This window comes from Streptomyces sp. NPDC054783 (assembly GCF_053611725.1).
Map to the genome: position 1 here is coordinate 1 of NZ_JBSHAY010000030.1, position 112,195 is coordinate 112,195.

A 112,195-nucleotide genomic window follows, 5' to 3' on the forward strand; every position below is an offset into this window, starting at 1 on the left:
GTCTCCGAGGTGAACCTGTCACCCGTGAGCTGCATACCGTCACCCGAGTCCCCCGCGAACCGGATGATCACCCGGTCCAGGCGCCGCACATCCTTCGCGGGTGCTGTGCCCGTCTCGGGCAGCCCGGTCGTTTCCACAGACATACGTAGGTCGGCTCCTGTCGGTCCGTGACGAGTCTCGCGGTGGCACCGGATAGTGCGTACACCTGAGCGCGAGGCTAGTGACGGCCGTTAGAGGGGCACTCGCGTCTGCCCGGGTGCGTCAGATGCCGTCGCCCGGCCGCTCACCGGCGCTGGATCCGACCACGGCCAGCACCGGCGGCGTGGACGGCACGGCGCGCAACGCCGGTGCGGTGAACAGCGGACGCGGGACGCGGGCGGGCCGCGGGAGCTCCTCGGCCACGGCGTCCCGGAGAGCGTCGGCGAACAGCTCGATGTCCTCGGCACGGTTGTCGGGGTGGACGGAGGCGCGTACGGCCGTGACGACACCGCGCCCGGGCAGGTACAGCGGGGTCTCCTGGGCGACCGTCTTCCATACGACGACTCCACGGTCCGCGAGGCGGCGGCGCACCAGTGCGGCCGGCAGTTCCTCGTGCTGGAAGGTGACGATGCCGGACTGGGCCCGGCCGGGGGCGATCAGTTCGGTGCCGGACGTGTTCTCCACGGCGGCGCGCAAGCGGGAGCCGAGGTCTTCGGGCGCAGGTGCGGGCGCGGGCGCGTGCAGGGCCAGGGCCGCGTTCAGCGCGGCGGCGGCGGCGCCGTGCGGCGGCACGAGCGGAAGGCCGCCGTGCGGGGCCAGGACCTGGCCCCACTGCGGTGCCGTGTAGGCGAACCCGACGGACTGCGGGCCGCGCAGGAAGCGCCAGCCGTCACCGGTGAGCAGGTGGCAGCCGATGCGGGCGACGTCCACGGGGAGTTGCCCCACGGCGTACGAGGCGTCGACGGCGTACAGGCTCCGGTGCGGGGCGAGGATGCGGCCCACGTCCTCGACGGGGTTGACGATGCCGCAGCTCGCGGGAACGTACGGGACGCAGACGAGGGCGACGTCGTCGCCGATGTGCTGCGCCATCCATTCCAGGTCCAAATCCCCGTCCGGGCGCAGCGGTACGACCTCCAGCCGGCAACGGGTGCGGGTGCGCAGGGCGAAGAGGGCGGTGAGGTTGGCGGCCGACTCGTAGGGGGTCGTCCAGACACGGTCGCGCGGGCCGATCGGGAGCCGGGACAGGACGGCGGCGAACGCGTCGGCGGCCCCGGTGCACAGAACGGTGTCGCCGGATGGCGCGCCGAGCAGGGTGGCCAGTCGCTCGTGGATCTCCCGGTGCAGGACGTCGTCGAGGTGTTCCTCCAGCTCGTACGGCCCGTACCGGTCCTCGAAGCGCGTCCATTCGGTGAGGGTCTCGAGTACGGCGGCGGGCATGCGGCCAAGACCGGCCGAGTTCAGATGGACCCTTCGTTCGCCGTCGGACATCGCGTTCATTGCCGGGGCCTCCCCCCGTGACTGAGGAAATGTATTGCCTGGTTCTTGGCAATACCTTGCCTCCACGGGTGGGGAGTTGGCAACATCGGGCAACATCGGCTCAGGCGGGGCTCTAGTTGAGGGTCCGCAGGCAAGGAACTCAGTCATTCCCGGCTCTCTTCACCAGGAATTGCCAAGCGTTGCCAGAGCGTCTTGAGTTCTGCCAAGAAACCACGTTTCCCCAGCTCAAAGCTGCTCTCATCCGGCAACTACGCCGCGTGGTCCGCTCCCTTGGGGCACTTCTGGTGGCAATCTTGAGCAGAAATCCACCCATTCCCCAGCGATCCACGAGATTTGCTTGCCAATCTTCTTGGCAAGAGGTTGCCAAGCAACGAACACGGAATTGACACCGAGGAGCCCGCCATGAACCGCATCGCCCGGATCGCCACCGTCGCCGCCGCCATCGCCGCCACCGCCTTCTCCACCGCCGGTGTCGCCTCCGCCCAGCCCACCGTCGACTGGCCGACCGCCACCTCCGCCTCCGCCGCCACCCCCAACGTCGACTGGCCGACCGCCGTCACCGCCTCCGCCGCCACCCCCAACGTCGACTGGCCGACCGCCCCCGCCACCGCCATCACCGCCTCCGCCACGACCCCCAACGTCGACTGGCCGACCGCCCCCGCCACCGCCATCACCGCCTCCGCCGCCACCCCCACCGTCGACTGGCCGACCGCCGTCACCGCCTCCGCCACGACCCCCAACGTCGACTGGCCGAAGGTCGCCTCCGTCTGATCCGCACCCCGGGCAGCCACGCCCGCTTCCCGTGACGCCCCCGCCGGCCGCCGTGCCGCAGCGGGGGCTTCGGCGTTTCCGGGGTGGTCTCATCTCCGTCCCCGCACCACCGACGCCATCTCGCACGGCACGCCCTGCCCGCCGGCGACCCCGTTACTCGCAGGCAGCCGCCACCCTGCGGGCCGTCTGGAACCCCGCCCAGCAGCTGGGTGCGGAGGGGCGATTGCCCGGGGCCGCGCCCCTGCGCGGCTCACCGCCCCGCGCCCCTTTCGCATGCCGTGGCAAGCCCGCCAGTGGCGCACTTGGCAACCCTCACCCCTGGGCCTGGCAACAATCCCGGCCTCGCCACCTGCGACTCCACTACCGCTCGACCGTCCCGAGACGCCTCCTCAGGCCGTCGTTGCCAGCATTCAGGCAAGGTTTTGCCAAGCCGGAAGGCGCTGTCGTAAGGAGCGGGTGCTGATGTCCATCTCCGGCCTCATCGAGCAGCAGGTCCAGGAGGGCCCCGACGCGATCGCGGTCCACTACCCCCAGCACGCCGACGGCCGCGGCGCTCACCTCACCTACCGCGAGCTGAGCCGCACGGCCAACCGCCTCGCCGCCCACCTGCGGGCCCGCGGCATCGGCCACGGCGACCGGGTGGTGACCTCGCTGCGGCCCGGCCCCGAGATGGTGACCGCCTTCCTCGGGATCGTCCGGGCCGGCGCCGCCTACGTCCCGGTCGACCCCGCCGCCCCGGCCGAACGGCGCCGGCTGATCGTGCGCGACAGCGCGGCCGCCGCGGTCCTCGCCGAGGGCGCGGGCGCCGCGGACTACGCGGGCCTGGACACGATGGTCGTCGCCCTGGACACCGAGGCCGCCGAGATCGCCCGGCGCTCCGACGCCCTGCCCGAGCAGACCACCGGACCGGACGACGCCTTCTCCGTCCGCTGCACCCCCGGCACCCCCGAGGGCGTCGTCGTACCGCACCGCGCGGTGCTGGACCTCGTGCGCTCCACCGACCACCTGCGGCTGACCCCCGCCGACGCGGTGGCCCAGGCCGCCGGCCCCGCCTCCGACGCGGTCGCCTTCGAGGTGTGGACGACGCTCACCGCCGGCGCCCGGCTGGTCGGCCTCGGCACGGACACCGTCACCGACCCGGGCCGCTTCCAGGACGCCGTCCGCACCCACGGCATCTCCGTGATCCTCCTGACGACCGCTCAGTTCAGCCTGATCGCCCGGGAGCGGCCCGCCGCCTTCGCGCCGCTGCGCACCGTCCTGTTCGGCGGCGAGCCCTGCGACCCGCGCCGGGTGCGCGAGGTGTTCGCAGCCGGCGCCCCCGGGCGGCTGCTGCACGTCCACGGAGCGGCCGGGACGACGGCGTACGCCACCTGCCACGAGGTCACCGAACCCGCCGAGGGCGACCGCACGATCCCGATCGGCCGGCCGATCGGCACCACCACGGCCGTGGCCGTGGCCGCCGACGGCACGCCGGTCGCCCCCGGCGGGTTCCTCGAGGACCGTTTCACCGGCACCGACGGCCCGCTGTACCGCACCGGCGACCTGGTACCGGCCGGCCCCTCCTCGGCGGCCGCCGAGGAGGACGCGCAGATGACCGAGTGGAAGGAGATGGACGAGGTGCTCCACGACGACGCCGCTGCCGCCGGTTTCGGCGACGACTTCACCGGCTGGAACAGCAGTTACGACGCCCTGCCGATCCCGCTGGAGGACCTGCGGGAGTGGGGGAACGCCACCCTCGACCGGATCCGCGAGCTGCCGCGCCGCCGGATCCTGGAGATCGGTGCGGGCACCGGGCTGCTGATGGCCCACCTCGCCCGCGACGAGGAGGTCCACGAGTACTGGGCCACCGGCTTCTCCCCCGCCGTCGTCGCCGCGCTCACCAGGCGGACGGAGGCCGACCCGGTTCTGAAGGAGAAGGTCCGGCTCGACTGCCGGGGCGCCGAGGACACGAGCGGACTGCCCGCCGGCCACTTCGACACGATCGTCGTCAACTCGGTGATCCAGTACTTCCCGAGCCTCGCCCACCTGCGCACCGTCATCGAGCGAGTGCTGCCGCTGCTCGCCCCGGGCGGCTCACTGTTCCTCGGCGACCTGCGCAACCTCGACCTCGCCCACTGCTTCCAGACCGGTATCGCGCTCGCCCGACCGGGCGCAGCCCGGGGCGACCGGGAGGCGCTGCGCCGCACGATCGACCAGCAGGTCGCCACGGAGACCGAACTGCTGCTCTCCCCCGCCCTGTTCGACGCGCTCGCCCGGGACCTGCCCGCCGTACGTGCGGTCGACGTACGCGCCAAGCGGGGCCGGCACCACAACGAGCTGACCCGCTACCGCTACGACGCGGTGCTCTCCACCGCCGAGCCGGTCGCCGACCTCACCACCGCGCCCGTCCTGCGCTGGGACGGGGACATCGCCGGCATCCCCGGCATCGAACACCGCCTGACGACCGCGCGCCCCGCCGTGCTCCGCCTGGCCGGGGTGCCCAACCGCCGGGTGCACGACGAGTACACGGCCACGCAGTCCCTCTTCGACCCCCTGGAGAGCATCGACCTCGCGCCGCAGGACGCGCCCGCCCCCGACCCGGAGACGCTGTGCGAGACCGTCGAGCGCCTGGGCTACCGGGCCCTGCCCACCTGGGGCGAGAGCCCGGACCTCCTCGACATCGTCGTCGTCGACCCCGGGCAGGTCTGCGCGGGCGCGCTGACCGGCGTGTACGCGGCACCCGTCACCGAGGCCGAAGGCTGCGCCAACACCCCGACCGCCGGCGACCGCACCGTCGCCCGGGAGGTCGCCCTGCGCGGCCGCCTGCAGGAGCGGCTGCCGGACCACATGACCCCGTCCGCGCCGATGAGCCCGGAGGCCCTGCTGATGAACGCCGACGGCGAGGCGGACCACGAGGCCCTGCCCGCGCCCGCCCGCAGCGCCGACCGCCCGGGCACCCAGCCCGGCACGCCGGTCCAGGAGATCGTGCGTGACCTGTTCGCCGAGGTGCTGGGCCTGCCGCGGCACATGGTGCACGCCGAGACCGACTTCTTCCGCAGCGGCGGCCACTCGCCGGCAGCGGCCCGTTTGCTGTCCCGGGTCCGCGAGACCCTGGGCGCGGACCCGGGCAGCCGGGCGTTGTCCGACGCGCCGACCCCGGCCGCGTTCGCCGCACTCGTCGGCGACGCCCCCGCCGCGGTGACGGGGCCGGGCGGTACGGCAGGCTGCAGCGCGGAGTTCTCACTGCGGCTGCGCGGCACGCTGGACACCCGCGCCCTGGAGGCGGCCCTGGTGGACCTCGGCCGGCGTCACGAGGCGCTGCGCAACTCCCGGCTCGGCTCGGCCGGCACCCGGCTGCGCGCGCTGGCCGCCGACGACCACCTGCTGGAACTGGCCCTGCCCGCCGACGCGGTCGACCCGTGGTCCCACCTGCCGCTGGCCGCCGAACTCGCCCGGGCCTACGGCGCGCGGGCCACCGGGGACACCCCGCACCGCTCCCCCGCCGGACTGGACGCGGCACCCCGCGCGGTCTTCGGCGACCTGCCGCCCACCCCGCTGCCGGGCAGCGCACAGCAGGCCGGCGGTGCCTCCTACGGCACCCTGGAGACCGAGCTGGACGCGGAACTGCACGCGCGGCTCACGCGGTTGGCCGCCGAGCACGGCACCACCCTGTTCATGGTGGTGCACGCCGCGCTCGCCGCCCTGCTGAACCGGCTCGGCGCGACCGGCCCGGTCACCGTGGCCACCGCCGTCCCGGCCCGGGACACCGCCGCGCTGCGCGAGGCCGTCGGCCCCTACGGCCGGGTCCTGGCCCTGACCGTGGACACCTCCGGCGACCCGGCCTTCACCGAGCTGCTGCGCCGGGTCCGCGAGCGGGACCTGGCCGCCTACCGGGACGGCGAGGCGGCGCTGGCGGCGCTGCCCGGCGGGATCGCGCTGACCGTGCTCCAGGAGTGCGCGGGCCGGTTCGAGGCGGCCGGACTGTCCGTGGAGGCCGAGCACCACACCCTGCCGGTCCCGGCCACGGATCTGGGGCTGACGCTGACCGAGCGGCAGGGCCCCTCGGGCGCCCCGGCCGGCATCACCGTGACCGCCGCCTTCCGCCACGAGACGGTCGGCGAGACGGCCGCCGCCTCCCTCACCGGTCAGCTCACCGCCGTACTGCGGTCGGTCCTCGAGGCGCCCGCGACCCCGCTCAGCAGGCTGCGGCTGCTGCCCGGCCCGGCCGCCGGGAGCGGGGTGTGGGCGGGTGCGGACGTGCAGCTCGCGGAGCAGGACGTGGCCTCGCTGTTCGCGGCGCAGGTGGCGCGGGCCCCGGGAACGCCCGCACTGGACGGCCTGGACTACGCCGAACTCGACGCGCGCTCCGACCTGTTGGCGCACGCTCTCATCGAGCACCAGGCCGGTCCGGGCACCTGTGTGCTCACCGCCCTGTCCTCACCGGCCGGGTTCGCGGTGGCCGCGATCGCCGTGGCGAAGACGGGAGCCGCGCTGCTGCCGGTCGACCCTTCGCTGGACCTCGCCGAGTCGCTGCGCCCCGCGGTGCTGCTGCTCGACGAGACCGCGGACCTGCTGCTGCCGGCCGTGCCCGGTGCGGCCCGGCTGGTCCGCGAGGACGCCGCCGACCGGCTGCCGCCGGCCGGGCACTGGCCGGTGACGGAGGCCGACCGGACCCGGCCGCTGCGCAGCGACGACCCGGTCCTGCTGCTGCCCGGCGAGGACGGCACCGTGGCGGTGGGCGGCGAGGCCGTCACCGCGGCGACGCCGGCCGCACCGGCCGACGCGGCCTGGCTGGTGCGCGGCTACCCGGACGGGGACGCGGCGATCGGGCTGCTGAGCGCGCTGGCCTGCGGCGCCCGCGTGCATGTCCCGGACGGCTCGGTCACCCGGGACGTGCCGCACGAGGTGCTGGGCTGGCTGCGCCGGCAGGGGGCCCGGGTGGTGCTGGGCGGCGCCGACGACGTGCTGTGCGCCCTGGTGTCGCTGGCCCGGACCGAGGGCGCCGAACTGACCGTGAGCGGTGGCTGGGCCGAGGGCAGGCTCGTCGTCGAGCACGTGCCCGGCGCCCCGGCCCGGCCCGCCCCCGGCCACCGGGCCTACCTCCTGGACTCGCTGCTGCGCCCGGTGGCCCCGGGCCGGACCGGTTCCCTGTACATCGCGGGCGCGGGCGTGGCGCAGGGCTACGTCGGGTCGCCCGGGGCCAGCGGCGGACGGTTCCTGCCCGACCCCTTCGGCGGGCCGGACGGCACCACTGCCCGCATGTGGCGCACCGGCCGCGCCGCCCGCCTGGACGAGGACGGCAACCTGCGGGTGCTGGACGGCCCGGCCCACGACGACCCGTTCGCCGACGAGTTCGCCACCTTCGTGGTGCTGGCCGACGCGACCGGCCACCGGGCGCTGTGGCCGGCGACGGCCGCCGTGCCCGAGGGCTGGTACGAGACGCACACCGAGGACCTGTACGAGTTCTGCCTCGACCACATCAACGACCACCTGGGCGAGCCGTTCTAGTCCGGTGGCCGAACCGGCGGGCGCGCTGCCCGGCCGGCCATCGCGCCCGGCGACTTCCTCGAACCGCGGCGCGCCTCGCACGCTCCACCGGCCAGGGCCTGGCAGCGGGTCCTTTCGGGCCCGCACGGCCCCGAACCGGCGGACCTCGGCGTCCTGTTCGGCGCCGGCGAGTGGTGCGGAGCGCTGCACGCCCGGCGGGCCCGCAACGGTCATCGGCAGCGGAGCCGGAGGTCACACGGCGGTGCCCCGTTGCGTGGCGGACTGGGCCAGGGACTCGGCGAGGATGCGCCAGATCTGCGCGGCCAGGTCGATGTTGGCGTCGGCCTGGGCCTGCTCGGCGAGGGCGCGCAGGCCCTGGATACCTCTGTCGTCGCCGGAGCGGATGCCCAGCTGGTGGCGCAGGATGTCCATCTGCACCCGCTCCCGGTAGGTCATCCGGGGCTCGGCCTGGGCGAGTTCGCCGAGCAGGGCACGGGCATCGTCGTACCGGGCGGTGACGAAGGCCAGGTCGGCCTTGAGCGCGATCAGCTGTTGGCGCAGTCCGGGCGTGCCCACGAACGCGAGCGCCGACTCGGCTGCCGTGACGCACCGTTCGGCGGCTTCGGGGTCCGGCGGCAGCTTCTCCAGGTGCAGCCGGCCGGCCGTGAGCCTGAGCCTGAGCCACAGCACCAGGTCCTCCCTGCTGTCGAACTTCTCCAGCGCCTCCTCCAGGTAGACCTGCGCCGCGGCGTGATCGCCCTGCCGGACACGGACCACCCCCGCGGTCCACATCGCCTCCGCCCACAGCGCGTCCGACCGGCCCGCGACCAGCTCGACCAACTCGTCGGCGTGGGCCCGGGCGTCCGGCGTGCGGCCCGCCTCGCCCTCGACCGAGACCAGGGCCAGCAGCACCGCCGCGCGGTCCTCCACGTCCAGGTCGTCCTCGCGGGCGAGGTGGTGGGCGGTCATCGCGGCGTCGAGAGCGTCGTTGATGTCACCGAGCGAACGCATGCAGCGGGCGAGCCGGGTCAGCCCGCGCACCCGCAGCGCGGTCAGCCCGACCCCGTCGCCGAGCTGCACCAGCTCCTCCAGGTACTCCCGTTCGCCGAGGTGGTCGCCCTGGAGCCGCCGCTGCCCGGCCAGTTGCCACAGTGCCTGCCAGCGCAGCACCGGCGCCTCGTGTCCCTCGGCCGCCAGGGCCTCGCGGAGCGTCTCCATGGCCGCGCCGGAGCCGGTGGAGGCGACCAGCGACAGGGCGTTGGCGAGGGAACCGCCCGCGGGCTCCTCGAAGTCCGCCACGTCCAGGCCGAGCCGTTCGGCGAGGTAGGCGACGGCCCGCTCGGTGGGCTGGCGGGCGCCGGACTCCAGCCGGGAGAGGTATCCGGTGGACATGCCGTCACCCGCCAGCGCGGTCTGGGACAGTCCACGGGACTGGCGCAGTTTCCTCAGACGACTGCCGAACGCGGGCTGCTGCAGCATGTGACCATTCCCTGGGGACGGACGAGTGGGGGGTGGCCGCGGCGGGACGGGCGACCACCGGAAGCCGCCACGAGCGTAGGGGCCGGGCAAGAGCCGGGCAATGTTTTGCCAGGCGCCGTGCCCTGGACCTCGTGCGAACCTCACGGGGCTCTCATGCGTTCCTCAAGCGGTTCTCCAGCATTTACGAGCAGCATCTCAAGCGTCGGTGGCGGTGCCTGCGCACCAGCCCGCCCCCATGTCACGGGAGCTGGTCCCGTCCGTGTCCAGGGAGTCGTACATGAAGCAGTCGGTTCCTGCCCGCCACGCTGCCCGGGAGGGCCGCGCGGGACGACCGGGACCGGCGCGCGGTACACCCTCCGACGACGACATCGACTGGCCTTGAAGTGCTCTCCCGCGCCTCCCGGCCAGGCGCGAGCCCGGCGCCTCAGGACCGGGCAGGTGACGCGCCGGCTCGTTGCAGGGCCCTCGCCAGGTCCCGGGGACCGTCCGGATCGTCGCCGGCGCCGCCGACCACGACCAGGGGGGTGCGTGTCCCGGGCCCCGTGACGTGCCGGGCCAGTTCGCAGGCGAGGGCGCCGGAGCCGGAGTACCCGCCGAGCACGAGCCGGCCGGGCGAGCGGGCCAGCCGGCCCAGGGCGACGGCCGGGTCGGTGTCCTCGCCGGCGGTGAGGCGGAGCGCGGTGAGCGCCTCCGGCCCGCGGTAGTGCCGTACCAGCTCCCAGTGCCCGGTGCGCGGTGCGCCCGGCACGTCGACCAGACACACGGTTGCCGCCGTGGGCGCCGTCGCACCGCGCAGCGACGCCAGCGGCGCCGTGTCCCGGGCGGCGGGACCGTCCGGTACCCGGGGCGTCACGGCGTCCGGCAGCCGGGCCAGCACGTCACCGACGGTGGTTCCCTCGGTCGCGGTGTCCGGCAGCAGGCGCAGCAGGCGCACGGTGTGCGCCAGCAGTGTCCGGGCGGCCCCGGCGTCGACGAGTCCACGGTCGTACACACAGGTGAGCATGAGCGCGCGGCGGGCGTCGTGGCCGGCGCGCAGCCGCAGGGCGTACCCGGCGGGCGATCCGGCGGCCTCCTGTTCCTCCAGGCGGATTCCGTGCGCGGCGAGCGTGTCGCCGTAGCCCTCCTCGGGACGCGGACCGCAGTCGAAGGCGAGCAGGCCGCCGGCCCGTGCCCCGCCGCCGTGGCCGGGGTCCGGCGCCCCGGCGGCGATCCCTTCGTACGCGGCCATGTCCAGGACCCGGTCGCGCAGTTCGCGCAGCAGTCCGGGCAGACCCAGCCCGGCGTCGACGGAGACCGTGACGGGCAGGGCGTTCTCGAACGGGCCGGGGATGCCCTCGATGCCCTCCAGGAGCAGTCCGCGGCCCGGAAAGTCCAGGCCGAAGCCGACGACGGCGGGCCGGGGCGCGGCGCCGGACGCGCGGTACAGCAGCATCGCCCACACCGCCTGCAGCACGCTGCTCTCCGCGACGCCCCAGTGGGCCGCCCAGCGGGCCAGGTGTGCGCTCTCGGCCGGGGACAGGGCGGTGCGGTGCACACCGGTGCCGCCGCTGCCGGCGGGCGAGGCCGGGACGGTCCGGGTCGGCGTCGAAGCGGCCGGCCGGTGGGCGGGCCGGCGCCGGAAGTCGCCGGCCGGGCCGAGGTCCCGGGCGCCGTACCAGCGGGCGCAGTCGCCCAGGTCGGGACGGCGTTCGCCGCCGGGCAGCACCCCGTCGGCGAGGTAGGCACGGCAGCACTCGCGCATCAGCAGCCGGACGCTCCAGCCGTCGAGCAGGGCACGGTGATAGGTGAGCAGTATGTCGGTGAAGGGCGCCGCCGCGTCCGCGGGGCCGCTCTCCAGCAGCGCCACCCGCAGCGGCCCGGGGCGGCGCAGGTCGAAGAGGCGGGCCCGCTCGCGGGCGAGCAGCACGGCGCGCCGGATCACCGTGCCGTGACGGTGGCGTACGACGTCCAGGGGGCCGCGGTCGAAGACGACGGCACGCGGTCGCGGGTCCCAGATGAAACCGGTGCGCAGCACGCTCTCATGCGCGCCGACGGCACGCCAGGCCGCCTCGAAGCGGGCGGTGTCGAGGGGGCCGTACCAGCGCCAGACGACCTGCTCGACCTGGTGGTCGGGCCAGGCCAGGGCCTCGGCGAGCCGCTGCTGCTGCAGGGGGGTGACCGGTTCGGTGCGCGGCAGCGTCCCACAGGGCAGGCCGGCCGGTCCCGCGAGGGGCCTGGCGCCTGGACGGCCGTCGTGGCCCGGTTCGGGGCCAGCGGTGAGCAGGTCGGCGAGCAGACCGACGGGATAGGGCGCCGACGCCGCGGTACCGCCGGGGAGTTCGACCGTGTGCAGGTCTGGGCCGTGTCGCAGCAGCCGGGGCTCCGGGTGCCGGACGCCCGGACGGATCTCCGCGATGCGGTGCAGGGCCCGGTGGAAGCAGGCGGTGTCCAGTGGCCCGTGCAGTTCCAGGGTGCCGTGGGCACCCCGCTCGGGGTCGATCACCGCACACACGCCGACAGGCCGGACGTCGTTCATCGCCTCCCCCTTCCCCAGGACAACGGGACGACCGCTGCGGAACGGAAGGCCGCACCGCGCGCGCCCACGACGCCCCGCGGAACCGCACCGCGCACACCGCCGGCCTGGACGTCCCGCGGGCATACGGCTTCGGTCCCGGCGGCGGCACGGGCCGGCCGATGTGGCGCTCTCCCATGGCCGTTTCCTCCCGTTCAGCCTCCTCACGCTAGCCCTGTGGTGTCCCGTCCGTCCGTTTTCTCCAGCGGCCCGCGAACCATGCCCGACCTGCGCTCGTTCGCCGGGGACGGCCCTCGCGTCCCGTGCCGGGCGTCCGCCCGTGGTCAGCGGCGCCCGCGTGCCGCTTCTCCGCCCGGCGGCTCCAGCCGCAGGCACGCCTTCCCGCCGAGCGGCGAGGGCTCGTCGGGGTTCTCCCGGCCGGGGGCGCACCGCGGGAGCCGGTCGCCGGGAGCCGGTCGAAGCCGCCTGTGCGCAGGGCTCGTTCGGCGCACAGGTGGCGCCGTCCCGGCTGTGGCGACAGCACGACGGGGCGCGGGTCGCGGTGGTCGCCGGGGAGGGTGGGCGAACGGCACGGTCCGCCGGAACTCGGCGCGCGGCGGCTCCCGGTCCGCCACCTGGCGGCCGCACCACGACCGGCCCGACCGCCGGTCCGGAGGGGAAGGCACGGCCGTGCCCCCGTCCGCGTCGGCCACGAGGGACCGGCCCTTCAGGGCCGACCGGACCGCACCCGCTATTACGCCGTAATAGCCCGGCCCCGGACCACTCCGCCACCGCGCCGTAACAGCCCGGCCCCGGATCGGGGCCGGCCGCGGTGTACGCCGTCCGAGGGCGGTCCTGGGCACGCTGAACTGCTGTGCCGACGCGCAGCGTTGCCGAAGAATTGCCGATGAGTTGCCGCCGAGCGGGTGCCGGTCAGCTCGCCGCCGCCCGGGGCACCAGCATGTCGTGGTAGTGAGCGACCCGTCCGGCCGAGTCGAAGCCGAGTTCCGCGACCAGCGACCAGACCGCCCGTCCGGCGCGCGCTGTCGCCCTCAGCACGACGACGTCACCGTCGGCGAGGACGCTCTCGGCCGTCAGCCCCAGTCCCTTGGGCAGCGCCCGCCCGCCCGTGCCGGCGAGACCGGCCCAGTGCCGGGTGAGCTGGTTGACCTCGCCCCGGTTGCCCGCCGCGACCAGCGCGAGGACGAGTTCCTTGTTGCGCTCGCGCAGGCTGCGAGCGGTGAGGAGTTCGTGCAGTACCCCGCTGAGGGGCTCGGTCAGCGCAGACACCATGACGAGGGGTCCTTCCTCATGGTTCGTCATCCCGCACAGCTGTCGCGGACACCATGCCCACCGCTGCTGGAGAGGGGGTGGAGAGCGGGTGCAACGTGGTGCGAACCGAACCCTGGCCTCGCGCGTGCCGCGTTCCGCAAGGTGTACCGCAGGCTCCCGGTTCCGTGGCCCCGCACGGGCCGTCCGTCACGCCGCGAACAGGTCGAACGTCGAGGAGCGGCGGGACCCCGCCAGCACGTCCAGCTGCGGATCGACGGCCAGCATGGCCTGGTGCATGCGCTGCAACTGCGGCGAGGGCTCCACGCCCAGTTCGTCGATGAGCCGCATGCGCAGCCGGCGGTAGACCTCCAGCGCGGTGGCCTGCCGGCCCGACCGGTACAGCGCCACCATGACCTGCGAGTGCAGGCCCTCGTGGTGCGGATGGCGGGCGGTCAGTTCGGTCAGCTCCGCGATCAGCTCCGAGTGGCGGCCGAGCCGCAGATCGGCGTCGATGCGCCGCTCCACGGTGACCAGCCTGCTCTCCTGCAGCCGCATCACCTCGATGTCGAGGACCGGCCCGAGTTTCACATCGACCAGGGGTGCGCCGGTCCACAGGTCGAGCGCCGCGCGGAACCGCGCCGCGGACACCTCGTCGTCCGCCTCCTCGAACGCCGCCTGTCCCTGCCGGACCAGCTCCTCGTACTGGTGCACGTCGACACAGCTTCTGTCGATCTGCAGCAGATATCCGCCGTGCCGCGTGGCGAGAATGTCCTTGGCCCCGGTCGGCACGCCCGGGCCCATGGCCGTACCGAGCCGCCTGCGCAGTTGAAGTATGTATGTCTGCAGGGTCGTCAGCGCGCTCGCCGGAGGTTCGGTTCCCCAGAGTTCTTCCATGAGCGTGGGAACGGGCATGACCCGCCCCGGATAGAGTGCCAGCAGCGACAGAACCTGCCGCGGCTTACCGGCCGTCGGAACGATTGATCCCCCGTTGACCTCGGCACTCAACGGACCCAGAACCTGAATCTTCATGGTGTCCTCCCCACTTCGTCGAGTTCCTTGTCCAGTTCCTTTTGGTGGCCAGAAATCTCCGCCGCTACGCACGCTAGCCGTGTCCGTGCCCCCCAAGCGTTTTTCTGTAGCGGCCCTCTAGCGGCACTCCAAGTGGGGTGTTGCACAGGGCCGTTGCCGTACCCAAGAACACATGCACCAATGCTGGAATTGAACTCTCGGTTCCGGTCAGGGATTTCCACCCGACGTCAATAGTGCGGTGGATTCCCGGTCTTTTCGGGGCAGCTCCTGGTCGTGGGCTGCGTCCACGGGCTCGGGCAGGGTGACGGTTTGCGGTGCGGCCCGGTCCCAGGGGAATCCGATGTGCAACTCCAGGTGCGTGACGGAGGGTTCGTCCGCGGGTACGGCCACCGCCGCCAGCACCTCGGGCACCGGCTCCAGTTCCAGGAACCGCCAGCGCCCGGCCACGTCGTCCGCGGGCGGCCGGAAGGCGAGCACCCCCCGGTCGTCGGCCAGGGAGAAGGAGAACTCGTCGAAGGGCAGCCCGAGTCCCAGTCCACGGGCCTTGGAGTAGGCCTCCTTCAGGGTCCACAGCCTGAGCACCCGGCGGTCCCGCTGCCGTCCCGGGGGCGCACCGGCCACCCACCGCTGTTCCTCGGGAGCGAAGGTGGTCAGGATGGTCTCCAGGGCCCCCGCCTCCCGGCCCAGGCCCTCGACGTCGACGCCGATGCGCTGCCTGCGGACGATCCCGAGCAGGCTGTAGCCGCCCGCGTGGGAGAGGTTGAAGTCCAGGTGGTCGCCGCCTCTCGGCAGGCCACCGGGCAGCGGCTGCAGGAAGGGACGCCCGCGCGAGGAACGCCAGATGACCAGCTCCGCCTCGGCGAGGCCGGCCTCCAGCGCCAGCGCCCGGCGGACCAGGGTGTGGGCGACGAGGTACTGCCGGCGGTCGCGTTCGAACAGAAACCGGGCCGCGGTCGTGTGTTCACGCTCGTCGAGCCAGTGCGAGGCCAGGGTCTGGGCGACGGCGGGCGGCAGGGCGTCGTTGGGGCACAGCCACAGCTTCACCGGGGGCACCGTCTCGTGGTGCGGTGCGGCCCCGGCGCTGAGGGACTCCGGTGCGGTGATGGTCATGGTGTCGTTTCGTCCGTCTCGGTTCGCCGTCCCGCTGCGGACGGCACCACGTCGCGGCTCGGGGCCGCCGGGGCCGAAGCAGGCCGGGAGCTGCCGGTTGGGTGGTGCCCCTGGTTCAGGCGGAACGGTCCGCCAGGAGCGCGGCGGCCTCGCCGACGCCGATCCGGTCGCCGCGTACCGCGTCCAGGAGCGCCACCAACTCCTCCTGGGACAGCGGAGGCCGCTTCGCGGACGCGGTGGCCGGCGGCTCCTGCCTCGCGCCCGCCCCGGCCGGCGCGCCGCTGCCGGCGTCCGGCGCCGCGGGGGTCACCGTGCCGCCGGTGCGGGAGGCGACATAGGCGGCCATGGCGGCGAGGCTGGGATGCTCGTGGACGGTGACGGGGCGTTCGTTCAGGCCGTAGGCCCGGTTGACGCCGGCGACGAAGTCGGCCGCCAGGATGGAGTCGATGCCCAGCTCCGCGAAGGCGGCACCGCCGTCGATCTCCCACGGGTCGCAGTGCAGGATCCGAGCGAGCTGCCGGCGCAACACCTGCAGCACCTCGGCCGAGGCACCGGAGTCCTGGACAGCGGGAGCGTCGTCGGCACCACGGCGGAGGGCTGCCAGGTGACGGGCGAGCAGCGCCGGCGTGGGGTGTTCGTAGAGTGCCGCGCCGGTGATCCGGACGCCGAAGCTCCGGGCGACGGCCGCGACGAACTCGACGGTGAGCAGGGAGTCCAGGCCGAGGACGGGGAAGGGCTGTTCGGGGTCGATCCGGTCGGGGTCGACGTCTACGACACCGGCCAGCACGGCCGTGAGCTCGGCAAGGATGTCTCCGTGGCCATCGGAAAGTGCCGTCGGCTCACTGGTCATGGTGGATGCCTCCAAGGATCGGCCCCTCGCGCCGGAGGGTCAGTGGGTCGGTGTCAGGGGTCCGGCGTGCGGGACCTGCGCGGCTCGGGCAGCGCGGGCCGGTGCCGCCGGGCCCAGTGCGGTCTCGGGCGCGGCCATCAGGATCGAGTGCTGGAGCCGGCGCAGCCGCGGTGACGGTTCCAGGCCCAGGTCGCGCCCGAGGGTGGTGCGCAGTTGCCGGTAGACGTCGAGCGCCTCGCCCCGCCGCCCCGAGCGGTGCAGCGCGATCATGAACTGGGCGTGCAGGTTCTCATGAGTGCGGTAACGGCTCGTCAGTACGGTCAGCTCGGCGAGTACTTCGCGGTGCCGGCCGAGCCGCAGGTCGGCCTCGATGCGCTGGTCGAGTGCGCACAGCCGGCTCTCCTCGAGGCGCTTGGCCTCCATGGCGAGCTGGACCCCGGTCTGCACGTCCGCGAAGGCGGATCCCGACCACAGGTCCAGGGCGGAGGCGAGGGTGCGAGAGGCACCCGCGAAGTCACCGGCGTCCATGGCCCGGTAGCCCAGTCCCGCCAGCCGCTCGAACTCCCGGACGTCGCTGGCGCCGCCGCCGGAGGAGAGCAGGTATCCGCCCGGCAGGGTGAGCAGCACGTCCTTGGCGGTACGGCGTTCCCGCTCGGCAGCGGGCTGCTGTCCGGTGCCGCGGGCCAGCGCCGCCGAGATGAGCTCGCGCAGTTGCAGCACATAGGTCTGCAAGGTGGTGCGCGCGCTGCGCGGTGGCCGGCCCGACCACAGTTCCTCGACGAGCGAGGCGACCGGCACCACGCGGTCGGCGTGCAGCGCCAGCAGCGCCAGAACCTGGCGTGGCTTCGGCGCCGTCGGGGCGACGGACACCCCGTTCTCCCTCACGTCCAGTGCACCCAGTACGTCGATGTCCACGCCGTCTCCCCTAGTTCATGTGTGCCGCCGGCACTCCACGATTTAAAAACAGCACGTACGGTATGTCAATACGAGACCGTGCACCCTGTTTTTTTGATCTTCAAGCGGAAGTGCAGCAAGCCTCGAAGACGGCCGCCCACCAGCCAACTCATCGGCTCACAGGTCAGCTTGACGGCCCGCACACCCAGCCACAGGCTGATACGTGCTCCCCAAAAGGGGAGAAATCGTCGGGAGAGAACAGACCACCAACCCTCTAAGAGCTACCAGTAAACAGACCACCAGGTTCAATGCCGGCTGCGCGGTCCCCGGTAGCCTCCCGGCCGCCACCACCAGCGCGGACCGTCGACCGGCCGCGGCTGTGCGTCCTCGGCCGCCGGCCGGCCGCGCAGGGCCAGCAGTACGACGGTCAGGGCGGCCAGTTCCTCTTCGGTCGCCGTGCCGCGCTCGACGCGCAGAGCGGGTTTCCCACGGTCCGTGTCGCCCATGCCGCCTCCCCTTTTCGGCCACCGTCGGTCATGGCGCTCAAGGGGTGCTCTCGGCCCGCTCGAACATGCGGCGACGCCACCGGTCAGGTGCTGCGCGCCCGCACCGCCCGCAGGGCCCGGGACAACGCCTCCGCGCTCTCGGCGGCACCGCCGACCCCGGTCATCACCACGGCCGGAACCTCGCCCGTCCGCTCCGCCGTACGCCGGGCGATCTCATGGGCGACCCGACCGGCCGGACCGGCACCGCACAGGGTCAGCCGCCGCCCGTCACCGAGCAGTTCCCGCAGGGCATCGGGTGGTACCGGCCGGCCCGTCACACTGAGCGACACGATGCGCTCCGGCCCCTCGTGCTCGCGCAAGAGCGCGTCGTACACACCGGGCGTGACGCCGGGGACGGTGACCAGGCACACGACGTCCGCCTCGGGGTCCCCGGCCCGCAGTACCGCGAGCGCGAGCCCGGTGCCGCCGGGTTCGGACGGTGTCACGCGGGGCACCTCGGAGATGCTCAGCAACCGCAGGGCGTCGCCGACGGTGAACCCCTCGTCCGGGTGCTCGGGCAGACTGCGCAGCAGTCGCAGGCACTGCGAGAGGGTGCCGGAGGCGTCGGCGTCGGTGAACCTGGCCCGGTCGTACAGGGCGGTCAGCACGAGGGCGCCCTCGGCGTCGTAGTGAGCGACGAGCGTGACCGGCAGAGTCGTGTCGCCACCGGCGCTCTGCGGCACGCCCACCCGGATGCCCTGCGCCGCCAGTTCGGCCCGCAGGTTCTCGGGCAGTTCGGGGTGGCTGTCGAAGCGGACGGTGGTCTCGGTGAGGTCGGATCCGGGGGCGCGCCCGCTCCACTCCCGGATCTGGTCGGCGCAGACCCAGGCGTAGGGGCTGAGGTCGAGCGCGGCGTCCCGCACCTGCAGCAGCAGGTCCACCAGCGGCGCGGCGGGGTCCACGGTGACCGTCATCGGCAGCGGGTTTCCCAGCAGTCCGGGGACGTCGGCCGCGGCCCGCAGTGACATGTCCCGCCCGGACAGGTGCACGCCGAAGGCCACCGGCAGCGGCCCGTCGGCCCCGGCCGCCCGGTACAGCAACAGGGCCCACACCACGTGCAGGGCGCTGCTCTCCCCCGCGCCCCGGCCCGCGGCCCAGGAGCGCAGCCGGGAGGTCTGGGGCGGCCTGAGCCTGCGCTGGATCCGGCCCGGCCCCTCGGTGTGCCGCGGTGGCCCGCCGGGGCGGCCCGGGCTGACGGCGGCGCCGGCAGGCGGTGCGGCCGACGCCCAGAACTCCCGGGCCCCGGCCGGGTCCTGGCGGGTCAGCCACTGGGCGTGGTCCCGGATGTCGGGCCGCCGGTCACCGCCGGGCAGCACGCCGCCGGCGAGGTAGGAACGGTAGAACTGCCGCACCAGCAGACGTGCGCCGCGCTCGTCGAGCAGAGCCCGGTGGTACGTCACCAGCAGGCGGGTGGGCGACCGCCCGGGCCCGGACGCGTCCGACGGCCCGTCGAGCAGGGAGACGCGCAGCAGACCCGGCCGGTACAGCTCGAAGCCGCGGGCCCGGTCCTGCCGCAGCAGTTCGCTCCAGCTGACGTCGGCCTGCACATGGCGTACGACCTCCACGACCGCGCGGTCGTGGAGCACCAGGCGGGCGGCGCCGGTCCAGTCGAAGGACGCCCGCAGCACCGCCTCCCGCTCGGCGACGGACTGCCAGGCGGTGATGAACCGGCTGAGGTCCAGCGGCCCCGCCCAGTCCCAGAAGATCTGCTCCACGTGCCGGCCGGGGCCGCCCTGATCGCCGACCGCCGCCGCGAGCAGTGCCCGCTGATGCCCGGTCACGGCGATGGTGCCCGCCGCGAGCGGCGCCAGCAGGTCGGCCAGCAGGTCGTCGGTGAGCGGCCCGCCGGGTTCGCCCGGGCCGCGGCGGGTGAGCCGCAGGAGATACCGGCCGGAGCGCGCGGCGTCCGGTACGTCGTCCAGTTCGACGTCGTACGCCCGATGGCGCTCGGCGACGCGCGCGGCGACCGCCTCGGCATCCGCGCGGCCCAGTCCGCACAGCTCGAAGACGAGCGGCGACCAGGCCTGCGTGCCGAGCGGTTCGTGCACCACGGCGAGGACGGCGCCCCCGTGCGAGTGATGACTCCTCATCCGCTCCCCGGCGCGCCGGACACCTCTGCCGCAGCAGCCGTGTCCAACACCCCGACCTCCTTTTCGAATCGTTTCTGCACAGCACGTTCGGGCAGGGCCGGCCAGCCCCGCCCGATACGTCCGCTCATCCCTGCCCGGGGCTTTGCCGCCCCGGAAAACCGATGACCCGGGTGCCGTGCGGCGGCTCCGCCGAGGGCGGCCGCCCCGGTTCGTCCGCGGATGACCGGGCCCGTGTCCCGCCCGGCGCCGCCGGCGCGGCGTCCTGCCGGTGGGCCTCGCTCACCAGGAAGCGCTCCTCGACGAGATGGGTGGCAAAGGCCCACTCCCCGGCCGTGTCCCCGGTGAGCCGGACGGTGCCCGCCGCGTCCCGCCCGAAGCCGAACGCCGAGAACCGGCGCCGCATGCCGTGCCCGAGCGCCTTGGTGTACGCCTCCTTCAGCGTCCACAGGCGCAGGAACCCCTCGGTGCGCTCCTCCTCGGGCAGGGCCGCGAGCAGTTCGGCCTCCTCGGCGGTGCACACGTGGTCGCGCAGGGCCTCGAAGGAGATCCGGCGCCCGGCGGGCTCGGCGTCCACGCCGACCGGCCCGGCGCGGCTGACGCCGACCACGATCAGCTCGTCGGTATGGCTGAGGCTCACCTGCAGATCCGCGCCGAGCCCACGCAGCACGGGCCGCCCGCCCGGCAGATAGGCGAGGTCGAGCCGTTCGGCGGGGACCTGGAGAGCCGCGGCGGCCGTGTGCTTGAGCACCACCCGGGAGACGGCGAGGCTGAGCCGGCCGGCCGGGGCCGGATGCTGCCGGTAGCGGGGCCAGTCGCGGCCGAGCAGCGTGCGCAGCCCGGGATCGAGCAGGGCCGGTGTCAGCCACTGGCCCCACGTGGTGTGCACCACCGCCCTACCCGTCCGCTCGATCCGCTCCTGGACCTCCTCCCACGGCCCGTCCGGCCCGGGAACATGGCAGGGCGGCGGGAACGGCAGCGCCGGTGTGCGGCCGTGCGCCGCGCTCGTTCCGCTCACCACAGCAGCCTCGTCGCATGGAGGTCGCAGTCCACGCCGTCCGCCGCGCGCCGGGCCAGCTCGTCCCACACGCCCGGCTGCGGGTCGGGCGTGCGGTCGGGCAGGGGCTGTCCGAGCCGCTCGGTGATCCGCCCGAGGGCCAGCAGCGCCCAGCCGGCTCCGCCGAGGAAGGGCAACCGCGCCCCGGCCGCCGCTTCCCGCACGCCCAGCGTGGCGGCGGCCAGCACCAGCAGGGCCTGACGGTTCGCCAGGGCACGCGCCGCCGGGTCGGCGGGGTCGTGCACGGCGGTGGCCGCGCAGGCGACCCGCAGCGCCCGCTGCTCGGTGACCAGCCTGCGGCCGACGCGGGCGAGCGCCGCGGTGTCGGCATCGTCGGCACCGGCCAGCCGGGCGGTGGCACCGGCCAGCGTGGCCGCGACGGCCCACGGGCAGTCGGCGCCCGGTGCCACGGCGGACGCCGCCTCGGTGATCCGGAACAGCACCGCGAGCTCCCTGCCGTCGTCCGGCCGCGAGCCGCCCGCCGCGCTCAGCCCCTGCACGATGCGGGTCTGAGCGGCACTGGCGGCCGGCCAGTCGGCCCGGACGAACGCCCGGTCCCGCACGACCCTGGCCAGCGTGCGCCGTTCGACGGTACCGGCGTCGAAACCGCACTCGTTCAGGACCAGTTCGAGATCGCCCAGCAGCTCACCGACCAGTTCGGGCACGAGGTACCCCACGACGGCGGCGAGCGACTCCCCGGCCCCCTGCTCCGACGTCCCCGGGCCGTCCGCGCCCGGGCCCGGCCCGGAGCAGGACCGCAGGGCCACGGCCGTCAGGCTCTCGCAGGCCAGCAGGTCCGCGAAGCCCGAGGCCAGGACCGGCCGCCACTGCCGGGCAGCGGCTTCGTACCTGCTCAGGCCGTCCACGATGCGGGTCACACCGCGCAGGACGCCACCTGCCGACGCGAGGAGAGCCGCCGGCCCCAGCAGTGCGGCTGCCGGCTGCGGCACCGGTGTGCTCAGCAGCGGTCGGATGCTCCAGGCATGGGCCAGGGCGAGATCCCGGCGGAAGAGCGGGCGCAGGGCGCGGGCGAGTTGATCGGCGGCCGGCACTTCCCCGGCACCGGGCAGAGTGGCGGGCGGGGCGGGCAGACCGTCGTGCCCGGCGGCCCACAGGGCGGACCGGCCGTAGGGGTTGCCGGGGTCCCGGGGGTCGCCGAGCAGCGCTTCGAGGCGCGCCGCACACCGCGCCGCCCCGGCCGGTTCGTCCGCGGGGGGTGAGGAGGTGGGGGTCGTCAGGGGCCGCCCGCCATGCGGGGCGGGCCGGGTCAGGGCCATCGCCGGTCTCCTCGTCGTCGTGGTAGCGGTCGCCGTACGGTCGTTCCCCGGCTGACTCATCGCAGTCGGCGTACGGCGCTTTCGGCGTGCCACCGCGCCAGGCTCAGGACCTCCGTGCTCGACCGGCCCAGCCACTCGCGCACGTACCGGCGGGCATCCACGAGAAGAGCGCCTTCGCCCAGGACGGTCCCCACCGCGCTCTCGCGGAGCATCACGTGGTGGACGGAGACGACCCGCACCCCGGTCGCATCGGGCTCCAGGTACCACTCTCCGTACTGTGCGGCGACGGGATCGGGCGTCACGGTCTCCTTGTGGACGATCCGTCCGGCGGCCGGGAAGCACAGCCGTACGGCCTCGGACACCAGTGTCTGTGCCGTCTCCGGGGCACAGGCGCGCAGGACCGTCGCCTGCACACCCGGCTGGTCCTCGGTGACCTCGGCCGACTCGACGTGGGGAACCAGGTCGACCCAGTCCTCGACGCGGTAGAGGAAGTCGTAGACGAGTTCCGGGGAGCCGTTGACGTACACGTCGTCCTCGAAGGACAGCAGCAGTTCGTCCAGCCGGTCCCAGCGCTCGGCCGCCTCGCGCAGCGCGACGAGCTCGGCCCGCACGTCCGTCTCGAGCGCCTCGGGCAACTCCCAGGGCCCGGCCGGGCGTTCATGGCGCAGGGTCAGCAGGCACCGGTCGGCGCCGTCGGGTGCCACGCTCCAGATGCCGGACGTCGGCGCACCCGGCAGCAGGGCATCCTGCAGTTCGAACTCGATACGGCGCTTGCCGGGCCACAGCACGCGGCGGGCCAGCGCGGAACACACCTGGCCGTGCCGCAGGTACCACAGCCGCAGGTTCTCCTCGGCGCCGTCGAAGTCGATGCGTTCGACATGGACGAAGAGGGGCAGCAGGACCGGCCAGCGCGGGGTGTCGGCGAGCAGTCCGTAGACGACACCGGCGGGCGCCGCGACCGATACGGTGTGCTGGGCGGAGTGCACTCGCTGCGACGACATGCGCGACCCCCTCCTCCAGATGGGATCAACGCTGCACGGCCGGGCCTGAGCGGTGCTCGATTCCTGGTGGAGGGGGGGCAAAGTGACGTGGCGTCAGCCCACGGGGACCACGGACGGGTTCGTCGCGGGGCGGGCCGGGAGCGTGTCGGGGCCGGACATCAGGATGGAGCGCTGCAGCTTGCCGAGCGCGGGGGACGGTTCGAGGCCCATGGCTCGCACCAGGGTGGCGCGCAGCCGCTGGTAGGCGTCGAGTGCCTCGCCGCGGCGGCCGGAGCGGTACAGCGCGAGCATGTACTGACCGCACAGGCTCTCGTGCGTGGGGTACTGGTTGACCAGCACCGTCAGTTCGGCGAGCAGTTCACGGTGCCGGCCGAGCCGCAGGTCCGCCTCGACGCGCTGGTCCAGGGCGCACAGCCGGCTCTCCTCCAGCCGCTTGGCCTCGGTCCGCAGATGGGGACCGGTGTGGACGTCGGCCAGCGCGGGGCCGGACCACAGATCGAGCGCCTCGCGCAGCAGACGGGCGGCCTGAGGGTAGTCCTCGGCGTCCATGGCCCGGTACCCGGAGCCGGCGAGACGTTCGAACTCCCGTACGTCACTGCGGCCGTCGCCGCCTTTGAGCAGATAGCCGCCGGGTACGGTCAGCAGCACGTCCTTGGCCTGGCAGCGCTGTCCGGTGTCGCCCCCGGCGCCGTCCTCCAGGGCGGCGGAGATGAGTTCGCGCAGCTGCAGGATGTAGGTCTGCAGGGTGGCGCGGGCGCTGCGCGGGGGCTTGGCCCCCCACAGCTCCTCGGTCAGGACACCCACCGGGACGACCTGACCGGCGCGCAGCGCCAGCAGGGCGAGCACCTGGCGCGGCTTGGGGGCCGTCGGCGTGATGGACACCCCGTCGAGCCGTACGGCGAGTGTGCCGAGTACCTCGATGTCCACGACGTCTCCCCCGCTGGTAGGTGCCATCTGAAGCGTTCCCCTAGCACCCCCCAGTAAAAAACAGCGCGCGCGGTATGTCAATCCCGTACCGGTCGCCCAACTTGAATTCCAGGCAGACCCGAGAACCCGTCGAGACAGCCGAACGCCCGCTGCCGGCACGGGCCTTGGCATCGCCGGGAGCCGCAGCGGCGAGCCGGCGCCACCGTGGATTTGTCAACTGTTTGCAACCGTATGCGCGGACTCACCCGGGCCGTCCGTCCGGGCCACCCCCGAACCGGTCGGCACCGTGCCGTGCTCGGGGGACGACGCGAGCCGCGGCAGGATGAGGGTCCAGAACTGCGCCACGCGCTCCGCCGCGAGCCAGGCGCGGTCCGCCGCACCGGCCGCCTGGAAACCGAGGGTGGCGGCCACGACGGCGACCGTCGCGGCCTCCGGCGAGACGTCGTGCGCCAGTTCACCCGCTCGCTCGGCCTGCGCGATCAAGTCGCGCACCAGCGTGTGCCACCAGTGCAGCATCTCCGCCTCACCCTTGCGGGAGGGATCGCAGCTCAGCCTGAAGCCGGCCCTGACGACGGGATCGGCGGCGAGGACGAGCAGCAGACGGCAGGTGGTGTCCACGAGCGCCTGCAACGAGGTGTGGGCCTCGGAGCGGCAGCGCTCGGCCAGCTTGCGCACGGAGTTTGCAGCCTCGGCCTCCACCTCCGCGGCCAGGGAGTCCTTGCTCGCGAAGTGGAAGTGCAAAGCCCCTGAACTGACTCCGGCCCGCTTGCTGATCGCGGGCAGAGTGGCCAGCACATAGCCCTCGTCGGCGAAGATCTCGGCCGCCGCGACGATGAGAGTCTGACGCGTACGAGCTGCCCGCACCTGCTTGACCACCGCGTCCTCCTCCGTCCCGTTCTCTCACGCAGGACCATATTAAACCGCATGACTGGTTGGTTTAGAAGCGGGTCGCCATCAAGAGCAACTTCCGCAGGCTTCCGACGGGAAGAGTAAAGCCCCCTGCTCAGGCTTCCGGAGCCGCATTCGGACCACAACAAGACCGACAAATGATCATCAACTAAACAGCACGGTTAGTCTGTTCCATACTCCTGTCCCACGAGACACAGCGACGAAGAAAGGGCAGCGTATGAAACCTTCTGTCCGGTTTCAGAACGCTGCCCTTTTCAAGCTCGCCGGAGAGGCCGCTTGTCAGGACTCGGTTGCCACGAGCGCGTCGGCGCGCCTCGCTTCATCGATGACCCGGGCGCCCCGGTCGGGCGCCGTGTCCAGCCTGATCAACGCAGCGGGCGTGGCGATGGCCGGCAGCATGTGGTTGAAGAGGACGGAGATCCTCTCACTCAGGTCCGACCAGTCGCTGGAGGCCTCGGAGAACATCTGCGTGCCGATCCATGCTCCGAGGAAGCACTCGGCCGACTCGGCGGGCACGACGTGCGGCATGACCTCGCCACGCTCCTTGGCCTCGGCCAGAAGCTTGGTGGACAGCTCGATCCAGGCGGGCCAGGCACTGCCGAACATGCGGCGGCCCTGCAGGTCCGCCGACAGGCGGATGCCCGCCAGGAGAATCACGTCCCTCGGGATCTGGTGGGCCAGCACCATGCCCACGTCCACCCACTCCTGGAGCTTCAGCTCGCGCGGCGTCCAGGCGCTGCTCGAGATCTGCGCCTCGATCACACCGCGTGCCAGGGCCTCTTTGGAGTCGAAGTGGAAGTACAGAGCGCCCTTGGTGACACCGGCCCGGTCCAGGATCTCCGCGATGGTCGCCGCCGCGTAGCCCCGCTCGGCGAAGACCTCTGCCGCGGCCTGAATAACAGCACGTCGGGTCCGTACCGCACGCTCTTGCCGTGCCATGGGACCCTCCCTAGCAGAGAAATTAAAACCGAACGCTACGTACCTTACCCTCTCTACACCTCGTTACCTCAGCCACGCGGCGACAAACATGGCGTTCGGTCCGGTGCGAGGCCTGGGTTCACCATGCGGTTCGGCCGCCGTCCACGGGCAGCGTCGCGCCGGTGACGAAGCTCGCCTTGTCACTGCCCAGCCATGCGGCCGTCTCGGCCACCTCCACGGGATCGGCGGCCCGGCCCTGGGGCGCGGACCGGTAGGCACGTTCCTCTGCTTCCGGGCTGTGCCTGAACCACTCGTCGATCATTTCGGAGCGCGTGAGTCCCGGAGCGATCGCATTGACCCGTATGCCGTGCGGGGCGTACTCCACCGCCGCCGCCTTCGTCAGTCCGATCACGGCGTGCTTGGCGGCGATGTAGGGCGCGGCCGTCGAGGAGGCGACCAGCCCCCCGACACTGCTGGTGTTGACGATCGCCCCGCCACCGCCCGCCAGCATCGCCGTGATCTCGTGACGCATGCAGTTCCACACACCGCGCACGTTGGTGTCCATGACCAGGTCGTAGGCGTCGTCCCCGAGACGGTGCAGGGACTCCTTCGGGACTCCCGCACCGGCATTGTTGAACGCGATGTCCAGGCGTCCGTGGCGCTCCACGGCGTGTTCGACCGCGCGTCGGACCTCCTCGCCGCTGCGCACGTCCGCGACCCAGTGGCTCGCTTCCGCCCCGGCCTGACGCAGTTGGGCGACCAGGTCCAGCAACCGCTCCTCGCGGCGGGCGCAGAGAACGACCGCGGCCCCCTGGCCGGCGAACACGCGCGCCGCGGCGGCGCCGATGCCGCTGCTTGCCCCGGTGATGAACGCGACCTTGCCGGCCAGCGGAGCCGTATCTCTGTTGGCGGTCACGACAGTTCCTCCCGCCCGAGCGCACCAGCGGCCCCGATGCCCTCGGCCTGCTGCCAGACGCTGCCCTCGCCGGCCTCGTGGTCCACGGCACGGAGCAGTTGCTCATCGATGCCGGACAGGCTCGACACGATGTGCCGGACACCCGCCTCCCGCATGAGGCTCCGCTGGAATCCGTGCGCGAAGGAACTGGGGTGCCCGATGAAGGGGACATCCAGTTCCCGGGCCCGTTCGGCCACGGCCGCCACATCGTCGATGAAGACCACCTGGGCGGGGGCCAGGCCGAAGAAGTCCTGGGTTATCTCACGCACGCCCGGGCGGAAGTCGTTGGTGCAGATGTAGCGCGGCTCGGTGAAGAGGGAGGCCCACGGCCCGAGGTGACGGTCGAAGTGGTTCTTGTCCAGACCGCCGTAGCACACGATCTCGAGCCCCAGTGCCCGCAGCCGTTCCAGGAGCGCGACCGCCCCGTCGAGCAGCCGCAACGGGTCTGTGCGCAGGTACCGCTCACGTTCCGTGAAGTAGGCCGTGAGTATCCCCTGGGGACTGGCCGTGCTCCCGGTCGCTTCCGCGAAGGCCTGGGCGGCGGTCAGTTGGTGCTGGGAGAGGAAGGCCCGCTCAAGGTCGGCGGTGTAGGTGAGGCCGTGCCGGAGGACCAGTCGGTGGATGACCGGGCTGAAGGTGTCGTTCAGCAGGACGCCGTCGAGGTTGACGGCCGCGAGCCGCAGGGTGCTCAGCGGAGGGTGTGACACAGGAGTTCTCCCTGGGGTGATGAGGAGGGTCAGCTCTCAGGCGTCAGCAGGACGGGGAGTTCGGCGTGCCCACTGGAGATGAAGGACTCCGAGCGGCGCAGCTCGTGCATCGGCACGGCCGGCCGGAGGTGCGGGAAGCGCTCGAAGAGAGCGGGCAGGGCGATGGTCGCCTCGCTCATGGCCAGCGGACGGCCCAGGCAGTGGTGCACACCGTGGCCGAAGGAGACGTGTTCGCGGCGCGCGCGGGTCACGTCGAAGGTGTCGGCGTCGGGACCGTGGGTACCGGGGTCGCGGCCGGCGGCGACGAGCGACAGGAGAATCGGCTCCCCGGCGGGGACCACGGTCCCGTCCAGTTCGATGTCCTCGATGGCGAAGCGCAGCGGGATGTTGGCCACCGGGGCCTGGCAGCGCAGCGTCTCGTCCACCACGGCCTCCCAGGTGACAGCACCCTCGCGAACGAGCCGGAGCTGCTCGGGATGAGTGAGCAGTGCGCAGATGGCGTGGTCGAGGAGGTTGATGGTCGTCTCGTGTCCTGCGCCCAGGATCAGGTGGAGCGTGTCCACGAGTTCCTTCTCGGTCAGCCCTCCCCCGTCCTCGTCCCGCATGGCGATCAGGGCGCTGGTGAGATCGGCGGCCGGCTCGGTGCGTTTGCGTCGCACCAGGTTGTTCAGGAGTCCGTACAGCTCGATCTGGTTCTGCTGTGCCTTCTCGGGCGTGGTCGAGGTGGTGAACAGGGTGTTGACCACCCGGTGGAAGTCGTGCCGCTCGTCGTCGTCCAGGCCGAGCATCTCCGAGATCACCTGCAGAGGCAGTTCGTAGGCGAACTCCCTGCGCAGGTCCACCGGTTGACCCGCCGGACGGCGTTCCAGGCGGCCGAGCAGCTCGTCGGTGATCGCCCTGATACGGGGCTGCAGATCCGTGACGCGCCGGGTGGTGAACGCTCCGGCGATCAGCTTGCGGAGCCGGGTGTGCTCCGGGCCGTACGCGGTGAGCATGCTGCGCACCGACACCCACATGGCGAGCGGCCACGAGTCGTCCACCTCGCGGCTGATCCACGCGGGCCAGTGCTGGTAGGCGTCCTTGGACACGGCCGGGTCCGTCATCACCTGTTTGATCAGGTCGAGTCGGTTCACCGACCAGGCCTTCACCCCGCCCGGCAGCACGACTTGGACGACCGGACCGAGCTGCCGCAGAACAGCGGCCTCGCCGTGCAGGTCCTGGCCGGACGGGTCCAGGACCAGGGGAACGGGGAGCTTGTGCACAGCTGCCTCCTGTGAGACCAAAAGAAACCGCGAAACGGGTTTTTTAATGCAAGAGCGAAGTCCACAACATCAACAGATCGAACACAAGCCTTGTCCAATTTGCCGTGTTTAACCCGCTAACCCTACGGTGACCTGCCCGAGTTAATCGGCACAACCGGAACCATCCCTTCACCCTCTGTCACGACACTTGGTCAATCCTTTACCGTACTGGCTCGCCTAGAAAACCGGTAGGTCCGTATCTTATGAGACGTCGTCGAACAGTGCTTCAAACCGGGGGTCTTTGATGGGACTGGGTTCGGCACCACACAGAGTCGGACTGTCCGCACTTCCTCGGCTGACCACGACGGTCCCGAAGGAATACGTGCACCGCGCCAGCCTGGCCGAGGTGTTCCTGACCGGCTGCACCGCCCAGCAGCAGCACAACTTCTCTCTCACGGGACAGTGGCCGCGCGCGCACACTCTGTTCAACAGCACCGACGGGAGCGCTCACGATCCGCTCCAGGTTGCAGAGACGTTTCGCCAGGCAGGGATGTTCATCGCCCACGCGGAACTGGGTGTTCCGCTCAGCCACCGGCTCGTGATGTGGAACCTCAGCTACACGACACACCCCAACAACATGGGCATCACCCTGACACCGACGGACTTCATCCTCTCCGCCAGGTGCTCGGAGATCACCTGGCGGCGGGGAGCGGCCAGTTGGCTGCGGTTCGAGATGTCCATCCACCGCGACGGAGCCCTTGTCGCACACGGCGGAGGCTCCATCTCCACCATTCCGCAGGCGGTATACAGCAGGCTGCGCTCGAACCGCACGCCGTGGTCGGGCGAGGCCTTCGCGATATCCGAGAGCCGCGCTCCGCTCGCGCCGGTGACCGTCGGGCGCACCTCCACGACGGACGTGGTGCTCTCCCCTACGGACACACCCGGCCGCTGGCTGCTCACTCCCGACCTGACACACCCGATCTTCTTCGACCACGCCGACGACCACATCCCCGGCATGGTCCTGCTGGAAGGCGCGCGACAGGCGGCCTCCGCCTCGCTCGCACCGAAGCGGCTGAAGCCCACGAACGCCTCCACCGAGTTCTTCCGCTACGCCGAATTCGACCGGCCGTGCTGGCTGGAGATCACGCGGGTCTCGCCCGAGGGCGGGGATTTCATGACCGTCGGAGTCACCGGCCGCCAGGACGGAGAGACGGTCTTCGTCTCCACTCTCACCGGGCAGACCTTCTGAAGGCGGCCGAGAACCTCTCCGGCCCGCCCTGCCCGTCACTTGCCACCGTCTGCGCGACGCGGGCGCCGCAGCACGCAGACGGTGGCACCAGGGCACACCGGCCGTTCGCGCGCCCGTGCGCGTGACAGCCGTACGGCACCCTCCCCGGGCTCCATGGACGTGACACCCATGAGCGGCCCTCCCCCGTTCCACTCACCGTGACAGTCGGTTCGAACAGCCCTCACGGCTGCCCGGACCGGCTGTCCCTCAGCACCTCGTCGACGCAAGGCCCGTCCGGGCGTTCGCCCGCTGGAAAACGACCACGCCGGGCCGGCTACGTCGACAGCGATGCCCCCGACCGGGACGAGGCCTCCCCGCCCTCCGACCGCTCCGTCTTGCGCCCCTTGCTCCCCGGCGCCAGAGTGCGCGGATCGACGGCCTCGGCGGGCGCCCCGGTGGCGTACAGCCCGTCAGGAACGGTGTCCCGGTCGTGCGGCAGCAGCCAGAACACCCGCCGGCGGAAGGTCCCGGACGAACGGGACGGCTTGGCCTTCGGCCCGAGCAGCGCATAGCCGACCATGCGGCCGTCGCGGTGGTAGGCGGGCCTGCCCTGACGGGTCGGCAGCCGGTCCAGGCTCTGCCGGACGTAGTCCAGCCCGCTGGTGTCCTCGAGCCAGACGAGGCCGACTTCGTGGACGATCTCGTCATCGGCTATGAGGGCGCTCATGCTGTCTCCTCGTCGGCGGCCAACCCGATGCCCGGGTAGTACTTGCGCTGGTTGGACAGGATCATCTGCTTCGGAGACGCCAGTCCCACCACCTCCCGGACCCGCGCGGCGAAGGACCGGGACGAGACGGCCGGGGCTCCCTCATTCTGACACCATGTCCTGTAGGCCGCGTAGAGACCGGCCTGTTCCGCCCTCAGACCCGGCTCGCGCCTGCAGGTGTCGCCCAGGAAGCGCCCGATGTGGTCCTCGGTCTCCGCGTACGCCGTGGTGGCGATGCGCACGGCCTCCGGGCCCAGCAGGTCCTTCTCTCCGCCGAGGTAGCGCCGCGCCCCGGCGACGAGCCAGTTGAGGATGCCCGCCCCTTCCTCGGTCACGAGGATGTCCGCCAGGTTGTCGACCTTCCGGTGGTCCGGCACGACCCGCTCGAAGGGGATCAGCCGCATCCGCCGCCAGAACGCGAACCCGCCCGTCCCCACCTCGGGCCGGTGGTTGCCCAGCAGCCACAGCTTGTGGGTCGGCTGGAAGCTGAAGAAGTCCTGCCGCATCCGCCGTGCCTTGATGCGGTCGCCGCCGGTCAGCAGCTTCACCCTGGCCTCGTCGAACCGGTCCCCCGGCTTGACCTCGCTGCACACGATGACCCGGCGCCCGTGCAGCTCGGCGAGGTCGGTGGGGTGTCCCTCGTAGGGCCGGGCCATGAGGAACCCGGGCGGCGCGGCGTCCGCGTAGTCGCCGACGAGCTTCATCACCACGTCCAGCAGCACCGACTTGCCGTTCTTGCCGGAGCCGAACAGGAAGGGCATGACCTGGGCGCCGACGTCACCGGTGATGGAGTAACCCAGCAGCAGGTGCAGGAAGTCGATCATCTCCGCGCCCTCGGGGCCCTCCCCGAAGGTGTCGGTGAGAAACCGGTCCCAGCGCGGCGTCGGCATCGGTTCGGGCGTGACGGTGGTGGAGCGGGAGTGGAAGTCCTTGTTCGGGTCCGGCAGGCGCTTGAGCCCGGTACGCAGGTCGACGATGCCGCCGGGCGTGCACAGCGCGTACGAATCGGCGTCCAGCAGCGCCGCGTTGAGCACCATGCCGGGGGCGGACTTGGCCTGGGTGAGCATCGCGTTCATCCCGCTGGTGCTCAGCGCGCGCCGGCGGTGCTGCTGCAGGGCGGTCGTGCTGTGCACCCCCCGCGGATCGATGGTGGCGAGGGACTCCGCCAGGTCGCCGGCGGCCCACAGCACGGTGTCGTCCTCGTCGATCTGCCAGCGGGTGCTGTCCCACCGGAACCAGCCGAGGCCCGGCACGTGCCGGTAGTCGTTGGCGTAGAGACTCACGAACAGCTTGGCGTTGCCCCGGTCACTGAGGGTGTCGGGCAGCAGCCCGTCGGCGGTGGCCTCACCGGCGGGCCTGGAGGCGCCCTGGGGCTTCGTACGGGCCCGGGGGACGCTCTGGGTCTCCATGCATGCCTCGGGGACGCCCTGGGCCTCCTTGCGCGCCTGGGGGACGCTCTGGGCCAGGATCTGCGCGGCGACCGAGCCGGCGTCGAAGAGGGCGTTGTCGTGGCCCGTCACGAGCGGCCTCCCGGGGCCAGCGGACGGGTACGGCCGGCGCTCAGCCCGCCGCGGATGACGGCACCGTAGCGCCGATCCTGCCCGGGCCGGGCCTGCCCGGCCGCCTCCCCCAGGAGCCGCTCGGCGTCGTCGGCGTCCAGCAGGCCCGCTGCGACGAGCCCGCCGGCGGTGTACGCCGCCCGGTTGAGCTTCTCGGTGAATCCCGCTCCCTCCGGGACGGCGCCGCAAGCGGCCACCTCGGCCACCAGAGAGGCCAGCACCCGGCCGGCGGCTCCGCGGCCGCCTCCTGCGGCCAGGACGGCCTGGCGGGCCCGGGGCGGCACCGGCCGGGGCGCGGGCAGGTGCGCGGGCGGCAGATGGCCGGTGCGCTCCAGCTCCCGCGCGAGCCAGGCGGGCAACGGTGCGGGCTCACGTGCCGTGCCCAGGGCCTCGTACGTACCGGCCGCGGTCACGGTGCCCGGGGCGACGATGTACCCGCCGTGCGCCCGTACGTCGACCTGCCAGGCCAGTGCCCGGCCGCCTCCCGAGCCGGAGGAGCACTGCCAGCGGTGCCCTCCTAAGGCCCGGTACCACACGTGCAGCCCGCCGGAGGGCGTGCGCACCCGCAGGGTCGTCCCGTCGTCCGCGGGAGAGGTCGCACCGCGCAGTGCGGCCAGCACGCCGATCGTGTGGAAGCCGTTGGCGAGCCCGGTCAGGTCCACGGTGTCGGCGATGCCGATGCCGGGCAGCAGACGGTCACGTCCGGGCAACTGCCGGGCATGGGCATCGATGTCGACGACGACCAGCCCTGCGGGTCCGCAGGCGATGCCGACCCCGAACTCCGGATGGGCGCCCCACCACTGCTCGATCCGGGCGAAGTCCAGCGTGGCGGCCCGGAATCCGTGGCACCAGCGCCCGGCGGCGGGACAGCGACATCCCCGGTAGGTGTGCCCGGGCTCACGGCAGGCCGCGCAGTTGCCTGCGGGCGTCTTGCGTCCTGGGGCCAGCGGATGGACCGGCCAGCCGCGGCCGGCGCACCACCGGGCGATGGCCAAGGACTGCGAGACGCCCGCTCCGACAGCAGCGGGCCGCAGTGAGTCGCTGCGCAAAGCCCGCAGCTCATCGGTCATGTGTTTCCCCCGTCAGCGACCGAAGCGACTCAAGGATAGGAACACACTAGCGAAGCGCTGATAAAGGCGGGGCCAAGTGAACGAAGAAGCCATTCCGCATCCGGAGTGCGGCAGCGACCCACAACGAGCCCACAGCGACCGAACTTTTTCGGTCGCTGCTTCGGTCGCTGCTTGAGTCGCTGCCAAAACCGCAGGTCAAGCCTCAACTACCCCCCAATTAGCGACTGAAGCGACTCAAAATCCCTGCATATAACGCCATACGCACGCGCACGCGCATACACGCACACACGCGAATGTCTCCATATACCCGGAACTTGAGTCGCTTCAGTCGCTGCTCCGCCCTCAACAGGCCTTTGACCTGGCCTTTCACCCAGCGACCGAGCAGCGACCCAACAGCTACCCAACCCTCGTTCAGTCGCTGTTCTTCAGTCGCTGCTCCCCGATCGCCGTTCTTGGGTCGCTGCACCCGAAGCGACCCAAGCGACTCAAGCGACTCTGGACCGAACCTGGATGACCGTTTCTTCACCGGGCCGTCCACCCGGAACCAGCGACCGAAGCGACCGAACCGCAGCGACTCAACGGCCGCGCCGCGGTTCAGGACGCGGCGGCTATGGCAGACGGCCCGCGCTGCGACCGGGGCGTCTTGCTCCCGGGCCTCCTGGGCTCGATCGTGCGCGGATCCACGGCCTCACCGGGTGCCCCCTCCCGGTACAGGCCCTCGGGAAAGCTGTCCCGGTCGTGGGGAAGCAGGAAGAACACCCGCCGCCGGTACAACCCGCTGTCGGGATCGGCCTCCGCCCCGTCGTCGAGGACGGCGTAGCCGACCATGCGTCCGTCCCGGGCATACGGCGGCTTGGTGTTGCGGCGTTTGGTCTTGTCGAGCGCCTGGCGTACGTAGTCGAGGCCGTCCACGGGCTCCAGCCACACCACCTCGGCTTCGTGGATGAGGTCGCTCTCGTTCAGAAGCGAGCTCATGGCTCCAGCCCCTCCTTCATCGACCGGTCCCCGGCAGCGGGCCCGGCCTGGCGTGTGTGCGTCGTGTGGTGGTCCGCGTCCCGGCGGGCGGGGCGGGAGAGAGCCGCGGGAACGGCCGTTCGCCCTCCATCGTAGGAGGACCCCCGCGCGGGGCCCAGGAGCCGCCGTACGGCCTGCGGAAAAGGCTGTACGGCCTGCGGGCGGGGCAGGGTGGTCATTCGGCCCCCGTGAGGGCGATCCCCGGGTAGTACTTGCGGCCGTTGGACTTGATCATGGCGGCGGGAGAGGTGAGGCCGAGCTCCTGCCGGACGCGCGTGGCGAAGGCCCGCGGACTGGCCGGCCGGATGCCCTCGCCCGCGGTGCACCACCCCTGATACGCGCTGTAGAGCAGGCCCTGCTCCACCCGCAGCTCGGCCGGGCTGGCGGTCTCCCGGATGCAGCATTCGCTCAGGAAACGGCCGATGTGGTCCTCGGTCTGCGCGTACTCCGTCGTCGCCACCCGCACCCGGTCGGGCCCGTCGAGCGGGTCCCGGGTGGCCAGGTAGTGGCGCGCGCCCTCGACCAGCCAGTTGAGGATGCCGGGGCCCTCGTCGCGGACCAGCTCGAAGGCGAGGTTGTCGATGCGCCGCTCGGCAGGCACGATCCGGGTGAACGGGATCAGCCGGATGCGCCGCCAGAACGCGAACCCGCCCGTCGACACCTCGGGCCGGTGGTTGCCCAGCAGCCACAGATGGTGGGTGGGCGTGAACGAGAAGTAGTCCTGCCGCATCCGCCTGGCCTTGATCTTGTCGCCGCCGGTCAGGAGGCGGACCCGGGCCTCGTCGAACTTGTCGTTGGGCTTCAGCTCGCTGCACACCACCAGGCGCCGGCCGTGCAGCTCCGTCAGTTCGGTGGAGTGCTCGGAGAAGGCACCACGGTCCATCAGAAAGCCCGGGGGCGCGGCGTCCGCGTAGTCGCCCAGGATCTGGATCATGGTGTCGAGCAGCACGGACTTGCCGTTCTTGCCCTCGCCGTGCAGGAAGGGCAGGACCTGGGCGCCGACGTCACCGGTGATGGAGTAACCCAGCAGCAGGTGCAGGAAACCGATCGTCTCCCGGCCCTCGGCGTCGTCACCGAAGGTGTCGGCCAGGAAGCGTTCCCACCGGGGGGTGGGCATCCGCTGCGGCGCGACACTGGTGGCTCGGGAGTGGAAGTCCCGCCTCGGATCGGGCTTGTTCAGCTGACCGGTGCGCAGATCGACCACACCGGCCGGAGTGCACAGCGTGTACGGGTCTCCATCCAGCGTGTCGGGATCGACCGACAGATCCGGGGCGGCCTTGGCCTGGGTGAGCAGCGCCTTTATGCCCGTCGTGGACAGCGTCCGCCGTTTGTGCGTGGCCAGTTCACGGTCGCCGTACCGCCCGAGCGGGTCGCTCTGCGGCAGGTCCTCGGCCATCTCCCCCGCCGCCCACAGGGCCGCCTTCTCCCCGCCGGTGCGCTTCCAGCGGTAGCCGTCCCAGGCGAACCAACCCAGCCCCTCGACATGCCGGAAACGGTCCCGGTACAGCTGCACGAACAGCCGGGCGTTGCCCCGGTCGCTCAAGTGCGGCGGCAGCAGCACCGGTTCCTGCCGTGCGCTGTCCGGCGGCGAGTAGACCTGGGGCGGGGAGCCCTGCGCGGGCAGGACGGCGGCGACCGGCTCGTTCTCCTGCAGCTCGAGCATCTGCTGAGCGGCAGCCTTGGGATCGAACCGCGGCGTGCTCTCGGCGCTGCTCATGTACGTCCTTCGAGGTGGAATGGGCGCGCGCCCCCTGCGGCGAGCCCGTCATCGATGATCTTCTCGTTACGGCGTTCCTGCCAGGGACGCGCCCGGTGTGCCGCGGCCAGCAACTCCTCGCGTATCTCCCCGTGCTCCAGGTGCCCGGCGGCCACCAGCCCACCGGCCGTGTACGCGGCCCGGTTGAGCTTCTCGGTGAACCCGGTGCCCTCCGGCGCGGTCCCGCAGCGCACGACCTCCTCCACCAACGGCGCGAGCACCCGCCGCGCCGCAGCTCCACGCCCCCTGCGCCGCGCCGCCAAAACGCCGGAGGGCGGCCGCGGCGCAGGAGGAGCGATCAGATGCCCGGTGCGCACCAACTCGGCGTTCAGCCACGCGGGCAGCGGCGCCGGTGTCCGGGCGGGACCCTCCGCCTCGTACGTGCCCTGAGCGGTACGTGTGCCGGGCGCGACGATGTACCCGCCGTGTGCCCGTACATCGACCTGCCAGGCCAGCGCCACCTTCGGACTGGACCCCGTCGAGCACCGAAACCGCGTGTCCGGCGCGCTGACCCGGTACCAGATGTGCAGGCCGCCCGACGGGGTCCGCACCCGCAGCGTGCCCTCGTCGCGGGCCGGGTCGGGCTGCCCACGGAAGGCCGCCAGCAGCGCCAGCGTGTCGAACCCCGAGGCGAGACCGGCGAGATCCACGGTCTCGTGGATGGGAATGCCGGGCAGCAGCCGGCTGCGGTCCGGCACCGGCGCGGGATGGGCGTCGACATCGATGACGACGAGTCCCGCGGGGCCGCAGGCGACGCCGACACCGGCCGTGGGACTCTGCCCCCACCAGGCGTCGATGCGCTCCTGATCGGTCGTCGCGGCATGAAAGCCGTGGCAGGCCCGGCCCTCGGCCGGACACGGGCACGACCGCGGGTCATGGCTTCGGTCCCTGCAGGCCGGGCAGTTCGCGGCAGGCGTCTTGCGCCCCGGTGCCAGCGGATGGACCGGCCACCCCCGCAGGGCGCACCAGCGGGCCACGGCATGCGGTGTCACCTGCCTGGCCTGCGGGGCAGGCGCGTGGGTCTGACCGGGGCACGGCACGTGGATCGTCCTCGTCGCTGTTGTTCTCGGTCCCTGCACGGGGGCAAAACACCAGGCGAGGCAGGGGCGTGAGGCGTTTTGAGGGACCGAAGGGACTGTCTTTCGCACAGAGTCTAGGGCCGCCCCGCCCCAGGACGGCGTAGCTCCCTCCCCGTGTGCCGTCGTATCGGAGTGTTCGGTCCCTTGAGTCCCTGCGGAGGGCTCGCCGGCCCACGGACTCCTCAGAAGAAGCCGGTTTATCGCATTTTCTGAGTGACCGAAGGGACTTTCGAGCCAGGTTCGAGCGAAGCGCCAGCGAGGCGGCACCCCACGGACCAGGGACCGAAGACCGTCCCTTGCCAGGGTCCCTTCGGCCCCTTGGGTCCCTTCCCGGAAAAGACCAGGTCAGCGGGGCTCTCGCGCCCCCGACAGGGACTGAAGGGACTGAAACTGCCCAGTTATGAGCTGAACTAGCGTTATTGATCTTGTTCGTCTTCACATGCGCGCACGCGTACGAATCCCCTCTGAGTTCACGTCATAATGGCGGAGTTGAGTCCCTACAGTCCCTGATCGGCGCTACGAAACCTCTCTGACCAGGCAAAACGCTTCAGGGACCAAAGTCCCTCCCGGCCCTGCATCTTCAGTCCCTGATCCCTGGGTCCCTGACCACTCAGCCCCTCTGCTCGCTGAAGTCATGTGCGATCCGCGAGCGATTTGATGGGTGATCCGGAGAGTGGTCGGGATAGGGTGTGAGCTGGAGGTGAGCTCCGTGCCCACTCAGGACGAGCTGTTCAGCGCGGTCGACGCGCTGCTGGAGGAAGTCGCCCAGAACGACCTGCCGTCGCCCGCCGAGCGCAGGCGCCTGCGGGAGGCCGCGGGGCTGAGCCAGACCCAGGTCGCGGCCGCACTGGCGACCCGCCGCGAGACGGTCGCGAGCTGGGAGTCGGGCAGGAACGAGCCCCGCCCGCCCCAACGGGCCGCCTACGCCCGCTTCCTGGAAAAGCTGGCCGAACGTTTCCCCGCCCCGGCCCTGCCGCCCCAGGAGACGTCCACCACTCCCCCGCCTCCGGCACCCACTCCCCCGCTCCCCGCCTGCTCCCTCCCGGAGCCCGCAGCCCCCCTCCCCCCGCCGGACACGCGGACGGAGACCGAGGCCACGCCCGAGAACACCCCCCAGACCGGGCCGAGGCCCGCGACCAAGCCCCGCCCGAGGACCGCACCGAGGAAGCCCCCCAGGACACCGGTCCCCTCCGAGGCCACGGCCGAGACCACCGCTCCCCGCTTCGAGAACGGCCCCCTCGCCGTCATCGGCCTCGACGGCGACCAGGTGGTGGCCTACTGCGTGGGCGGCCTGGTCCTCGACGTACCCGCCAAGAGCATCCCGGCCCTGGTGGACTGGACGCTGACCGAGGGCAGGCTCGGCCAGTCCCGGCTGCACCGGCACGGCCGTGACGCCGACCCCGTGCTGGTCCTCACCCCCGCCGCCCTGGAGCGGTACGGCCTGCCCGTCACCCTGTCCCCGGAGGAACGGCGCGCCGGACGGCTGAAGGACACCCACAAGGTGGTCAAGCAGGTCAAGAAGGCAGAACTGCAGCTGACCCAGCTCGGCTTCGGACCCTGGGCGCGGCTCTACCGCGCCCCCGAGGGCGCCCGCCGCCGCTGCGTACAGCTGTGCATCCCCTCCTGGGGCGCCCTGCCCGTGGAGGAGTGGGACGACAAGAACGACCCCCGCCTGCCGACCATGCCGGCAGCCGACCTCGCGCTGTTCCTCGGCACCTACGCGGAGCGCGTGATGACCCCGCGCGGCACCACGGCGGTCACCGGTCTGGAGCTGATGACGGCGCTGCGCCCGCCGACCCGCGCGGAGAAGGACCCGGACACCGGAGAGTTCAGGCAGGCCCTCAACGCCGACGCCCTCACCGAGGTGTACGACGTCGTCGAGTGCGAGGTCCCGGACGAGCATCCGCTGCTCAAGGGCAGGTTCGCCCGCCACCACCAGCGGACCCCGGCCGAGATGCTGCTGGAGGAACCGTACGACTGGTGCCGGGAGCTCACCGACGGCGAGTGCATGCAGCCGTACCTCGTCGCCATCGACGTCAACATGGCGTTCGCGGCGGCCGCGAACGGCCTGACCGTCGGGCTGAACGGACCCACCCACCTCACCGGCAACCCGCGCTTCGACCCCTCGCTGCCCGGCTCATGGCTGGTGGACCTCTCCCACGTCGACCTGTCCCGGGTGGATGTCGGCGGCCGCCCGCTGGACGCCGACCGGCTCCCGTCGCCGTTCACACCGAGGGGCGACCGGCCCGAGGGCCCGGCCTGGTACGCCACGCCGACCGTGGCGTACGCGCTGGAACTCGGCTTCGAGGTCGCGCCGGCCGAGGCCTACGTCCGCACCCGGACCGGCCGCTATCTGGATCCCTGGTACAAACGGCTGCGCGACGCCTACATCGCCACCATGGCCGACCTCGGGGTGAGCACCGCGATGCAGGGTGAGGAGTTCCTGCACGCCATGGCCTGCTCCCGGCACGCCGATCCGACGCTGGCGCTGGTGCTCAAGGCCATCAAGGCGACGGCCAAGGGCGGCATCGGCAAGCTGCGCCAGCGCAACCGGGGCCAGGTGCCGTACTACGAGCCGTGGCCGGCGCTCGCCCGCCCGACCTGGCGCCCCGACATCCGGGCGGCCGTCCTGGCGACGGTCCGGGTCAGCATGCACCGCAAGATCATGAAGACGGCGGCCGCCACCGATCTCTACCCTGTGGCCATCGGCACCGACGCCCTCGTCTACCCCTCCCCCGGCCCCAGCCCGCTGGACTTCCTGCCCTGCACCCCCGAAGGCAAGCCGGTGCCGGGCACGTTCCGGCTGGGAGTGAGCCCCGGCATGATCAAGCATCAGGGCACACGGAGCGTGCTGTGGGCGGAGGAACAGTTCGAGCAGCACGGCGGTGTGTTCAACATCGCCAACCACATCAAGAACGACGGCACCGCCGCCGAAGGGGAGTAGCCGGTCATGGACTCGGTAGGGGACAGCCTGGACCGCGCGCTGGAGCAGGCGTTCACCCGTGCCATCCCCAAGAGCGCCCCGGCCCGGATGAGATATCTGGTCAAGCAGCTCAAGGGCACCAGGCGAGTCGCCGAGCTGCTCGGCATCTCCCAGCGCACCGTGGAACGGTATGTGACCGGCCAGTTGAAACACCCCCGCCCGGAGCTCGCCGCCCGCCTCGAGCGCGAGGTGCGCAGCCGCTGGCAGCCGCAGGTCCGGGCGCGGGCCAAGCAGCGGGCCGTCAGCACCGACGGCCTGGTCTTCGCCACCCGGGCCAGGTTCGGCTTCACGGCCGCCCCGGGCACCACCGACGACGCCCGCGTCCGCGACATCACCCAGGCCCTGCCGCCCCGCTGGGCCGAGCGGCTTTTCGCGGCCCGGGACGCCGGAGCCACCGAGGACCAGCTTCTGCAGATCGCCGCGGAGGGCCTGGGGGAGATGTACTTCCGGGCCGACAACACCCGAGCCCAGGGCCTGGACGTGGAGTTCACCGACGTCGATCAGATCGACATCTCCCTGTAGCGCCACCGCGGCTCGCGGCGGGCCGACCTATTACGCCGTAATAGGCGGGGGAGCGGGGCCGACCTATTACGGCGTAATAGCGGTGGATGACGTCAGTGAAGGGCCGGCCCCCAGGGGAGCCGGCCCTTCACTGGTTCCGTGGAGCTCAGTCGCCCGGTGCGGCGGCCTGCTCGGCGAAGGACTGCGCCAACTCGGCCAGCCGGGCGGGGTTCCGCTCCAGTCCCTTCTTGCCCAGGAACCGGAGCAAGTCGAAGAAGGTGTCGTCGCTGTCGATGTTCCGGTCCAGGAGCATGGCGAGGATGCCGGGCTCGTTGTACGGCACCCGGCGCGGATGGGCGCCGGTCGAGGCATCCGCCTGCGGGCTGAGAACGGACGTCTCCGTCCGCGGCTCCGGCACGGGCTGCGGCACATCTGCCTCACCGGCGCTCGGTGCCGACGAGACACCCGGGACCCCCGAGGCCGCCGCATCCGTCTCGGCATCCCCTATTACGCCGTAATAGCCGTCGGCCGTCCCGGCCTGCCGGCCCGGACCGGCACCGCCGGCCCGTTCCACCTGACCGGTCACCGCCGGCGCGCTCGGCTCGCCGCCCCCTATTACGCCGTAATAGCCCTGCGGCTCCCCCGGCTGCTGCCGGGCGGTGAATGCCGGCGCCTCGCTCTCGCCCGCCTTCTTCCGGTCGCGCTTCTCCTCCTCCTTCCGGGTCCGCTCGTCCTTGAGTTCCTGGAGTGCCGCCTCCTGCTCCGGGGCCGGCTTGTTGGCCACGGCACGCAGCAGATCGATGGGCTCTTCACCGATACGGCTCTGCAGTTCGGGGGTCAGATTGAGCAGCGCCAGGCGCTGCGACACCCAGCCCTGGGAACGGTGGAGCCGCTTGGACAGCGCGGTCTGGCTGCCGTGGATGGCCAGCAGGCGCCGCAGGGCTCGGGCCTCGTCGAGTTCTCCCAGGTCGTGCCGGTGGATGTTGGCGACGAGGGCGGACTCGAGGAGTTCCTCGGAGTTGGTGCCCTGGTCGTCGCTGACCATCACCTTGACGGCGGTCAGTTCCGCCTCGCGGGCAGCGGCGAGGCGGCTGCTGCCGTCGATGACCACGTAGCTGGTGTCGGCTTCGAGGTCGGCTTCACGCTGGGGGTTGGCCTTGATGTAGGCGTCGCGGTTCATCACCGTGATCGCCTGCTTCTGACCGTGCGTCTTCAGGCTGCCCGCCAGATCGGTGAGGTCACCGAGACTGGAGCGGGGGTTGTCGGGGTTGAGGCTGATGCGATGAGGAGGAAGCTCGGTGGGCGGGGCGACGCCCTCGGTGGGTACCCCGGTGGCGGCGGCCACGGCCTGGCGGCGCGCGCTCACCGGGCGCACTCCCCCGCCGAAGCGGCCGGCTCCCAGCTGGTCGGCCTTGCTCATACGATCTCCCGGGCCAGCGCGCGCATCCCGATCGCCTGCTGCGACTTGGGGGCGTAGGACAGCAGGGGCCGCTTCATCCGGACCGCTTCCTTCTGCTCTTTGAGATCGCCGATGAGCCCGACGACCCGGGGATCCTTTATGTCGACCCACCCCTGGAGGGAGGAGGTGGCGATGAAGCCACGGCGCGAGTCGTAGAGGTTGACGACGATGCCGAGGTAGTCGATGTCGACCTGCAGGTCGCCGCGCAGGTCGTCGATCTGAGTGGTGAGCAGTTCGTAGGCGTCCGCGGAGCTGTCCTCGGCCTGCACGACGATCAGCGCGCCGGACTGACCGAGCTTCTCGCCGTCGCGCCGGCGGCCGTAGTACGCGGCGGCGTCCATGCTGAGACCGAGGCTGGGCGGGCAGTCGACGAGGATTACGTCGTAATCGGCCTCGAGCGGGGCAAGGGCACGCTCCAGTGCCGCTTCCCTGGCGCGTACGGCGGAGAGGCGGACATCGAGCAGGAAGGCGTCGTTGCAGGCGGGCAGCAGGTGCAGCCGGCCGCCGAAGGTCTCGTCGTCGACGGAGACGATGAGGTCGCGAAGGTCGCCCTTGGGGTCGCCCGCCATGTGGTTGGTCAGGCTGTCGCCGTTCATGGGCAGGGGCGCCGCCCCGAGCTGGTTGGTGAGGTGGCACTGCGGGTCGAAGTCGACGAGCAGGACCCGCAGCCCGAGCCCCGGCAGACTTTCCACGCTCAGCGGGTCGTCGCCGCCGGGCACTTCGTCGGACTGGGTGTCACTCGCACGCAGGGCCTCGGTGAGAGCCTTGGCCACCCTGACGGCGTGCAGGCTGTCGGCGTCCTCGGCAAGCGCTTCGCCGAGGCCCGCCGTGATCGCCGTCTTGCCGACGCCGCCCTTCTGGTTGCACACGATGATGCGACGGGTGATCTCGGGCCGTTCCACATGCGGCGCGGGATTGGAGTCGAGCCACAGCTGGACCGACTGTGCCAGGCCCTGGATGAGCGAGACACGGCGTTCCGCGGCGACCTGGCGGAACTCGTCCCACTGGCCGGGCGGCAGGAACGTGGAGAACGAGTCGGCACGTGAGGTGTCGATGGCCGGGGGAGTGGAGGCGAGCGTGCACCAGTCCCGGATGCCCTGCTCTACTGCCGCCTGGATCTCGATGCCGTGCTGGGCGGCTCTGACTTTGAGGTTCTGCCGGAGCCATCCCGGCAGTTTGGAGACGACCTTCTCGCGGTCGCTGGAAGTGGCTGGCGAACTCATAGACGACACCTTACTAACGTCCAAGATCTTTGGAAGCATCGACACGTTAGTTGAAGCGCTCTGACGGAACGCCAGCCGACACTCGCGGCACCCGAGCTATTACGCCGTAATAGCTCACGCGCAGAACTCTCCTGCCGGTCCGCCCGCTGATGGGCGCGGGTCACAACCCTCGCACCGGCACCCGCCGTCCTGACAGTCCCGGTCGTTTCCCCAGGTGGGCTGGGCCGCGTGGTACCAGGGGCCTTCGCCGGCCCCTGGACCCCGCTGCCCCGCCACTTCCCGGCGCGAACCCGTTTCGTCGTGGCTCAAGCCGTGCGCGCCGGGAAGCGACGGGCTCGTGTGTGCCGGGACTCGTCGTCGGGCGCGCCTCGAGCGGGGCTCGGTCCGGTGTCGAGCCGAGGGCGGTCGGGACCGACCTGTCGCGGGCCGGGGTCAGTTGGTTGCGTCGTCGAGTGCTCGCACGATTCCGGGGCGGGCTGACCACCGTTTGCCAAGGGAAGAGAGCGCAGCCGCCAATACGGCGCTGACCTGCAGAAACGCATCGAAGCACCAAGACCGTGGGAACTGGCAGGCAGTTCGGCGGATCGTGCAGAGCGATCCTCGGATCAGGGTGCCCGGATCCCTCGGACGTACCACCCGGTCCCAGCAACCTCGCACCACGACCGACAGGACCGCGACAGCGACCGAGAAAACCGCCACCACGACTGCAGGAACCGGGTACCACGATCCTCCAGCCGCACCAGATTGACGTGACGTACATGAGTCGGCGCCCGGGGCGGCCGTGACCGCACGGCGGGGCCCTTGACGGGACGGCAGGCGACACGGCCGACAGGCGGAGCTGATTGACTTCATGCTCATGTACGTTAAGTTCATCTGGTCGGCCTCACAGCCGTCCCTCATGAACCACCAATCACCCCCCTTCCACGGAGGGCCCGTTGGGAGCAGTACGCAGACTGGTCGACGCCGACACCGGCGAGCCGGTCCCCTATGCGCCGTATGCCTTCTCCGGCCGGCACACACAGGTCGACAAGGCGCGAGTCGAGGCGATCACCGAGTCCAAGGCGTTCACGCCCAGTCAGAAGTTCCTCGTTCTGTGGTGGATCGGGGTCTCTCCCGAGGGCATGGAACCACTGCGGGCCACCGGAGCGGACATCGCCAAACGAGTGGGAATGTCCACCGACGCGGTCGGAAAGATCAATAGGAAGCTGGCCAAACACCGCATCCTGGTCATCCGTGGACGCATCGGCAACTACAACTTCTACCGGATCAGCCCGTACATCGCCTTCCACGGCACAGGGATCGAGCAGCGCGAAGCGGTGAAGACCTGCAACCCGCCGGACATCCCCGGATTCGACGACAATGTTCCCGCACGGTGGGAGGTCCAGTGATCAGCAGCGACGACAAGCAGAAGAACCTCGAACTGCTCGAGAAGACCGCCGGCATGAGCGCCAACCAGCGTCTCGTCGTCATGCTGTACGCCCTGCACCCGACCGACCGGTCCGGCGCCGTCCTCGAGACCGCGGCCAACCTGGCCAAGCTCGTGGGCATGGCCCCGCCCGTCTTCTCCCGCACCCGCAAGCAGGTCATCGAGGCCGGCTGGCTGGAGGAGACCGAGCGGATCGGTCACATCAAGTACTACCGTCTCGACCCCAAGCGCATGGGGGAGAACGTCGTTGTTCCGCTGCGCCGCGCGACCTGACGTCCTGGGGAGCGCACCTCATTGACGTGACGTACATGAGCCAAGCTCCCCAGTCCGTCCTGCTTCACCCCGAGGCAAGGACAACGGCTGCGGGCACGCACGCATACGGCCTCGGCCGCCATCACGGCGGCCGAGGCCAAGTCGCAGCGCTCCTGCGTTGCGGAGAGGGCAGGATTCGAACCTGCGTGGACCCTCAAGAGGATCCGACTCCGGGCTACTGCCCTGGTCCCCGATCAGCCACTCCGGGCACCTCTCCTCGTTCCCGGCCTCGCGGTTTGCCCGCGGCGCCGTTCACGTGTTTCACGATGCCACAGGGGGCTGACCTCCTTCTGACGTGCCGCTGACGGGACGTCTCCGGGGCCTGACGGTGCCCGGCAGCATGCGGAGGTGCGCCGTCCGCTATTACGCCGTAATAGGCCGGGCCGCTATTACGGCGTAATAGCGGCCCAGCCTCGCGGATGTCGGTCCTGGACACACACGGTGACTTCACCTGTGTGTTCTCACAGGCTGCGGGCGGTGATGTTGCCGTAGGAGGTGGTCGCGTGGATGGCGAGGCCGGCGGCGGCGCCGTCGGTGTTGTTGAGGGCGTTGTGGATGCGGCCGTAGGTGGTGCCGCCGTCGAGGGAGGCGGAGACTCCGCGGGCGGCGCCGACCGAGATGTCGCCGTGCTGGGTGTTCAGGGTGACGGTGCCGTTCACGGCCTCGGTGATGTTCAGGTCGCCCTTCTGGGTGCTGAGCTCCGCGGGGCCGCCCAGGCGGCCGACGGTGATGTCGCCGGACTGCAGGGTGAGGTGGGCGCTGTCGGTCTCGTCGAGCTTGATGGTGCCCTGTGCGCCGTCGACGGTGACGTCGCCGAGGCGGCCGACGCCGCGGAGTTCGACGGCGGCCACCCTGGCCTGGACGCGGGAGCCGGCGGGCAGCTGGACGGTGACCTGGAGGTCTCCGGAGGGGCCGAGGACCCGGTTGGTCGCCTCCGCGGTCTCGATGCGCAGGACGCCGTCGTCGTAGGTGACCTGGGTCTGCTCCGCGGCCTTGACGTCGCGGCTCTTGGAGGGGTTGGCGGGCAGGATCTCGACGGTGGTGTCGCTGCGGTCGGCGGCGATGAACTGGACCTGTCCGGCGGGGATGTCGAGGACGGCCGTGATGGCGGCGGGGGTCTTGAACTGCTGCGGGGTGCTCTGGTTCTTCTGCATCGTGTGCTCCTCGGCTCGCTGTTTCCGTTGATGGAAACGCTACGTTGCATTTACAGATCCGGCAACAGCATCGTTGCGAATAATCGCTAACTCTGCAGGTGAAGGCCGATAAATCGTTGCAACAAGCCTGATGTTAATGCAACAATCCTGCCCCGTTCGTTGCAATGGTTTGGAGGTGAACGCTATGCGGGAGCGGCGGCTCTCACGCCGCCAGAGCGTCCTCCCGGGTCTCCGGGGCACGCAGCGCCGCCGTCACCGTGAGCGCCGACAGCAACAGCAGATACGCGCACACCAGCCAGGGTTCCCTGGACGCCACCAGATACAGCGAGGTGGCCAGCAGCGGCAGCAGCCCGCCGCCCAGCACCGCCCCGGTCTGATAGCCGAGGGAGGCGCCGCTCATCCGGACACCGGTGCGGAACAGTTCGCTCAACCAGGCCGCCTGAGGGCCGAACATGGCGTCGTGGAAGACGTTCACACCGATCAGCACGGCGATCCCGGCCAGCACCGGTGACCCCGTGTCGACGAGGAGGAAGAACGGCACGACGTACAGCGCGCTGCCCACCGCGCCGAACAGGAACACGGGCCTGCGCCCGAACCGGTCCGACAGCGCCCCCCACGCCGGCGCGGTGAGCATGCTGAGTGCCGCGCTGACCGTGATGACGGTGACGCCGAGGCCCTTGCCGTGGTGGCCGTGGTCGGTGAGATAGAAGAGCACGAAGACGGTGTAGAAGTACGAGACGGCCGTCTGGGACACCCGCAGGCCGACGGCCAGGGTCAGCGGGCCACGGTGGTGGCGCAGGGTGTCGTACACCGGACGCTGCACACGGGGCGCGGCCGTGAACGCCTCCGAGTCGTCGATCGTGGCCCGCAGCACCAGCCCGACGACGATCAGCACCAGACTGGACAGGAACAGCACCCGCCAGCCCCAGACGGCGAACTGGTGGTCGTCCAGCAGCGCTTGGGTCAGCGCGAACGCGCCGGAGGACAACAGCAGCCCCAGCGAGGAGCCCGACATCGCGAAGCCGCCCCACAGCCCGCGCCGCGCCGACCGGGCGCTCTCCACGGTGAGTACGGCGGCCCCGCCCTGCTCGGCACCGACCGCGAACCCCTGCACGACGCGCAGGAGCACCATCAGCACCGGTGCCAGCAGCCCGGCCTGCCGGTAGGTCGGCAGCGCGCCGACCAGGGCACTGGCCAGGCCCATCGTGAACAGGGACACCACCAGCACCGGTTTGCGCCCCCACCGGTCGCCGAAGTGCCCGGCGGCCGCGGCACCGAGAGGACGCGCGGCGAACCCGACGGCGTAGGTGGCGAAGGCGGCCAGGATCCCGGCGACCGGATCGAGGGAGGAGAAGAACAGCTTGTTGAAGACCAGGGCGCTGGCGGTGCCGTAGAGATAGAAGTCGTACCACTCCACGGCGGAGCCGATCATGCTGGCGACCGCGATGCGCCCGATGGCGGCCGGCCGGGGCGCGGACGGCGCGGCCGGCGTCACGCCGGGGGCCGACGGGGATCCGGTGAGGATGTTCTGGGTCATCGTCCGTCCTGAGGGGTCCGTGGATCACGAGGTCCGGCGGCGGTCGCGTGCCGGTCGAAGTGCTGTGCGGATACGGCGATGTAGACGGCCGCCGCGCTCGCCGCGACCGGCCCGTCCGCGCCGCCGACGTGCAGGTCCGCGGTGGCGAAGGCCTTCCGGCCGGCTACGGCCGTACAGCGCGCCCGTACCCGCAGCGGCTCGCCGAGCGGCACCGGGGCCAGGAACTGGACCTCCAGCCGGCCGGTGACATTGGGCCGGTTGAGCGCGCGCCACACCGCCAGGCTGGTGGCCTCGTCGAGCACCGCGGCCACGATGCCGCCGTGCGCGATACCAGGAGCCCCCTGATGCACCTGACCGAGGGTCAGCTCCGCGACGACACCACGCTCGTCCTCCTCGACGACCCGCAGGCCCAGCCCGGGGGAGGGCCCGCACCCGAAGCAGGAGGGATGGTCCGGCACGTGCGGCACCCGCACCCGCGGCTCCCCCAGGAGCAACGGCGAACACGGCGGCCGGGCCCCGCCGGGCGGCACGGCCCGCTCGGACGCCGCGCCCACCGCGTTGTGCCGATGCACCGCTGAGTCCGTCATGTGCTCTCCCCTCGCCGTTGCAGGCGCGGCGCGACGACGGCGGGGAGCGGACGGGGGCGCTCCAGGGCCCGCAGGACCGGGGCCGTCAGCAGCGCGGCGCCGGTGAACACCGCCGTCAGCAGCAGCCAGCCCGCCGGACCCAGCCCCACCACCGCGGTGACGGCGACCGGACCCAGCACCGCCTGCACGGTGACACCGAGGTTGAAGACCGACAGGTACTCCGCGCGCCGCCCCTCGGGCGCGTGGTCCACCGGCAGCGCCCAGCCCGCGATCGACTGCCACAGCTCACCCGCCGTCAGCGTGCCGACCGCCAGCACCAGCAGCACCAGCGCCCCGGCGCGGCCCGGGCCCGCGCTGAGGGCCAGCAGCAGCCCGGTCGCGGCCAGCAGCCAGGCCGCCCACCGCAGGGACCGCCGGCTCCGGCCCTCCTCCCGGGCGCCCCGGCTGAAGCGGATCTGCAGCCCGATCACCAGCGCGGTGTTCAGCGCGAACAACAGCGGGATCGCGGCCACCGGCGCGGAGGTGTGCCGCACCACCCACAGCGGCAGACCGACGTTCAGCATCGTCTGGTGCAGCACCAGCACCCCGTTGAGCGCGGTCACCGCGAGGAACCGCCGATCGCCCAGCCCGCGCGGCAGCCAGGTGCGGCGCGCCGCCGCGGCAGGGCCGCCCGCCCGGCGGGGCACCGCCACCGTGCGCAGCAGCAGCGCGGCGACGACATAGGAGGCGGCGTTGCCCAGCAGCATCGCCCGGAACGCCCACAGCTCGTGCACCGCCATCAGCGGCGTGGCCAGCAGCGCGCCCAGCGCGTAGCCGACATTGCGCACGGTACGGATCCGGGCCATGGCGCCGACCTGCTCGTCACCGCGCATCAGGTCCGCCACGACCGCCTGGATCATGGGCGGAGCGGACCGCTCGGCCATCGTCATCAGGCAGCACACCGCGGCGAAGGACAGCGGCCCGCGGACGAACGCCAGCGCCGCGAACGCGGCGGCCAGCCACAGCTGAAGCCCGATCAGCACCGGCCGCGCCCCGCACCGGTCGGCCAGCAGCCCGACGGGCACGGTGGCGAGGAACCCGGCACCACCCGCGAGAGCCAGCCCCAGCCCCAGCTGCGCCGGGGACAGACCCACGCCCTGCACGAAGTACACCGTGCCGCCCGCCAGATACAGCCCGGTCCCCAGCGAGTCCAGCAAGGAGACCACGGCGAACACCCGCCCGGGGCGCCCGCCGCGGCTCGTGCCGTTCTCGCCGCGCGGCCTCATGAGAGGTAGAACCCGTTCGGTTCCAGCGAGCGCAGCCGCTCGTAGTCCTCCAGCACCGCCCGCGCGGAGTCCGCCGCCAGGTAGACGAAGCCGGGGGAGGAGGCGAGATCCACCGTCCGCGGCACCGGACCGCCCGCGGACACCCTGCTGACCAGCCCGTCGAAGGTGTCCAGCCGCCGCAGCTTCTCCCGCCACGTGTCCGAGGCGGCCCGGCCCTGCCGGTCACTGATCAGCGAGACCCAGCGCACCGCCTTGGACCAGCGCACCGCGGTGTCGTCGAACGCGTCGAAACCGGCCGGATCGAGCAGGGACAGCGTCAGCAGCCGTACCTGGGACATGCCCGAGTACTTCAGCGACACCTCCGGCAGCACCCCGCCGCACAGCCGGGCCCCGGTCTCCAGCAGCACCGGACCGGCGGCGGTCACCCGCAGCTCACTGTGCCCGGCGCCGTTGCGGATGCCGAGCGCGGACAGCACCTGCCGGACATAGCGCACCGCCGCGGCGGCGGCCGGGTCGGCACAGGGCAGCGGCTCCTGGAAGTCGTACAGGCACGACCCGTTCGGGCCCGGCAGCCGTACCGAACGCCAGATCTCGACGATTTTGTGGTCGCCGTCCCGGGAGACGGAGTTGACCAGGTACTCCTCGCCGTCGAGGTAGTCCTGCACCAGTGCCGTGCCGTTCGGCTCGCCGAAGAAGTTCGGTGCGTCCAGCACCGTACGGCAGGCCGCGGCCACTTCGGCCTCGGTGCCGCACACCCACACGTTGTCGCTGCCCGCGCTGGACGGCGGCTTGACCACCACCCGGCCGCCGGGCCGGCCGGCGAACCAGGCCACGCCCTCGTCCGGGTCGGACACCGAGACGTCCTCGGCGGCGGCCAGGCCGGCCGCGCGCAACGCCCGGGCCATCGCCGGTTTGTCGCGCCGCGCCTCGGCGAGTTCCGGCCGGTTGCCGGGCAGTTGGAGCAGCTCGTTCAGCCGGTCGGCCAGCAGCACACCCGACTCGGTCCCGGCCACGACCCGGCTCACGCCGAGCTCCGCCAGCTCCGCGGCCGCCTCCTCCGGCCGGGGGTACCAGCCCAGGTCACGATGGTAGGCGGACGCGTCGAAGGCCCGGACGTACACCGCGGGCGGATGTTCCTGGCTGCGCACATGGACGCAGGAGGCTCCGGCCCGGTTGAGGTCCTCGACCAGGAAACGGGCGGTCGAGTAACCGTCCACGATGCCGATTCTCATGCTGGTGTCCTTCGTCGTGGGGGAGGGGCGACCGCGGGGGCTAGGGCAGCAGACGGACGGTGACCGTCTTGGGCCGCTGGTACTCGTGCAGGGCGAGGACGCTCAGGTCGGTGCCCTGGCCGGAGCCCCGGCGTCCGCCGTGCGGGAGTTCGGCCGTCTGCACCAGGTGACAGTTGACCCAGGCCTCCCCGGCGTCGAGCCGGCCCGCGAGGTCCAGCCCGCGGGTCAGGTCACGGGTCCACACGCTGGCCGCGAGCGCCTGCGGCACGCCGTGGGCGAGTTCGAGCGCGTGCTCCACGTCCCGGGCCGGCTGCACGGTCAGCAGCGGTCCGAAGACCTCCTCCTGGAGCGCCGGGCTGTCCTCGGGCAGGTCGGCCAGCACCCGCGCGCCACGCCAGAAGCCGCCCTCCTCGCCGGAAGCCGTGGCCAAGGGAGCGGTCACGTCGTGCTTGGCGCCGGAGGAGCCGGCGATACGGTCGTAACGGTTGGCCTGCGCCGGGTTGTTGAGCGGGCCGAAGTCACGTCCGGCCAGCCGGGCCGACATCGCCTCGGTCAGCGACTGCACCACCTGCTCGTAACCGTCCTGCAGCGCGATCACACGGGCCGGAGCCGCACAGCTCTGCCCCGCGTTGTACACGCAGGCGTCCGCGAGGTCCGCACACGTCTGCTCGGGCGCGTCGGGCAGCACGATCACCGGGCTGTTCCCGCCGAGTTCGAGACTGACCGGCCGGATCCCGGCCCGGGCGGCGACGTCCGCGCCGGCCGCCGCACTGCCGGTGAACGCGATCATGTCGACGTCGGCGCCGACCAGCAGCCGCCCGGTCTCCCGGTCGCCGGGCACCGCCCGCAGCACCCCCGCCCCGAGGGCGTCCTCGGCGTGCTCGGCGAGCAGGTCCAGCGCGTCCGGTGTGCTCTCGGCCGGCTTGACGACCACACAGTTGCCCGCGGCGAGCGCCGGCGCGCACCGCCAGGCCGCCATCATCAGCGGGTAGTTCCACGGCACGATCGCGGCCACCACACCGACCGGCTCCCAGCGCACCCAGCTCTCATGGCCGCCGATCAGCGACCCGGCCGCCGGCGAGCTGCCGGTCCGGGCCGCCCACGCGTAGAACCGGAACAGGTCGGCCGCCTCGGCGACCTCCCCCGACGACTCCCGGGCCGGCTTTCCGGTACCGGCCCGCTCCCGCTCGACGTACGCCTCGGCGTGCTCCTCGATCAGTCCCGCCAGCATCTCCAGCCGGCGCGCGCGCTCCTTGGGGACGAGCCGCCCCCAGGCCGCGGACGCCCGGCGGGCGGCGGCCACCGTGCCGGTGACCACCTCCCCGCGGCCGGGGGACAGCTGACCGCGGACCCGGCCGGTGCGCGGATCGACGAGCGGCAGCGGAGCCGCGGCGCTCACCGGGTGGTCCGGGTGGCGCAGTCGCGGCACGGGCAGTGCGGACAGTCCAGTCCGTGCAGCCGCTCCGGCACGACCGCGCTGACGTCGCAGATCAGGCAGGTCAGGTCGCCGTCCGGGGCGATGACCTCCTCGTAGGGCACCGGTGCCATGCGGTCCTCGGCGTCGATCTCCTTGTGCGGCGAGCCCACGGCCACGATCACATGGTCGGTGATGGCGCCGACCGCGTGCGGCACCTCGCCCTCGACCAGGTAGACCTGGCCCGCCCGCGTCGGGTACACGCGGCCGTCGTAAGTGATGGTGCCCTCGCCGCCGACGACGATCAGGATGTGGTGGCCGGGGTGGGTGTGCGGCACGAAGCCGGTACCTGCGGGCAGCCGTATCACGTCGGCGCCCACCGAGCCGTTGGTCACCAGCGCCTGACCGGTCGCGGGGGAGCCGTGCACGTCGACCGGCCGCGGGCCGTGGTCGATGTGCAGCTGGGTGGAGTCGTCCCCGACGAGGCTCTTGGCCCAGTCGACGATGGTCAGCCGCTGCGGCGCGTCGACCGTTGCGGTTGCGGAGTGGGTGGCCTGCGTGGTGAGCATGGGGACTCCTTGAGGCATCGGTTGTCGGGCATCGAGAAGGGATGCGGCCCGGTGGGGTCGGGCCGCTGGAAGGCAGGGGCGGCGTGCGGTCAGCCGGGAGGTGTCCCGCCCCAGACGACACCGCCCAGGTCGTACGGCCCGGCGCGCAGGGCGGAGAAGCCCAGGTCGCCGAACCCGGCGTCGCGCAGCAGGTCGAGCCACTCCCACCGCGTGCGGAAGCCGCCCCGGTCCCACCAGCCGTCGAAGAGGCAGAACAGGAAGTCCAGCGCCCACGGAGTGCCGTCGGCGGTGGTGGGGCTCGCCCCCTCCGCCAGGACGAGACGGCCGCCGTCCGCGAGCATGGCGCGCAGCCGGCGCAGGGTCGCCGCCTTGTCCGCCACGCAGTGCACGACGTTGGTGGCCAGGATCGTGTCGAACCCGCCGAGCCCCGCCGAGGGCTCGGAGTCGAGGTCGAGAACGATGCCCCGGCCCTGCCAGGTGCCGCGGGCCACCAGCTCGGGCAGCCGGTCCGACCAGACGAAGTCGCCGTCGACCAGACCGGCGACGCGGGAGGTGGTGTTGCCCACGCCGGAACCTGCCTCCAGGACCCGCCCGGTGAGCAGGCCGCCGGCGGTCAGGACGCGTGTGATCAGTTCCGGGTAGCGGTCCATGGGCCACTCGGTCATCAGCCGCTTCCACAGCCCCGGGTGTCGCCGCATCAGGTCCTCGCCCAAGCAGGCGCCCCGCGCGAACTCGGGCCAGCCCTCGACCAGCGCGTCCAGCGCGTCGTGCGCGGCACTGCGGCCCAGCGTGGCCCGGGTCTCCTGCGGCCGGGCCCCGCCCACCGCGGCCACCAGCGCGAGCGCCTGGCTGCGCAGCTGGGCGGACTGGGCGGTGGTGGGGCGTACGGGGCTGTCGACGACGGCACGCGCGGCCGCGGCGGCGTAGTGCAGCAACTCCTCGTAGCGGCGCGCTCCGTCCCGCAGCGCGGCCAGCCGGCGACCCATCGCCGCCCGCCGCGGCTTGCCGGTGTCGGTGGCCAGATACCCTCCGGTCCCGGCCGCCACGGGCCGCGGGAAACCGGCCTCGTACACCGCCCGCAGGCCGGCGGGCGACGCGTCCGGCGCGATCAGGCCGAACTCCTGCCCGTAGCCGGGTTCGTCCACCGCGACCGCCACGACCCGCCCGTCCAGCCCGCGCTGCCGCCAGCGCTGCTCGATCTCCAGCGGGTGGTACTTCTCACCGCCGCGGTTGACCCGGTCGTCGCGCCGGCCCTTCAGGACGAGGAAGCCGTCCCGTTCCTCCCCCATGTCGCCGGTGCGCAGCCAGCCGTCGTCGGCCAGGACGCGAGCGGTGGCCTGCGGATCCTCCCAGTAGCCGCGCATCCGGTCCGGCGTGCGGATCCACACCTCCCCGTCCTCCAGGCGCAGTTCGGTGCCCTCCAGGGGCAGGCCCACCGGCGGCTGGTGCGCGATGTACTGCTCGCGGAACTCCGCGGTGTCCAGCAGCGGCATGACGAAGCTGAAGTTCACCGCCTCCGTCAGCCCGTAGCCCTGGCGCAGCCGGGGCCCGTAGGCGTCGTGGAACCGGCGGGCGAGGCCGCTGGTGAGGGGCGCGGCGGCGGTGATGAGGTACTCCAGCCCGTCCGGCCAGGGGGGCCGGGCCTGCACCAGTTCGTGCAGCAGGGCCGGTGCGATGGACGCGGTGCGCGCGCCGGAGGCCTGGAGTTCCTTGAAGTACCGGCCGGGTTCGAAGGGCTGGGAGACGACGAGCGGTGTGCCGGTGGCCAGGGTTCCGGTCAGCGACATGACGATGGCGTTGCAGTGGTACAGCGGCAGACAGGTGCCGTGCGGCCGGGCGGGCGAGAAACCGTGCAGGCGGGCGGTCTTGAGCGCGTTGCCGAGGATGGCGTCCCGGTCGAGCTTGACCCCTTTGGGACGCCCGGTGGAGCCCGAGGTGAACATGATGTAGGCGAGCTGCTCGGCCTCGGGATGGGCGGGCTCCCCGTCCAGCTTCCGGGGTGTGAGGGCGGGACCGTCGAGCACGAGGGACGCGCCCACCCGCTCACCCATCCCGGCCAGCTCCCGGTCGGTGCACTTCGGCGAGAGCGGGACGCTGACGAGCTTCAGCTCGAAGCAGGCGGTCAGCGCCTCGGCCAGCTCCCGTCCGCTGGGACATCGCAGCATCACGCGGGCGCCCGCCTCGAGCTCGGCGAGCACCGGCCGCCATGCAGTCATCGGCACATCAACCCTTCTGAGTGACCGTCAGGACGCGAGGACCGGCGACTGCGCCGCCGTCCCGGCCGGAGTGTGCGGAAGACACCGCAGCCACCGCGGCAGCCGCTCGCCCAGGTACTGCTCGTACGCCTCGTCGATCCGCTGCCCGCCCGAGGTCTGCAGCCCGGGCGCCTCGGTCAGCTCCCGATCACCGATCACGCAGTACAGCGGCTGCCAGTCGCGGCGCAGCCGGGCGATCCTGGCCCGCACCGGCCGCCGGAACTCCAGGTCCACGGCCGTGCGCACATCCCGCGTCCACAGGGAGCCGGCCAGCTCGTACGCCCGGCCGACGTGCTTCTCGGCCAGTGGTACGAACGCGACCTGTACGGCCGCCAGTTCCGCCGGTATCTCCTTCGGCCCCAGGCCCGCCAGGCCCCGCCCGAGGACCAGCGGCAGCATCCGCGAGCCGCCCATGGCGACACAGGCGTGAATGATCACGGGGAATGTGCCGTCGTCCAGCCGGATCCCGAACCGCGGCGCGTTGATCTCGTCCAGCTGGATGTTCTGCAGCATGACCGCGTCATAGCCGGAGGACACCAGGATCGCGGTCTTCTGCGCATAGTATTTGGGATGCGCGGGCAACCGGCGAACCACCGTGATCCCACCGGCGTGCTTCGCCGCCTGACGGTAGAAGTCGTCCGTGTCCTGAGTGGTGCCGACCACCGAATCGAGAACGTGCACATAATCCCGGCCGAACCAGAATGCAGTGGATTCGGCAGCCAGGCCCAGTGCGTGCAGATACTGTTCGCCGGCGTTTTCGGGCGCGGCCAGGACATGCACGTCGGGCACCGTGAACTGCCGCCTGCGCTGAATGTTCGTCTCGCCCGACCTGAACCGGCGGAACACCGGCTGCGGGCTGTACATCGCGTACGGCAGCCGGGCCCGGTCGAGTGTGGTGTCCTGCAGCCAGGAGAACAGGTTGGGGTCCGCCGCGTAGCTCAGCCGGAGTCCGCCGCCCTTCTCCGTCAGCTCGAACATCCGCTGCTGGGCCGCGTAGTCGGCGGTCAGCTCGGTCATCGCCGGACCGGACCCGTCGAAGACGAGCGGGAAATGCACGGGATGGACGTCGAGCGCGGCCAGGTGCGGGCCGTTGAAGGCGTCCACGCCCGCCTCGAAGAGGGCACCGCGGGGCAGCGTCGTCAGGAACCCCCGGGGCACCCCGCGCCGGCTGACCAGCTCCAGCGCCTCGGCGGTCCGCATCACCTCGTCCCGCGCGCAGCGATGCTCGGGATCCCCGTCGGCCAGCATGCGCAGCGCCGAGTTCCCCGGGTCGACGGAGGCCAGAGCTTCCTTGTACCCGGCCTCCGGTCCCTGCCACAGAAGCTCGCCGGTATCCCCCAGAATCCGGACGTCAACGGCCTGCCCCATTGATCCCCTCCGCTGGAATTTCGAGACACCGGATCACTGAGACCGGCACGGTGACCGAGAGACTAGGAGGGATTCCGTACGGCGGCCAACGGGCTGAACCTCGACTGGACGAGAGCTCAAGGAGTTCTCATTTGGCTGTCCGCTTCCCCCGGTTTCTCCGCACCCCCGCTGGAATACGGCTGGAATCCCGCTGGAGTCGTCGTGGGCCACCGTTGATCTCCCAAGCCGGCTCTCCTAACTTCCTGGGAGAACCGAGCGCCGGTGGGGTTTTCGACACAGGAAGCGGGAAACCATGGCCGTCACATCTTCGCGCGCACCCGAAGAGACCCTGCGGCCACCGGTCCGTCTGGCCGCGCTCGTCGACGACACGGACGCCTTCCACGGCGAGTTCTGGGGCGTCACCACCGCGTTCCTGCCGTCCTGTTTCCCGGCCGGCCTCCTGACCCGCGAGGGGATCAGGTCCCGCATCGGCACCGGCCTGCCCGTCCTCCCGTGCACCGGCGCCGTCCCCGAGGACACCGGCGCCGCCCCGGCACACCCGGGCACCCGCATCCGGACCGGCCAGAACGGCACCTTCCGCCTGGACCGTCCCGAGCAGCACGAGACCTGGATCGCGGACCTGCTCGCCGGTCTGGGCGCCGACCTCGGCACCACCGTCCGGGCGACCCTGGTGCTCGGCGCACCCGACCCGGTCCGCCGCGCCGCCTTCGCGCCGGACACCGAGACGGATCGCACCCAGGTCCGCCACGTGCCGGAGCACTTGTTCGTCCTCCAGCTCGACGGACAGACCAGCTGGAACACCACCGGCCCCGAGACCGACACCGTCGGCCAGGACCCCTGGGCGACGGTCACCCTCAAAGCCGGCGACGCCCTCTACCTCCCCCCGGGCCGGCCGTACACGGCCACGGTCCGCGGGGGCGGTTCGCTGCACCTGCTGCTCACCGCCGAACGGCACAGCACCCGGGCGGTGGCGGCCCGCGCGGTCACCGGCTTCCTCGGCACCACGGCCGCCCACGCCGTCCCGGGAACCTCCCCGGCCACGACTCATCACGCACGGCTGGCCTGGCTCCGCGCGGAGCTGACCGGCTACCTCCCGCCGAGTGACCTGGCCGAGCTGCTCCGTACGACGCAGACCGCGCACGACGACTGACGGAATCGGTCTCTCCCGTGCTCACCAAGGCGTACGGCGAGCGCGGCGGTCACGCGGGGTGCGGAGGCTGTGCCGGGCGGGCGGCTTCTGGCCGGGAGCAGGCGCGCCACCATGGCGTCGATCAGTGTGTCGAGCCGGTGTGGCGTGAGGAGTTCGGGGACGGTCAGGTCGTCGACGATCAGCCCGAGCATGGCCAGGTAGAGCAGGACCACCCCCGTGCGGTCGCCCGGCAGTGCCCAGCAGGACCAGGGCGCCCAGGACGGCGTTGAAGACGAACACCGCCCGCCACGAAGCCGCTGGTGAGAACGCCGCCGTGGGCGAGGCCCGCGGCGAAGCTCGTGGAGCCGACACCGCTTGGGAGACCGCAGCCCGGCAGGGCATCGCCTTCCTGCGGTTGTCCGGCGGACGGTACCCGGAGGATCCCGCGATCGTCGCCCTGGTCGGTGAACTCTCCGTCAGGAGCGGGGAGTTCCGTACCTGGTGGGCGCAGCACGACGTCCAGGACCGCGGCAGCGGCCGCAAGGGCTTCAACCATCCGCTGGCGGGGAGAGCCTGTACCCGGTGAAGTCGGTGACCGGGACGTATCCGATGCGCTGGTAGAGGGCGTTGCTGGTGGGGTTGGCCGGGTTGGTGAACAGGACGACGTCCGTCGCGCCCGCGGCCAGCGCGGCCCTGCTCACCTCGACCGTCACGGCGCCCGCGTAGCCGCGGCCCCGGAGGTGGGCCGGGGTGTAGACGGGGTCCACCCGGACCTGGCCGGCGACCACCGGGTTCACGCCCGCCATGGAGACGGGCGTGCCGTCCGGGGTCTCCCAGAAGGTGTAGCGCTTCTCGGCGAAGCGGGTGCCGGCCCAGGAGCCGGCGTCGATGGAGACGACCTCCCCGACGTCCGCGGCGAACTCACGGCACCAGCGCATGAGGTGCTCATGGTCCCGCTCGCCCACGAGCCGGCCCCGGCCCTCTGGGCGCGGCTCGGGAGGGGTGAGCGTGCCGAGCCGGTGGAGACGGCCCCGCCAGTCGCGTACCGGCGCCGCGCCCGTGTGCCGCTGCCAGGCCTCGGCGAAGGCGGTGGCGGTGCCGTGGTCCGCGGTGACGCCGGAGAAGGGACGGCCCAGGTCGGCCAGCTGGGCGGCGAGGGTGTCGGCCTGCTCGGGGGAGAGGGCGGTGAGGGTCAGGCGGCCGCGCGGAGTGCGGTAGAAGATGGCGCGGACCTCGCCCTCCGACTCCAGCCGGCCGAAGAGGGTGGCCCCGGTGCCGTATGCGTCCATACGGCGTGTTCGCAGTTTCTCGAGCGTGGTCAGCGGGGTGTTGTGCATCACGGGGCGTGAGCGCAGGAACTCCCCGGCTCGGGCGAGGAAGTCGTCGATGTCTTTGGTGAGTTGCCAGTCATCCGGGCGCATGCTTCATGGTCCCTGACGCGGGGGTGTCCGAGGTGGCTCGGTTTCCCGGCCGGTGCCGCCGGTGCGGTCCGGTCCGCTGCCGCGCCCGCCCTCAGATCTTCCAGGAACGCAGCGCCCCGGCGACGGCGTAGACACTCAGGCGAGTGTCCCGGACCTTGCGGACGAGATCGGACAGTGCGCCGTACGGTGGGTCGATGCCCTCACCGGACTGGTCCATGTACTGAGCGGCCACGAAGGCGGCGAACAGGCTGTTGCGGTGCGGAAGCGGTTCGAGGCGCACGATCGTGTGCAACAGCGCGGCCGCGCGCCAGGCGGCATCCGGATCGGCCGTCTCCAGTGTCGGCATCTTGGTCTTGTGCCGCGCGACGGACGCCACCAGCGCCGAGTAGTCGGTCACCGTCACGTCCTCGTGCCCGAGGGCCGCCTCCTGGACGTCGAGCAGCCAGGAGACGTCGATGTGCAGAACCATCAGGCAGCCGCAGCGCCGTCGCCACGCCGGGAGGGAGGAACCTCCTCGGGGAACGCTTCGTCGAACTCGCCACGCAGCCTGTCGGCCCAGGCGGTGGCGCCGGCGACGAACCGCTTGCGATGCATCTCGCGCACGCCGAGATCGTGCAGGTACTGCTTCAGGCTCTTGCCCTCCGCGGCGGCGGCGGCGCGGACGCCTTCCATTTCCTCGTCGGAGAAGGACACGTTCAGTGATGGCATGCTCGGATGGTACCTAGTTGGTACCTGGCCCGCCAGCCCTGTGCCGGTCGTCCGAACCGGGCTCGGTGGTGGGGTCCGGGGCCGTCCGGGATCTGGTGTAGAGGACTTCGCGGCCCTGTTCCGCGGCGCGGATGAGCCCTTCGCTGACGAAGTCGAGGAAACGGGCGGCGTTTTCGAGGCGGGTGGCGGCGGGGGTGCCGAGGCCGAGGACGCGGACGCCCTGGCGTGCGGTCTGGATGAATTCGTCGTTGGCCCGGGCGCTGCGGATCATGGACTGGTACCAGAGGTCGTCGTCGACGACGTAGCGTTCGCGGCGGCGTTCGTCGCGCTCCCGGCGGACGAGGTCCAGGCCCTCGAGGAACGCGATCGCCTTGGAGATGGACGCCGGGCTGACCTGAAGGCGCTCGGCGAGTTCCGAGGCGGTGAGCCTGCCGGTGTCGGTGGTGTAGAGGCAGCCCAGTACCCGGGCCATCATCTTGGGCACACCCGAGGTCATGAAGACGCTGGTGAGGGTCTCCTGGTAGTCGCGTACGGCCTCGGCGTCGCGTCCGTAGGGCTGCGGCAGCGTCTGCGGCCCCCCGGGCTGGGCGGGCTTGCGCCGGTGGGTGCGCTGCTGGGTGGCGCGCTGTGCCAGGTCGGCGCGGTAGCCGGTGGGGCCGCCGTTCCGCGTCACCTCACGCGTGATCGTGGAGGTCGGACGGTCGAGACGGCGGGCGATCTCGGCGTAGGCCAGGCCGTCGGCCAGTCCCACCGCGATCTGCTGGCGCTCCTGCTGGGTGAGCCTGCCTCCCGGCATCACGGCCCCCTTCCTGCCCCACGGGTGCTCCATGGCGCTGCTCGTTGATCCCTGTTCGCCTCCACCATAGCGTTCGCTTTCAATCAATTGCAACGATCGACTGTTTCCGTCGTTGCGTTAAGTGCGAGGACATTGCGCTGATCGTTGCGTGTCTACCTGCATTGATGGTGCCTCTTGAGCAAAGAAGCCGCTCCCTGGAAATTGGAAAAGCAACGTAGCGTTTCTCCATTCGGAAACGGTCGCTCGCGAGTGGCCGCGAAGGGGCCCGTCGGGGGTTCAAATACATACCGGAAGGGAGGTATTTTGAATGCCCACCTGCATACGTGGGAGAAGGTATGCAGGTCGATGAACCACACAGATCGGATGGTTCCCGTGAGCAACGCCCACACTCCGAGGAGCACACGAACGGCCACGCGCCACCAGGCTTCCCGGCCCGCACCCAAGCAGGCGCGGGCCGCACAGACCCGGGCCCAGGTACTCGCCGCGGCAGCCGAGCTGTTCGCCGAGCGGGGATTCCCGCACACCTCCATCGCCGGCATCGCCGAACAAGTGGGCATGACCAAGGGCGCGCTGTACTTCCACTTCCGCGACAAGGAGGACATCGCCGCCGAGGTCGTGCGCGAGTTGTACGACCGATGGCGCGAACTGGCGGAAGAGGCGCACGCCGCGGGCCTGCAGCCCATGGAGACCGTCCAGGCGCTGCTGAGCGAGGCGGCCAACAACTTCTTCAACGACGACGTCGTCAAGGCGGGAGCCAGGCTCCAGGCCGAGCGGTCCCTGGCCGACGCCACACTGCCCGAGCCTTACGTCGAGTGGATCTCCACCGTCTCCACCCTGCTGGCCAAGGCCCGCGGCGCCGGTCAGCTCCGCGAGGGCGTCGACCCCGAGGCCGCCGCGCACGCGCTCGTGTCCGCGTTGTTCGGTACGCAGCACATCTGCGACGTCCTCAACCGACGCGCCGACCTGCCCCGCCGCTGGGCCGAGGTCAGCGACCTCCTCTTCCCCTCCATCATGGCCACCCCGGAGTGAGGCTTCGGCCGAGGCGGTCGAGCAGGGTGAAGGCGTCCGGCAGCCGCGGGCCGACGTGGCTGCCTGCGTGAGGATCCGGGGTGACCACGCCTGGCGGTCCGCTCCTACGACAGCCACGCAAGGGGCCCCTGGGAACGTCACAGCCGCAACCCACGACCCTGTCCGACAGCCAACTCGCCGCCCCGGAACCGCCGGCAGCGTAGCCCGCCGCGCACGCCACCCGGACAAGAGCTCCACAGCGACCGGTCCGCCCACGGCCCCGCCGACGGTTCTGCGACCGGAAGGGCTGTTTCCGCAAGATGTTCGTGGGCCGACTGCGTTCCGGGTCTGGTGCCGGGCAGCGACTGAAGCGACTGAAGATCCGGGTACTCATCGCTTCCCGGGCCCTCGGCCCGGCAAGGGCCCCCGGCGCTCCGCCGGGGGACGGCCGTCGAGGCCCGGCTACAGAGCGATCCAGTCCAGCGTCGTGCGCGCCAGTCGTGCCACCTCGTCCAGCAGGGCCAACCGGGCCTCGCGGACCGCAGGCTCCGGGTCCATCACCAGAACCTCGTCGAAGAAGACGTTGATCGCGGCGACCAATGGGGCGGAAACCTCGATCAGCGCGGCGAGGTCGTCCTCACGGCCGTGCAGGGCCCGACGGACGGCCTCGGTGCTCTCGGCGAGACGCAGCTCGGCCGGTGCGGTCAGCAGGGACCGGTCCACCGGGCGGGCGGCGCCCTCCACGGAGTCTCCGGGAAGGATGCGCAGCACCCGCTGGAACGCGGCAGTCAGGGCGTCGAACGCCTCACCACCGACATGGCGCTCCACGGTGGCCAGAGTGCGGTCGCCGTGGGCGGGACGGTCCGCCCAGGCCAGAACGGCCTGGACGAGGCGGTGTTCGTGTCCCGCGTCCAGGAGCTGCTGCTCGTAGCGACGGGTGATCAGTTCCGCGGCGTCCGCGAGCCGTTCGGCGGGCGCCTCGACGCCCTGGGCGGCATAGCGTTCGGCGGCCGCGCGCAGCCCGTCGCCCACCCGGACGTCGGCCAGCGCGGGCATGCTCCGCAGGACGTTGAGCAGGCCGATGGCGGCCCTGCGCACACCGTACGGATCGGAGCTTCCGGTCGGCACCGCGCCGATCACGAACATGCCCGTCACCAGGTCGAACCGGTCGGCGAGCGACAGCACGGCGCCGGCGTCGGTGGTGGGCAGGGCGCCGCCGGCCGAGCGCGGCAGCTCCATCTCGGCCAGGGCCCGCGCAACGTCCGCGGACTCGCCGGCACGGCGTGCGTACTCCTCGGCCATCACCCCGGCCAGGCCGGAGAACTCGACCACCATCTGCGACGCCAGGTCGAACTTCGCCAGCTCACTGGCGCGGCGCACGGTGGCGACCGCGTCCTGCGTGAGCCCGGCGCGTTCGGCCAGCCCGAGGGAGAGGGCGGCGATGCGGTCGGCGCGGTCGGCGACCGTACCGAGCCGGTCCTCGAAGGTCAGCTTGTCCAGCCGGCGGCGGAACTCCTCGGGGGCCACCTTCAGGTCGGCACGCCAGAAGAAGGCGGCGTCCTCGTAACGGGCCCGCAGCACCGCCTCGTTGCCCGCCCGCACCACGTCCTCGACACACGTGCCGTTGGCGAACGTGACGAAGCTCGACGTGAGGGTGCCGTTGCCGTCGAGCACCGGAAGATAGCGCTGGTGCTTGCGCATCACGGTGGTCAGGACGCTCGCGGGCAGTTCGAGGTAGCGCTCGTCGAAGGAACCACGGACGGGGTGCGGATACTCCAGGATGTCGGTGATCTCGTCGATCAGCGCCGCCTCACCGGCCACGTCGATGTGTCCGCCGGCCTCGGCCGCGGCCTCGCGGGCACCGCGCACCACAGCATCCCGCCGGGCCTCGCGGTCCAGGAGGACGCCGTGCAGCCGGAGGAAGTCGGCGTAGCCGTCGGCCGACTTCACCTGGACGACCGGCTCGGGGGCGGTGCGGTGAACGCGCGTGGTGGTGCCGGAGGCGAGCGCGGAGACGGCGACGGGCAGGGGGGTGTTGCCGAGCAGGGCGAGCAGCCAGCGCACGGGGCGGGAGAACGACAGGGCCGGGTCGTTCCACCGCATGTTCCGGGTGGACCGCAGCCCGGACACGACCTCGGCCAGCAGTTCACTGATCACCTCGGCCGCCGTGCGGCCCGGCTCGTCGCGGGTGAGCGCGACGTAGTCGACACCGCCGACCTCGACGGTGTGCAGGGCCGTAGGTTCGACGCCCTGGCTGCGGGCGAAGCCCAGCAGGGCGGGGGTGGCATTGCCGTCCCGGTAGGCGGCGGCGACCTTGGGACCGCGCACCGTCCTGGCGGTGTCCGGCTCCCGCGGTTCCACGCCCTCGACCGTGACCACGACACGGCGTGGTGTGGCCCGCACGGTGATCGGGCCGTGCCCCAACCGGGTGGCGGCAAGCCTGGTCGTGATCGACTCGCGCACCGCGTCCGTGGTCGCGGGGACGTCGGCGTAGGGCAGTTCCTCCACGCCGATCTCGAACAGCAGCGTCCCGGTGCCGGACACGGCGGGCAACGGGTCCCGCGTGACCGGGTCCGGCGCCGGCGTCACCCCGAGCGGGTGCTCCAGGGCGGTGCGGCGCTGCGCCCACAGCTTGGCCGAATCGTGCGTCAGACGCCGCATCAGAGAGAATGCCTTGGCGCGCTCAGTGGTGCTGATCGCGCCCCGCGCGTCCAGCACATTGAAGGTGTGGCTGCACTTGAGCACATAGGTGTAGGCCGGAACCGGCAGCTCGAGGTCCAGCATGCGCCGCGCCTCGGCCGCGTACGCCTCGAAGAGCCCCCGGTTCGTTTCGACGTCGGCGTCGTCGAGGTAGTAGCGGCTCATCTCGTACTCGTTCTGCCCGAACACCTCGCCGTAGGTGATGCCCGGTGCATAGGCGATGTCCTTGAAGTGGGACACGCCCTGAAGGTTCATCAGAATGCGTTCGAGGCCGTAGGTGATCTCGACCGACACGGGAGCCAGCGTGATACCGCCGACCTGCTGGAAGTAGGTGAACTGGGTGATCTCCATGCCGTCCAGCCAGACCTCCCAGCCCAGCCCCCAGGCCCCGAGCGCGGGGGAGGCCCAGTTGTCCTCCACGAACCGCACGTCGTGCGCGCCCAAGTCGATGCCGAGCGCCTCGAGACTGCCCAGGTACAGCTCCTGCGGGTTGCCCGGGTCAGGCTTGAGGATCACCTGGAACTGCGTGTGGGTCTGCAGCCGGTTGGGATTCTCCCCGTAGCGCGAGTCGTCCGGCCGCACGCTCGGCTCCACGTAGGCGACGCTCCAGGGCTCGGGACCGATCACCCGCAAGGCCGTGGACGGGTTGGCAGTACCGGCGCCCACCTCCGTGTTCAACGGCTGCGTGATCATGCAACCGTTGTCGCTCCAGTACTTCTGCAGGGTGAGGATGGCATCCTGCATGGTCAGCGCCGTCTGGCCGTTCTTCAAAACGAATCGCCTGTTTCCCGGGTCGGTTCGGCAGGGTGGTGTGTGGGCACTGTCCGGACGCCGCCGCCTGGACCGAGGCCCTCAGGAATATTCATGATCTCACAGGGCCCAATTGCGCGGGAAAAGTGGTGTGTTGGCCGGATCCCGGGCCCCGCACGGCCGGATTCCGGCCCTCAGCAAACCCTTTCCCAGTCCGCCGCCAGCTTCAGCGCGGCCTGCTGCGAGGGCAGCTCGTCGACGTCGTCGGCCGGCGGACTCGCATGCCGCCGCAGCTGCTCCTCGGCCGCCGCGACCGCGAATGCGGCCGGCTTCCACGCGTCTGCGGAACCGGTGGTCCGCTCGCCGAGCAGTCTCAGCAGGGCTCGGTAGTTCTGACCGCGCCCGCGGGCGACCGGGCGTACGGACTCCATGGCGAGGACCGTGGCCGAGGACAACGCGTCCAGGGCCATCAGATCGGTCACGCCGTGCGTCACGGCGGCCGCGGCCGGGCCGGCGAGAACGGGGTGGGTAATGCCCCCGGCCTGCATCAGAACCATGTTCACGCCGAAGGCGAGTTCCACGCCGATCGCACGACCGGCCTCCTCGATCACGATGACGTTGGCGACATCGGCCCATCCTCCAACGCCCCGCAAGGCCAGATTGGCGTTGCGGCCGGTGACGCCCGGCAGGCCGAAGACGTGCCGGAACACCCCGGGGTTGTGAACGGTGGGCACCACATCGAGACCGGCCGCGACACCGCACTCCCTCAGGTCCCGGTCGTCGGCCAGCACACGCAGCTGCACGTCGTGTGCCGGGAAACCGAGCCTGTCGATGAGCAGTTCCCGGGCGAGCGCGGTGAGTCCCGGCGCGTCCCCGGAGGGCCCCAGCGCGCCGAACGACATGAAGGAGCAGCCGAAGGGGGACATCTCCCCGGTCCGCCGGATGTGCTCGAGGTTGCGTAACCGCAGCGCGGGTTGGACCAGGAAGGCGCGCTCGCGCACACCACCGGAGAGCATCGGTTTCAGCACGCTGATGGTGGAGTTGGTGTAGCGCACGGACGGATCATGGCGGGACACCACCGGCCGCCGCTCCCGCTCCGCGTAACCGGCCGCGAGGCACGTACTGCGGAACGCCTCCACTACGGCGACCGCGGCCTCGGCGACGGCATCGACCGCCGGGCGGTCGGCCCTGGCGCCCGCGACGGTCGGCTCGTGCAGGATCGTTTCCGGCGCGGGGTTCCCCGGCGAAACCGGGTACGGGCGCGGAGCATGAACGGCTTCCGGTTGCGGCGGGCGGCTCACCATCGGGCACCGCCCGAGGAACGGGGCGCGACCGCCGCGCCGTCGAGGCAGAGCGTCGCGTCGTCCAGTACGGCCCGCACACCCATGGGCAGGGTCACCATAGGGTTGGTGTGGCCACAGGGAAAGCCGATGACGACGGGGAAGTCGTGCCCGTGCAGCGTCTGGGCGATCGCATGGCCCAGGTCCTCGATCTGGCTCTCGCGGAAGGGCCAGCCGAACACGATGCCACGCGCCCCGTCGAACATTCCGGCGAGGTTCATCGACAGGAGATCCTCGGCGGCATTGATCATGGAGTACGGCAGCTGGGGTGTCTCCAGCAGCACGATGCAGTCGGTGAAGTCGGGCTGCCACGGCGTGCCGACCAGGCGCTGCAGCACCGGCAGGCAGCCACCCGCCAGGGTTCCCACGACCCGCCCGGGGCGCAGCACCTCGGGCGTCGGTGCGGGGGCGGCGCGCCGGGCCCTTCCGGGGGCGCTCCAGTCCGCTCCCTCCGTGATGATGCGCTCCGGCCTGGGCACCGGCCCGGCCGGCCGGGGCGAGCCGGTCACCTTCAGGAAGTGTTCCGCCGTCTCCCTCAGGGGGGACGGGTACTCGGCCCATTCCGCCATGACCGAGGGCCCGTAGAAGGTGACCAGACCGGTCTCGGCGCGGATCGCCGTGTGGAGCGTGGTGACGTCCGAGTAGCCGCAGAACACCTTGGGGTTCGCGCCGATGAGCCCGTAGTCGAGTTCGGGGAGCAGTTGCGCGCTGAGGTTGCCGCCGATGGCGCACAGCACCGCGCGGACCTCGTCGTCCTTGAACGCCTCGTGCAGATCCGCGATCCGCTCGCCGACCCCTCCCGCCGTCCACCGGCCGGTCGCGCGGGCGTTCGTGGCGAGCCGGGGGCGCAGGCCCGCGTCCCGCAACGCCTGCAGCCCGCGCTCCAGACGCTCGGGATAGCGGCCGGCCGCATCCGAGGCGGGGGCGATGACGGCGATCACGTCACCGGACACCAGAGCGGGCGGCAGTGTCGGGGCGGGTGCCGAGGACGGCGGCGATTCTTCAGCTTTCACGAGCGAGCCCTTCCTTTGCCCTGGATCCTTTTCTGTGCGCGAAACCATCGGGTGCCCTTTGTTTCGGGCCCGGTGCGCGGCGAAGTCGATTTCGAGAAAACGACGACGACCTTAGATATCCAAATGCCGTACGGGCAACCGCCACTGTCGGTGAGTCAGCTCACATTCCACGCGCTACTGGCCGCCCCGCCGGGCCGGAGCATGCCATACAGCAACCTGCCAGGCAGATTCCTTGGTGCCGCGGCAACCTGCGCATAACGTTCCGGCGAGGGGGATTCGGTCATCCGTTTCCTCCTCGGCGACGCATGAATAACCGCCCAGGGGGTCCACCATGAATTTTCTGCTGCGCGCCTCGTCGAGCCTCAACTGGGACTGACTTCCCTCCCGCGCCGCGTACTTGCCGCACGGGGCCAATGATTCGAGGCAAAGAGGCCGAACAGCAAGGCCGGAAAGATAGGACAGCGAGGTATGAGCGAAACCAATCTCTTGGTGTACTCCTGGAATGCGGTCACCCTGGAGGCGCTGCTGGACCGCGGTGCCCGCCTGACGCTGGTCTTCGACGCGTGGGAGGCGACCCACCGGACCATCGACCCGGAGCTGCTGGCTCGGGCGGACCGCCACTACGTGATCACCAGCTATGACGCACTCAACGAGGTCGCACAGCTCGCCGTCGAACTCCGTGCCACCGGCGTGAAGATCGACCGGGTCCTCAGCCTGTCGGAGTTCAGCCAGTTCAGCGCCGCCTACATCGCCGGCCTGCTCGGTCTCGAACAGCCCTCGATCGAGAAGTCCGTGCTCATGCGTGACAAGCGGGCCATGAAGGAGCGTGCGGCACGAGCCGGCATCGCCTGCGCCCGCTTCGAGTCGCTTGCCACCACCGACATCGACGGTTCCGTACGTCGCGTCGAGGAACGGCTCGGCTTCCCCGTCGTCGTCAAGCCCGCCGCCGGCCTGGGCTCCGTGGCCACCTCCGCGGTGCACAGCGCCGAGGAGCTCACCGCCGTACTGCGCACCGCCGCGAGCGGCACCGAGGACACCGGCGTCACGCACTTCCTGATCGCCGAGGAGCCGATCGACGGCGACGAGTACCACGTCGACGCCGTCTGGGACAACGGCGTCGCGCAGGTCCTGGGCGTCAGCCGCTATCTGAAGCCGCGCATGCTGGTGAGCACGCCGGGCCGGGAGAACGGCTCGATCCTCCTGCCGCGCGACCGCGAGAGCGAGCTCTACGCCGAGGTCGAGGAGCTGCACGCCCGCGTCAACGCCGCGTTCGGCATCACCGACGACATCACCCACCTGGAGATCTTCCGCCGCGCCGACGGCCGACTCTGGTTCTCCGAGATGGCGACCCGGTTCGCCGGCGGCGCCATCCCCGAGAGCTTCAAGCCCTACGGCGCCGACCTGCGCGAACTGTGGATCGACACCGTCGTGCAGACGGACCGGCAACCGCTGGAACTGAAGGCTCCCGAGTATCCGTACGTCGGCTGGATCAATCTGGCCCCCGCCGCCGCCGGCGTCATCACCCGGGAACCCTCCGACGAGCAGATCGCGGCCTTCCCCTACGTCCTGGACACCATTCGGTCCCGTGCGGTCGGCTTCGACATCGAGGAACTGCACCCCTCGGTGTGGTGTCTGATGCTCGTCATCAGCGCCGGGAGCGAGGAGGAGTTCCGCCAACGCGCCGCCGAACTGGAGGCCGCGCTGCTTCCCGCGTACGCGACGGCGCCGACTTCGTGAGCACGGTCGGCAACGTCTCCGAGGCGCCTGCGGGGCTCGGTTTCGGGACCCGGTTCACCGCCAGCATGGTGGTGTCGCGGTGGACGGCGGGCGACGACTGGTCGGCGCTCCAGGTGGTCCCGCACCGGCCGCTCGCACTGTCGCCTGCGGCCATGGCCCTGCACTACGGACAGGCGATCTTCGAAGGACTGAAGGCGTACCCTCACGCGGACGGCTCGCTCGCGCTGTTCCGGCCGCACGCCGGCGCCGTGCGCCTCAACCGCAGTGCCGAGCGGCTCGCCATGCCCGCCCTGCCCGTCGAGATGTTCGTCGAAGCCTGTGCGCGACTGGTGCGCGCCGACGCGTTGGAAGTGCCCACGGGCCCCGGGCAGAGCCTCTACCTCAGGCCCTTCATGATCGCGGTGGAGCCGAACCTGGGTGTCCGACCGGCACGGGAATACCTGTTCGCGGTGATCGCCTCACCGGTCGACCACTTCTTCGCGGACGGCTCCGAGACCATCGACGTCTGGTGCCCGTCCGACCAGATCCGCGCGGCTCCCGGAGGGACCGGCGCGGCCAAGTGCGCCGGCAACTACGCCGCAGGCCTGGCCGCCAAGTCCCTTGCCCTCGCCCGGGGCTGTCATGAGGTCCTGTGGCTCGACGCCCGCGAACACCGCTTCGTGGAGGAACTCGGCGCCATGAACTTCTTCGGCGTCACCCGGGAAACCTCGGGCGCGCCGCTCCTGGTGACCCCGCCCCTGTCGGGAACCATCCTGGCCGGAAACACCAGGGACACCCTCATCGAGATCGCCGCCGACCTCGGTGTGCGGACCGAACAACGACCGGTCGCCGTCACCGAGTTGACAACGGGTGACACCCCTCTCGCCGAGGCCTTCGCCTGCGGCACCGCCGCCTCCGTGGTGCCCATCGGCAGCGTGACGACGGCCGAGGGCCGCTACGTCCTGGGCGACGGCCGTCCTGGCGTGCTCACCACCCGGCTCCGCGAGGAGCTGGCCGCCATCCAGTACGGAGAGCGAACCGACACCCGGAACTGGATCCACACCGTCTGACCCTGGCCGTTCGGCCACCCATCCCAAGGAGAACCACCTTGACCACGCCCACCTACACACACGGCGGATGGCGTCCTTCGCAGGACCGCTTTCTCGAGATCATCGACCAGCCGCTGTACCGCACACTGGTGGACCTGCAGGACCTCGTCACCCTCGAGACCGCCCTCTTCTGGAGGGAGCGGGGCGTCAGGTCCGTCCATCTGCCGATCACGACCAACAGCATCTCCAGTCCGATGGGCCTGGGCAGCGACTCGCTCCCGGTCGAGATCGACCTGTTCGGCCAGCGCACCTTCCTCGCCGACTCGATGCAGTTCATGCTGGAGTACGGCTGCCGGCTCAGCCCGCAGGGCAGCTGGTACCTGATGCCGAGCTTCCGCGGCGAGGACTGCGACGAGTCACACCTCAACCAGTTCTTCCACAGCGAGGCCGAGCTTCCCGGTGGCCTCGACGCGTGCATCGACACCGTCAACGCGTACATGCGCCGACTGGCGCAGGCCGTCCTGGACCGGCACGCCGACGACGTACGGGCCATCGCGGGTACCACCGAGCACCTGGAGCGCATGGCCGGGCTGGAGTCCTTCCCCCGCATGACCTTCGACGAGGCCGTCGCCCACCTGGGTGACGACCCGAACGCCGTCGAGCACCACGAGGGCTGGCGCACCCTCACCCGGCACGGTGAGCGCCGGCTGATGGAGGAGATCGGCCCGATCCTCTGGATCACTCACTACGACCACCTGTCGGTTCCCTTCTACCAGGCATACGGCGACGACAAGGACCGCACGGCCCTCAACGGCGACCTGCTCTTCGGGATCGGCGAGACCGTCGGCTGCGGCGAGCGCCACGTCGACGGCGAGCAGGCCCGCAAGGCTCTGGCCCACCACGAGGTGCCCGAGGAGGCCTACTCCTGGTACCTGCGGATGAAGGACGCGTACCCGCAGCACACCTCGGGCTTCGGCCTGGGCATCGAGCGCTGGCTGATGTGGGTGCTGAACCACAAGGACATCCGTGAGCTCCAGCTCGCACCGCGCCTGAACGGTGTCAGCGTCACGCCGTGACCCGTGCGGCCCGGCCCGGGCACCCAAGCCCCTGCCGCACTCGGCGGACCCCGGACCCCGATCGTGGCCGGGGCAGGCCCCCGGGCCGAACCACCTCCTGCGGTGAGCCTCGCCCAGCCGGCCGGCCCCTGTGCACGGCCGTCCCGCAAGCCCCGCAGGAGTAGAGAACATGCCACGGTTCACCGACGAGGCCGCCGTCGCCGGGACGTCCGCACCGCACCGCTCGCCACGCGAGACGACCCGGGCGTACCTGGCCGTGCGACCTGCGCTGATCAGCGCGCACGAGCACGCCGGCGTCGAACTCGTCCACCACCGCGACGACGCCCAGCACATCTACCGTCAGACCGTGCCCGACCTGATGGCGTGGCTGCGTGTGCTCGGCAGGGGCCTTCTTCCCGAACCGCCCGTCGCCGTGGGCGCGCTGGTCCTCCCGATGCCCTACTACCGCAGGTTCAAGCCTGCGGGCACGCCGGTCGACCCGGCGACGTGCAGCCGGATCATCCGCGCCCGCAACCGGGAACTGCTCGACGCCTGCGCCCGGTTCCGTGCCGGCCATCCGCCCTCAAGCGGACTGCCCATGCCCGCCCTGATGGCCGATCCGTTCCGTGACGCGGCGGACTTCGCATCCGACTACGCCGACCGCCGCGGGGAGGTGTTCGCTCTCAAGTGGCACCCGCCGGCGGCCGAAAGCCCCGTGTCCGCCTACGTGGAGCGCGGGTATCTCGCCCTCGCCGCGGAACTCGGCGTGCCGACCGTGATGCACTGCTCCGCCGAGGGCCGGCTCGGCGACCTGGCCGAGATCGCCGAGGCCGCCGTCCCCGCCGCGGTCGCGGCCGGTGCCCGGATCAGCCTGGCCCACCTCGCCTTCAACAACCCCGCGCTGCCCCGGATCCTGAACACCCCCGAGGTGTACGCCGACCTCGGGCCGTGGGAAGCGGTGTGCGAGCAGACCGTCGGAGACCCCGGCCCCCTCCACTCCGACGCTCGGCTCGCCCGGCTCATCGACGCATGCGGACCGAGACTGATGCTCTCCTTCGACACGCCGTGGCACCTCCAGCACGCGGATGACGGGCGCGTCCTCGGTACGGACACCGTGCCGGCCCTGCGCCGGATCCTCGGCTCGCTCGACCTCAGCGGCACCGATCCGCACGCCCTGCTCGCCGGGAACGCCCTGCCCTACCTGTTCGGGACGTCATGACCGGCCGGACCAGGCCCTCGAGTGCCTGCCACACGGAGAAGGAACAGACGTGTCCCTGTTGAAGGATCTGCGCGCACTGCCCCGCACGGCCCGGACCCTGCTGCTGCTCGGTGCCCTCAACAACACCGGCTCGGGCCTGGTCCTGCCGTTCCTCGCCGTCTACGTCCACCAGGTCAACGGCCTGGGCCTCGACACCGCCATGCACGCCGTGTCGGTGACGGCGACTGCCGTCATCATCGGTGGTCTCAACGCCGGGCGCCTCACCGACCGCATCGGCGCCCGACGTACGGCGGCGGCGCACATGCTCCTCAGCGCGGTGGGCGTGACCGGATACGCCCTGGCCGGCGAGACCTGGCACATCCTGCTGTCCGCCGCAGTCTGGGGCCTTGGCCTGGGCGGTTCCTCGGCCTGGAACACCCTGCTCGCCGCCTCGGTGCCGGCCGAGTCCCACCCGGTGGTCTTCGGCTCCAACTTCACCCTCACGAACGCCGCGCTGGGGCTGGGCGGTCTCGTCGGCGGCACGGTCGCGAGCATCGCGCACCCGCTGTCGTTCCGGCTGCTGTACGCAGTCAACGCCCTCAGCTACCTCGGGATCGCCCTGGCCGTGTTCGCCCTGCGCGACCTCGGCACCGGCACGCCGACCGAGGCAGGCACCCGGCGGGACTCCGCCGGGTCGCACAGCTACCGTCAGGTCTTCACCAGCGGTCCCTTCCTGCTGGTCCTCGGTCTCGGGCTGGCGCTGTACTTCTCCTCGTACGGACAGCTCGAGGCGGGCTTCCCCGCCTTCCTGCTGACGAGCACCCACGTGGGGCCGTCCGGGATCGCCGTGCTGTTCGCCGTGAACACCGGGGCGGTCATCTGCTGGCAACTGGTCCTGCACGAACTGATCAAGCGGCAGAAGCACACGCACAACGTCGCGCTGTCCGCCGCGGCCTGGTCGGCGAGCTGGCTCCTCGTCCTCGCCGCGACGGCGACGGCCCCGGGCTGCCAAATGGCGATGCTCATCGGTGGCATGGTGCTCTTCGCCGGTGCCGAGACGCTGTATGCCGCGGGAATGCCCTCCCTGGTGAACTCCCTGGCCAGACCCGCACTGCGCGGGCGCTGCAATGCCGCCTACGGCACCGCCACCTCTGCGGGCTTCGTGGCCGGACCGCTGGCGGCGGGCGCCCTGGTCTCCGCTGGCGCGGGAACCGCGCTCGTCACCGGTCTCTGCGTGCTGTGCGCGACGGCGGCGCTGGTCCTCCTGGCCACGACGGACCTCCTGACGCGTGCGGCCCCGGCGGCCCGCGCCGTCAGCACCGGAGAAGAAGCCGCCCCGGACCGTGCGGACGGCTCCCAGGAGGCCGTCCGTGGCTGACCGCCGCACCCGGACCGTCATACCCCACCACCGGACCCCCGTCCGGACCCCCGTCCGGGCATCCGTCCGGGCTTCTCTCTACACGGACGCGAGCCCGCCCACGCCGCATCGCACGCTTCGCGAACGCCGCCTGCTGCGCGAAGTGTCGCGCCTGCTGGGAACACGACCCGAGGACGCGCCGGCCGTGTTGCGCTCCCGGCTGGCACTGCTGGCCGAGGCCCGGGAAGAAGTGGAGTCACTGCGGCGTGCCGAGTTGGCCTCGACCACTCGCGCCCTTGTCGACAGGGCCCAAACCGTTCCGGGCGGTCTCCTGGTCGCGGCCCGGGTCGACAACACGACCGGACGCAAGCTGCGGGAACTGGCCTCGGCCGCGGCCGGGCAGCTCTCCTGCGGCATCGGCCTCGTCGTCCTGTGCACCCCGTACGAGGGCCGAGCGCTGCTGGTCTGTGCGGTGGGGCACCGGCTGTGCGCAAGGGGCGTGGACGCCCAGGACGTTCTGCGGGAGGCCGCGGCCGCCATCGGGGGCAGCCCGGCAGGCCGGGGAGCCCGATCGAGCGCCGCCGGACAGCGGACGGACGAACTGGGCAGGGCCCTGTCGCTGGCCCGTGCCAAGGCGGCGGCCCTGCTGCCGCAGAGCATGGGGGGAGAGCGGGAAGACGGGTGACGCCCTCACAGCCAGCCCCGCTCGGCGGCCCGCAGGCCCGCTTCGAACCGGCTCCGCGCGTCGAGCCGGTCCATGATGTCCGACATCAGTCGACGGACACTGCGGACGGAAAGCGCCAACTGCTTGCTGGCGGCCTCGTCGGTCATGCCCTGGGCGAGCAGACGCAGCAGTTCACGCTCCTGCGGATTGAGTCCCTGCTCGTCCGGCAGTTCGGCGGTACCGAGCGGACGGGCGGCTTCCCAGATACGCGCGAACAGCGCAGACAGGGCGGCCACCACGCTGTGTTCGCGCAGCACCACAGCGCCCTTGGCCGAGTCCTGCGGATCGATCGGAAGAACAGCGATCGTGCGGTCGACGAGGATGACACGCATGGGCAGCACGGGATGCGTACGCACCTCTCCGCCGCACTCGTTCAGCCACGCCGCGTACCGACGGGTGGCCGTGTGGTTGCGGACGCTGTCCAGATAGACGGTGCGAATGGCCACCCCACGCTCGATCATCTTCGCATCGAGGGTCCGGCTGGCCGACATGCCTTCCGGGGTGAGGGCGGCCTTCGGAACGAGCGCGAGCACTTCGGTCTCGGTCTGCTTCGACATCTCCTCCAGGAACACGCGTACGGAGTCCACGCCCCGCAGGTATTCGATCGTGCCACCGTCGGCGCCGCCGCGTTCCCTTTCGAACTCCGCCACGATGTCGGACATCGCCACGCGGCATTCGGCCAGTTTCCTCTGGCGCTCGAATATGTCTTTCTGCCCCTTGGATATGAGCTCTCCGAGCGCCAGACCCGGCTTCACCACGACGACCGCACCCGGCTCCTCGCCGGAGGGCGTGATCAGCGACAAGGCGGTCAGCTCGGCGAGCCCGGCACGGACGTCCGACGTGCTCAGTCCGGTCTCCTCGACCAGTTCATCGATGTGCCGCCGGGGGCCCCGGACCGCGGCCCTGTACACCGCTTCGGCGGCCCTGCCCAGACCCAGTCCGGCGAGCGAGGCCCGCTCGGGCACGTCCAGTCCCGGATATTCCGTCATTCCGCACGTCCTTGCCCATGAGCTGCTTCCTGGCTGACCAAAGTCGGGGCGCCGAGCACCGCGACGGAGGCGTGCGTCCTACGGCGAGGACAGAACATCGGCGGCACCGGCATGTGCCGCTGCTGCCAGGCACAGCACCGAGGTGGCGATGTCCCTGGCCTGGAGGCGGATCTCGGGGATCGCCGTGGTCTCCCAGAGGTTCCCCAACCGCAGGGCACCAAGGGCCCAGAGGGGGGCAGGGGAGTGGCCGTCGAGGGGCGCGATCCTGCCGTCGGGTGCCGTGTCCAGACCCAGGCCGAGAGGTCCGGGACGGGCCACGCCGCTTCCCAGCAGGGCGCGGACGAGCGGATCGGTGGAATCGTGGACGGAGCGGGGCGCTCCCGTGCAGTTCACGACGGCGCCCACACGCAGCGACCGCCCGTCGACGAGGCGGACGTGTACCCCACCGGTGGTGGGAGTTGCCCTGGCCACCCGGCCGGCGGTGACGCTCACCCTGCCTTCGGCGCGGGCGCCGGCCAGTGCGTCGGCAGTGCGCGGCGGCATGCGATGCCGATGCACCTCCCAGCGCCGGAGGTCCTCGGCCAGGAAACGGCAGCGGTCGTCCGGACTCAGCCGCTGCCACAGCTGTGCGGACCAGGGCCGCAGGCTGTCGATGGCCGGCCGCCAGTCACCGTGCAGACGGCGGCAGACGGCAGCGTGGCGGAGCACCATCCGGCGCAGGGAGGGAAGATCGGCACACTCACCGTAGGGCGGCGGCGGAATCGGCGGCGCCGATGGCAGGACGTGCCGCCGGGGTACCAGGCCGTGCCGGGAGACGGCATGGACGACCCGGCCGGGCCGGGTCAGAGTGAGGGCGATGTCCGCCATGGTCAGCCCGGTTCCGACGAGGAGCACATCGGACTCCGTCGGCACCGCGTCGAGCGCGGCCGGGTGCCACGGATCGGAGATGACCCGCGGCGAATTCACCGGATGCGGCAACCAGCCGCTGCCCGACCGGGGCCGGCCGAGGGCGAGTACCACCGACTGCACGCGCAGGCTGCGGCCCGACGCGAAGAGCAGTCGCGGACCGTCGTCGACGGTCAGGTCCACGACCCTTTCGTGGCGCCTTCGGAAACGGCCGAAGACGGCACTCTCCACCGCGCGGGCCAAGTGATCGAACAGATAACGGCCGTAGTGGCGGCGGGCGACGAATTCCCCGGGACCGGCCTGCCTGCCGAGCGTCCTGGAGAGCCACGAGGTGAAGTCGTCCGGTCGGTCGGGCAGAGCGCTCAGCCTGCCCGCAGGCACGTTCAGGAGGTGCCGCGGATCGGTGGTCGCGTACGCGGTTCCCTGCCCCGTCGCCGGCACCGGGTCGATCAGCTGGACCTCCAGTGGAAGCCGCGCCGATGCAGCCGCATCGAGCAGTCGGGCCGCTGTGAGGGTGCCGGCCGCGCCGGCACCCACCACCGCCACGGTGAAGGGCGTTGTCTCAGCCATCACTCGGTTGTGCCATTCCAGCGGCCAGGGTGGTGCCGTCGGCCGGGTCGATGAGGAGGAAGGAGCCGGTGCGCCGGGAATCGGCGTACGCGTCCAGGGCGAGCGGTTCGGCGGTCCTCACCACCACGCGGCCGATGTCGTTGGCCACCAGTTCGCCCGGTGCCGGTCGGTCGGAGAGATCGTCCAGGGTGAGGCGGGAGGGAATGCTCTTGACGACGGCCTTCACGGTGCGCGTGGTATGCGTGAGCAGTACGCGGTCCCCCGGCTTGAGCGGGCGGTCCGAGACGTGGCAGACGGTCGCGTCGATGTCCTGCGTGGGCGCCGCGGCCGTGGCCGCCGGGGCGATCAGGTCACCGCGCGAGATGTCGATGTCGTCGGCGAGGCGGACGGTCACCGACTGCGGCGCCCAGGCGGTGTCGACGGCCCGGCCGAGCGCGTCGATCGCCTCGATGGTGCTCGTACGGCCCGAGGGCAGCACGGTGACGGCGTCGCCGACGCGCAGCACCCCGGAGGCGATCTGGCCCGCGTAGCCGCGGTAGTCGGGGTGTCGGGAGGTCTGCGGGCGGATGACGTACTGGACCGGGAGGCGGGCCACATCGTCCGAGGGATCCGCGACCACCGACACGGTTTCCAGGTGTTCGAGCACGGTCGGGCCGCCGTACCACTCCATGCGGGTTGAGGGGGTCACGACGTTGTCGCCGGCCAGTGCCGAGACGGGGATGACGGTGATCTCCGGCACCCCGAGGGAGGCCGCGTAGGCGGCGAACTCCTCGGCAATCGCGGCGAAGACGGGCTCGGCATAGTCCACCAGATCCATCTTGTTGACGGCGAGGACCACGTGCGGGACCCGCAGCAGAGCGGTGACCGCGGCATGGCGGCGGGTCTGCTCGACCACGCCGTTGCGGGCGTCGACCAGCACCAGGGCCAGGTCCGCGGTGGAGGCGCCGGTGACCATGTTGCGGGTGTACTGCACATGGCCGGGAGTGTCAGCGAGTATGAAGCGGCGCCGGGGCGTGGCGAAGTACCGGTACGCCACGTCGATGGTGATGCCCTGCTCCCGCTCGGCGCGCAGCCCGTCCGTCAGCAGCGCCAGGTCGGGTGCCTGCTGGCCGCGCCGCTGCGAGGCCGCCGTGACTGCTTCCAGCTGGTCCGCGAGGACCGATTTCGAATCGTGGAGCAACCGGCCCACGAGGGTGGACTTGCCGTCGTCCACCGACCCCGCGGTCGCAAAACGCAACGTGTCGACGATCATCAGAAGTACCCCTCGCGCTTGCGGTCTTCCATGGCGGCCTCGGAGAGCTTGTCGTCGGCCCGGGTGGCGCCGCGCTCGGTGAGCCGGGACGCGGCGATCTCGGCGATGACCTTCTCGACGGTGTCGGCGTCGGACTCGACCGCCCCGGTGCACGACATGTCGCCGACCGTTCGGTAGCGCACCTGCCTCGGTTCCAGCGGTTCATCGTCCCTGGGGCCGCCCCATTCGCCGGGCGCCAGCCACATACCGTTCCTGCGGAAGACCTTCCGTTCGTGGACGTAGTAGATCGACGGGAGTTCGATCTTCTCCCGCGCGATGTACTGCCACACGTCGAGCTCGGTCCAGTTGGACAGCGGGAAGACGCGGACGTGCTCGCCGGGCGAGTGGCGGCCGTTGTAGAGCTGCCACAGCTCGGGCCGCTGCCGGCGCGGGTCCCAGCCGCCGAACTCGTCACGCAGCGAGAACACCCGCTCCTTGGCGCGCGCCTTCTCCTCGTCACGGCGGCCACCGCCGAACACGGCGTCGAAGCGGTTCTTCTCGATGGCGTCCAGCAGCGGCACCGTCTGCAGGGGGTTACGGGTGCCGTCGGGGCGCTCCTGGAGCCTGCCCGCATCGATGAAGTCCTGGACGGAGGCGATGTGCAGCCGCAGGCCGTGCCGCTCCACGGCGCGGTCGCGGTAGTCCAGCACCTCGGGGAAGTTGTGCCCGGTGTCCACGTGCAGGAGGGAGAAGGGGATCGCGGCGGGCGCGAAAGCCTTCAGCGCGAGGTGCAGCATGACGATGGAGTCCTTGCCGCCGGAGAACAGGATCACCGGTCGCTCGAACTCGCCCGCCACCTCGCGGAAGATGTGCACCGCCTCGGACTCGAGCACGTCCAGGTGAGTGAGCGCGTACGGCCTGCCGGTGTCGTCGGCGCGTTGTGCCGCGGTGGTCATGCCAGCCCTTTCTCTATGAGCAGCGTCCGTACCGCCGCCGCGGACTCCGCGACGGTCTGCAGGTGCGATTCGATCCGCAGATCCGGTGCCGTCGGCTCCTCGTAGGGGTCGTCCACGCCGGTCAGCCCGGAGATCTGGCCGGCCGCCTGCTTGGCGTACAGTCCCTTCACATCACGTGCCGAACACACCTCGACGGGTGTGGCCACATGCACCTCCAGGAACGCGGTGCCGCTGCGCTCGTGCCGTACGCGCACCCCCTCGCGGACGTCGGCGTACGGCGCGATCACAGGGACGAGGACAGTGACGCCGTTGCGCGCCAGCACTTCGGCGACCAGGCCGATCCGCTGCACATTGCGGCGCCGGTCCTCGGGTGAGAAACCGAGTTCGGGCGAGAGCGACATCCGCAACTCGTCGCCGTCGAGTACTTCCACCCGCCGCTGCCCCCTGCGCAACAGCTCGGAGACGGCACGTGCGATGGTGCTCTTGCCGGCGCTGGGCAGGCCGGTGAGCCAGATGGTCGAGCCGGGCCAGCAGGTGCAGTGCGGAGTGTGGTTCACAGCGCGCTCCACTCTCGGACCGCCGCGGCCAGCACGGTCCGGGCCGTGCGGAACTCGGCCGCATCGATGCGCTCGTGGGGCGTGTGATCGAGCTTCGCGTCACCGGGGCCGTAGGCCACCATGGGGACGCCCTGCCACGTGGTTGCCAGGGTGTTCATATCGCTGCTGCCCTTCTTGAGCAGGAACCGGGGCGTCACCTCTGCGGTGCGGAACGCCCGTTGGAAGACTTTCACCAGGCTGCTGGAGCGCCCCGTCGCCACCCCTGGCGTGGCCCGCAGCACGTCGAGTTCCACCGGTGCGGTGACCGCGGCCCGCAGCGCGGCCAGCAGTTCCTCGACATCGAGCGCGGGCGGGACCCGCACGTCCACCACTGCTTCCCCGCACTGGACGTCACCGCGGTTGAGAGCCTGGATGCCGAGCACCGCCGTCATGGCTTCCTGGTCCAGCCGCTCGACGGCCTGGCGGACAGCGCGCAGGGACTCGACCATCCGGTCGCCCGCCGTTCTGACATCCTTGCCCGCCGTGTGCCCGGTGCGCTCCGAGATGCTCAGCCGGACCTTGACCAGGCCGTAGTAGCCGATGGTCAGCGCGGCTGCGCCGCTCGGTTCACCGATGATCACGGCGTCGGCCGGATAGTGGTCACGGACGTGGAAGGCGCCGGCCGAGGTGATCTCTTCCTCAACCGCCCCGACCACTCGCAGCTGCACGTCGTCGGGCACGTCGACGTCGGCCAGCGTCTGCAGATAGGTCACCAGGCTCGCCTTGGCGTCGACGCTTCCGCGACCCGTGAGTTCCTCTCCGTTCCAGACGGCGGGCCATCGGTGCGGGACGGTGTCGAGATGGCCGAGCATCAGCAGCCGCCGAGAGCCCGAACCGCGGGTGGCCACCAGGTTGCCGGCCGCGTCGATCCCGGCGTCGATTCCCCGCTCGGTGCACCACCGCGCGAGGAACTCCGCGATCTCCTGCTCGTCGCGGGAGACGGATGACAGCTCGACGGCGCGGGCGAGCAGAGTGAGGTCCGCCGCCGGCGCCGGCGCCCGCCAGAACCAGGTGGCCTCGGCAGTGGACAGCGTGTGCGGTCCGGTGACGGCGACGTCGCAGGTGCCCTCGAGCGCGATCTCCGCGGCCCGCACCTTCTGCCGCATCCGGCCGCGGGCGTAGCGCTGTCCCTCGCCGGCGTGGGCGTGGCGCAGCGTGCTGGCGGGCGACGCGGGATCGGTGAGCAGACCCGCCGTGCCGGTGACCAGCCGGAGGTGGTCGGCGTCCAGAGCCTTGGCGACTTCCGCCGCCAGCACGTCGGCGTCCACGTTCAGGGCGGTGCCGCCGTCGTCGGCGGCGACCGGCGGGGACAGGCAGACCACGTCGAACGCGGACAGCAGGCTGGTCAGCCGGTCCACGTCCACGTCACTCACCGTGCCGGCGCGATGGTCGCGAACCACGCGTGTGCGGCCGTCCTCCACCACTCGCAGCGGCCCGTTGGCCTTCGCCCGCACCAGGGATCCGGTACGGGAGACGGCGGCGAACACGGACATACCGCGGTCGGTGAGCTCCTTCTCGACCAAGGGCAGTGTGACCTGCTCGTACGCCGCGATGATGTGCGGTATCTCGTCCGGCGGGCAGTAGCGGATCTCGCCACCGTCGCGTGAGGTCAGAGTGCGGATGTCGCGGCCGGTGGTGCGGTAGTACTCCGTGATGCCGGCCGCACCGCCGGCGATGACCAGCAGCCGGGCGCCGCGCCGGCGCAGTGCTCGGAGTTCGTCGAAGACCCGGGTGTGCGCGAGGCTCGCGCTACCCAGCTTGACGACGTAGAGCGCGGCGGCGCGAGAGCTGGCTACTTCCCCCAGAACGGGCATGCCAGGGTTGCCTTTCGTGCGAGTACAGGAAGAGTGGTCTGCGGATCGGGACGGCCGCAGTCAGCGGCTGGGCGCGGCCAGTTGCCTGGTGCGGCGCCGGGCGGCGACGGTGCCGGTGCACAGCGACCCGAGGACGGCCACGGCGGACAGCAGGAACGTCGCGGTGTAGCTCACCTCGGCGAGCAGCCCGCCGAGCAGCCCCGCGACGCCGACCGCGATGTCGAAGAAGGACGTGATGGCGCCGAGAGCGGCTCCTCGTTCGGCTTCCGGCGAGGTGTCGATGGTGATGAGGGCCAGGGCGGGGTAGAGCAGCGTGAAGCCGCCGCCGGCGATGAGCGCACCGATCGCGGCCGGCCACAGGGACGGGGCGAAGGCGATGAGCACCATGCCGATCGCCTCGACCGAGGCGGAGACGACAATCACCGGCAGGGCGCCGATCCGGTCCGGCATGCGACCGGCGACCAGCCGGACCACGACATACGCCACGCTGAACAGGCTGAGGAGCAAGGAGCCGCCTGCGACGCCGCGAGCGGTCATCGACAGCGCGCCGAAGCTCGCCACCGCGGCGTAACCGAAGGCACCGCAGCCCAGCGAGATGCCGGGCAGCACCGAGGAAGGCGGCAGCAGCCGGCCGGAGACCGCGGTGCCGAGGCGTGTGCTGTTGGGCAGCACGAGCAGCACGGCGACGGCGATCGCGGGGAGGGCCGAGGCGAGGGCCCACACGGCGCCGAACGAACCGGCGCGAAACACCACGTCGCCCAGGATCGGCCCTACCGTGAGTCCCGTCCACATGGCCAGCCCGTAGAAGCCGACGATCTGTCCGCGGCGTTCCGGAGGCGTCAGCGACACCGTCCACACCGACCCGGCGGTGAAGAGAAGCGCCTCTCCGACGCCCATGACCAGGCGCGCGACGAGGAGACCGGGCAGGCCCAGCGGCAGCGCGTACAGTCCGCCGACGACGATGACGAGCAGTGCTCCGAACGTCATGACCGGCCGACTGCCCCGCCTTTGGGCGACCTGTCCCGCGTACGGCCGTACCAGCAGCGCCACCACGCCGGAGACCGTGAAGGTCACGCCGACCTCGAACGGCGAACCGTGCAGCTGCTCGGTGACCAGCCTGGGAATGACCGGTATCACCAGGCCGAACGACGCGAAGGTGCAGAACAGTGCGGTGATGACGCCCAGGAACGTACGGACCCAGGGCTGCCGTCCCGGCCCCCGGGCAGGCGTGGCGGCCGGCGCCTTCGCCGGCAACGCTTCCTTGCTCACATTCCCCTCCGTCAGCCGATACCTCGGGTGTTGCCCCCGTCCGCCACCAGCACCGTGCCCGTGACGAACGCTGCCTGCTCGCTGGCGAGGAACGCGACCAGACTGCCGAGATCCTCGGCCCGTCCTATCCGGCCCAGCGGCAGTTCTCCGGCGACCTCGGCGAGGCGGTCCTCCACCTCTGCCCCGTACTGCTCGTCGAGGATCGGTGTCCGGTGGAAGCCCGGGGCGAGAACATTGACGGTCACTCCACTGGCACCGAACGAGTGGACCAGCCCCTTGACGAAGCCCAGGACGCCCAGCCGGGCCACGGAGGACAGGCCGCTGCCGGGGTGCGGCTGGCGCACCGCCTCAGAAGTGATCATGACGATCCGGCCCCAGCCCGCTTCGGTGAGGTACGGCTTCGCGGCCAGCGACAGCGACACATGAGGCAGCAGGTTGTCGTTGACCGCCTGGCGGTACTCCGCGACATCGAAGCTCTCCACCGGGCCGAACGGCACGCCGCCCGAATTGGTCACCAGGATGTGCAGGCCGCCGAACTCCTCGGCCGTGTGCCGGACCCACGCGGCCGCAGCGTCCTCGTCCCGCAGGTCGACGACGGTGCTCAGGACCCGGCCCGGGCCGCAGCCGTCCACTTCCTCATGAGCGCGCGCCAGCTTGTCCGGATCCCTGCCGCACATCGAGACATGGGTGCCCTCCATGGCGAGGGCGCGCGCGACGGCGAGGCCCAGGCCGCTGCTGGACGCGGCGACAAGGGCGCTGCGTCCCTGAAGTCCGAGGTCCACTGTCAACGCCCTTCCGGCGAGGGCCATACGCGTCCGGGCAGCACGGGGTAGCCGTAGCGGACGAGCAGGGGGGCGGTCAGCGCCGTCACCGTCGCGGTGTCGGCGCGGGACAGGTCGGTGTGCCAGCGGACGTCGGGGCGGATCAGGGTCCTGCCCTGGCGCAGCCGGTCGGGGTTGCCGGTGACGGTGTGGTTCCCGCTCAGCCACACCGTCCCGGACTCGTCCACGGGGGACTCGTCGTCGAGACCGGCGAACCGCAGCACCTCGGTGACGACCTCCTTCGGACGCACCACCAGGTCCTCGTGCCGGACCCGCAGATACCTGCCGGGGACGCTCTCACCGATCAGCTCCGAGGCGAGATTGAAGGCTGTCCAGTAGCTGCTGCTGCGGGCCGGACTCATCGGGTCGATGTACTGCTTGCTGCGTCGGTAGGACAGCGCGGTGGCCCGGGGGTCGCGCACGACGTGCAGGACCCGGACGTCGAGGTCCGTGCGGCCCAGCAGGGCCGCCGCCTCCGCCGGGTACTTCGACCCGTCCACGATCAGCCGCTCGCCGCCCTCGCCGGCGACCAGCCGGTAGATGTCCGCCGTGCGGTCGAGGAGGTCGGCGACACCCGGTGCGGGGACCGCCTCGCCGCGCGCCTCGGCGAGCCGGCTGCGGGTGTGGCGGGTTCTGAGCAGCGCTCGCTGACGCATCGTCATGTGGTGTGCGGTGGCGGCGGCGTCGGGCGTCGCCGCATGGGTGGCCTTGAGCACCGCCGACCACAGGGCGCAGTCACCCAGGGGGAGTCCGCAACCGCACTCGGAGTTGGTTCCTGATGCCAGCACTCCGTTCTGCCACAGATAGTGCAGCTCTCCGACATGCAGAACACCGGGAAGCTCATTGAGGACATTGCCCAGCAGGGTACTGCCGCTACGCATCCAGCCGGTGATGTAGAGGACGCGCGGGAGCTTTTCGGCCATCAGGGGTGGGGTCCTTCCGTCGTCATCGCAGGGCGGCCGCCTTCGGGAACACGCGCGCTCAGTCCCGCGACAGCAACAGGAAGTGCTGCGGCAGGTGAACGGCCAGACCGACTCGGGTGGTTGCCTCGATGAGGTCGCAGCCGTCCGGGCCGGCGCCGCGGCGCAGCGCCAGCGACGCCACGTCCGGCACGAGGAGCGTGGCCGCGGCCCGGAAATCGCCGAGCAGCACCTGGTCACGGCCGATCATGCGAGTGCGGGAGACGGTGATGCCGGCCTTTGCGAGCAGTTCGAGGACACCGCCCTTGACCAACTCCCAGTAGGTGAAGGGGTGGACGACGATGCCGTCGCACGAGCCGCCGGTCTCCTCGACCTCGGCGGCCGCTGTGGTGAGCGCTTCGGCGAGGTCCTGACCCAGTGCCCCCTCGCGGCTGTCGGGGAGTGTCAGCAGTCCGCGGATCTTCTTGTCCGCGGTGCCGTGCAGCAAGGCGTCGTTCTCCCTGGCGGACAGCCGTACCAGCACCCGGTAGTCGACGAAGGACGCCAGCAGGCTGGGCTCGTTCAGCAGACCGGCGGGCAGCGGGACGGAGACCGAAAGATCGGTGAGTTCGGCCTCGCTCAGCCGCGGGGCGAAGGCCGCCTCGGGTGTGGTGGCGTACGAGGTGCCGGACGCGCGCAGGGCGGTGACGGGGGGCTCGTGCACGAAGGGCACGGTCCGGTCGGGCACGGACGCGGTCTTCAGCAGATGGCGCACGGCGTAGCGGGGACGCGTCGCGAAGAGCGGGAAGACGGCCGGCAGATGGGCCCGGAAGGGAATGACGAGGTCCTCGGCGCCCGCTCCCCTCACGGACCAGGCGAACTCCTCACCCGGCGTGCGCGTGTGCAGTGCCGGGTCGGAGAGTGCGACGCGCACGCCCTCGTGGACGGCGGCGCCGGCGGCAGCTCCCTGCATGACAACTCCTCGTGGTGCACATGGAATGCGGAAGAAAGGTGGTGGCAATGGACAGTAGACGTATTCGGCGGGCGGCCGGGGCCGTCGCCCGCTTCAGGACTTTATGGCCCGTATAACGGCGTCTTATTTCACGTTTCAAATAAGCTGCGGTGATGGGAACAAAAACAATCCATGCCTGGTTCGCCCGCCCATTCCGGCGTTACCGTTTCCTCGCTGCGCTGCGGTTGGATTCAGGAACTGCGGCACGAGCACATCCACTTCTGACCCCGGGAGGGCGCATGTCCGTCGCGGCATGTCCTGAGTGCGACGCTCAGGTGCGGATCGAGTCGAATACCCGAGTGAACGAAATCGTCGAGTGCGACGGCTGTCGGAGTGAACTGGAGGTGACCTCGCTGGCTCCGGTGACGCTGACCCGGGCGCCGGAGGTCGAGGAGGACTGGGGAGAGTAGTGCCGGAACCGTCCATAGCCGTGCTGGCTTCCAGGGTCCGCACGGATGAGAAGCGCATCATGGCGGCGCTCGACAGACGCGCGGTCCCCTTCAGCTACGTGGATGCACGAGAACTCTCCGTCATGCTGGGCGGGGAGTCGATGGGCCACCGGGTGTTTCTCAACCGGGAGATCGGGCAGTTCCGCGCCGGCTATGCGGCCACCGCTCTGGAAGCCAGGGGTGCCAGGGTCGTGAACACGGCCGCCGCCACCACCCTGTGCGGCGACAAGTGGCTGACCTCCGTGGCCCTGCAGCGGCGCGGTCTGCCCACTCCGAGGACCGCACTGGCCATGACCCCGGACGCGGCGCTGACCGCGCTGGAGGAGATCGGCTACCCGGCGGTGATCAAGCCGCTGGTCGGGTCGTGGGGCCGGCTGGTCACGCCGGTGGACAACCCGCGGATCGCGGCCACGGTCCTCGAGCACATCGCGGCCCTGCCGTCCCCGCAGTCCCACATCATCTATGTGCAGGAAATGATCCCCAAACTCGACCGTGATATCCGCGTCATCGTGGTGGGCGATCAGGTCATCGGCGCCACCTACCGCCGGAGTTCCGAATGGCGCACCAATGTCGCCCGGGGCGGCGTCAGTGAATTCTGCGCCCTCAGCGAAGAGGACGCCAAACTCGCGGTGACCGCCGCGGACGCGGTCGGAGCGGATATCGCCGGTGTCGATCTCGTCGTGGACAGCGACGGTATGACTTCGGTTCTGGAGGTGAACCACCGAGTGGAATTCGCTGGGTTCCAGGAGGCACAGCGGGACCGGGTGGACGTGGCCGACCACATCGTGCGGCATCTGCTGTCCAAGGCGGCGGCATGATGCGCGTCGCCGTGGTGGGCGGGGCCGGATACATCGGCGGCGAACTGCTGCGCCTGCTGGTCGGACACCCCGAGGTGGAGCTGGCGGCCGCAACGTCCCGCAGCTTCGCGGGCCGGGCGGTCGGGGGTGTCCATCCGAACCTGCGTGGCCGCACCCAACTGCGCTTCTGCGAGCCGGCTTCGCTCGAGGACTACGACGTGCTGTTCCTGGCGGCGCCGCACCGAGAGACCATGCGGCGCATGCCGGAATTCCTCGGGCATGCGAAGACCGTCATCGACCTCTCGGGAGACTTCCGGCTCCGTTCCGCACAGGTGTACGCCGACTACTACGGTGTCCCGCACGAGGCCCCCGAACTGCTCGATTCGTTCACCCCGGGCCTGCCCGAATTCCATCGGACCGAGTTGCGGACAGCCGATCGCATTTCGGTGCCCGGCTGCATGGCCACGGCAGGGATCCTCACCCTGGCCCCGCTGGCCCGGGCCGGGCTCGTCGAAGGAGCGGTCACCGTGGACGCGCGCACCGGGTCCAGCGGATCGGGTGCCACGGCGGGAGCGGGGAACCTGCACGCCGAGCGAAGCGGTGCGCTGCGTGTCTTCGCCCCGAACCGCCACCGGCACGAAGCGGAGATGGCTCAGGCGACCGGTCTGACGGTGCACATGAGTGCCAGCGGTGTCGAGGCCGTGCGCGGCGTCCAGCTGCTGTGCCGGGCGCGGCTTGCGCCCGGAGCCGACGAGCGAGCCGTACGGGCCGCCTATCGCGCGAGCTACCAGCACGAGCCGTTCGTGCGGGTGGTGGCCGAACGCCGCGGAATCCACCGGTTCCCGGACCCGAAGATCCTCTCCGGGTCCAACTTCTGCGACGTCGGGTTCTCGGTGGACTCGGATTCGCCGCACGCGCTGCTGATCGGGGCGCTGGACAACCTCGTCAAGGGCGGTGCGGGCAACGCCGTGCAGTGCATGAACATCCGGTTCGGACTGCCCGAGCACACCGGCCTGGAGTTCACCGGTCTGCACCCGAACTGATGCCAATCGACAGCGGGATGGAGTAGAGGGATGAGTGGTGCGACAGCACCGCCGGACACACGGACCCCGGCCGACACCCGGCAGCTGAAGGCGGCGGCCGGCCGCATCCGGGAACACATCGTCGACATGTGCGCCGGCCGGGAGGGCGGCCACATCGGGGGCTCGATGTCCCTGGTGGAGATTTTGGTGGCGCTCTATTTCGACGCGCTGCGCATCGATCCGGCCCGGCCGGACGACCCGGACCGGGACATCCTCGTGCTCAGCAAGGGACACGGCGGCATCGGCCTGTACGCCGCGCTCGCCGAACGGGGGTTCTTCCCCACGGAACGCCTCGCCGAGTACGGCACGGCCGGCAGCGAGTTCATGGCTCACCCGCATCCGGAGATTCCCGGAGTGGAGATGCCCACCGGCTCCCTGGGGCACGGGCTGGCCCTGGGCGTCGGGTTCGCCCTGGCCGCCCGCCTCGACCGCAGCGACCGGCGTTCCTTCGTCGTCATGGGCGACGGGGAGCTGCAGGAAGGGTCGGTCTGGGAGGCTGCCATGGCGGCCTCCAGCCACGGCCTGGACAACCTGACCGCCTTCGTCGACCGCAACGGGCTGCAGATCACGGGCGGCACGGAACAGGTCGTCGCACTGGAACCGCTCGCGGACCGGTGGCGGGCCTTCGGCTGGCACACCTACGAGGTGGACGGCCACGACCTGGACGCACTGCGCGCCGTCCTGCACACGGCGCCCGAGCCCGGCAAACCCACGATGGTGATCGCCAGGACCGTCAAGGGCAAGGGACTGCCCTTCGTCGAGGGACAGGCCCGCAGCCATTACGCACGGCTGAGCGACCGACAGCGGCAGCGCGCGATGAGCGCGCTGCGCTCCACGACCGGGAAGGGCACAGCGTGAGCGAGACCACCACCGCCGGGCCGCCGCCCGCACTCTCCTCACGGGAGACCTACCGCAACGCCCTGATGGAGCTGCTGCCGTCGGACCCGCGCCTGGTCTGCCTGGACACCGACACCGGACTGTTCAACGGCGTGGACCTCAGTTCCGCAGGTGACCGCTACCTGAACCTGGGCATCGCCGAGCACACACTCATGGGTGCCGCCGCGGGGCTCGCCCGCAGCGGCCGGATCCCGGTCGTGAACACGATGGCGACCTTCGCGGCGAGCCGCGCGGTGGAGGCGGTGAAGCTCGACATCGCCCTCAACGATCTGCCGGTCAAGATCGCGGCCACGCACTCCGGGCTGTCCGCGGGCCACCTCGGACCCACGCACCACTCGCTGGAGGACCTCGCAGTCATGCGGGCGCTGCCGAACATGACGGTGGTGGTCCCGACGGACGCGAACACCACCGACCGGCTCTTCCGGCAGTCCCTCGAGCTGCCCGGGCCCGTCTACCTCCGCCTCGGCCGTAACGCCACCCCGGACCTCCCGGGCGACGCGCCGCCGGTGGAACTGGGCCGCATCCAGGTCCTGCGACAGGGCGGCGACATCACACTCGCCGCCTGTGGCCCCTACCCCGTCCACATCGCTCTGGAGGCGGCCGACCAGCTCGCCGCGGACGGTGTCGCGGCAACGGTGCTCAACGCACACACCGTCAAGCCCCTGGACGAAAGGACGCTGCGCGAGGCCGCGATGGCGACCGGTGCGGTGATCACCGTCGAGGAGCACTGGCTCAGCGGCGGCTTCGGCGGCGCGGTCGCCGAAGCGCTCAGCGAGCTGCCCCGTACCCGGGTCAGTTCGATCGGAGTGCCCGCAGCGTTCGCGTCGGTCGCCGGCAGCCAGCAGTACCAGCTGCAAAGAGCGGGGATCACGTCATGGGCCATCGCCGCGCGGGCCAAGGAAGTGCTCCGGTCATCACGGAGTTCAGCCGATCCACGGACGACAGCGGAGGACGAACGGTGACCCGGGAACACGACACGACCGGCCCGAACGGCGTTTCCCCGCAACTCGCCGACCGGTTCCGGAAGGCCGGCTGGTGGCGTGACGAGACCATTCTCGACGATCTGCGCCGCGCGGTCGGTGAACACCCCGACAAGACGGCCGTGGTGTGCTGGCACACCGACGGCAGCCCCGCCGAACACCTGACGTACCGGAAACTCGCCTGGTACGTGGAGCGGCTCGCCGCCGCACTGGTCGGTCTCGGTGTCAAGCGCCGCGACGTGGTGACCCTCCAGCTGCCGAACTCATGGGAGTTCATCGCGCTGTGCCTGGCCTGCGCGCGGATCGGGGCCGTCGCAGGCCCCGTCGTGCCGATCATGCGGCGGCGCGAGGTGGAGTTCATGACGCGGCTGACCGGCAGCCCGCTGTACGTGGGCGCAGCCGAGTACCGCGGCTTCTCGTACGCGCAGATGAGCGCCGAGGTCGCCGACGCGGTACCGACCCTGCGGCACCGGGTGCTGCTCGGCGGCGCGGACAGCAGGGCCGCCGGCGCCCTCGACTTCGCGCGCGATCTGCTCGGCAGAGCGTGGGAGAACGATCACCCGGCGACGGAGCTGGACGCACGCGAGGCAGGCCCCGATGACCCGGCCCAGGTCATGTTCACCTCTGGCACCACAGGTGAGCCCAAGGGCGTCGTGCACAGCCACAACACGCTGTACGCGATGAACAAGGCACAGGCGGACGTACTGCGGCTGACGCCCGACGAGGTCACCGCGATGGGCTCGCCCACCACTCACCAGGGCGGCTACACCTGGAACTTCGTGATGCCGCTGCTGCTCGGCGCGACCTCGGTCCACATCGACGCATGGGACCCGAAACTCATGTTGCGGATCCTGGAACACGAGGGCGTCACCTTCTTCATGGGGGCGCCCACCTTCCTGGCCGACCTGATCGAGGCCCAGCGCGCCGACCAACGCAACCTGTCGGCCCTGGCCACCTTCGCCACCGGCAGCGCCCCGGTCGCGCCGGTGGTCGTGGAGCGTGCCCGGGAGGTGCTGGGCTGCCGGGTGTACGCCCTGTGGGGCATGACGGAGAACGGCTGTGTCACCGTCACCCGCCCCGAAGAGCCCGTCCTGCGCGCGGCCGAGAGCGATGGGACGGCGGTCCCCGGCATGGAGGTCAGGATCGTCCACCAGGAGACCGGAGAGCCGGTCCCGGCGGGCGAGACGGGGTTGTTGCAGGTGCGGGGCGCGAGCCAGTGCCTCACCTACTTCGGGCGGCCGGAGGTCTATGCGGCGTCGCTGACCGAGGACGGCTGGTTCGACACCGGCGATCTCGCCCGGGACGACGGCCACGGCGGCATCCGCATCGCCGGCCGCACCAAGGACGTCATCTCGCGCGGTGCGGAGAACATCCCGGTCACCGAGGTGGAGGCCGCATTGCTGCGGCACCCCGCCGTCCGCGACGTGGCGGTGGTCGGCTACCCGGACGAGCGGCTCGGGGAACGTGCCTGCGCCGTGCTGATCGCCAACGGTACCCCGCCGACTCTCGACGACCTGCGCGACCACCTCGACGGCATGGCCATGGCCAAGCAGTACTGGCCCGAGCGCATCGAGGTCGTCGAGACGCTGCCCAAGACCCCCTCAGGAAAGATCCAGAAGTTCCTGCTGCGCGCTCAGCTGCAGTCGGACTGAGAGGAAGACAGATGGACTTCGAGTTCACCGACGACCAGAAGGCGCTGCGCGAACGGGTCCGCAGCTTCGCGGCGGAACGCATCGTGCCGGGCTACCAGGACAACGACCGCCACGGCAGCTATCCGCCCGGGCTCCTGAAGGACATGGCGGCGCAGGGACTCTTCTCCCTCCGTGTCCCGGTCGAATACGGCGGGCAGGGACTGGACGCGGTGAGCACCGGCATCGTTCTGGAAGAGCTGGCCAAGGCCGATCAGTCCGTCTGCTACCCCGTGCTCAACGCCGCGCTGATCGCCGGCGTGCTGACCGCGAACGGCACCGAGGAACAGCTCGCGCGGTGGCTGCCGCCGATCGCCCGCGGCGAGTCCGTCGTCGCCCTGTGCCTGACCGAACCCGGCCACGGCACCGATGCCGCCGGCATCGAGTTGCCGGCCGTCCCCGAGGACGACGGCTGGCGGCTGGCCGGCCACAAGACCTCGATCATGATCGGCAGTTATGCCACCCATGGCCTGGTCTTCGCACGTACCGGCGGGTCCGGAGCACGCGGCGTCACCGCGTTCTTCACTCCGCTGGAGGAGGGCCGGGTCACCCGTACCCGGCTGTCGGATCTCGGGTGCCGGTCGGCGGGGCGCGCGGCGCTGGAATTCGACGGCCTCCTGGTCGGGCCCGAAAACGTGGTCGGCGCACCGGGCCTCGGCTTCGTACAGGTCATGCGCGGCTTCGACTATTCGCGCGCGCTCATCGCCCTGATGGCGGTCGGAGCCGCGGGAACCGCCATGGACCACGCCTTCGCCCACGCACGTGAGCGCGTGGCGTTCGGGCGGCCCATCGGCACCCATCAGGGGGTGGCGTTCCCCCTCGTCGAACACGCCACCCACCTGCACGGCGCCCGACTGCTGGCCTATGAGGCGCTGTGGCGCAACGACGTGGGCAAGGACCACCGGGTCGAGGCCAACATGGCCAAATGGTGGGCGCCGAAGGCGGCGGTGGAGGCGGTCCACCAGGCGCTGCTCACGCTCGGCCACTTCGGCTGGTCGGAAGACCTGCCGACGGCTCACCGCCTCCGGGACGTGATCGGACTCCAGCTGGCGGACGGCACCGAGAACGCCACCAAGCTCGTTGTCGCCCGGCAACTGCTGGGCCGCGAGTACGCGCCGTGAGCGAACCGTCGGCCGCCTGCACGGACCTCGGTGACGGGGTGTTCGTCGCGGATTCGGCCATGGCCGGCTACCCGGGTATGAACGGTGTCTTCCTGATCCCCGGTGCCCGGCCGGCCCTGGTCGAGTCGGGCACCGCGCTGTCCGCCGCCCGCACACGGGCGGCCCTGAAGGCCTTCGGGCTCGCACCCGGCGACCTGAGCTGGATCGTCGTGACGCACGTCCACCTCGACCACGCCGGCGGGGCGGGCGAGCTGAGCCGCGCCTTCCCCGCCGCGAAGGTCGTGGTGCACCCCTTCGGGGCACGGCACCTGGCCGACCCGGCACGGCTGGAGACCAGCGCCCGGCGGGTCCACGGACCGTTGCTGGACCGGGTGTACGGATCGATGACACCGGTGGCGGCGGCCCGCATCCAGGCGGCCGAGGACGGCGACCGCATCGATGTCGGAGACCGGGACCTGCGCATCCTGCACACGCCGGGCCACGCCCCGCACCACCTCGTCGTGCAGGACACCGGCACCGGGGTGCTGTTCACCGGGGACGCGGCCGGTGTCCGGGTCGACGGCATGACCTCGGCCCGGCCCGCCTGCCCGCCGCCGCACTTCGACCGGGACGCGGCGGTGGCGAGCATGCGCCGCATGGCGGCGCTCAAGCCGTCTCGGATCCTGTTGACCCACTTCGGCGATCCCGGCGACCCGGCGGCCTTCCTCGCCGACGCGGAGGACCGGCTCCAGCGGTGGTGCACGGTGGCGGAGCAGTCGGTTGCCCGTGGCCTCGAGGACGACCTTGAGTCCGAGTTGCTGCGCCGGTTCGCCGCCGACGAAGGCATGCCGTCGGATGACCCCGAGCGGTTCGCGGTCATGGGTGGCTTCGAGTCCAACGCCGCAGGCCTGCGGCATTGGCTACGGACGCGGAACGAGGAGCGCGAGTAAGTGCGTTACGACGATCTCTGGATCAAGGGCACGGGCAGTTACCTCGGCGAACTGCGCCCCGTCGGGCCCGACATAGCCGCCGGCCGGTATGCGGAGAAGGATGCGCGGGAGGCCGGTACGGTTTCGGTGTCCGTCGCGGATCTCGCACCGCCGGAGATGGCCGTCCTGGCCGGCCGGGCAGCCCTGGAAGGCGCAGCCGGAGTCGACCGCTCGTCGGTTCTGCATCTGCACGGCAGCACCTACTTCCAGGGCCTCGACATGTGGCCCGCATCGTGCTGGATCGCCGGGCAGCTGCTCGGCCAGACCCTCGGCGCCCTCTCCCTCCAGGCGTCCGCGCTGTCGAACAGCTCGCTGGCGTGCCTGGAGATCGCCGGCAGCATGCTGCAAGGGCGGCCGGATCTGTCCGGTGCACTGCTGACCTGCGCAGACCGGTTCCTCCCGCCCGGAATCGACCGGTGGAACATCGACTCGGGGATGGCCTTCGGGGACGGTGCCGCCGCGGTGCTCCTCGGGCGGGGCGGCGGCGCGCTGCGGGTGCTGTCGGTGTCCTCGTACACGGACACGACGCTGGAGGGGCTGCAGCGGGGCAACGAGGCGTTCCACCCCGTCTCGCCGACGGCGCTGGAAACGCTTCCCATGCGGCGCCGGGCCCGGGAGTTCTTCGCCCAGGGCGGTATGGCGCCGAAAGAGGCCCGGCAGCGCTCGGTGGACGCCGTGCAGCGCGTCGTCGAGTCCGCGCTGGCGGATGCCGGATGCTCGATCGGCGACGCCCGATGGGTCGTTCCCCCGTTCGTCGGCCGCCGGCTGTTCGAGTCGGGCTTCGTCGAACCGCTCGGGCTGGACCCCGACCGGACCCTCTTCCCCTTCGGCCTGACCACCGGGCACCTCGGCTCCGTCGACCAACTGCTCAGCCTCGACCGCCTGCTCCGGCACGAGCGGCTGAATCCCGGGGACCGCATCGTCCTGATCGGCACGGGCATGGGCTTCACCTTCACCTGTGCCGTGCTCACCGCGTAGAGGAGGAATGCAGTGCCGACCGAACTCCCCGCGTTCTCCGTGCTGTTGGGTCCCGATTTCGCCGGCAAGTCCTCGGTGATGGCCGAGCTCGCGGCAACCCGGCCCGACTGGCGCCTGCTGTCCACCGACGGCGCGTTCACGAAACCCGCCTTCCCCCTGGTGGCTCAGCTCCGGCGCCATGTGGTCGACGACGTGCTGCCGGGGCTCCGCACATCCTATTCGCCGGACTTCCTCGCGGCCCTTCTGCAGACTGCGGTCATCCACCTCCGCGACCGGATCGCACAATGCGAACCCGGAACACCGGTGGTGGTGGATTCCTATTACTACAAGATTCTGGCGAAGTGCCGGCTCGCCGGGGTCGGGGAAAACCCGATGTTCACCTGGTGGCGTTCCTTTCCCCAGCCCCGCCGCATCGTGTACCTGGAGGTGCCGCACCGCACGGCGTGGCGGCGCTGCGGCCGCGGCATCCTGCTCAATCCGCTGGAGCACGAAGGAGCCTGGCCCACCGAGCTCGCGTTCGAGAGCTACCAGAGCGACCTGCGCAAGATGATGCTCGAAGAGACGAGGGACATCCCCATGACGGTGATCGAGGAATGCGGGGACGTGGCGAGCACTGCGGCCGCGGTACGACGGGCGCTCGGCGATGACGACCACTGACGGCCCGGGAACACCCGGACACCAGCGGCGCTACCGGGAACGGGTGCTGGCCGAACGTGCACGGCTGCGCGAAGCCGCCCGCGCATTCACGGAACATCAACGCCGGGTACTGTCCGATCTGCTGGCATTCAATGCCGATACGGAATTCGGCCGGGCCCACGACTTCGGCGGCATCCGCACCATGGACGAATTCCGCCGTGCCGTTCCCGTCCAGGACTACGCGGCCCACGAGCCATGGATCGAACGCATGGCGGCGGGCGAGGAGAACGTGCTCACCGCGGACCGGCCCGCGGTGTACTTCACCAGCAGCGGAAGCACCGGAGCGCACAAGAAGATCCCGGTCACCCCCCGCTTCATGAAGACCACGTTCTTTCCTTTCTATTACGCGGCGTGGGCGCCCCTGATCGAGAGCTTCCCGGACGTGCTGGCTCGCCCCGATGCCGTACTGAACCTCAAGCACGACCCGCTGGCCGCACCTCCCACCACGACCGACGGCCGTCCGCATGTCGGCGCCAGCCAGGTCGACTTCGGCGAGAAGTTCGGCGAACCGCTGTCCGCCGAGCCGGGGACCGCCGCGCCCTGGGCGACCCTGCCGGTCCCGGTGGCGGCGGACGCGCACATGGACAAGATGTATCTGCGGCTGCGGCTGGCCGTGGAGAGCGACGTCCGCTGCCTCATCGGAATCAACCCGGCCATGATCGCCGCGGTGCCCTACCAGCTGAATCTCTGGTGGCCACGCATCGTCAAGGAGATACGCGACGGCACCGTCGGCGGCGTGCCGAACAGGCCCCCGGCACCGGAGCGGGCAGCGGAACTGGAGCGGCTGGCGGACCACTTCGGGGTGGTCCGGCCCGCGCACATCTGGCCCCGGGTGCGGGCGCTGTTCTGCTGGACCACCGGCGCGGCGGCGCTGTATCTGCCGCGGCTGCGGGAGGAGTTCGGTGCCGGGGTGACCGTCCTGCCGGCGCCCGTGGCCGCGTCCGAGGGACCCGTCGGCGTCGCCTGGGACCGCCACCCCTTTGCGGGCAGCCTGGTGCCCACCGCCTCGGTGTACGAGTTCGTGGACGCCGAGCACGACATCGCTCCGCACGTCGCCACCCTGCTTCCCGACGAACTCGAGCCGGGCCGCGACTACCACGTCCTCTTCAGCCACGTGGGCGGGCTCTACCGCTATGCGGTCGGCGACGTGGTCCGGGTCGTCGACCGGGTCGACGGTGTGCCCCGGGTGTCGTACGCCGGCCGCAGCGGGCGGCTGGACGCGGCCGGCGAGCGGCTGCGCGAGGCCCAGGTGATCCGCGCCCTCCAGGCCGCGGCGGGCGACACGGGCTTGGAACTGCTCAACGCCTCCTGCCGTGTGGGCGGGCCGCCCGGGCGGGCGCCGCACTATCGGTTCGCGGTGGCCCCCTACACACCATGGACCGAGGAGGAGACCGGCCGCTTCGCACGGCAGCTGGACAGCCGACTCGGCGAGCAGTCGCCCGGGTACCGGACGGCACGCGAGTCCGGGCGCCTCGGCTCCCCCGTCCTGCACCTGCTGCCGCGCGACGCCTTCCAGCGCGACTGGCACGAGGCAGTCGCCACCGGAGTACGACCCACACAGGTCAAGGACCGCATCTTCCGCCAGGACCCAGCCCTCTGGGAACGGCTGACCGGCGTACCCACCACCGACGAAGAGGAACCCGAGCGCCCATGACCGACACGCTGGACGCCGTGGAGCGCACCGCGCTGCTCACCGCCGCGCTGCGCGCCGCCGAGACGCTGCGCGCGGACCGGCTCTACGAAGACCCGTACGCAGCCCGGCTGGCCGCAGACGTCGGCCCCGAACTGCTGGCGGAGGTCCATGCCGCGACCTTCCCGCCGGACCGCCCCCGCACGCTGCCCAGCACCCCCGACTACAACGCCATCCGGACGCGCTTCTTCGACGAGTACCTTCAGCGTGCCGCCCGGGAGCCGGGGATGCACCAGATCGTGCTCGCGCCCGCCGGCATGGACTCCCGTGCCTATCGGCTCCCCTGGCCTTCGGACATCCGCTATTTCGAGGTCGACCGGCCCGCCGTGCTCGGCTTCAAGGCCGAGCGGCTGGGCGAGGCCAGGCCCCAGGTGGCGCACCGCGCGGTCGCTGCGGACCTGACGGCGGACAACTGGGAGGACGATCTCGTCGCCGCCGGATACGACCCCGCGCTGCCCTCGACCTGGCTGCTCGAAGGGCTGCTCTACTACATAGCCGAGCCGGACTCGCGGCGCATGCTCGACCGAGTGGCCGCCATCACCGCACCCGGCAGCCGCTTCGCCGCCGACATCGTCAACGCCGCCGCGCTCACCCTGCCGGACATGCGGGGACTGCTGGACGTCTTCTCGGGCTGGGGGTGCCCGTGGCTGTTCGGCACCGACGATCCCGAAGCGTTGTTCAGCAGCCACGGATTCGATGTCGAGGCCGTCCAGCCCGGTGATCCGGGCGCCGGCTTCGGCCGGTGGCCCGACCCCGTACCGCCACGCCACGTGAGGGACGTGCGCCGCGTGTTCTTCGTCCACGGCCACCGGCGCTGACGATGCGGAGCGCGGTCATCGCAGGCGGCAGCATCGCCGGTCTGTCCACAGCCCTTGCCCTCGCGGAGGCGGGGTACCGAGTCCGTGTCCTGGAGCGGGCCGATTTGCCCCCCGAGGGCCCGCCCGGCCACGTCGCGACGGGCTGGCACCGCCCCACCGTCCCACAGGCGGGCCACTCGCACACAGTGACCTCCCTCGGCGTGCGGGTACTCGGGCAGCGGGCGCCGCAGGTCCTGGACGCGGTACTGGAGGCGGGCGCGACGCTGCTTGATCTCACCACCTGCGCTCCCCGCGGGCACGGCGGCCTCCGCCCCGAACCGGGCGACCGTGAGCTGGCCGCGCTGGCCGTCCGCCGTTCGGTGCTGGACCTCGTCCTGTACCGCGTCGTGCGCACCGTCCCGGGCGTCGAGATCAGCCACGGCACGGCCGTACGGCATCTGCTGACCGACCACGACGGCCGGCGGGCGACGGGTGTGGTGACCGAGTGCGGTGAGCGGGTTTCGGCCGACGTCGTCGTGGACGCCACCGGGCGCCGGGCGGAGTCCCGGTCCTGGCTGGCGGCAGCGGGTGGCGCGGTCGCCGTGGACCTCACCGCGCCCTCAAAGCTGCGCGGGTTCAGCCGCTGCTACCGGCTGACCGGGACAGGCCGGCCCGGCCCGCTGAACCGGGGAAACGCGGCCGGCGGCATCTGGGGCCACTACGCAGGGGTGCTGCACCCCGGCGACAACGGCACCTTCGCCATCGCCCTGGCGGTGCTGCCCAGTGACCCCGCGATGACAGCGCTGAGCCGCCCGGAAGGGTTCACCGCGGCCGCCCGGGTCACACCATGGGTGGCACCGTGGCTCGCCGGGGACACAGCGGAACCGGTGGGTCCCGTACGCTCGATCACCTGCCCGCCGAATCTGCTGAGGGCAGTCGCGACGCGCCGCCAACGGCCCGTTGCCGGGCTGTTCTCCGTCGGGGACGCCGCCTGTGTCACCAACCCTCTGTTCGGCCGGGGCCTGTCCCTGGCGCTGACCCACGCCTTTCAGGTGGCCGACATGATCGGCGCCGCGCCACGCGTGGACGAGGAGTTCGGCGCCCAGGTGACCGCCGCGACCGAAGACCTCCTCGGCCCTTGGTACGAGCAGTCCGCACACGACGACGCCGAACGCATCGCTGCCTGGACGGCGGCCGTACACGGCGAGACACCCGCGGCGCCGCCCGCGTCACCGGGGCCTTCGGGCCGCCCGTCGCTCGCCGAGGCGGCCGCGGCCGCGGCCGTGGACGGCAACGTCTGGCGCGGGGTGACACGGATGCTGATGAGCCTGGACACCCCCGGCAAGATCTTCGACGACCCGCTGTTCCGGTCCCGAGTGGCCGCCGCGCAGCCTCCGCGGGCACCGGTGGCCGCACAACCGCCGAGCCGGGCCGCGCTGCTGGAGGCGGTCACCGCGGCTGTCGGAGGAGCCCGATGAGCGGGCGTCGCGTGCTGCTGGCCCCGGTCACCGTCACACCCTCGAAGCCACTGACGCCCAGCCACCTCAAGGGGCTGCTGTGGACCGACGTGATGTACCGGGCCACCGGCCACCTGGCGGAAGCCTCCTACCGCTACAGCCACACCACCTACGACCCGACCGAACAGACCCTCGGGTTCTGGGAGTACCTGGACCGCGTCGAGGGCCGGGCCGACTACTCCGCGATGACGGAGGAGGAGATCGGGGAACTCTACGTCGCCTACCGGGCAGAGGGGAGACACCCGACCGCAGCGGCCCTGCAGCCGTACACCGAGGCCGTCGAAAGACACGGGTGGCGCCACCCGGCAGCGGAACGGGTGCTGAAGATCTGGGCGTCCCACTACGAGCGTCTCGGCATGCACGATCCCGGCCTGCTGGCGCACCAGCCACCCGGCATGGCCCTCGACGAGGCGCTGGCCGAGCTCTCCCGACTCGGCATGTGCCTGGACCACCGCCCGTTCGGCGGACCCGTCTACCTGGACGCCACCCGCCACGGCCAGCCCCTACGGCCCATCGTCACCGCGGACGGACGGCCCAACTACCTGGCCTGCGCCCTGCGTGAACTGCTGCCGCTGGCCCCGCGTTTCGACGAAGTGGTACTGCTCTACGACAAGGAGCTGGACGCCGACTACCGGTTGCTCGGCCGCGTCCTGGAACAGCTCGGCCCGTCCGTCCGGCGCACGCCCATCGGCCGCGTGCCGATCGACGGACAGATACGGTCCGCACGCCACGGGAACTGGCACGAGGCCACCGCCGGGTTCCTGCTGCAGGCCGCGGAACGCGATCACGACGCCGCTGCCGTACGGCTCGGCATGCGCCTCTACTTCATCGCGACGCTCGGCCCCGGCCAGCAGCAGTCCTTCAGGCGCGACCTGTTGTACCAGTGCATGGCGCGGGCCGAACGGCTGTTGGCCGCCGCCCGCGAGTCGGGCCCCGACGCTCCCCCCGTGTCGGAGAGCCTGGCCCGGCACCGGCGCGACCACCTCTATGTGGACCCCTACCGCCTCACTTCCTCCCTCCTCGGCAAGCGCCGCCCCACCCCGCCCCTCGACCTGATCTCGTCGGTGTTCCTATGACCCTGTCCGCAGACCGTCTGCTGTCCCTCGCGGCCGAACGGCTCCGCAAGGCCCGGCCGGAGCTGGCCGCACGCCATGACCTGTCCACCCCGGCGGCGCTACAGGCCATCAAGGCCGAGATCGCCGGGGCCACCGACCCGGCCACCACCGGCGAGGCCGTGGTCGTGGCCGTCATCGGTGAGCTGGACCTGATCGCATGGGTGCGCGAGACCTGCGCGTTCACCTGCTCACTCACCGCCGACCGCAGGCAGGCCTGGCGCCGTTCCTTCACCCGGACCGTGTATCTCGCGGGTTCTCCCGGAAATCTCCGGGGCCGTTTCTCCTTCGACCACGTCGCGCCCGACGAATCGGCCGCGTGGCTCGGCCCGGCACCCGACGCGGCCTCCCACGGGCTGCGACGCCTGCTCAGGAGCTTCGACGGCCGGCGAACGCTCGGCGAGCTGTCCCCCGCGACGGTGGAACTCCCGGCGGGCCCCGCTCCCCTCTCTCGTCCTCCCCGCCACCGGGTGCTGCAGATCGTCACCGCCGACCTCACCCTCACTGATGCCCTGGTCCACCTCAACCACCTGCTCGCCGAGGCGGTCATGGACGGCCTGATCGCTCCCGGGGACCGGATCACCGTGTGCGGCGTACCGCGGCTGGAGGAGTCGCCGGGACCGTTCGCCGCCTTGCGCATCGACACCGCCATCGACTCGCCCGACAGGCTCCAGGCCTTCGCCGGGCTGACCCAGGAGACACCTGATGCCGCCACCTCCCACCGTTGACTCCGAGCCGATCCGATTCGGCTACCACGGCTCCGCGGACCTCGTCCGCCGGCTGATCGACGACGCCGGCCTCGACGACCACGACGTCGAGCTCCGCCAGTACGACGTGACGGATCCCTTCCGCGCTCTGCGATCGGGCGAACTCGACGTGATGACCGTCAAGTTCCAGGTGCGGGAACCGGACCTGTCCGTCAGTCGCGTGCTGGCCCACGACGCACGGGCCGCCGTCGTCGGCATCGCCCATCCGCTCGCCGGCCGCTCGTCGGTGTCCATCGAGGAACTCGCCGCCTACGAGACCTTCGCCCGTCCGGGCCGGATGCCCGCCTACGTGTGGGACGACGTGGTCCCCCCGCGCACCCCCGCCGGCCGGCCCCTGCGGCGCTGCCACCAGGTGTCGACCATCCGGCAGATGATGTGTCTGGTCGCGGAGTCCACCGCTGTGCACATCTCGCTGGCCTCGCTCGCCGATGTGGCGCCGCCGCAGGTGGCCATCGTGCCGATCCACGACCTGCCCAGCGCACCGGTCGCGGTGGCCTGGCGCCGCGGGGAGGAGCTGCCCGGCCATGTACGTGCCTTCGTGGAGCGGGTGCGAGGGGGGAGCGAGCGATGACCCGTCCGAGGACCCCCACCGTCGTCCTGCTCCACGCGCTCTCCCTCGACTCGTCGATGTGGCGGCCGCAGCGCCATGCCCTTGAACAGCGCGGTCTGCGGGTGCTCGCCTTCGACCAGCGTGGCTTCGGCGGCGTGCCGCTCGGCGCGGGCCCGCCTTCCCTCGATGCCGTCGCCGAGGACCTGGCGGTGGCACTCGATGCCGGGGGCCATGGTCAGGTCGTGCTCGTCGGCTCCTCCATGGGCGGATACGTGGCGATGCGGTTCCTGCGCCGTCATCCCCACCGGGTCGACGGCGTGCTGCTCACCGGTACCAGGGCCGCCGCGGACTCCACGGAGGCAGCGGCCCGGCGCGAGAGCTTCGCGCGGATGATCACGGACGACCGGCTGCGGCACGAGCTGATCACCACGACCACGCCGCTGCTGCTCGGGGCGACCACCCGGGCCGAACGCCCCGAGCTTCTCGCACGGCTGCTCGCCGATGCGACGGCGGCTTCACCGGCGGCCCTGGCCTGGGCACAACGGGCCGTCGCCGCTCGGCCCGACTCCTTCGACGTGCTGCGTGCCACGACCGTCCCTGCGCTCGTGGTCGCTGGTGCGCAGGACGAGCTGGTCCCCGAGGACGAGGCGCAGCGGATGGCCGCCGCCCTGCCGCGGGGACGCCTTGTCACCGTGCCGCGCGCGGGTCACCTGCCGTCGCTGGAGGCACCGGACGTGTTCACCGGGGCCCTGACGCGGCTGCTCGACGAGATCGCCGAATCCAAAACGCTGCCGGAAGGGCACATATGCTGACCGATGACCACCAGGCCTGGGGATACGCCTCCTCGACCGGTCTGGGCTTCACCCACCGGGAGATCGTCGAGGCCCACTTCCGTGCCTGTGCCCCGGAGTACCGGCTGGCGCTGGACGAGGCGGACCTGCGGCCGGGCAGCCGCGTCCTGGACGCCGGCTGCGGCAGCGGCACCTTCCTGCCGTGGCTGGCGGAACTGGTCGGGCCCACCGGACATCTGTCGGCGCTCGACCTCGCCGAGGAGAACGTGGACCGCGTACGGGAACTGGCGCAACGGGAGGACCTCGGGGCCCCGGTCGAGGTGACGCACGGTGATGTGCTGCGCCTGCCCTACGACGACCATTCCTTCGACGCCGTCTGGTGCGCCAACACCACCCAGTACCTCGGGGACGACGAACTGGAACGGGCGCTGGCCGAGTTCGTCCGCGTCGTGCGGCCGGGGGGCCGCGTGGTCGTCAAGGACCTCGACGCAAGCCTGATCACGGCACGGCCGGCACCTCCGTTCCTCTTCACGGACTTCTTCCGGCGCGCCGCCGAATCCTCGCCGTACGCACGGCAGTTGCTGCGCGCCCGGGACCTGCACCGCTGGTTGTCACGGGCCGGACTGACCGCCGTACAGCAGCGCACGCTGCTGATAGAGCACTATGCGCCGTTCGATGCCGCGGTGCAGAGGTTCTACGGGCTGGCATGTGCGCGGGTGGCCGAACGGGCGCTGGCACTGGGATGCGGACAGGGATGGCGCGGCTTCGCCGACCCCGATGGCCCCGCCAACCCCCTTCACGACCCTCGTGGATACATCAGCGAAGGGAACGTCGTCGCCTTCGGAACAGTTCCCGGATGAGCGGCCGCCGCGGCGAGCCAGGGATCGAAGTCGAGCAGGGCGCGACGTAGAAACGACTTCAGACCGGGTTTCACGAGGACTGGAGGACCGCGAAGGGATACGGGTCCAAGGCCTCGCGGATGGCCTTCAGGGCGGACTCGCCGTAGTCCGCCGGTACCCGGGAGGAGATGGCCAGTCCGGTCGGTACCGGCCCCGGCGGCGCAGGAAGGTGGGGAAAGATCGCCGTGGGCAGCCCCCACAGCTCGTCCGCGTTGGCCACCAGACAGGCGACTCCGAGACCGGCCTGTATCGCGGCCCGCAGCCCGATCAGCTCGGGCCCCTCGTAGGCGCGCTTCCACTTGACCCCGGACTCCTCGAAGGCCGCCAGGGTCCGCCCGCGCAGCGTGCACGGCTCGGTGAAGAGCACGAGGGGCAGTGGTGCGTCGTTCCCGATCGCCGGACGCCCGAACCAGGCCATCTCGATGTCCCCGATCTCCTCGACGCGGTAGGCCGGGTCCTCCCACGGGTTGATGAGCAGGGCCAGGTCGAGGGTCCCGCACGACAGTTGCTCGGTGAGCGATTCGCTCACTCCGGTGCGGATGGTCACCTGGGATTCGGGGGCCACCCGCTTCAGGCCCCGCAGGATCGCCGGGAGCGCGTCGCTGAACTGGTCGGAGATGCCGAGGGAAATGTGCATGCCGTTGCGCGGGGGCGTGAATCGCGCGACGGCTTCGTCGTTGAGGGAGATCATCTTGCGGGCGTAGGCAAGCAGCTCCCGCCCTGCGGGACTGAGCCGCATGTTGCGCCCGGTGGTCGTGAAGACAGGCTGCTTGAGGAAACTCTCCAGGCGCCGTATCTGCTGGCTCACGGCCGGCTGCGTCAGGTGCAACGCCTCCGCCGCCCGGCTGAAACCTCCCAGGTCGACGATGGTCGTCAGGGTCCTCAGTGTTCCTATCTGCAAGTCGTGGTTCATGTGTTCCCCCGTTTTCCGTAAGGACTTGGTGCGGCGCACCTTCGGAGCACACCGTGTTGCCCAGCCCGCTGCGGCGCTCGCGGCCGAGTCCCCGTGGGGCCGCAGGCCCTGACGCAGCAGTTGGGACCACCGGTGACGAACAGGACATGGCCCGCTGTGCACGAGCGACGCACGGAGCCCTCCGGCGGTGACGCCGGGGCACGGGCGCCTGAGGCCAGGTCAGCGGCCATCGGCGCCCCGTCTGCTGACTAGAAGTCAGCATGTGCCGTCAACTCGAGTGTCTGGCTCCGCATATCGAGGACCATAGGCCCCCTCGACCCCCGGTTGCAACATGTTGCTCCATCGGGGCACTATGGTGCGCCAAGGAGGTGGGCGATGGAGCAGCAGGCAACCGAGATGTCCCCGCCACGAACGCTGGACGGCCTCGTCCACGAGACAAAGGCCGATATCGCGCGGCGGCTTCGCCATATTCGCCGGCACCATCCCGAAGGGCCCTTCAGCCTCGCAAAACTCGCCCATCTCGCCGGCGTCTCCAAGCGGACCCTGACGTCGGTCGAGTCCGACGACGGTGCCAACCTCACCATCGAAACCCTCGTGAAGGTCGCACACAGCCTCGGCATCCAGCGCTGCGCGTACTTCCTCGACGAGCAGGTCTTCCAGCAGGTCAACCAAGAGTTCGCGCTCCTCATGGAGCTGAGGGAAAGCAGAGCTCAAGGCCTTGCCCTGCGTACGTCTCACGCGTCGCCCATCCCCACCACCACAGACCAGGTTTCGCGACTCCTCACCGGAATCATCGATGCTGCGGCCCAGGCGCGCGACTCACTGCGAGGCGCGCCGCTGAGCAGCGGTGATGCCGAACAACAGTGAGCGACAGCAGCCGTCCGGCCCCAGACCCCCACCATCAGGTGACACCGACACCACAGCCCAGACCACGCTTCCCCTGGGAAACAACCGGCCGGATACCGCCCGGAAGCCACCGCCCGGAGCAGAACGGCACGCAGGCAAGCGGTGTGACGACACGCCACGCACGTGACGTCGGCTTCCACCGATGTCCGATCGAGGAGCAAGGCGAGGCCATGACCACACGAAAGGTTCGCAAACGGTGCGAGGAGCTCGTCAGCGCACTCGACCTACCCAGCCCCTTCTCCACAGACGCACTCGTCCACGAGCTGTCGCAACGGCGAGGCCGGCCGATCCGCATCCAGGCCGTGCCGATCGGCTCCGCCATCAACGCCTGCGGATTGTGGATCGCTACCGATGCCGGCGACACCATCTACGTCGAGGAGAAGGCCACCAAGTTCCATCAGGAACACATCGTTCTCCACGAGGTCGGACACATCCTGTGCGACCACCGCATCAGTGACCAGGAGACCTACGGCGCGCTCACCACCCTGCTGCCGAGCATCAGCCCCGACATGATCAGCCGACTCCTGGGCCGCACCAACTACACCACCGAGCAGGAACAGGAAGCCGAACTCGTGGCCAGCCTGATCCGCTCCACCACAGGGATGCGTGCTCCCTCACCGTCGGCAGGTGTACGCGGTGCACTGGAAGCCGCCCTCGGAATCCGCAAGTAGGAGCAAATGAGCTTAAGTTCCGTCTACCAACTGGGGAACCGCGCCGAACTCCTGGGCGCGCTGGCGCTGTGGACGGTGATCTTCCTCCGGCTGCCCACAGCCCGCCGCTCTCACCAGCAGAAGATGCTGCTCATCGCCGTGACAGGCATTGCCGGGTCGATCACCGTCTATCTCGACCCCGTCACCGCGGTCCTGAACCACACGTTCACCTTCGCCCAGAGCTGCGGCCTGTTCATGAACGCCTGGGGTGTCCTCAGCTCGGCCCTCATCCTCGACTTCGTCCTCGCGGCCATGTCGCGGCGCCGCCCCTGGCTCATCTACGGCCCCATGACCGTGACGATAGCCGCCCTCGTCATCCTCAACTACACCGTCGACCCGCATGCCGGATGCGTCAATTCCGAAGCCGTTCCCTGGTACAGCCCCTTCTGGTGGCTGCTTGTCACAGCACACCTCGTCGGAACGATCCCCTGCGCCGTGCTCTGCGTGCGCTACGGCCGCCAGGCCCGCGACGACCGGCCCCTGCGCACCGGCCTTCTCCTGCTCGCCGCCGGCTTCACCTCATCCAGCCTGTTCTGGTGCGTCGTCCTGGCCTTCCTCCTCACCCGACCCGCCTGGCTCGGCGCGCTGTTCCCCGACAACATCGGCCTCACGGCCTGGCTGATGACCGCCGGCGTCGGTCTGCCGCTGGCCCTCACCGCCCAACGCACGACCCGTGACGCGAAGGTCATGTGGCAGTTGCATCCTTTGTGGCGCGACCTCGTCGAAGCCGTCCCACACGTCGCTCTCGACCGACCGCGTACCCGGATCCGTTCACTGCTCGGCAGCCCGCACACGATCCGCCTCCGGCTGTACCGCCAGGTCATCGAGATCCGCGACGCCCTGCTGGTCCTGCAGGACTACGTGACACCCGAGAAGATGGAACACGCTCGCCGGCACATCACCGCCCAAGCCCTCCGGGAGGAACAGGTCGAGCCGGCGTTCACCGCATGCTGGCTACGCGCTGCCCTCGAGGCCAGGGCTGCCGCAGGAACACCCCGACCCAACCCGCTCGCCAGCGCAGGCCCCAGTGACGACGGCCTCCGCAGCGAGACCGACTTCCTGCTTGCCGTCCTCCGGTCCCGGACACTTCCCGCCGTACGCTCCTTCGCTCCGCCGTCCACCGCCGACCCCTCGACGCCCGACAGCACCGGTCAGCATGTGCAGGCCGCCCCAGCCACTCGCACGAACAGGTGATCCCGTGACACAGCCCCCCGCCGTCACCAGCCCTTACAACACCGGCATGCTGAGCAATGATGCGCCGCGCGAACGTGACCGCTTGGAGTCCATCCAAAACAGCGTCGACACATTCACCACCGACATCCTCCAGGGCCTTCCCATCCAACCGACCTGGAACTGCCTGGAACTTGGCGCAGGCGCCGGCTCCATCGCCCACTGGCTCGCCGCCCGCTGCCCGGACGGCCACGTGACCGCCGTCGACCTCGACACCCGCCACCTCGATGCCGGCCGGGCCACCAACCTGGAAATCCAGGAAGCCGACATCACGCGCCAGGACTATACGCCCGGCACCTTCGACCTCATCCACGCCCGCTATGTGTTCTGCCACCTCTCCGATCGGGACGAGATGGTCGCCCGCGCCGCCGGCTGGCTCTCCCCCGGTGGCTGGCTCGTCATCGAAGAGCCCTACGACCTGCCCGCCGCCACATCCCCCTTCCCCTTGATCCAGCGCATCCTCACCGCCTACCAGCACACGTACCGACAAAACGGTGCCGACATGACCTGGGCCCGCCGACTGCCCTCGCTCCTCGCCCGCAATGCACTCACCGAGGTTGCCTTCGCCGGAAACCTCGGCCACATGGGCGGACTCGAAAAGGACCGTTGGCGCCCCCTCATCGACCGCGCCGCCCCCGCTCTCCTGGCGAGCGGCCTCATCACCGACGCAGACCTCAGTGAATTCACCGAACTACTGAAGGATCCGGCGTTCATCGACATCCCTCAAATGACCATCTCGGCCTGGGGCCGCAGCCCGTCGGACGCCCGGGCCCACTCCACGAAGGCCGACAGCACCTGCCCATGACGCTCACGCCAGGCCGATGCCCAGCTCGGTGTCCCGTCTGCGTTGCGGGGGCCAACCCCACCCGGCGCCCGGGTGGCAGCTCCATCGATCACAAGGGCGCGGGCGCGTTGACTGGCAGGAGTCGGAACAGAGTTGGGCCGGGCAGCGAGGTGTCAGCGTGGCGGGGAAACGTACGGCAGTCGTGGCGTGCATGGCGGCACTCATGGCGTGCGGGGTGGGTGAGGTGTCCGCCGGGGCACACACGGCGGGCGGCGGCTACTCGGCGGCGGACCTGAGAGGGGATCTGGCAGCGGTACGCGCCGCCGCCGGCGGCGATGTGAACGTGGTGGCCCGGGTGGATGAGCAGGGCGGTGCTGTACTGCGGGCACGGTACGGGACCGCGGGCGCCGGCTCGACCGCGCCCGTGCCGTGGGACCCCGAGTTCCGGGTGGCCAGCACCAGCAAGACGTTCACGGCGGTGGTCGTGCTTCAACTGGCCGCGGAGGGACGGCTTTCGCTGGACGACACAGTGGAACGGTGGCTGCCCGGGGTGGTTCGCGGGCACGGCAACGACGGCTCGCGGATCACCGTACGCGACCTGCTCCAGCACACCAGCGGGATCTACGACTACATCGCCGATCCCGGCATACAGGACAAGCTGCAGAACCACTTCAACGAGACCCGGTACGACGCCACCCCGCCGGCCCAGCTCGTCGCGATCGCGATGCGACACGCCCCGCTCTTCACTCCGTCGCCGGACACCTCGCCGCGCCGGTGGGCCTACTCGAACACCAACTATCTGCTGGCTGCGATGATCGCGCAGAAGGCAGGCGGTGCGGACTGGCGGGAACTGATCGAGAACCGGATCATCGCACCGCTTGGCCTGCGACACACCTACATCCCCGGCGAGAACCCATATCTGATCGGCCCGCACGAGCGGGTGACCATCGCCGGACCCGGGGGCGAACTGGTGGACCTCACCGAGGAGAGCTACCAGCACACCGCGGACTCCGGGGTGGTGAGCACCCCGTCGGACCTCGACACGTTCTTCCGCGCCCTCGCCACCGGGCGGCTGCTGCCCGCCACGCAGTGGGCGCTGATGCGGCAGACGGTCACCTACGACGACCTGCCGGTACCGCCCGCAGGCAAGCAGGGCGGATACGGACTCGGCCTGCGGATCGTGCCCCTGACCTGTGGAGGCGTCTACTACATGCACGAGGGCGACGGCTTCGGAGTGTACGGACGGCCGGCGGTCGGCGCGGACGGCCGACGGGCGGTGACACTGTCGGTCACATCCACCACCGCGCTCGTCAACGAGGACCGGCTCAACAAAGCGGTGCAGACCCTCACCGACCATGCGCTGTGCGCGGTCCGGCACTGAAGCACGACTCAGGGGTGGCGCTCAAATCATTTCACCCGCTCGCGCAGCGCGGCGTAGTGCCGCTGCCAGTCCGCCGGCCACTCGGAGTTCCAGTGCTCGTCCACCTCAGTGGAGGCGCAGGGTGATGGACTGCCATGGTGGGTTCGCGGTGCCGTGAACCGTGCAGTCGTCGTCTGTGGAAGCGATGGGGCCGTAGGCCGTCGTGACCGTGGAAGCGTCGGGTGGTGGGTTCACGGACTGCCAATGTGTTTCCCGCCAGGGCGCATCGAATTGGGGGGTGGGGCCGGTTGGGGCGTTCACGGCGGTGAAGGAGAGGTCGCCTGCGGTGCACAGGGGCAGGCCGCCAATTTCAGTGTCGGTGCTGGGGCTGGGGCTGGGGCCCGATTCGGCCTCGACCCAGGGTCCGGCGGCGGTGATCCCCCGGAATGCGTCGACCGTGGTGTAGGCGCCGCTGGCTCGCGGCCAGCGAATGGTGATCTGATCGAGCGTGTCCAGCGGCCTGGCACCGACGACTGCGAAGAGCAGCAGGCGGCCGTGCTCGTTGATCTGCCCGGCCGGCCGGTAGGTGTTGCCGGCCGTGTCGGTCACGGTGACCGCACCTGAGCCCGCAGCGGTGAGCGCGACGGTGACGATCAGCGTCTCGCCGCGGGCGACCGCGTGCAGCACCTGCAGATCGGTCCCCTTGATCTTCGGACCGTAAGGCAACGTGACGTCGTTGTTGCTGATCCGGGCGGCATAGGAAGCCCCGCTCGTGGTCTGGGAGACACGCGGGCCGTGGTGGGACGGCAGCGCCGGCAGGGGGCCTCGATCGGAGGAGAGCGCGGTGACCGTCAGTAGGGCGGTGAGCAGGAAGTAGCGTACCGCGGGTCTTCTCGCACGCTCGTGTCCGGCCTGATGGCCGCTGGCCTTGCCCTTTGGGAGCGTGGCCGGCTTGTCTGGCGGGACGACTGTGGGATGTGGATCGTCACCGTGGGCGGGTGCCATCGCGGCGGGAGCGGTCGGTAACTCGGTGTCGACGCGCTCGGGTCGGGCCGGTGGTAACGCCTGACGGGCAAGGCGGAGGAGTTCCTCGCTTTCGTCCTCCGGCAGGCCGAGGGCCGTGGCCAGCAGCCGCAACGTTTCCCGGCGGGGCCGGGCAACCCTGCCGTGCTCGAGGTCACGGATGGCCCGCACGCTCAGTCCCGAGCGTTCGGCGAGCTCCTCCTGCGTCAGCCCGGCCCCGCTGCGCCGGGCGCGTAAGTGCGCCCCGAATCCGCCCTCGCTCATCGCGCCCCCCGCCGCATGATCTGGATCTGCGCAGGTGAGTACACCACAGGGTGTCTGCCGGGAAAACTGCCGGTCTTTCTTCCGCCTGTTCTGCCTGGTCACCGCCGTGAGCGGCTGCGGACGATCAGGGCCGGAAACCGAAACGAAAGGAGTAAGCGCATGCGTGGCTAAACCCAAACCAGTCCCCGTCGCAGCCGTTTACGCATGTCCCGCACAACAGCCACACTCGCCACCGTCGGCCACCCCACTTCGTGGGGGGCGCCCCGTCAACACCCGTGCTCCTGACAGGCCGAGTCTGGGCAAGGGGCGTACGGAGTCGTACGGGGAAAACGCCACGTGCACCGACTGTCTTTGAAGATCGTCAACCGGGGCCGGGCATCGACCACTGACTGAACCAGTTCAGGTATGCCCCTCTGCCTGTCACTATCTCCGAAGGAGCAACCGTGAAGATCGGACGCACGATCAAGTTCGCTGCGGCAGGGATTGCCGCAGCAAGCCTCGTCGCCGTCTCGGCCAGCACTGCGTCAGCAGCCAGCCTGGGTGGGGATGCGTTCGCCGGCAACTGCCATGCGTACATCCTCCCCTACTCTGACATGTACGCCTACGGTCACGTCGACGGGCCCGCCAACGAGTGCAAGGTGGACCTGTGGCAGGTGAACACTCAGACCGGCGGCCGCACGCACACCGGCTGGGGAGGCGGGGTGAACACGTGGCCGGAGTACCACAACGACGGTGTGCACGAGCTCTCTGTAGAGGTCTTGGACATCAACACCAACCAGGTTGGCTGGGGCCCTTGGGTCTTCTGATCTGCCCGAGCTGAGGGAGAGTGAGCATTCTCCTCCCTCGGGGCTGGTACGCCATCCAGGTGCCGGGCCGAAACCGTGCCGGCCCGGCACCAAACACCGCTCTGCGCAGGACCTGTTCACCCGGGGGACCGGAATGGGCCGTGCCCAGGCGTGCGTCCCGGACGCGGTCGCCGGCGCGCTCGCCGCGCACATCGGAGAGGAGACGGTGGCCACCGCGATCGGCGTGCACCTGCCAGCTCTGCACCGCCATGCGCCCACCTTCGCCACCGCGCACCGAACTGCGTTCATCGGCCCGGTGCGGCCGCCTTCGCGCCATGCGGCCTTGGTCTGGGCGAGCAGGTCCAGGGAGGGTAGGAGCACCAGGACCCGGCCTGCTCGGAGTTTTTCCGCGCTGCGCACTGCCACGAGGGTCTTTCCGGATCCGGTCGCCATGACCAGCTGAGTCCGAAGCCCCCGCTCGGGCACCTCGATCGTGCATGACAGTGGCACTGCACGCTCAGTAGGCACACAGCAGCGGGTCGGACCGCTGAAGAACCTCAACGGACTGGATGGCTATCGGCTGCAGCCGGGCAGCATGGACCCTTCCTCATTCCAGAGTCTATCTGAAGTTATAAAAGAGGCACCGTGCTTGCTGGAAAGTCTGGAAGCCCGTCCGGCCGGCCTGACGGATCCGAAGACGGTACGTCACGCTTGGCGAACCGGTATCGGGGCATACGGGCGTCACGCTGTGAGGGGAGTCCCGTCATGCTCGGTGTGGTGGCAGCAGTGCTGTTCTTCATCGCGTTCCTTATCAACGTGGCCGAGATCAGCACCAATCAGACGTTCTCGTCAGTCAACGTCATGCTCCTGGGACTGACCGTACTGGCCCTGCACGTTGGGGGAATCGGGAGTACGTGGTCCCGTAGACGTTGACCAAGCGTCAAGTTCTCCTCGCAGAGGCCGGCTGAATCGACACCGCACCCCCGTCCTTGCTGCTGCTCGGGCCGCAGGCCCGTTGGCCGGGCCCGTGCAGCGGGGCCGGCCTTCGTGGCGCGGAGCGCCACGCGGTGACCGGAGCGCAGCGCAGGTGCCGCGTGGGGGCGTAGCCCCCATCGCTCCGGGAGCGCAGCGGACGGAGCGTCACCCGGGTTGCGCAGCAACCCGGGTGGGCTGGCCGCGCAGCGGTCAGCAGGCG

95 protein-coding genes, 1 tRNA gene and 1 pseudogene are annotated in these 112,195 nt (G+C 71.2%); 40 read left to right on the forward strand and 57 right to left on the reverse strand.

Annotated features, from left to right (window positions below; genetic code table 11):
• Nucleotides 1–261: 261 nt before the first annotated feature.
• The gene (locus tag ACWGJ5_RS36040) at nt 262–1,476 is read right to left on the reverse strand and encodes an aminotransferase class V-fold PLP-dependent enzyme (protein WP_453313838.1); all 1,215 of its coding nucleotides are present in this window, start codon (nt 1,474–1,476) and stop codon (nt 262–264) included.
• Between the two features lie 402 nt (nt 1,477–1,878).
• Here ACWGJ5_RS36040 and ACWGJ5_RS36045 point away from each other — a divergent pair, with 402 nt between their 5' ends.
• A complete protein-coding gene (locus tag ACWGJ5_RS36045) occupies nt 1,879–2,247 on the forward strand; it encodes a hypothetical protein (protein ID WP_453313839.1) in 369 nt (122 codons plus the stop codon).
• A gap of 462 nt (nt 2,248–2,709) precedes the next feature.
• A complete protein-coding gene (locus ACWGJ5_RS36050) occupies nt 2,710–7,734 on the forward strand; it encodes an AMP-binding protein (protein WP_453313840.1) in 5,025 nt (1,674 codons plus the stop codon).
• A gap of 231 nt (nt 7,735–7,965) precedes the next feature.
• Here ACWGJ5_RS36050 and ACWGJ5_RS36055 read toward each other — a convergent pair whose 3' ends face one another.
• The 18 genes from ACWGJ5_RS36055 to ACWGJ5_RS36140 form a co-directional block, all read right to left on the reverse strand.
• Nucleotides 7,966–9,192 carry a helix-turn-helix domain-containing protein gene (locus ACWGJ5_RS36055; RefSeq protein ID WP_453313841.1) on the reverse strand — a complete coding sequence of 409 codons (1,227 nt, stop codon included), beginning with the start codon at nt 9,190–9,192 and terminating at the stop codon, nt 7,966–7,968.
• A gap of 424 nt (nt 9,193–9,616) precedes the next feature.
• Nucleotides 9,617–11,707, reverse strand: a complete 2,091-nt coding sequence (locus ACWGJ5_RS36060; protein WP_453313842.1) for a condensation domain-containing protein — start codon at nt 11,705–11,707, stop codon at nt 9,617–9,619.
• Nucleotides 11,708–12,616: 909 nt separating this feature from the next.
• Complete coding sequence (locus ACWGJ5_RS36065) at nt 12,617–12,976, reverse strand: hypothetical protein (RefSeq protein WP_453313843.1); 360 nt, start codon at nt 12,974–12,976, stop codon at nt 12,617–12,619.
• Between the two features lie 186 nt (nt 12,977–13,162).
• Nucleotides 13,163–13,984 (reverse strand): AfsR/SARP family transcriptional regulator, encoded by an 822-nt coding sequence (locus ACWGJ5_RS36070; protein ID WP_453313844.1) that lies wholly within the window; start codon nt 13,982–13,984, stop codon nt 13,163–13,165.
• A 207-nt stretch (nt 13,985–14,191) separates the two neighbouring features.
• Nucleotides 14,192–15,094, reverse strand: coding sequence for a 4'-phosphopantetheinyl transferase family protein (locus ACWGJ5_RS36075; RefSeq protein ID WP_453313845.1), 903 nt, complete (start codon nt 15,092–15,094; stop codon nt 14,192–14,194).
• Nucleotides 15,095–15,209: 115 nt separating this feature from the next.
• A complete protein-coding gene (locus tag ACWGJ5_RS36080; RefSeq protein WP_453313846.1) occupies nt 15,210–15,944 on the reverse strand; it encodes a phosphopantetheine-binding protein in 735 nt (244 codons plus the stop codon).
• A 39-nt stretch (nt 15,945–15,983) separates the two neighbouring features.
• Nucleotides 15,984–16,859: an AfsR/SARP family transcriptional regulator gene (locus tag ACWGJ5_RS36085; RefSeq protein WP_453313847.1), complete on the reverse strand. Its 876-nt coding sequence runs from the start codon at nt 16,857–16,859 to the stop codon at nt 15,984–15,986.
• Between the two features lie 284 nt (nt 16,860–17,143).
• The gene (locus tag ACWGJ5_RS36090; RefSeq protein ID WP_453313848.1) at nt 17,144–17,344 is read right to left on the reverse strand and encodes an acyl-CoA carboxylase subunit epsilon; all 201 of its coding nucleotides are present in this window, start codon (nt 17,342–17,344) and stop codon (nt 17,144–17,146) included.
• Between the two features lie 83 nt (nt 17,345–17,427).
• Nucleotides 17,428–19,473: a condensation domain-containing protein gene (locus ACWGJ5_RS36095; RefSeq protein ID WP_453313849.1), complete on the reverse strand. Its 2,046-nt coding sequence runs from the start codon at nt 19,471–19,473 to the stop codon at nt 17,428–17,430.
• Nucleotides 19,474–19,597: 124 nt separating this feature from the next.
• Nucleotides 19,598–20,488, reverse strand: coding sequence for a 4'-phosphopantetheinyl transferase superfamily protein (locus tag ACWGJ5_RS36100; protein WP_453313850.1), 891 nt, complete (start codon nt 20,486–20,488; stop codon nt 19,598–19,600).
• Nucleotides 20,485–21,804, reverse strand: coding sequence for a hypothetical protein (locus tag ACWGJ5_RS36105; RefSeq protein WP_453313851.1), 1,320 nt, complete (start codon nt 21,802–21,804; stop codon nt 20,485–20,487). Before ACWGJ5_RS36105 ends, ACWGJ5_RS36100 begins: the two co-directional genes overlap by 4 nt.
• A 56-nt stretch (nt 21,805–21,860) precedes the next feature.
• Nucleotides 21,861–22,805, reverse strand: a complete 945-nt coding sequence (locus tag ACWGJ5_RS36110) for an SRPBCC family protein (protein WP_453313852.1) — start codon at nt 22,803–22,805, stop codon at nt 21,861–21,863.
• A gap of 93 nt (nt 22,806–22,898) precedes the next feature.
• Nucleotides 22,899–23,732: an AfsR/SARP family transcriptional regulator gene (locus ACWGJ5_RS36115; RefSeq protein WP_453313853.1), complete on the reverse strand. Its 834-nt coding sequence runs from the start codon at nt 23,730–23,732 to the stop codon at nt 22,899–22,901.
• A 213-nt stretch (nt 23,733–23,945) separates the two neighbouring features.
• A complete protein-coding gene (locus ACWGJ5_RS36120) occupies nt 23,946–24,608 on the reverse strand; it encodes a ScbR family autoregulator-binding transcription factor (protein ID WP_453313854.1) in 663 nt (220 codons plus the stop codon).
• Between the two features lie 312 nt (nt 24,609–24,920).
• Nucleotides 24,921–25,580: a ScbR family autoregulator-binding transcription factor gene (locus ACWGJ5_RS36125; RefSeq protein WP_453313855.1), complete on the reverse strand. Its 660-nt coding sequence runs from the start codon at nt 25,578–25,580 to the stop codon at nt 24,921–24,923.
• A gap of 118 nt (nt 25,581–25,698) precedes the next feature.
• Nucleotides 25,699–26,475 (reverse strand): SDR family NAD(P)-dependent oxidoreductase, encoded by a 777-nt coding sequence (locus ACWGJ5_RS36130; protein WP_453313856.1) that lies wholly within the window; start codon nt 26,473–26,475, stop codon nt 25,699–25,701.
• Entirely contained in the window at nt 26,472–27,221 is a 750-nt protein-coding gene (locus ACWGJ5_RS36135; protein WP_453313857.1) for an HAD family phosphatase, read from the reverse strand. Before ACWGJ5_RS36135 ends, ACWGJ5_RS36130 begins: the two co-directional genes overlap by 4 nt.
• 29 nt (nt 27,222–27,250) lie before the next feature.
• The gene (locus ACWGJ5_RS36140) at nt 27,251–28,483 is read right to left on the reverse strand and encodes a cytochrome P450 family protein (RefSeq protein WP_453313858.1); all 1,233 of its coding nucleotides are present in this window, start codon (nt 28,481–28,483) and stop codon (nt 27,251–27,253) included.
• 283 nt (nt 28,484–28,766) lie between these two features.
• Here ACWGJ5_RS36140 and ACWGJ5_RS36145 point away from each other — a divergent pair, with 283 nt between their 5' ends.
• On the forward strand, nt 28,767–29,711 hold the full coding sequence (locus ACWGJ5_RS36145) for a ScbA/BarX family gamma-butyrolactone biosynthesis protein (protein WP_453313859.1): 945 nt from the start codon (nt 28,767–28,769) through the stop codon (nt 29,709–29,711).
• A 313-nt stretch (nt 29,712–30,024) separates the two neighbouring features.
• Here the strand turns inward: ACWGJ5_RS36145 and ACWGJ5_RS36150 are convergent, their stop codons facing one another.
• The 6 genes from ACWGJ5_RS36150 to ACWGJ5_RS36175 form a co-directional block, all read right to left on the reverse strand.
• The gene (locus ACWGJ5_RS36150) at nt 30,025–30,417 is read right to left on the reverse strand and encodes a DUF6009 family protein (protein ID WP_453313860.1); all 393 of its coding nucleotides are present in this window, start codon (nt 30,415–30,417) and stop codon (nt 30,025–30,027) included.
• Nucleotides 30,414–31,865: a DNA primase family protein gene (locus ACWGJ5_RS36155; protein WP_453313928.1), complete on the reverse strand. Its 1,452-nt coding sequence runs from the start codon at nt 31,863–31,865 to the stop codon at nt 30,414–30,416. Before ACWGJ5_RS36155 ends, ACWGJ5_RS36150 begins: the two co-directional genes overlap by 4 nt.
• A 107-nt stretch (nt 31,866–31,972) precedes the next feature.
• Nucleotides 31,973–33,085: a bifunctional DNA primase/polymerase gene (locus ACWGJ5_RS36160; RefSeq protein ID WP_453313861.1), complete on the reverse strand. Its 1,113-nt coding sequence runs from the start codon at nt 33,083–33,085 to the stop codon at nt 31,973–31,975.
• 594 nt (nt 33,086–33,679) lie between these two features.
• Nucleotides 33,680–34,060: a DUF6009 family protein gene (locus ACWGJ5_RS36165; RefSeq protein ID WP_453313862.1), complete on the reverse strand. Its 381-nt coding sequence runs from the start codon at nt 34,058–34,060 to the stop codon at nt 33,680–33,682.
• Between the two features lie 214 nt (nt 34,061–34,274).
• A complete protein-coding gene (locus ACWGJ5_RS36170) occupies nt 34,275–35,816 on the reverse strand; it encodes a DNA primase family protein (protein WP_453313863.1) in 1,542 nt (513 codons plus the stop codon).
• Complete coding sequence (locus ACWGJ5_RS36175) at nt 35,813–36,847, reverse strand: bifunctional DNA primase/polymerase (RefSeq protein ID WP_453313864.1); 1,035 nt, start codon at nt 36,845–36,847, stop codon at nt 35,813–35,815. The genes ACWGJ5_RS36170 and ACWGJ5_RS36175 overlap by 4 nt, the downstream gene beginning before the upstream one ends.
• A gap of 796 nt (nt 36,848–37,643) precedes the next feature.
• On the opposite strand from ACWGJ5_RS36175, the gene tap reads away from it, so the two are divergent.
• Together tap and tpg are read left to right on the forward strand one after the other, a co-directional pair.
• Nucleotides 37,644–39,878, forward strand: a complete 2,235-nt coding sequence (gene tap / locus ACWGJ5_RS36180) for a telomere-associated protein Tap (protein WP_453313865.1) — start codon at nt 37,644–37,646, stop codon at nt 39,876–39,878.
• 6 nt (nt 39,879–39,884) lie between these two features.
• On the forward strand, nt 39,885–40,439 hold the full coding sequence (gene tpg, locus ACWGJ5_RS36185) for a telomere-protecting terminal protein Tpg (protein WP_453313866.1): 555 nt from the start codon (nt 39,885–39,887) through the stop codon (nt 40,437–40,439).
• Nucleotides 40,440–40,584: 145 nt separating this feature from the next.
• On the opposite strand, the gene ACWGJ5_RS36190 is transcribed toward tpg, so the two are convergent.
• Both ACWGJ5_RS36190 and ACWGJ5_RS36195 read right to left on the reverse strand, forming a co-directional pair.
• The gene (locus ACWGJ5_RS36190; protein WP_453313867.1) at nt 40,585–41,838 is read right to left on the reverse strand and encodes a ParB/RepB/Spo0J family partition protein; all 1,254 of its coding nucleotides are present in this window, start codon (nt 41,836–41,838) and stop codon (nt 40,585–40,587) included.
• Nucleotides 41,835–43,100: a ParA family protein gene (locus ACWGJ5_RS36195; protein ID WP_453313868.1), complete on the reverse strand. Its 1,266-nt coding sequence runs from the start codon at nt 43,098–43,100 to the stop codon at nt 41,835–41,837. Before ACWGJ5_RS36195 ends, ACWGJ5_RS36190 begins: the two co-directional genes overlap by 4 nt.
• Before the next feature lie 935 nt (nt 43,101–44,035).
• Here ACWGJ5_RS36195 and ACWGJ5_RS36200 point away from each other — a divergent pair.
• Together ACWGJ5_RS36200 and ACWGJ5_RS36205 are read left to right on the forward strand one after the other, a co-directional pair.
• Nucleotides 44,036–44,488 (forward strand): MarR family transcriptional regulator, encoded by a 453-nt coding sequence (locus tag ACWGJ5_RS36200; RefSeq protein WP_228626272.1) that lies wholly within the window; start codon nt 44,036–44,038, stop codon nt 44,486–44,488.
• The gene (locus tag ACWGJ5_RS36205) at nt 44,488–44,799 is read left to right on the forward strand and encodes a replication initiation protein, RepL2 (protein WP_453313929.1); all 312 of its coding nucleotides are present in this window, start codon (nt 44,488–44,490) and stop codon (nt 44,797–44,799) included. The genes ACWGJ5_RS36200 and ACWGJ5_RS36205 overlap by 1 nt, the downstream gene beginning before the upstream one ends.
• 160 nt (nt 44,800–44,959) lie before the next feature.
• On the opposite strand, the gene ACWGJ5_RS36210 is transcribed toward ACWGJ5_RS36205, so the two are convergent.
• From ACWGJ5_RS36210 to ACWGJ5_RS36255, 10 genes are all read right to left on the reverse strand, one after another.
• A tRNA-OTHER gene (locus ACWGJ5_RS36210) sits at nt 44,960–45,028 on the reverse strand.
• A 271-nt stretch (nt 45,029–45,299) separates the two neighbouring features.
• Nucleotides 45,300–45,992, reverse strand: a complete 693-nt coding sequence (locus tag ACWGJ5_RS36215; RefSeq protein WP_453313869.1) for a DUF4097 family beta strand repeat-containing protein — start codon at nt 45,990–45,992, stop codon at nt 45,300–45,302.
• A gap of 202 nt (nt 45,993–46,194) precedes the next feature.
• A complete protein-coding gene (locus ACWGJ5_RS36220; protein ID WP_453313870.1) occupies nt 46,195–47,529 on the reverse strand; it encodes an MFS transporter in 1,335 nt (444 codons plus the stop codon).
• Nucleotides 47,526–48,116 (reverse strand): PaaI family thioesterase, encoded by a 591-nt coding sequence (locus ACWGJ5_RS36225; RefSeq protein ID WP_453313871.1) that lies wholly within the window; start codon nt 48,114–48,116, stop codon nt 47,526–47,528. Before ACWGJ5_RS36225 ends, ACWGJ5_RS36220 begins: the two co-directional genes overlap by 4 nt.
• Nucleotides 48,113–49,381: an MFS transporter gene (locus ACWGJ5_RS36230; protein WP_453313872.1), complete on the reverse strand. Its 1,269-nt coding sequence runs from the start codon at nt 49,379–49,381 to the stop codon at nt 48,113–48,115. The genes ACWGJ5_RS36225 and ACWGJ5_RS36230 overlap by 4 nt, the downstream gene beginning before the upstream one ends.
• Nucleotides 49,378–50,613, reverse strand: a complete 1,236-nt coding sequence (locus ACWGJ5_RS36235; RefSeq protein WP_453313873.1) for an ATP-grasp domain-containing protein — start codon at nt 50,611–50,613, stop codon at nt 49,378–49,380. The genes ACWGJ5_RS36230 and ACWGJ5_RS36235 overlap by 4 nt, the downstream gene beginning before the upstream one ends.
• Nucleotides 50,614–50,653: 40 nt before the next feature.
• On the reverse strand, nt 50,654–52,012 hold the full coding sequence (locus ACWGJ5_RS36240; RefSeq protein WP_453313874.1) for an aldehyde dehydrogenase family protein: 1,359 nt from the start codon (nt 52,010–52,012) through the stop codon (nt 50,654–50,656).
• A complete protein-coding gene (locus tag ACWGJ5_RS36245) occupies nt 52,009–52,596 on the reverse strand; it encodes a cupin domain-containing protein (RefSeq protein ID WP_453313875.1) in 588 nt (195 codons plus the stop codon). The genes ACWGJ5_RS36240 and ACWGJ5_RS36245 overlap by 4 nt, the downstream gene beginning before the upstream one ends.
• 89 nt (nt 52,597–52,685) lie before the next feature.
• Nucleotides 52,686–54,812, reverse strand: coding sequence for an AMP-binding protein (locus ACWGJ5_RS36250; RefSeq protein ID WP_453313876.1), 2,127 nt, complete (start codon nt 54,810–54,812; stop codon nt 52,686–52,688).
• A gap of 27 nt (nt 54,813–54,839) precedes the next feature.
• Entirely contained in the window at nt 54,840–56,219 is a 1,380-nt protein-coding gene (locus tag ACWGJ5_RS36255) for a His/Gly/Thr/Pro-type tRNA ligase C-terminal domain-containing protein (protein ID WP_453313877.1), read from the reverse strand.
• A gap of 292 nt (nt 56,220–56,511) precedes the next feature.
• On the opposite strand from ACWGJ5_RS36255, the gene ACWGJ5_RS36260 reads away from it, so the two are divergent.
• Together ACWGJ5_RS36260 and ACWGJ5_RS36265 are read left to right on the forward strand one after the other, a co-directional pair.
• Complete coding sequence (locus tag ACWGJ5_RS36260; protein WP_453313878.1) at nt 56,512–57,369, forward strand: hypothetical protein; 858 nt, start codon at nt 56,512–56,514, stop codon at nt 57,367–57,369.
• 265 nt (nt 57,370–57,634) lie between these two features.
• Entirely contained in the window at nt 57,635–57,934 is a 300-nt protein-coding gene (locus tag ACWGJ5_RS36265) for an MmyB family transcriptional regulator (protein WP_453313879.1), read from the forward strand.
• Here ACWGJ5_RS36265 and ACWGJ5_RS36270 read toward each other — a convergent pair.
• From ACWGJ5_RS36270 to ACWGJ5_RS36285, 4 genes are all read right to left on the reverse strand, one after another.
• The gene (locus tag ACWGJ5_RS36270) at nt 57,897–58,769 is read right to left on the reverse strand and encodes a GNAT family N-acetyltransferase (protein ID WP_453313880.1); all 873 of its coding nucleotides are present in this window, start codon (nt 58,767–58,769) and stop codon (nt 57,897–57,899) included. The two genes, ACWGJ5_RS36265 and ACWGJ5_RS36270, sit on opposite strands and share 38 nt — an antisense overlap.
• Before the next feature lie 91 nt (nt 58,770–58,860).
• Nucleotides 58,861–59,238 (reverse strand): toxin Doc, encoded by a 378-nt coding sequence (locus ACWGJ5_RS36275; protein WP_453313881.1) that lies wholly within the window; start codon nt 59,236–59,238, stop codon nt 58,861–58,863.
• Complete coding sequence (locus ACWGJ5_RS36280; RefSeq protein ID WP_228626233.1) at nt 59,238–59,477, reverse strand: hypothetical protein; 240 nt, start codon at nt 59,475–59,477, stop codon at nt 59,238–59,240. Before ACWGJ5_RS36280 ends, ACWGJ5_RS36275 begins: the two co-directional genes overlap by 1 nt.
• Before the next feature lie 13 nt (nt 59,478–59,490).
• On the reverse strand, nt 59,491–60,273 hold the full coding sequence (locus ACWGJ5_RS36285; RefSeq protein WP_453313882.1) for a helix-turn-helix domain-containing protein: 783 nt from the start codon (nt 60,271–60,273) through the stop codon (nt 59,491–59,493).
• A 372-nt stretch (nt 60,274–60,645) separates the two neighbouring features.
• Here ACWGJ5_RS36285 and ACWGJ5_RS36290 point away from each other — a divergent pair, with 372 nt between their 5' ends.
• Nucleotides 60,646–61,302 (forward strand): ScbR family autoregulator-binding transcription factor, encoded by a 657-nt coding sequence (locus ACWGJ5_RS36290; RefSeq protein WP_453313883.1) that lies wholly within the window; start codon nt 60,646–60,648, stop codon nt 61,300–61,302.
• 441 nt (nt 61,303–61,743) lie between these two features.
• On the opposite strand, the gene ACWGJ5_RS36295 is transcribed toward ACWGJ5_RS36290, so the two are convergent.
• From ACWGJ5_RS36295 to ACWGJ5_RS36305, 3 genes are all read right to left on the reverse strand, one after another.
• Nucleotides 61,744–64,725: a glycine--tRNA ligase gene (locus tag ACWGJ5_RS36295; RefSeq protein WP_453313884.1), complete on the reverse strand. Its 2,982-nt coding sequence runs from the start codon at nt 64,723–64,725 to the stop codon at nt 61,744–61,746.
• Nucleotides 64,726–64,925: 200 nt separating this feature from the next.
• The gene (locus ACWGJ5_RS36300; RefSeq protein WP_453313885.1) at nt 64,926–66,035 is read right to left on the reverse strand and encodes a hypothetical protein; all 1,110 of its coding nucleotides are present in this window, start codon (nt 66,033–66,035) and stop codon (nt 64,926–64,928) included.
• Nucleotides 66,029–67,084, reverse strand: a complete 1,056-nt coding sequence (locus tag ACWGJ5_RS36305) for a S66 peptidase family protein (protein ID WP_453313886.1) — start codon at nt 67,082–67,084, stop codon at nt 66,029–66,031. The genes ACWGJ5_RS36300 and ACWGJ5_RS36305 overlap by 7 nt, the downstream gene beginning before the upstream one ends.
• A gap of 468 nt (nt 67,085–67,552) precedes the next feature.
• Between ACWGJ5_RS36305 and ACWGJ5_RS36310 the strand changes: the two genes are divergently transcribed.
• From ACWGJ5_RS36310 to ACWGJ5_RS36335, 6 genes are all read left to right on the forward strand, one after another.
• Nucleotides 67,553–68,821, forward strand: coding sequence for an ATP-grasp domain-containing protein (locus ACWGJ5_RS36310; protein WP_453313887.1), 1,269 nt, complete (start codon nt 67,553–67,555; stop codon nt 68,819–68,821).
• Nucleotides 68,818–69,870: a branched-chain amino acid aminotransferase gene (locus tag ACWGJ5_RS36315; RefSeq protein ID WP_453313888.1), complete on the forward strand. Its 1,053-nt coding sequence runs from the start codon at nt 68,818–68,820 to the stop codon at nt 69,868–69,870. Before ACWGJ5_RS36310 ends, ACWGJ5_RS36315 begins: the two co-directional genes overlap by 4 nt.
• A gap of 38 nt (nt 69,871–69,908) precedes the next feature.
• Complete coding sequence (locus ACWGJ5_RS36320) at nt 69,909–70,925, forward strand: amino acid--tRNA ligase-related protein (RefSeq protein WP_453313889.1); 1,017 nt, start codon at nt 69,909–69,911, stop codon at nt 70,923–70,925.
• Between the two features lie 169 nt (nt 70,926–71,094).
• Nucleotides 71,095–72,123 (forward strand): hypothetical protein, encoded by a 1,029-nt coding sequence (locus ACWGJ5_RS36325; protein WP_453313890.1) that lies wholly within the window; start codon nt 71,095–71,097, stop codon nt 72,121–72,123.
• A 49-nt stretch (nt 72,124–72,172) separates the two neighbouring features.
• Nucleotides 72,173–73,480, forward strand: coding sequence for an MFS transporter (locus tag ACWGJ5_RS36330; protein ID WP_453313891.1), 1,308 nt, complete (start codon nt 72,173–72,175; stop codon nt 73,478–73,480).
• The gene (locus tag ACWGJ5_RS36335; RefSeq protein WP_453313892.1) at nt 73,473–74,144 is read left to right on the forward strand and encodes a hypothetical protein; all 672 of its coding nucleotides are present in this window, start codon (nt 73,473–73,475) and stop codon (nt 74,142–74,144) included. Before ACWGJ5_RS36330 ends, ACWGJ5_RS36335 begins: the two co-directional genes overlap by 8 nt.
• A 5-nt stretch (nt 74,145–74,149) precedes the next feature.
• Here the strand turns inward: ACWGJ5_RS36335 and ACWGJ5_RS36340 are convergent, their stop codons facing one another.
• The 10 genes from ACWGJ5_RS36340 to ACWGJ5_RS36385 all read right to left on the reverse strand — a co-directional run bounded on the left by ACWGJ5_RS36340 (nt 74,150) and on the right by ACWGJ5_RS36385 (nt 85,207).
• Nucleotides 74,150–75,172, reverse strand: a complete 1,023-nt coding sequence (locus ACWGJ5_RS36340; protein WP_453313893.1) for a helix-turn-helix transcriptional regulator — start codon at nt 75,170–75,172, stop codon at nt 74,150–74,152.
• Between the two features lie 78 nt (nt 75,173–75,250).
• The gene (locus ACWGJ5_RS36345) at nt 75,251–76,648 is read right to left on the reverse strand and encodes an FAD/NAD(P)-binding protein (protein ID WP_453313894.1); all 1,398 of its coding nucleotides are present in this window, start codon (nt 76,646–76,648) and stop codon (nt 75,251–75,253) included.
• Nucleotides 76,641–77,900, reverse strand: a complete 1,260-nt coding sequence (locus ACWGJ5_RS36350; protein WP_453313895.1) for a sulfate adenylyltransferase subunit 1 — start codon at nt 77,898–77,900, stop codon at nt 76,641–76,643. Before ACWGJ5_RS36350 ends, ACWGJ5_RS36345 begins: the two co-directional genes overlap by 8 nt.
• Entirely contained in the window at nt 77,900–78,835 is a 936-nt protein-coding gene (gene cysD, locus ACWGJ5_RS36355) for a sulfate adenylyltransferase subunit CysD (RefSeq protein WP_453313896.1), read from the reverse strand. Before cysD ends, ACWGJ5_RS36350 begins: the two co-directional genes overlap by 1 nt.
• Nucleotides 78,832–79,392 (reverse strand): adenylyl-sulfate kinase, encoded by a 561-nt coding sequence (gene cysC, locus ACWGJ5_RS36360; protein ID WP_453313897.1) that lies wholly within the window; start codon nt 79,390–79,392, stop codon nt 78,832–78,834. Before cysC ends, cysD begins: the two co-directional genes overlap by 4 nt.
• Nucleotides 79,389–81,245 (reverse strand): M20/M25/M40 family metallo-hydrolase, encoded by a 1,857-nt coding sequence (locus tag ACWGJ5_RS36365; protein ID WP_453313898.1) that lies wholly within the window; start codon nt 81,243–81,245, stop codon nt 79,389–79,391. The genes cysC and ACWGJ5_RS36365 overlap by 4 nt, the downstream gene beginning before the upstream one ends.
• A 60-nt stretch (nt 81,246–81,305) precedes the next feature.
• Nucleotides 81,306–82,514: an MFS transporter gene (locus ACWGJ5_RS36370; RefSeq protein WP_453313899.1), complete on the reverse strand. Its 1,209-nt coding sequence runs from the start codon at nt 82,512–82,514 to the stop codon at nt 81,306–81,308.
• Nucleotides 82,515–82,525: 11 nt separating this feature from the next.
• A complete protein-coding gene (locus tag ACWGJ5_RS36375) occupies nt 82,526–83,296 on the reverse strand; it encodes an SDR family NAD(P)-dependent oxidoreductase (protein WP_453313900.1) in 771 nt (256 codons plus the stop codon).
• A gap of 2 nt (nt 83,297–83,298) precedes the next feature.
• Nucleotides 83,299–84,258 carry a sulfotransferase gene (locus ACWGJ5_RS36380; RefSeq protein ID WP_453313901.1) on the reverse strand — a complete coding sequence of 320 codons (960 nt, stop codon included), beginning with the start codon at nt 84,256–84,258 and terminating at the stop codon, nt 83,299–83,301.
• A 58-nt stretch (nt 84,259–84,316) separates the two neighbouring features.
• On the reverse strand, nt 84,317–85,207 hold the full coding sequence (locus ACWGJ5_RS36385) for a family 3 encapsulin nanocompartment shell protein (protein ID WP_453313902.1): 891 nt from the start codon (nt 85,205–85,207) through the stop codon (nt 84,317–84,319).
• A gap of 278 nt (nt 85,208–85,485) precedes the next feature.
• Between ACWGJ5_RS36385 and lysW the strand changes: the two genes are divergently transcribed.
• From lysW to ACWGJ5_RS36475, 18 genes are read left to right on the forward strand one after another with little or no spacing between them, the layout of a single operon-like run.
• On the forward strand, nt 85,486–85,656 hold the full coding sequence (gene lysW / locus ACWGJ5_RS36390) for a lysine biosynthesis protein LysW (protein ID WP_453313903.1): 171 nt from the start codon (nt 85,486–85,488) through the stop codon (nt 85,654–85,656).
• 20 nt (nt 85,657–85,676) lie between these two features.
• A complete protein-coding gene (locus ACWGJ5_RS36395) occupies nt 85,677–86,513 on the forward strand; it encodes a RimK family alpha-L-glutamate ligase (protein ID WP_453313904.1) in 837 nt (278 codons plus the stop codon).
• On the forward strand, nt 86,510–87,535 hold the full coding sequence (gene argC, locus ACWGJ5_RS36400) for an N-acetyl-gamma-glutamyl-phosphate reductase (RefSeq protein ID WP_453313905.1): 1,026 nt from the start codon (nt 86,510–86,512) through the stop codon (nt 87,533–87,535). Before ACWGJ5_RS36395 ends, argC begins: the two co-directional genes overlap by 4 nt.
• 30 nt (nt 87,536–87,565) lie before the next feature.
• Nucleotides 87,566–88,432: a transketolase gene (locus ACWGJ5_RS36405; RefSeq protein ID WP_453313906.1), complete on the forward strand. Its 867-nt coding sequence runs from the start codon at nt 87,566–87,568 to the stop codon at nt 88,430–88,432.
• The gene (locus tag ACWGJ5_RS36410; RefSeq protein ID WP_453313907.1) at nt 88,429–89,433 is read left to right on the forward strand and encodes a transketolase family protein; all 1,005 of its coding nucleotides are present in this window, start codon (nt 88,429–88,431) and stop codon (nt 89,431–89,433) included. Before ACWGJ5_RS36405 ends, ACWGJ5_RS36410 begins: the two co-directional genes overlap by 4 nt.
• Nucleotides 89,430–91,103 (forward strand): AMP-binding protein, encoded by a 1,674-nt coding sequence (locus ACWGJ5_RS36415; RefSeq protein WP_453313908.1) that lies wholly within the window; start codon nt 89,430–89,432, stop codon nt 91,101–91,103. The genes ACWGJ5_RS36410 and ACWGJ5_RS36415 overlap by 4 nt, the downstream gene beginning before the upstream one ends.
• An 11-nt stretch (nt 91,104–91,114) precedes the next feature.
• Nucleotides 91,115–92,260: an acyl-CoA dehydrogenase family protein gene (locus tag ACWGJ5_RS36420; RefSeq protein WP_453313909.1), complete on the forward strand. Its 1,146-nt coding sequence runs from the start codon at nt 91,115–91,117 to the stop codon at nt 92,258–92,260.
• Nucleotides 92,257–93,189, forward strand: coding sequence for an MBL fold metallo-hydrolase (locus ACWGJ5_RS36425; RefSeq protein ID WP_453313910.1), 933 nt, complete (start codon nt 92,257–92,259; stop codon nt 93,187–93,189). The genes ACWGJ5_RS36420 and ACWGJ5_RS36425 overlap by 4 nt, the downstream gene beginning before the upstream one ends.
• Nucleotides 93,190–94,206: a ketoacyl-ACP synthase III family protein gene (locus tag ACWGJ5_RS36430; RefSeq protein WP_453313911.1), complete on the forward strand. Its 1,017-nt coding sequence runs from the start codon at nt 93,190–93,192 to the stop codon at nt 94,204–94,206.
• Nucleotides 94,207–94,218: 12 nt separating this feature from the next.
• On the forward strand, nt 94,219–94,863 hold the full coding sequence (locus ACWGJ5_RS36435) for a hypothetical protein (RefSeq protein WP_453313912.1): 645 nt from the start codon (nt 94,219–94,221) through the stop codon (nt 94,861–94,863).
• Complete coding sequence (locus ACWGJ5_RS36440) at nt 94,850–96,556, forward strand: GH3 family domain-containing protein (RefSeq protein WP_453313913.1); 1,707 nt, start codon at nt 94,850–94,852, stop codon at nt 96,554–96,556. The genes ACWGJ5_RS36435 and ACWGJ5_RS36440 overlap by 14 nt, the downstream gene beginning before the upstream one ends.
• Nucleotides 96,553–97,410, forward strand: coding sequence for an SAM-dependent methyltransferase (locus ACWGJ5_RS36445; protein ID WP_453313914.1), 858 nt, complete (start codon nt 96,553–96,555; stop codon nt 97,408–97,410). Before ACWGJ5_RS36440 ends, ACWGJ5_RS36445 begins: the two co-directional genes overlap by 4 nt.
• Before the next feature lie 2 nt (nt 97,411–97,412).
• Entirely contained in the window at nt 97,413–98,867 is a 1,455-nt protein-coding gene (locus ACWGJ5_RS36450; RefSeq protein ID WP_453313915.1) for an NAD(P)/FAD-dependent oxidoreductase, read from the forward strand.
• Entirely contained in the window at nt 98,864–99,982 is a 1,119-nt protein-coding gene (locus ACWGJ5_RS36455; protein ID WP_453313916.1) for a hypothetical protein, read from the forward strand. Before ACWGJ5_RS36450 ends, ACWGJ5_RS36455 begins: the two co-directional genes overlap by 4 nt.
• Nucleotides 99,979–100,746 (forward strand): DUF6182 family protein, encoded by a 768-nt coding sequence (locus ACWGJ5_RS36460; protein WP_453313917.1) that lies wholly within the window; start codon nt 99,979–99,981, stop codon nt 100,744–100,746. The genes ACWGJ5_RS36455 and ACWGJ5_RS36460 overlap by 4 nt, the downstream gene beginning before the upstream one ends.
• Nucleotides 100,724–101,356, forward strand: a complete 633-nt coding sequence (locus tag ACWGJ5_RS36465; protein WP_453313918.1) for a LysR substrate-binding domain-containing protein — start codon at nt 100,724–100,726, stop codon at nt 101,354–101,356. Before ACWGJ5_RS36460 ends, ACWGJ5_RS36465 begins: the two co-directional genes overlap by 23 nt.
• A complete protein-coding gene (locus ACWGJ5_RS36470) occupies nt 101,353–102,147 on the forward strand; it encodes an alpha/beta fold hydrolase (RefSeq protein WP_453313919.1) in 795 nt (264 codons plus the stop codon). Before ACWGJ5_RS36465 ends, ACWGJ5_RS36470 begins: the two co-directional genes overlap by 4 nt.
• Nucleotides 102,141–102,986 carry a class I SAM-dependent methyltransferase gene (locus tag ACWGJ5_RS36475; protein WP_453313920.1) on the forward strand — a complete coding sequence of 282 codons (846 nt, stop codon included), beginning with the start codon at nt 102,141–102,143 and terminating at the stop codon, nt 102,984–102,986. The genes ACWGJ5_RS36470 and ACWGJ5_RS36475 overlap by 7 nt, the downstream gene beginning before the upstream one ends.
• Before the next feature lie 70 nt (nt 102,987–103,056).
• Here the strand turns inward: ACWGJ5_RS36475 and ACWGJ5_RS36480 are convergent, their stop codons facing one another.
• Nucleotides 103,057–103,938: a LysR family transcriptional regulator gene (locus tag ACWGJ5_RS36480; protein ID WP_453313921.1), complete on the reverse strand. Its 882-nt coding sequence runs from the start codon at nt 103,936–103,938 to the stop codon at nt 103,057–103,059.
• A gap of 375 nt (nt 103,939–104,313) precedes the next feature.
• On the opposite strand from ACWGJ5_RS36480, the gene ACWGJ5_RS36485 reads away from it, so the two are divergent.
• The 5 genes from ACWGJ5_RS36485 (at nt 104,314) to ACWGJ5_RS36505 (ending at nt 108,949) form a co-directional block, all read left to right on the forward strand.
• Nucleotides 104,314–104,805, forward strand: coding sequence for a helix-turn-helix domain-containing protein (locus tag ACWGJ5_RS36485; protein ID WP_453313922.1), 492 nt, complete (start codon nt 104,314–104,316; stop codon nt 104,803–104,805).
• 209 nt (nt 104,806–105,014) lie between these two features.
• On the forward strand, nt 105,015–105,515 hold the full coding sequence (locus tag ACWGJ5_RS36490; RefSeq protein ID WP_453313923.1) for a hypothetical protein: 501 nt from the start codon (nt 105,015–105,017) through the stop codon (nt 105,513–105,515).
• Between the two features lie 6 nt (nt 105,516–105,521).
• Nucleotides 105,522–106,748 carry an MAB_1171c family putative transporter gene (locus tag ACWGJ5_RS36495; protein WP_453313924.1) on the forward strand — a complete coding sequence of 409 codons (1,227 nt, stop codon included), beginning with the start codon at nt 105,522–105,524 and terminating at the stop codon, nt 106,746–106,748.
• Nucleotides 106,749–106,752: 4 nt separating this feature from the next.
• The gene (locus ACWGJ5_RS36500; RefSeq protein ID WP_453313925.1) at nt 106,753–107,589 is read left to right on the forward strand and encodes a class I SAM-dependent methyltransferase; all 837 of its coding nucleotides are present in this window, start codon (nt 106,753–106,755) and stop codon (nt 107,587–107,589) included.
• A gap of 157 nt (nt 107,590–107,746) precedes the next feature.
• Entirely contained in the window at nt 107,747–108,949 is a 1,203-nt protein-coding gene (locus tag ACWGJ5_RS36505; RefSeq protein WP_453313926.1) for a serine hydrolase domain-containing protein, read from the forward strand.
• Between the two features lie 105 nt (nt 108,950–109,054).
• Here the strand turns inward: ACWGJ5_RS36505 and ACWGJ5_RS36510 are convergent, their stop codons facing one another.
• The gene (locus tag ACWGJ5_RS36510) at nt 109,055–110,317 is read right to left on the reverse strand and encodes a helix-turn-helix domain-containing protein (RefSeq protein ID WP_453313927.1); all 1,263 of its coding nucleotides are present in this window, start codon (nt 110,315–110,317) and stop codon (nt 109,055–109,057) included.
• A gap of 341 nt (nt 110,318–110,658) precedes the next feature.
• Between ACWGJ5_RS36510 and ACWGJ5_RS36515 the strand changes: the two genes are divergently transcribed.
• Nucleotides 110,659–111,021 (forward strand): hypothetical protein, encoded by a 363-nt coding sequence (locus ACWGJ5_RS36515; protein WP_453313930.1) that lies wholly within the window; start codon nt 110,659–110,661, stop codon nt 111,019–111,021.
• A gap of 366 nt (nt 111,022–111,387) precedes the next feature.
• Here the strand turns inward: ACWGJ5_RS36515 and ACWGJ5_RS36520 are convergent.
• Nucleotides 111,388–111,453 (reverse strand): annotated as a pseudogene (locus ACWGJ5_RS36520) (hypothetical protein); the annotation flags it as partial.
• Between the last annotated feature and the right edge of the window lie 742 nt (nt 111,454–112,195).

Excerpts from the sequence above, each read along its gene's own strand:
- ACWGJ5_RS36170 (WP_453313863.1), bottom strand. The coding sequence starts at position 35,816 with ATGAGCAGCGCCGAGAGCACGCCGCGGTTCGATCCCAAGGCTGCCGCT.
- ACWGJ5_RS36110 (WP_453313852.1), bottom strand. The coding sequence starts at position 22,805 with ATGTCGTCGCAGCGAGTGCACTCCGCCCAGCACACCGTATCGGTCGCG.
- lysW (WP_453313903.1), top strand. The coding sequence starts at position 85,486 with ATGTCCGTCGCGGCATGTCCTGAGTGCGACGCTCAGGTGCGGATCGAG.
- ACWGJ5_RS36480 (WP_453313921.1), bottom strand. The coding sequence starts at position 103,938 with ATGAACCACGACTTGCAGATAGGAACACTGAGGACCCTGACGACCATC.
- ACWGJ5_RS36165 (WP_453313862.1), bottom strand. The coding sequence starts at position 34,060 with ATGAGCTCGCTTCTGAACGAGAGCGACCTCATCCACGAAGCCGAGGTG.
- ACWGJ5_RS36295 (WP_453313884.1), bottom strand. The coding sequence starts at position 64,725 with ATGCAGGATGCCATCCTCACCCTGCAGAAGTACTGGAGCGACAACGGT.
- ACWGJ5_RS36300 (WP_453313885.1), bottom strand. The coding sequence starts at position 66,035 with ATGGTGAGCCGCCCGCCGCAACCGGAAGCCGTTCATGCTCCGCGCCCG.
- ACWGJ5_RS36090 (WP_453313848.1), bottom strand. The coding sequence starts at position 17,344 with ATGGGCGACACGGACCGTGGGAAACCCGCTCTGCGCGTCGAGCGCGGC.
- ACWGJ5_RS36235 (WP_453313873.1), bottom strand. The coding sequence starts at position 50,613 with ATGAGAATCGGCATCGTGGACGGTTACTCGACCGCCCGTTTCCTGGTC.
- ACWGJ5_RS36445 (WP_453313914.1), top strand. The coding sequence starts at position 96,553 with ATGACCGACACGCTGGACGCCGTGGAGCGCACCGCGCTGCTCACCGCC.
- ACWGJ5_RS36150 (WP_453313860.1), bottom strand. The coding sequence starts at position 30,417 with ATGAGCGCCCTCATAGCCGATGACGAGATCGTCCACGAAGTCGGCCTC.
- argC (WP_453313905.1), top strand. The coding sequence starts at position 86,510 with ATGATGCGCGTCGCCGTGGTGGGCGGGGCCGGATACATCGGCGGCGAA.
- ACWGJ5_RS36345 (WP_453313894.1), bottom strand. The coding sequence starts at position 76,648 with ATGGCTGAGACAACGCCCTTCACCGTGGCGGTGGTGGGTGCCGGCGCG.
- ACWGJ5_RS36490 (WP_453313923.1), top strand. The coding sequence starts at position 105,015 with ATGACCACACGAAAGGTTCGCAAACGGTGCGAGGAGCTCGTCAGCGCA.
- ACWGJ5_RS36440 (WP_453313913.1), top strand. The coding sequence starts at position 94,850 with ATGACGACCACTGACGGCCCGGGAACACCCGGACACCAGCGGCGCTAC.
- ACWGJ5_RS36255 (WP_453313877.1), bottom strand. The coding sequence starts at position 56,219 with ATGGGGCAGGCCGTTGACGTCCGGATTCTGGGGGATACCGGCGAGCTT.
- ACWGJ5_RS36275 (WP_453313881.1), bottom strand. The coding sequence starts at position 59,238 with ATGGTTCTGCACATCGACGTCTCCTGGCTGCTCGACGTCCAGGAGGCG.
- ACWGJ5_RS36065 (WP_453313843.1), bottom strand. The coding sequence starts at position 12,976 with ATGGTGTCTGCGCTGACCGAGCCCCTCAGCGGGGTACTGCACGAACTC.
- ACWGJ5_RS36245 (WP_453313875.1), bottom strand. The coding sequence starts at position 52,596 with ATGCTCACCACGCAGGCCACCCACTCCGCAACCGCAACGGTCGACGCG.
- ACWGJ5_RS36145 (WP_453313859.1), top strand. The coding sequence starts at position 28,767 with ATGGGACTGGGTTCGGCACCACACAGAGTCGGACTGTCCGCACTTCCT.
- ACWGJ5_RS36250 (WP_453313876.1), bottom strand. The coding sequence starts at position 54,812 with ATGACTGCATGGCGGCCGGTGCTCGCCGAGCTCGAGGCGGGCGCCCGC.
- ACWGJ5_RS36450 (WP_453313915.1), top strand. The coding sequence starts at position 97,413 with ATGCGGAGCGCGGTCATCGCAGGCGGCAGCATCGCCGGTCTGTCCACA.
- ACWGJ5_RS36270 (WP_453313880.1), bottom strand. The coding sequence starts at position 58,769 with ATGCGCCCGGATGACTGGCAACTCACCAAAGACATCGACGACTTCCTC.
- cysD (WP_453313896.1), bottom strand. The coding sequence starts at position 78,835 with ATGACCACCGCGGCACAACGCGCCGACGACACCGGCAGGCCGTACGCG.
- ACWGJ5_RS36485 (WP_453313922.1), top strand. The coding sequence starts at position 104,314 with ATGGAGCAGCAGGCAACCGAGATGTCCCCGCCACGAACGCTGGACGGC.
- ACWGJ5_RS36495 (WP_453313924.1), top strand. The coding sequence starts at position 105,522 with ATGAGCTTAAGTTCCGTCTACCAACTGGGGAACCGCGCCGAACTCCTG.
- ACWGJ5_RS36260 (WP_453313878.1), top strand. The coding sequence starts at position 56,512 with ATGGCCGTCACATCTTCGCGCGCACCCGAAGAGACCCTGCGGCCACCG.
- ACWGJ5_RS36325 (WP_453313890.1), top strand. The coding sequence starts at position 71,095 with ATGCCACGGTTCACCGACGAGGCCGCCGTCGCCGGGACGTCCGCACCG.
- ACWGJ5_RS36420 (WP_453313909.1), top strand. The coding sequence starts at position 91,115 with ATGGACTTCGAGTTCACCGACGACCAGAAGGCGCTGCGCGAACGGGTC.
- ACWGJ5_RS36105 (WP_453313851.1), bottom strand. The coding sequence starts at position 21,804 with ATGGCCCTGACCCGGCCCGCCCCGCATGGCGGGCGGCCCCTGACGACC.
- ACWGJ5_RS36405 (WP_453313906.1), top strand. The coding sequence starts at position 87,566 with ATGAGTGGTGCGACAGCACCGCCGGACACACGGACCCCGGCCGACACC.
- ACWGJ5_RS36470 (WP_453313919.1), top strand. The coding sequence starts at position 101,353 with ATGACCCGTCCGAGGACCCCCACCGTCGTCCTGCTCCACGCGCTCTCC.
- ACWGJ5_RS36060 (WP_453313842.1), bottom strand. The coding sequence starts at position 11,707 with ATGAACGACGTCCGGCCTGTCGGCGTGTGTGCGGTGATCGACCCCGAG.
- ACWGJ5_RS36310 (WP_453313887.1), top strand. The coding sequence starts at position 67,553 with ATGAGCGAAACCAATCTCTTGGTGTACTCCTGGAATGCGGTCACCCTG.
- ACWGJ5_RS36075 (WP_453313845.1), bottom strand. The coding sequence starts at position 15,094 with ATGACCATCACCGCACCGGAGTCCCTCAGCGCCGGGGCCGCACCGCAC.
- ACWGJ5_RS36365 (WP_453313898.1), bottom strand. The coding sequence starts at position 81,245 with ATGCCCGTTCTGGGGGAAGTAGCCAGCTCTCGCGCCGCCGCGCTCTAC.
- ACWGJ5_RS36125 (WP_453313855.1), bottom strand. The coding sequence starts at position 25,580 with ATGGCACGGCAAGAGCGTGCGGTACGGACCCGACGTGCTGTTATTCAG.
- ACWGJ5_RS36455 (WP_453313916.1), top strand. The coding sequence starts at position 98,864 with ATGAGCGGGCGTCGCGTGCTGCTGGCCCCGGTCACCGTCACACCCTCG.
- ACWGJ5_RS36350 (WP_453313895.1), bottom strand. The coding sequence starts at position 77,900 with ATGATCGTCGACACGTTGCGTTTTGCGACCGCGGGGTCGGTGGACGAC.
- ACWGJ5_RS36380 (WP_453313901.1), bottom strand. The coding sequence starts at position 84,258 with ATGGCCGAAAAGCTCCCGCGCGTCCTCTACATCACCGGCTGGATGCGT.
- ACWGJ5_RS36155 (WP_453313928.1), bottom strand. The coding sequence starts at position 31,865 with ATGGAGACCCAGAGCGTCCCCCGGGCCCGTACGAAGCCCCAGGGCGCC.
- ACWGJ5_RS36095 (WP_453313849.1), bottom strand. The coding sequence starts at position 19,473 with ATGAGGAGTCATCACTCGCACGGGGGCGCCGTCCTCGCCGTGGTGCAC.
- tpg (WP_453313866.1), top strand. The coding sequence starts at position 39,885 with ATGGACTCGGTAGGGGACAGCCTGGACCGCGCGCTGGAGCAGGCGTTC.
- ACWGJ5_RS36280 (WP_228626233.1), bottom strand. The coding sequence starts at position 59,477 with ATGCCATCACTGAACGTGTCCTTCTCCGACGAGGAAATGGAAGGCGTC.
- ACWGJ5_RS36190 (WP_453313867.1), bottom strand. The coding sequence starts at position 41,838 with ATGAGCAAGGCCGACCAGCTGGGAGCCGGCCGCTTCGGCGGGGGAGTG.
- ACWGJ5_RS36475 (WP_453313920.1), top strand. The coding sequence starts at position 102,141 with ATGCTGACCGATGACCACCAGGCCTGGGGATACGCCTCCTCGACCGGT.
- ACWGJ5_RS36385 (WP_453313902.1), bottom strand. The coding sequence starts at position 85,207 with ATGCAGGGAGCTGCCGCCGGCGCCGCCGTCCACGAGGGCGTGCGCGTC.
- ACWGJ5_RS36215 (WP_453313869.1), bottom strand. The coding sequence starts at position 45,992 with ATGCAGAAGAACCAGAGCACCCCGCAGCAGTTCAAGACCCCCGCCGCC.
- ACWGJ5_RS36465 (WP_453313918.1), top strand. The coding sequence starts at position 100,724 with ATGCCGCCACCTCCCACCGTTGACTCCGAGCCGATCCGATTCGGCTAC.
- ACWGJ5_RS36050 (WP_453313840.1), top strand. The coding sequence starts at position 2,710 with ATGTCCATCTCCGGCCTCATCGAGCAGCAGGTCCAGGAGGGCCCCGAC.
- ACWGJ5_RS36040 (WP_453313838.1), bottom strand. The coding sequence starts at position 1,476 with ATGAACGCGATGTCCGACGGCGAACGAAGGGTCCATCTGAACTCGGCC.
- ACWGJ5_RS36080 (WP_453313846.1), bottom strand. The coding sequence starts at position 15,944 with ATGACCAGTGAGCCGACGGCACTTTCCGATGGCCACGGAGACATCCTT.
- ACWGJ5_RS36285 (WP_453313882.1), bottom strand. The coding sequence starts at position 60,273 with ATGCCGGGAGGCAGGCTCACCCAGCAGGAGCGCCAGCAGATCGCGGTG.
- ACWGJ5_RS36045 (WP_453313839.1), top strand. The coding sequence starts at position 1,879 with ATGAACCGCATCGCCCGGATCGCCACCGTCGCCGCCGCCATCGCCGCC.
- ACWGJ5_RS36220 (WP_453313870.1), bottom strand. The coding sequence starts at position 47,529 with ATGACCCAGAACATCCTCACCGGATCCCCGTCGGCCCCCGGCGTGACG.
- ACWGJ5_RS36055 (WP_453313841.1), bottom strand. The coding sequence starts at position 9,192 with ATGCTGCAGCAGCCCGCGTTCGGCAGTCGTCTGAGGAAACTGCGCCAG.
- ACWGJ5_RS36225 (WP_453313871.1), bottom strand. The coding sequence starts at position 48,116 with ATGACGGACTCAGCGGTGCATCGGCACAACGCGGTGGGCGCGGCGTCC.
- ACWGJ5_RS36160 (WP_453313861.1), bottom strand. The coding sequence starts at position 33,085 with ATGACCGATGAGCTGCGGGCTTTGCGCAGCGACTCACTGCGGCCCGCT.
- ACWGJ5_RS36195 (WP_453313868.1), bottom strand. The coding sequence starts at position 43,100 with ATGAGTTCGCCAGCCACTTCCAGCGACCGCGAGAAGGTCGTCTCCAAA.
- ACWGJ5_RS36070 (WP_453313844.1), bottom strand. The coding sequence starts at position 13,984 with ATGAAGATTCAGGTTCTGGGTCCGTTGAGTGCCGAGGTCAACGGGGGA.
- ACWGJ5_RS36230 (WP_453313872.1), bottom strand. The coding sequence starts at position 49,381 with ATGAGGCCGCGCGGCGAGAACGGCACGAGCCGCGGCGGGCGCCCCGGG.
- ACWGJ5_RS36340 (WP_453313893.1), bottom strand. The coding sequence starts at position 75,172 with ATGACGGAATATCCGGGACTGGACGTGCCCGAGCGGGCCTCGCTCGCC.
- ACWGJ5_RS36460 (WP_453313917.1), top strand. The coding sequence starts at position 99,979 with ATGACCCTGTCCGCAGACCGTCTGCTGTCCCTCGCGGCCGAACGGCTC.